This window comes from Klebsiella sp. JB_Kp031 (genome assembly GCF_040064295.1).
Classification (GTDB): domain Bacteria; phylum Pseudomonadota; class Gammaproteobacteria; order Enterobacterales; family Enterobacteriaceae; genus Klebsiella; species Klebsiella quasipneumoniae.
Genome location: NZ_JBEAJW010000001.1, coordinates 340896 through 428218 on the forward strand (window position 1 = coordinate 340896; position 87323 = coordinate 428218).

Consider the following 87323-nt stretch of genomic DNA (forward strand, 5'->3'; position numbering starts at 1 on the left):
GCTGGCGCTCTATTTTGCCGCCGGCAGCGCCGCGGAATTTAATCTGCTGACTATCTGGCACTCGCTGCCCCATTTCTTTGACTATATGGCAGAGACCATTCCGCCCCTGAGCGCCGGCAACCTGTTCGCCGACGTGCAGACCAAAGGCTCGCTGGCCTGGTGGGGCTATCGCCTGCCGATCCAGCTGCCGCTGATCTGGGAAACTCTGCAGCTGGCGCTGGCCTCAACCCTGGTGGCCGTCGCCATTGCCACGGTTTTCGCGTTTCTTGCCGCCAATAACGCCTGGTCCCCGGCGCCGGTGCGCTTTGCCATTCGCGTGCTGGTGGCGTTTTTGCGCACCATGCCCGAGCTGGCGTGGGCGGTGATCTTTGTGATGGCGTTCGGCATCGGCGCGATTCCGGGCTTTCTGGCGCTCATGCTGCATACCGTCGGCAGCCTGACCAAACTGTTCTACGAGGCGGTGGAAAGCGCGCAAAACAAACCGGTACGCGGCCTGGCGGCCTGCGGCGCATCCCCGCTGCAGAAAATTCGCTTCGCCCTGTGGCCTCAGGTGAAACCTCTGTTTCTCTCCTATGGCTTTATGCGGCTTGAAATCAACTTCCGCTCGTCGACCATTCTCGGGCTGGTGGGCGCGGGCGGCATCGGCCAGGAGCTGATGACCAACATCAAGCTCGACCGCTACGATCAGGTGAGCATCACCCTGCTGCTGATCATTCTGGTGGTGTCGGCGCTGGACATGCTGTCCGGTCGTCTGCGCCTGTGGGTACTGGAGGGTAAGAAATGAGCGTCTGGCACATGCAACCGGATCTCGCCGCCAGCCGGCGGCAGCATAAGCAGCTCTATCAGGTCCAGGGGCGCTACCTGCGCTACGTCGGGCTGGTGGCGCTGGCCTGCCTGCTCTATTACGTCTGGTTTTTTCTGCAGTTCGGCATCAGCGGCGAACAGCTGACCACCGGCCTGCAGCAGATTGGCCGCTATCTGGCGCGGATGTTCGTCTGGCACGACTTCTGGAACTGGCCGTTCGGCTATTACTTCACGCAAATCGGCATCACCCTGGCTATCGTCTTCGCCGGGACGCTGACCGCCACGGTGCTGGCGCTACTGCTCTCCTTCTTCGCCGCCCGCAACATCATGCGCGGCGTGGTGCTGGGAACCCTCGCCCTGCTGATGCGCCGCCTGTTTGATGTGCTGCGCGGGATCGACATGGCTATCTGGGGGCTGATTTTCGTGCGCGCGGTAGGCCTCGGGCCGCTGGCCGGGGTGCTGGCGATCATCATGCAGGACACCGGCCTGCTGGGACGGCTGTACGCGGAAGGACACGAAGCGGTGGACCGCTCCCCCGGGCGCGGACTGACCGCCGTGGGCGCGAACGGCCTGCAAAAGCATCGCTTTGGCATTTTTACCCAGTCGTTCCCGACCTTCCTCGCGTTGAGCCTGTATCAGATTGAATCCAACACCCGCTCCGCGGCGGTGCTGGGCTTCGTCGGCGCCGGCGGTATTGGGCTTATCTATGCCGAGAATATGCGCCTGTGGAACTGGGATGTGGTGATGTTTATCACCCTGCTGCTGGTGGCGGTGGTGATGATCATGGACACCCTCTCCGCCTGGCTGCGCCGTCGCTATATCGGCGGCGCCGTGGTGCCGCTGTATCAGGACGAACGCTAGCGCACCTTTGTGCCGGGTGGCGGCTACGCCTTACCCGGCCTGCGGGGTCCTCTCACTGGCTGACACATCGTAGGCCCGGTAAGCGCAGCGCCACCGGGCGATGACAGCGGGTACGGAGCTGCTTTTATGCCGGGTGGCGGCTGCGCCTTACCCGGCCTACGGCCCGAGCAACCAGTCATTAATTTACCCACTTGCGCGACTGAAACTGCCGGTGCTGGCCGGAGCCCGGGGGTACAGGGGGCGGCGGCGGCGACTGGCCGCCCCCTGTGCGCTCCAGGCACCATGAGTGACATAGCGCAGAAAAAATATGGGGAGCGCAATCTGCCCGGAAAAAGCCCAGGAGTGGTAGCCCTGCTAAACGCAGCGCGAGCAGGGACATTTCCGGTTGCGCCGATATTTCGCCGGGTGGCGGCTGCGCCTTACCCGGCCTACAGGGCCCTCTCACAGGCTCACACCCCGTAGGCCCGCGCAAGCGCAGCGCCGCCGGGCAATGACCGCCGGCACGGAGCCGCCTGTATGCCGAATGGCGGCACACGCCTTATCCGGCCTGGAACGACTGAACCCGCAGAAATATTTATCCGCTCCGCTATTCCAGCCGCCAGCTCAGCACCGGCCAGCCGTATCCGGCACCGGCCGCCTGCAGCTGCGGACAGGGATTGACCAGCCGCACGCGATCCGCATGCAGACACAGCGGCAGATCGTTAATGGAATCGGTATAGAACGTCACCTCGCCGTTATACTGCGGATACGCCTCGCGCCACTGCGCCAGACGCGCCACCTTTCCCTGCTGATAGCTGGGGATCCCGGCAATGACCCCGCTGTAGCCGCCGTCGACCATCGCCACGTCAATGCCCAGCGCCTGATCGATCTCCAGCGCGGCGGCCACCGCCTGCACCAGCAGGCTAACCGAGGCGGAGATAATCAGCATCTGCTCCCCCTCGGCCCGCAGACGACGAATGAGCTCCCACGCCTGCGGATAGATCCGGGGCAGGATCGCCTCGCGCACGCAGCGGGCCACCAGCGCATCAACGTCCGATTTCGGTATTCCGGCCAGCGGTGCCTGGATCAGGGCCACATAATCGGCGATATTCATCTCTCCCCGGTCATAATCCGCCATTAGCCGCGCCTCGCGGGCAAGATACCCCTTCTGCGTCGCCAGCCCTTCGCGAACCATAAACTGGCTCCAGACCGTACTGCTATCGCCCTGTATCAGGGTGTTATCGAGATCAAAAATCGTCAGCGTGTTGCCCATGGTACTTTCCCTTACTGGTCAAAATAAGCTGCCGGGAGCATGCGTAAAAAAGATGACAGGAAAATGAACCGGACGCCGCAGCGCCCGGCTCGTCGTCAGCCGGCGCGGACCTTGCCGGTGCGGAACACCAATACGATCCCGCCGACGATCGCCACCATACCGACCATCGCCGCCGCCGGCAGCCGGTTGCCCAGCAGCAGATAATCCAGCAGCGCCGTGATCGCCGGCACCAGATAAAAGAGGCTGGTGACATTGACGATATTTCCCGCGCTCAGCAGACGATACAGCAGCAGCTGGGCGACCACCGAAATCAGCAGCCCGAGAAACAACACCGGAATAATCAACCCGACGTTAACGGTAAACCGGAAGCCGCTGACCGGGGCGAGCAACAGGCACAGCCCCAGACTCACGGCGTACTGCAGCGGCAGGACATCCGCCGGCGACTGACGGCTGCGCTTTTGCCACAGCGCGCCAAAAGTCATCAGCAGCAAAGCCGCCAGCGCAAACAGGATCCCCGCCATCGCCATGGGCGACGCCGCCAGGCTGCGCCATACCAGCAGCACCAGCCCCGCCAGGGCAAGCAGCAGCCCCAGCAGCCGCCGCCCCTGCAGGCGGCGCTCCACCACGCAAAGCGTGAGGATGGGCTGGATCCCCATCATGGTGGCGATAAGTCCCGGCGTCACGCCGTTGGCCATCGCCTCGAAGTAACAGACCGAATAGCCGCCAATCAGCATCAGGCCGGTGGCCGCGGTCTGCAGGCGGGTGCCCGGTGCGGGCAGCCAGCGCCGACGGACGATGGCCAGCGGCGCCAGCGCGACCAGGGCAATCAGAAAACGAAAGACCAGCAGCGCCATCGGCGAGGCATTGTCCAGTCCCCAGCGGGTGAAAATGGCCGCACTGCCCCACAGCAGCACAAAAATGGCCGTTGTCGCCTGCGAGGCGAGCAGAGAATAGCGAACGTGCATAGCATGCTCCAGAACGTCAAACACAAGGTATCAAGCGTCATACCGGCAGGTAAGCGCCTGCTAAAGACGGCGCTAAGCGCCGAAAACAACCCGGTCTGGAGGGGGAGGCGGTGGGCAGAGCGTGGCGAAGCGATGATGAGGCGCAGACGTCATCCACCCCGCGTCGAAAGCGGCGCCGGGCAAAGTCTCACCAGAGATGGCGTAATGCGTCATGGAATGCCTCGTGAAATGTTTAATCAGAATCCTGGCACAGGCCGTTCGGAAGTGACAACTGCCTTTTATGGGTGATCTCTCGGCTGGTTGTTTATTTTTAATCGTAAATAAACGTAAAGGCGGCCTCGGCTTATTCAGCCGTTCTTTTTAATCGGCTATAAAACAAAGCAGTCTGCTTGCTACTTCGAAAATAACGATATGAAGCCAAAACTGACGCATGCTCTCTTTTTAATTCCTTTTTTGTTGTTGGCAGGATGCTCCTCCTCACCGAAACAGGCAAAGAACACAAAATCTCATGCGGATATGACCATTGACGGCGGATCGGACGATCTGATCCCGGTGGTGGCGGCCCTGCATGATCAGATGCACACCTGGCAGGGAACCCCCTATGAATGGGGCGGTACTGAACAAAGCGGCGTCGACTGCTCGGGTTTCGTCTGGCGCACGTTGAAGGATCGCTTTAACCTGCCGATGGAGCGGATCACCACCCGCGAGCTACTGCACATGGGCGTGCGGGTCAATAAGCGGGATTTACGTCCCGGCGATCTGGTGTTCTTCCGCACCCGGGCCGGGATGCACGTTGGCTTTTACGATACCGATCATAATTTCCTTCACGCCTCGAGCAGCCAGGGCGTGATGCGCTCTTCGCTGGACAACCCTTACTGGGAGTCGGCGTTCTATCAGGCGCGTCGTCTGCCGAAGGAGTATAACGCGCAGATCACCATGAACAGCGACACCCTGCATCTGGCGAAGAATCGCCGCTAAAAAAAAAGCCGCAGCCTGGGCTGCGGCGGGTGGTTCTGAAGTTGATCAGAACTGGTAGGTCATGCCCAGCGCGACGATGTCGTCATCGTTGATGCCGAGTTTGTTATCGCTTTTCAGCTGGTTGATTTTGTAATCCACGAAGGCGTTCATGTTTTTGTTGAAGTAGTAGGTCAGGCCCACGTCAATGTAGTTAACCAGATCTTCGCTCCCCACCCCTTCGATATCCTTCCCTTTCGACAGCACATAGCCGAGGGACGGACGCAGACCGAAGTCGAACTGATACTGGGCCACCGCTTCAAAGTTCTGCGCTTTGTTGGCAAAACCGCCGCTGATCGGGGTCATCTTACGGGTTTCAGAGTACATGGTCGCCAGGTAGATGTTGTTGGCGTCATATTTCAGGCCGGTCGCCCAGGCTTCCGCTTTCGAACCCTGGCCGCGGGCCAGAAGGTTTTGATCGTTGGTACGGTCGGAGCTGGTGTAGGCTGCGCTGACGGCGAAGTCGCTGCCGCCGAAGTCATAGCTTAACGAGGTGCCGACGCCGTCGCCGTTCTGTTTCTTCGCTTCACGGCCTTCGTTTTTACCCTGGTACTGCAGGGTCAGATCCAGACCATCCACCAGACCGAAGAAATCGGTGTTGCGGTAGGTCGCCAGGCCGCTGGCGCGCTTGGTCATAAAGTTATCGGTCTGAGCGGATGAGTCGCCGCCGAATTCCGGGAACATATCGGTCCAGGCTTCCACGTCGTACAGGGCGCCAAGGTTACGGCCATAGTCGAAAGAACCGTAGTTCTTCAACTTCACCCCAGCGAACGCCAGACGAGTCTTCTGGCTGGAGTCGCTCTCGGTTTTGTTACCCGAGAATTCAGATTCCCAACGGCCATAGCCGGTCAGGTCTTCGTTAATCTGCGTTTCGCCTTTAATACCGAAACGCACGTAAGTCTGATCGCCATCTTTGCTGTCATAATCGCTGAAGTAGTGCATGGCTTTGATCTTACCGTACACATCCAGCTTGTTAGCGTTCTTGTTATAAACTTCCGCTGCCTGCGTCGCCGTTGAAGCCACAAAGCCCATCATCATTAATGCCAGAGTACTCTTTTTCATTATTCAGTCCTGGTGATTTATTTATACGCGCTATTCAATTGCGGGCTCTCGCCCATCAAAAACAGGAGTTTTTTAACGCCGGCATATTAAATATTTATGACAATGTGGAACTTTTTATAAAAAAGAGTATTTAAATGTATCTGACATATTTTTGTCACATATCCTCTCCAGAATGCCCGATCCCGCGCAATAAAATGGCGCGCCCGCCGCCCCGGGTGTTGGCAAGCGGGCCGACTCCTGCTACAACATCAGCTCGATATCGATATTCCTTTTGAACGGCAGAGAATCATGAGTGAAAGCCAGACGCTGGTGGTAAAACTGGGCACCAGTGTTTTAACAGGCGGGTCCCGTCGCCTGAACCGCGCCCATATCGTCGAGCTCGTGCGCCAGTGCGCACAGCTGCACGCCATGGGACACCGTATTGTCATCGTGACCTCCGGGGCCATTGCCGCCGGGCGCGAGCACCTTGGTTACCCGGAACTGCCCGCCACCATCGCCTCCAAGCAGCTGCTGGCGGCGGTAGGACAAAGCCGTCTTATCCAGCTGTGGGAACAGCTGTTTTCTATCTATGGCATTCACGTTGGCCAGATGCTGCTGACCCGCGCCGACATGGAAGACAGAGAACGGTTCCTCAACGCCCGCGACACCCTGCGCGCCCTGCTGGATAACAGCATCGTCCCGGTCATTAACGAAAACGACGCCGTCGCCACCGCGGAAATCAAAGTGGGCGATAACGACAATCTCTCCGCGCTGGCCGCGATCCTCGCCGGGGCGGATAAGCTGCTGCTGTTAACCGACCAGCCTGGCCTGTTCACCGCCGACCCGCGCAGCAACCCGCAGGCGGAGCTGATTAAAGACGTCTACGGCATCGACGACGCGCTGCGCGCCATCGCCGGCGACAGCGTCTCCGGACTCGGCACCGGCGGCATGGGCACCAAGCTGCAGGCCGCGGACGTCGCCTGCCGCGCGGGGATTGATACCATCATCGCCGCCGGCAACCGCCCGGACGTCATCGGCCACGCGATGGAAGGCCTGCCGGTAGGCACCTGCTTCCACGCCCAGGAGTCTCCGCTGGAGAACCGTAAGCGCTGGATCTTCGGCGCGCCGCCGGCCGGTGAACTGACCGTCGATGCGGGCGCGACCCAGGCGATCCTCGAAAGAGGCAGCTCGCTGTTGCCAAAAGGCATCAAAATCGTCAGCGGCAACTTCTCCCGCGGCGAAGTGATCCGCATCCGCAATAGCGAAGGACGCGACATCGCTCACGGCGTCAGCCGCTACAACAGCGATGCGCTGCGCCTTATCGCCGGCCAGCACTCGCAGCAAATCGATGCCATTCTGGGCTACGAATACGGCCCGGTGGCCGTCCACCGCGATGATATGATCATCCGTTAAGGAGCTGAAAATGCTGGAACAAATGGGCATTGCCGCCAAAGCGGCCTCCTGGCAGCTGGCGTTACTCTCCAGCCGGGAAAAGAACCAGGTGCTGGAAAAGATCGCCGATTATCTGGAAGCGCAGACCGACGATATTCTGCGCGCTAACGCGGAAGATTTAGCCGAAGCTCGCGCCAATGGTCTGAGCGAAGCGATGCTTGATCGCCTCGCGCTGACCCCGGCGCGCCTGAGCGGTATCGCCAGCGATGTGCGCCAGGTGTGCAATCTGGCCGACCCGGTCGGCCAGGTGATCGACGGCGGGCTGCTGGACAGCGGTCTGCGTATTGAGCGTCGCCGCGTCCCGCTGGGGGTGATCGGCGTGATTTATGAAGCGCGTCCCAACGTGACGGTCGACGTCGCCTCCCTGTGCCTGAAAACCGGCAACGCGGCGATCCTGCGCGGCGGGAAAGAGACCTGGCGCACCAACGCCGCCACGGTGAAGGTGATCCAGCAGGCGCTGCAGGAGTGCGGCCTGCCGGCCGCCGCGGTACAGGCCATTGAGAGCCCGGATCGCGCGCTGGTGGGCGAAATGCTGAAGATGGATAAATACATCGATATGCTGATCCCCCGCGGCGGCGCTGGCCTGCACAAGCTGTGCCGTGAGCAGTCAACGATCCCGGTGATCACCGGCGGGATTGGCGTGTGCCATATCTTCGTTGATGAAACCGCCGAGATCGCCCCCGCGCTGAAGATCATCGTCAACGCCAAGACCCAGCGGCCAAGCACCTGCAATACCGTGGAAACGCTGCTGGTGCACCGCAACATCGCCGACACCTTCCTGCCGGCGTTGAGCAAGCAGATGGCCGAGAGCGGCGTCACCCTGCACGCCGCCCCTTCCGCCCTCCCCGCGCTGCAAAACGGCCCTGCGAAGGTCGAGCCGGTGAAAGCGGAGCAGTATGACGACGAATATCTGTCGCTGGATCTGAACGTCAAAGTGGTGGCTGATATGGATGAGGCTATCGCCCATATCCGCGAACATGGTACCCAGCACTCCGACGCCATCCTGACCCGCACCCTGCGTAACGCCAACCGCTTTATCAATGAAGTGGACTCTTCCGCGGTCTATGTGAACGCCTCCACGCGCTTCACCGACGGCGGCCAGTTCGGCCTCGGCGCGGAAGTGGCGGTCAGCACTCAGAAACTGCACGCCCGCGGCCCGATGGGGCTGGAAGCGTTAACCACCTATAAGTGGATTGGTTTCGGCGACGATACCATTCGTGCGTAAATGAGAACGGGCGATGTAAAAATAGGCAGTTGATTCCACTGACTATTGACGCATCGCCCGCTAAGTTCTAACCTTTTGCCTCGTGATTCACGCTCGTGAACACCTCTTGCAGGGCCGATATAGCTCAGTTGGTAGAGCAGCGCATTCGTAATGCGAAGGTCGTAGGTTCGACTCCTATTATCGGCACCATCTTTTATAATAAAATCATCAAGTTATTATTGCATTGTTTTGCTTTGTTCAACACTAATGTGCAATTTTGCGCGTTGTAGATGTGGCAAAATTGTGGCAAGTACAGTGAGATTGTTTGTGGCTCAATGCAAGGGTATGCTAACGGCACGTGTTACCTTGTAGCTCCCGTCGATCTTGTCTTTTGAGCAATATTACTACTTTGATGGTTTCTGGTTACGGATGTTGTCAGTCCAGTTCGCAGCCAGCACGGTTTGACCTAAAGGATGTTATTACAATAACCTACGCAGGCATTCAAACACGTTTAGTCTGCCATTTAGTTATTGCATTCACTTGACGACCCATTTGCATTTCACTTAGTCATATCTAACAAAAAAATGCATCCGATACCCTACTATTGACAGGCAGCTTTGAGCGATCTGCTGACATTACCAGCATAGTGGCGTATTAATCATCTAGGAGCAGGTCACAATCTCAGCCATCAAGCTCTGGACTAACCCAACTGCGAAACGCTGCAGACTAACAAGACCATCTTCGTCGTCCTCGCCGTAGAAACGTGTGAAGGCAACCGATCGCACCTTCTCATAGTCTTCACCATGTTCATCGCCTCCAAAACGCTTGGCGAGCGCCGCCAGCACGTACTTCAAAGACTCTTGGTCCTCCTCTGAACGAATAGAGCTATGACTTCGCTAGAGACAAAGTCGCTTACTTAGCTTCCCTGTTTCGATGTTGCAACTCACATATTTTTAACTTTCAGAATGTGTTACCCAATAGTTCGTGCTAATGCTACTATTTGTATTCAATCGGATTAATGATGTTGTTACGCGAGTCCATTGAATTAAACATAAGGGAGTATATGGGGTTAGCTGAAACATTAGTTAGTATTCCGCAGTCTGAAAGAGGCGGTGAGATTGCTCAACGTGGGTTTGACTATCAAACTTGCTGGGCTTTATCTCAAATGCTGGAATATGAACTAGATGAAAAGAACTATGTGTTTATCTTCGAATATCATGATGATGTTCTTATTCTTGATGACGAAGTTTCTCCAACACAACTCACATTTGCTCAAGTAAAAACAAGAGAGAAACACTGGACTGCATCCACTCTTAGTAATAGCACCAAGAAGAACCCAATATCTATCATCGGTAAGTTATTTATTCATCAAAAGAATTTCGCCGAATATTCACCCAAGCTCCTTTTTGTTACTAATGCTTCTTTCAATCTATGTGAGGAAAACGGTGGTAAGTCTTGTTTTGGTGCAAATGAAGTCAAAGTGGAGTATCAGACGAGCTTTAAGAAAGCAATCAAAGATCAAGTAAAGCTTGATGACGCCAGTATCGATCTTTCTGTTATGCGTTTTGTTCAATCCTCATTAAGCCTAGATGACCACATTACACATCTAAAAGGTAAACTATGCGATTTCCTTAGCAAGAAGTTTGGCGATAGCATTAGCCTGAGTGTTAATGCATTAGCTTCTTTGCTTGAACAGGCGTGTCGAGAAAAATCCAAGGTAAAATCCGCAGATATTATTAATTTTCCTGAACTTATCTCACGAAAGGGTTTCTCATCAGAAGCATTGAATGGTGTGCTTGATTCCTTGAATGCAAGTAATAGTTTAAAGCCTGATTGGGACAAAGCTAGTCCCCTATTCAATGATCTTGGCAAAACATCGCTTCAACTCATTATCCTGCAAGCCATGTTCTCACAAGTTTGCATCGACCTTAACCAAAACAAAAAAAATCCTTCGACTGTATATCTAGAATATGCAATTAGCCTTTACGATGAGGCGAGTGCTCACTCGGATTTGAAATTATATCTAACTGAAACCATGTACAAAATTGATGCACTTTGTCCAGATTATGCATTGACTTTAAAGTCAGGGAAGAAAGAATGCATAGTTATTTACTCAATAATCCAGAAGCTCTTAGAGGGAGGTGAATAATGAAAAGCATATACTTTAAAAGTGCTCATATATTATCCCTTCGCGATAAGAAAGGATTCTCCTTCAAGTTCTCACCTGATATTAATATCATTACAGGTGAGAACGACACAGGTAAGTCTAGCTTTATTAAGAGCTTATATCATACATTAGGTGCTGATGTTCGACTGGATAAAAAATGGAAAGAAGATAACTTTGTTTCAAAAGTTGTTATTTGTGTTAATAATCGTGACTATGCGTTTCTTCGCCACGAAAAACGTATTTCCATTTTCGATATAACAGCAGGACAAGAGCATCACTTAGTGACCTCTAGCTCTCGTGCAGAGATTGCATTAGCTGTGCGTGATGTCTTTGATTTCAATTTGGAGCTTGTGACTAAAACTAATTTGGTTCAGGGACAAGCACAACCAGCAAGTCTTTATCTCCCTTACTATATTGATCAAGATAACGGTTGGGGGAAAGTTTTAGATTCATTTAGCAGTTTGGCTATGTATGAGGACTGGCAAAAAAATATCTTGAATTTTCATACTGGTCTAAAACCAAAGGAGTACTATACTTTACAAGGAAAGATTAATTTAATTGATATCGATCTTATTGAAATCCGAACGACGTTAAAAGCTCTAAAGAGAGCTAAAAAGCGATTCGAAGAGTCATTTGGAAGAGTACTTTTCGATGTGGATGTAAAATATTATGAAGAGCTGCTGGAACGTTTCCTTCGTAAGTGCCAAGACTTACATCAAGAAGAAACAGAATACAGAATTAAGCTCATAAAAATATTATCTCTACGAGATGAATTAGTAACAGAAATAGAGGAAACAAAAAGACAGCTCGATGAAAATGATATAGATTCTTTGCTACCATCGGCAGGCTTAGAAGCAAGATATGTAGTACTTGAGAATAAAGAAAAGCTATTGCAAATCATACCAAAGTTGTATGAGGAAAAATCTGTATATGATGATCAACTCTCTAAAACTAAAGAAGATTTGAAACAGGCTATAAGCTTAAGCTCAGAACTCAAAAACATGCTTCTGGAAGTCAAAGAGCAACTGACTCTTCAAGACGTTATTAAGTCTCAAGCAAGTAAGCAGGTTGAGGTAACTTTCGATGAGCAAATTAACGAATTACTGCTAAAAATAGGCGAATTGGATGTTGCTAGAACTCAGCTTTCAAAAGAAATAGCAAAGTTCGAAGATAAAAAGCGAGCAAAAGAAATCAATGATAAGTTTAAAGAGTCACTGAAGTTTGCGCAAACTGAGTTAGGTATCAAAGATCCTAAAGTTGGAACTATTCTTCAATATGGTCCGATTTCTAAGAGCGAAACAGGCAGCCGTGCTCCAAGATCAATATTGGCTTATCACTATGCTCTTCTAAAAACAATAGAATATAAATCGACAAGTCCTATGCTTCCAGTAGTAATTGACTCGCCTAAACAACAAGATCCAGATCCGCGTACAACAAAAAAGTTATTCGATTTATGTATTAATGGTTTATCAACTAATAGCCAGCTAATTATCGGCTCAGTTTCATTTGAAAGAGAAACGAATCAGTTTAAAACACTTATTATGACTGAAAAATACAGTCTGCTAAAATCAGAGCTTTACAATCAGGTTTATCAAGAGATTATGCCTCTTTATGAACGAGCTGCATTATCATAATCTGATCATTTATATGGGAACACGCTCATCACTATGAGTGTGTCTCCTCATAGTTACGCTAGCTATCAATTAAATTAGCCTATTCAATTGACCAGCTCTTCATTGATCAACAATAAGTGCTATTAGCTACTTCAGCTTTCGGCACAGAGCGGACGAGATGGCTGGTTTGAAGGTCCGCTGTGAGCGAAGAGCGGAACTTCGCGATTAATCTCGCAGTCAAATAGTTGCATTACTCACATTACGGCGTATTAATCAATGGAGAGCAGATCAATAAGAACAGAAATAAACATTCCAAGCATTACTACAAGTCTGACATTAGAGCCAAACACATAATCCGTTCCCAGTGATTCACAAAAGGCGAATTATTGATTATTGTTTGAAATATAAGGTCTTTAGCAGCATTTTTATCTACGGAGATTGGTAGTACTGAGTTATATAGAGCTAAAAGCACAACTAACCTCGCACCAGCTTCTTTAGAGTATCTTAAAGATAAATCAAAATCGTTAAAATGTTTTTCCACTCTTTGTTTATGTGCATTATCCCAATCAGCAGGTGGCGAAACAAAATACTCAATAACTCCAGGCTCATCATTTTTGCCAACCAAGTATCTAGCCGATATCCACTGTTCATCATAATAACGGCTATCGTCTAAATAGGGATGTATTATCTGTTCTGCTTCATTTCTTGCAAAAGCTTCCCCTTTACCATCCATATTACAATCTCGACAAGCTGGCACAAGATTAACAGGCAATATAGAAAACTGAGGATAGTGAGCTTTAGGCAAATAATGATCTAAATTTCGAGGGCGCCCAATCCCACCACAAAATGGGCATTTTTCATTAGCAGCAGTCATCAGGGCATCATAAATAGTTCGAGCAGGCTTTTTCTTCCCAACAACATAATTTCCATAAAGCTTAACAAAGTCAGATTTCTTTAACCGACCTACAACAATAGGGTCTTCCTCATTTTTTATTTGCAGTGGTTGTATTGTATAAAGTTCACCAGTTAATGCCGATGCATTGTATGAAGCTGCCAATGTTTGCAAATCAGTTATTGCTTCATTCACTTTCAGCAACAAGCCCGGATTACCAGTTATGCCTTCGCGGCAGCTAGTCAGCATATCGGCATATGTATAAGCAGGTTGTTTAAGTTTTAACATCACTTAACACTCCGATCTCTGTGTGTGACAAGCGCTTTTAATAGAGCTCGGGCTTCAACACCAAGCTGGTTACGATACTCATCGACTATATCCTCATATGTTCCACCTGACTTAACAGATTGGACTAATAAATCGTGAAAACCGGATTTAACTACTTCAAGACCAAATACCTCTCTTGTTAAGATTCCTACATTCTCACCAAATGTTTCAATGTCTGGCCTGCGAGATTCGGTAGACAATCTTGAACGATTGATTTTCCAAACACATCGTTTAGGGACCTCTTGAAGTACCACAGGTGAGTGAGTTGCAATAATAGAAACACCATTTCTATCAAGTAGCAAATCAGACAGTGCACGAATAAAAGCAGACAGCAACGGTGGATGAAGATGGCTCTCTGGTTCATCAATTAGCACTAACGTTTTTTCTTCCACCGTTGCAACTAAACGTGTAAGTGTTAATAACACTACCGCATGACCGGAGCTCATTCTTTTTATACGTTTCCGTGCATTACTAACGAGCATCTCACCATTATATCCTGCTAGATTTTTCAGCTCCATGCTTGCAAAATTTTCATCAGACTCCAAAGTATCAATAGCCTGCAGCCATCTTTCACGCTTAGGAATCTGGCTAAAGCATAGCGTCAAAGCTTGTAGAAAGTCTTCATGAATATCATTTAGTCCTTTCAGCGACTCTCCTTTTTTTTTCAAACCTATATAGAAGTAGCAAGTTCCCTTTGATGGATCAGGCTGTTCACTTGGTGGCTCGAATGGATCGAATGCGCTAAATGACACAGAGACTAAACTACTAAAGTAATCATTATCAATCGGATCATCACTCCCCCCCTCCAGATCATAAAATTTTGCATTCGACGTACCTTTACTGGTAACAGCTTCAATCATTCCGTTTAGAATTGTCGTTTTCCCCACACCATTACGACCTATGATCGCGTGAATATTGGTGCTTGGTTTTTCTCCTACTTTCACCTTAAATGATAATTCGATATCGGAAATCTTGTCTTGTGCAGGGCGAATGAACTTGAACTCAAAATTAGTCAGTGGATTCTTTCCCTCAAGTACTCGCGCAAACTGCCCTTTAATAACAGACAAACTAACATACCGAAGCAAAGACGTTTTAAAGACCTCCTCATCCTTAACAAGATCTATAAGTTCTGGCGCATAAGCAATATCTTTGAGCGCCTCAAGTAATGAAACTTTGACGGATTCTGGTAAATTCGAAATTTTCTGATAATAGTCGACATCCTGACCAACGGAAAAATATCCTTCTGGGAGAATTCTAAACCTGCTTCCTAACGTGGAGTAAGTTGATTTTTCAGTAGTTTGTCCTTGAAAGCCAATCTTGACATTCCCAATATCATGCCGTTCACCTTTCTGATCAAACAGATACAGGTAAAACATTGTAATGAATGAAAAGTCATTCCAACGATCCACATGCAGGTAAGCCGTACTAATACCTGCGGCAGGAATACGTTGCTCTCGGGGTACAATAATGATTTTCATATAATTTCCGAAAACCTTTTTTTGTTTAGATTCACCTAATTATATCAAAAACAACAACAGATGTGTAAATATCTTCTGCGAGAAATTTAAATATACAAGAAAACTCAAAAATTGTTTTTGCGGTTACGCTACTAATTAAAAGAAGTATCTTCAGGAGTTCTAATTATTAGTTGAAATAATTTACATATGAGCCGCAGTTGGACTTTTGACATAATAAGATTCTAGCAAAGGCAGCTTCTGGCCAAAAGCAGTCTTTCGGGTTTAAGACCTACAGCCTGACACTTCCGAATCTAAGTGGTCGAATTTTATTAGTGATGGTGGAGTAATCTGCAAATGGGTAGTCAAGTCAAATGGAACTATGTATCCATTAGTATTTGCGGCTAATTAGATGTGAGATATTAACATCTAATGTAGGAATGTTCCATTCAGGCCAGAGCGTCAAACAAAGCCCGAATTTACCAGTCGGGCTTCTTTATGTCGGTTTTCAGTGTCGCCTGTACCACGGCTAAAATGATTTGTCCGGTCAGGACTGTGTCCCATCATCCAGGGTCAAATTTCTCAATCCTCAGTCCTCCTGGTGTTATCATGTTTTAATGAGTCACTAGTAATACATGAGTATTATTCAAAGCATATTATGTATTAGGACTAAGCAATCTAATTGAATACCATTACTTTTTTATTAAACCATGCCTCATGTAGCTCTTGCAGTTTCACCCAAAAATATGCATCTGTATTGAAAATTATCGCGAGTTGAAAAGCTTCCTCAAGAGTTATATTTCGCTCATTTTTTATTATTTCCAAAATTTTTTCATATGATGTATCCATCAGTTCAGCAAGTCTTGCGGGAGGCATATCCAATGGTTTCAAGAATTCTTCGTATAAAATTTCTCCGACAGTTGAAGGTGCAGCATTTATCGTCCTCATCCCCCCTCCTTTTTTTAAACGTCATCTGATTCATTATAGTAATTTGTTTAGCTAAACAAATCATAGAGTAAGGTTGGTTTAAGTGTTTTTCTTACTCAAATTCGATATATCCGCTGTCAGGAATGAATCATTTGCAAACAGTAGTTCTTATAAAGGTTAGCTAACCAAATTTATAAGTCATCTACAACCCTCTGTTATTTACATTTTGTTTCATTTTATTTATTGCTATTTAGTTTAGCTAAACAATCTATTTCATCATGTATAATCTGTGTATTTACCCACAGATTCTGTTGATAATATTGTGCATAACTTGTTTGTTAATTTTTTATTATATGACATATGAGGTACGCTTTTATGACATATGAGGGGCGATTTCATGACACTTGAGGGGCTACTTTATGACATATGAGGGGCGCATGTGGATATTTTCCCCCTTAATAATCACTGTTTTAATTGAGTTTTGCACACCCCTCCAACCAGATCTTTAACCTTAAATATAACCAAAAAGATTAGAGGAATTATTAAAACCTTAGTGTGATTCAGAAATTGGCTCGTTTGAATAATATTTTGTGCCCAGCCCTCCCTGTTCAAACCATTAATCCAGTAATTTCATCTCCAGCGCCCGGCTCATCGCTTGAGTGCGGCTATTCACTTTAAGCTTCGCGTAGATGTTTTTGATGTGCCATTTGACCGTCTCGGCAGAAATAGCGAGGGAGCGAGCGATTTCTTTGTTCATCTGACCTTCAGCGATCAGCTGTAATATCTGCAACTCTCGCTCGCTGAGCTCCTCATGAATATCAGGACTTCCACTATTAAACGGTGTTCTGTCTGCAGGCGCGCGCTTGTCTGCCCAGGGACCTTGCACTCCCCTTTCCTCTGTCCAAGCCGAAGAGGAATCGTTCATACCGATAAGCAAAGGTTGCAAGGTATCGCCAGCGTCAAGAAAGAGGCCCGTAAGATGCTGTTGTTCAGCCAGCTGCAGCACTGGCTGAAATGTCGTGCGCGCTGCCGCAGTTTTGCCGCTGTGCCACAAGGCCAATGACCAGAGCGTACGCAGACGCGCTGCGGTTAACCTGTCCCCCCGGTTTTCCTGATCGGAGACCATCTCAGCCAGGAGAATACAGGCTTGCGGCGCCTGGCCTCTGGCGAGAAGAAGGCGACAGTGGCTAAGGGATGCAGACAGAGCGATAGCGCGTTGACAGGGATGTTCGGCATCCATTCTGAAGCTGGCGGCCATTTGTTCAAGCTGTCGCTGCAGTTGCTCTGCGCCTGTGAAATTGCCGCGCTGCAGTCGCACCCTCACCTGCTCGGCTAACATCATGGCCTGGAGCCGTTGCCAGCCGCGAGACACCGCAAGACGCTGCGCATGCTCCAGCAATCGCTCGGCCTCATACGGCATATCGCCATCCAGAGCCTGACGCGCGAGATAGGTATAGCAACGACTCAGCGCGTCGGGTGGACTGAATCGGTCGATGAATTCGAGCCGATCGGCTAACAGATGCTCGGGCGAGTCCCCCCTCTGACATTCATAGGCTATCTCCGCCAGCAGCGGCGCCAGCGTCGCGCCACTGGTCGACTGGGTACCGGTATAACATTCAGCCTGGCGCAACGTTTTCTCTGCATACCACCCGGCTTTTCCCAGATCGCCCTGACAAAGATGGCACTGGGCAATGATAAACGCGCGATAAACCGAGACAAACAGATTATCTAAAGGACTTTCCGGAGAGGGCATATGCTGTTGAACCTCCAGCGCGTCGTGATAGCGCTGGTTAACAACATGGCAATAGCTGAGAATATTGCATATCAGACCATCAACCCAGGTGTCACCGCAGGGCACTTCGGCCAGCAACGGCTGAACAATAGCCAGACTCTCCGGGATGTTTTCCGCAAAGGCTTCGCAAATTGCCCGCACAACGCGCAATTTACACCAGGTGCTGCGGGTTAAATCCTCACGATGATGAAGTACCATCTGATCGAGGTTATCAAGCAGCTGCCTCGACTCATCAAAGTGGAAATAATGCGCCAGTGCCCAGGCCAGGTTAATTTGCAGGTCAATGCGCGAAGGATCGGTGCTGGGCGGTAAATGATGCATCCATGAGATCAGGGTATCGATATCCCCTTCTTCCGCCAGTGACTGAGCGCTTGCGCCATCCTGCACGGGGCTATGCACCGGCTTGCCTGCGCTGAGCGCATGGCGTACCGCCTCAGACCACAGCTTCTGTTCGACGAACCAATGACTGGCTAATTCATGTAGCTGTTTGCGATCAATAGCGTTGTTCTGCTGCAGCATGGTCCGAAGATTTTCCTGCAACAGAGGATGGTAGCGAAACCAGTAGCCCTGTTCGTCAAGGGCTGACAAAAAAAGGTTGTGTCGCTCAATCCATGCCAGCATCGCTTGACTGTCATCACGTCCAGTCACTGCATTGCATAGTTCGGCATTTAACCGGCTGAGGAAGGACGTTTTTACCAGGAAATCGAGAACCTCTTCCGGTAGCGGGTCCAGTACCACCTCTTTCAGATAGCGGGCAATGGACCGTGTTCCTCCATGCATATTGCGCAACAGATGCTCGGGATCATGCTGTAATTCTGCCGACAATGAAGCGATCTTCATCCCTGCAATCCAGCCCTCTGTCACGGACTGTAGCCGCTGTGCATGGTGGTTGCTGAGGGGTAGCGCAACCGTACGGCTAAAATAGTGTTTTGTTTCTTCGAGCGTGAATTGCAGGTCTCGATCATAGATCTCCACCAGTTGGTCCTGGGCCTGCAGCTGGCTCAGCGCAAGATTCGGGTGGAAACGGCTGCCAATGATCAAATGCAAGGCGGCAGGCGCATGCTTGATTAAATACCCCAGCGCTTCATAGACCCCACGATCGTTAATCACGTGGAAGTCGTCGATAATCAGGTACACGTCATGCGGGCAGTAGTGTAGCTGGTTAATGAGCCCGGCCAGCAGTTGCTCGGAGCTGGAGAGCTTCTGTTCTTCCATGTCACGCCAGAAATCGGCGTCCCAGTCAGCATAGAGTGGACGCAATGCTTGCAGCAGATAAGGAATAAACTGCCATACGTCATCATCATCCTCATCGAGGCTCAGCCAGGCGATACGTTCGCCCTGGGCGACCATCTGCTGATGCCATTGCGCCAACAGCGTGGTTTTGCCAAATCCAGCGCCGGCGCAGACGACGCCCAGCCGGCACTGCTGAACGGGACTGAGAAGCTGAAGCAGCCGGGGGCGCTCCAGCAATTGTATCGAGGAGCGAGGCGGGACGAATTTGGTCAGGATTAGCGGCAAGCCTCGCGTCAGCCGCAATGGCCCGGAGACCAGTGAGGGTGATTGGCGACTTTCTAAATCCGATGGCTTCATCCGTGGTTATCTACTCGCTTTGTTTTTTTTCAATTGTACGCCAGCCCCCGGGATGACATGGGACAGCCAAACTTTATTACTACACAAAATTTAGAAAGTTTGACCTCAAGCATGAAAACCCCCACCTACCCCCCCATGAAGGTGGCTTCGCACTCCCTTTAACCGCTCGTAGATTCATTGCATGGGTGTGGCCAGGGTTATCCGCCCTGTCTGTTGGCCCCGCCTGAGTGACCTTTATTGAGGAGAATTAAACGATGCTCAGCAAACAGGCGTTATTGCAGGCTTACCGCAAGATGCGGGAGATCAGGACCTTTGAAGAGCGGTTGCATCAGGAAAATACCAGCGGTGATATTCCGGGCTTCATTCACCTTTACACCGGCGAGGAAGCCATCGCGGTGGGGGTCTGCGAAAATTTAACGAGCGCAGATTTCATTGGTTCAACACACCGTGGACATGGCCACTGTATTGCTAAAGGTTGCGACATTCACGGCATGATGGCCGAAATATTCGGTAAGGACAGCGGGTTATGTCGCGGTAAGGGCGGGTCGATGCACATTGCCGATCTGTCGAAAGGAATGCTGGGGGCGAACGCTATCGTTGGGGGAGCCCCTCCCCTGGCCATCGGCGCCGCGCTAACGGCAAAGACGCTAAAAACCGGCAACGTCGGTGTCTCTTTTACGGGCGATGGGGGTTCTAATCAGGGCCTGGTCTTTGAAGCCATCAACATGGCCGTCGTGCTCCAGCTTCCAGCCGTCTTTATTTTCGAGAATAACGGTTACGGCGAAGGGACCGGTCACGACTACGCCGTGGGCGGGCGTGATATCGCCCGACGCGCCGCTGGCTTCGGCCTGCCGGCAGTGACCGTCGATGGCACCGATTTCTTTGCCGTTTATGAGGCAACCTCAGAGGCGGTCAAGCGTGCGCGAGAAGGCGGTGGCCCAAGCGTCATTGAGGCCAAAGCCTTCCGCTGGCATGGTCATTTTGAGGGCGATCCCGCGCTATACCGCGCGGAAGGTGAAGTGCAACGCCTGCGTGAACAACATGATCCGCTGAAGATTTTTACCGCTAAGGTCAAGCGACAAATCACCCAGGAAGAACTAACGGCGATTGACGAGGAAGTAGAAGCCCTGGTCAACGATGCCGTATTGAAGGCCCGCGCCGCTGCCTACCCGGCTCCGGAAGACCTGCTGACAGACGTGTACGTCTCATACTGAGGGTGATAACTATGACAATAAAAACCTATCGTGAAGCGGTCAAGGAAGCCCTGGCCCAGGAAATGGAACGCGATGAACGCGTGGTGCTCATCGGTGAAGACTTACGTGGCGGTCATGGCGGAAATGCGCCCGAAGAGGCGAAGATAGAAGCCTTTGGCGGTGTGCTTGGGGTCACTAAAGGGCTGTGGACGCAGTTCGGCTCCAATCGGGTGATCGACACGCCCATTACCGAGTCGGCTATTATCGGTATGGCGGCCGGCGCCGCAGCGACGGGTCTGCGGCCGGTCGCGGAATTGATGTTCATGGATTTTTTTGGCGTGAGTCACGATGCGCTGTACAACCAGGCGGCTAAGTTCCGCTACATGTTTGGTGGCAAAGCCAGGGCCCCGCTGGTGATGCGAGGTATGATCGGCGCGGGGTTTTCCGCCGCGGCCCAGCATTCACAGTCACCCTATAATATCTTTGCCACCACCCCAGGGCTGAAGGTGGTGGTGCCCTCGACGCCTTATGACGTCAAGGGTCTGTTAATCCAGTCCATTCGCGACGACGACCCGGTGGTATTCTGCGAGCATAAAATGCTGTACGACCTCAAGGGCGAGGTACCGGACGAGAGCTATACCATCCCGCTAGGTGTAGCCAACTATACCCGCGAAGGAGAGGACGTCACCATCATTGCGCTGTCGGCAATGGTGCATAAAGCCAACCAGGTGGCGGACAAGCTGGCCAAAGAGGGGATCTCGGTCGAGGTGGTCGACCCGCGAACCATTTCGCCGCTGGATGAGGAAGGGATTCTGGAATCGGTGGCTTCCACGGGGCGGGTCGTGATTGTCGACGAATCCGCGGCACGCTTCGGTTTTGCTCATGATGTCGCGGCGCTGATTGCGTCCCAGGCATTCCATTTCCTCAAAGCGCCCGTTCTGCTGGTGACGCCGCCACACACGCCGGTCCCGTTCTCCCCTGCTCTCGAAAAACTCTGGATCCCTGGCGTAGAACGTATCGAAGCCGCCGTTCGTCAAGTGCTGGAGGATTAACCGATGAGCGAAATCAAGACGCTTGAAATGCCAAAGTGGGGGCTTTCCATGGAGGAAGGCTTGCTCGCTCGGTGGGCAATCCAGGAGGGTGACAGCTTCACCCCAGGGCAGGAAATCTGTGAGATTGAAACCAGTAAAATCGTTAATGTGCTGGAGGCACCCTTTGCTGGTACGTTACGTCGGATAATCGCCCGCGAGGGTGAGACGCTTCAGGTAGGCGCCGTGCTGGCCCTGGCGGCTGACGCGTCGGTCAGCGATGCTGAACTGGACGAATTTGCTGCCAGCCTGGCTTCGGCGAAACCCGCAGCCCCTGGCCCGGAGTCTGCCGCGCCGGGCGTAGCGGCACAGGCAGGCGCTAAGCCAGCTTCCGTTGTTTCCCCGCCATCCAACAGCCCCGAGCCCCCTGTTGGGCAGACCGATATCCCCGTCAGTCTGCAAGGCGTGACCGATGTGACTCAGGTTAATGCCACGCCCCATGCGTTAAGACTGTCTGCCCGCTGGGGTGTCGACCTGAAAAAAGTCCGCGGCAGCGGGCGCGGGGATCGTATCTCTGTTTCTGATCTGGAAAGCGCGATCGTGGCCGCCGGCGGTCGTCTGGCCTCTCCGACGCCTCCCGTTCGTCGCAGCAAAGCGCCCCGCTCGCATGCCGATGATAGCCAGGTATCGGCCACCCCGCTGGCGCGCCGTCTGGCCGGCAAACTGGGTATCAACTTACATGACTGCCGAAGCAGCGGTTCACGCGGTCGAGTGAGTCGCGATGATGTGCTGGCCGCGGCGTTGTTACTCGACGAGCACCCGCAGACCAGCCCTGTGCAGGAGAGTGCCCCGGCACCCTTTGAGAGCATCTCGATGTCCGGTATGCGGCGGGCTATCGCTTCTCGCCTGCAAACGTCCAAGCAACAGTCTCCCCACTTCCGTTTGAACGTCGATCTCGATCTGGAACGACTGTTAGCGTTACGTCAGGACATTAACCGCGAAGTACCCGGCGTCAAGATTTCGGTTAATGACCTGTTGGTGAAGGCCTGCGCCCTGGCTTTGGTGGCCGTGCCTGACGTCAACATCCAGTTTGATGAAGCGACACAAAGTATCCACCGCTTTGCGGATGCCGACATTTCGGTGGCAGTTGCGCTGCCTGCCGGGCTAATTACCCCTATTGTTCGCTCGGCGAACCGGAAATCGATTAGCGACATATCGAACGAAATTCACTCGCTGGTGACCAGAGCCAAAGCGGGCACGCTGAAGCCGGAAGAGTTCCAGGGCGGGACCTTTAGCGTGTCAAATCTGGGAATGCTCGGCGTCCGGCAGTTTGACGCCATCATCAATCCACCGCAAAGCGCAATCCTCGCCATTGGCGCCGGCGAGCTCCGGGCGGTAGTACGCGACGGGCAAATCGTCGCGCGCCAGCAAATGACGGTATCGCTATCCTGCGATCACCGGGTCATCGATGGCGCGGCAGGTGCGGCTTTTCTCCGGGAACTCAAGCGACTGATTGAAATCCCGACCTTGATGTTTATCCAGGAGACGAGCTATGCACGATAAATACGATGTGCTGATCATCGGCGGTGGTCCTGGGGGATACGTTGCCGCCATCCGTGCCGGTCAGCTAGGGCTTCGTACCGCATTAGTGGAAAAACAGCATCTGGGCGGCATCTGCCTGAACTGGGGATGCATTCCAACCAAGGCGCTGCTGCATGGCGCTGAGGTTGCGCACACTATCACCCATGCCAGTCAGCTGGGCATCAGCGTGGGCGAGGTGAACGTCGATCTGCAAAAACTGGTGCAATTTAGCCGTACCGTATCGCAACAGCTCACCGCAGGGGTTGCGTACCTGTTGAAGAAAAATGGCGTGCAGGTCATTGATGGCACCGCGCGGCTGCGCGGCAAGGGGCAAATCACGGTCGAGGATGCACGCGGTGAAGCGCGCGATTACCGGGCCGATCACGTGATCCTGGCAACCGGCGCCCGGCCACGCGCATTACCAGGCATCACGCCAGATGGCGAATATATCTGGACCTATTTCGAGGCGCTGCGGCCTAAGCTATTACCCAAATCGCTCTTAATCATCGGTTCAGGGGCGATTGGCGTCGAGTTCGCCAGCCTTTATAACGATCTGGGCTGTAAAGTAACGCTGGTCGAGCTAGCTTCGCAGATTTTGCCAGTGGAAGATGCCGAGGTGTCTGCAGCAGTGCGTAAGTCATTCGAAAAACGCGGTATTCAGGTCCATACCCAGACCCTGGTGACGCAAGTACAGCTCACCGATACCGGGGTGCGCTGCACACTGAAAAACACCGGCGGCGAATATTCCCAGGATGTCGAACGTGTGCTGCTGGCGGTCGGCGTACAGCCGAATATTGAAGATCTTGGGCTGGAAACGCTGGGCGTTGAGTTAGACCACGGTTTTATCAAGACGGACGCGGCTTGTCGCACTAACGTATTCGGGCTTTATGCCATCGGCGATGTAGCCGGCCCGCCGTGTCTGGCGCACAAGGCCAGCCACGAAGGCGTGATCTGCGTTGAAACCCTGGCCGGTGTCGAAGGCGCCCATCCGCTTGATCGCGACTATGTGCCCGGTTGCACTTATGCCCGGCCTCAGGTTGCCAGTCTGGGCCTGACGGAATCGACGGCTCTGGCCAGGGGACGGCCCGTCAGGATCGGTAAGTTCTCTTATCAGAGCAATGGTAAGGCGCTGGCCAGCGGCGAGACAGAGGGTTTTGTGAAGACGATTTTCGATGCTGAAACCGGCGAGTTGCTGGGCGCGCATATGGTTGGCGCACAGGTCACGGAACAGATCCAGGGCTTTGGCATCGCCCGTCACCTGGAGGCCACAGATGAAAGTCTCCTGTCGATGATCTTTGCGCATCCGACACTTTCCGAAGCGATGCATGAATCCATACTCGCGGCCTGCGACCAACCGTTGCATCAATAAAAAATAAGGGAGGCGATAGCTGAGCGATACGGAGTAAGTTCCCGTTATCCCTCCCGCACTCCCCGGCAGAAGATCCCCAACAACGGTTACGGCAGGATCTATTGATCTGAAACGCTAAGCGCCATGCGTAAATTCTGTATGTTTAGTAGACAACCAAACGACAGGAGGGGCGATCTATGACACAGCACGAAAGTTTTTGCCAGGCCTGCGGAATGCCGATGTCCGCACCTGATGCGCAAGGGGCCAGCGATAAATATTGCGCGTATTGCAGCGACAGCGACGGTAATCTGAAATCCTGGGAAGAGGCCGTATCCGGTCTGGCGGCTTTTCTCGACTCCTGGCAAAAGGTGGGCGTAGCGGAATCACGGAAACGGGCAAAACGTTATCTGACGGCGATGCCTGCCTGGGCGCACAAAGCGGATGAGTAATTTGCCCGGGCGGCAGGATGAAATCAGTAGGGACAGATCGCCATGCCGACAACATTGCTATAGCGTTTTTGTACGCCATCCGGACAGGAATAAATGCGCGTTGTAGATGACGACCTGCAGGCATAGGCATGCATGGATGCGATCTTCATGCGGATGAAATAAACGCCTGGCGTTCTCACCCTTGACCGGATGCATTATTGCCTGGTTTTTAAAGGTTCTGTTTCTGTATTTAACCCGGCACTTCTCATGGAATACAACATATTGATGTGATGAATCTCTCATTTCAACGATACCAACTGGACAATAAGTTATCGCGTGTGTTAGTTATTTAATCACGCAAGAGAACAGATTTAATTTAAAAAAGTTAAACCTTTCTCACTTTGCTAAAAAATTGCATTGATAATGCTTTGGAATCCCGAACCATTATCAAAAGGGTATGTGAACAGAAAGCCCTCAGAGACGCGAGTCTCTGAGGGCTTTTTTTTGTTTTTTTATCTCAGGAGTAAATAAATGTCTAAAGAACGTCGTCTCGCAAGAATATTCGCAAAAGATGGTAAATCCGTGACCTTAGCGCTGGATGGCTACTATTTTTCCACGAAAACAAATGGTATTGATAATACGATAAATCAGCTCCCTGCTCTGGTGGAACACGGCCTGGATTGTGCGCTCGTCACGTACGGCATGTTGAAGAATTATCGGGAAGCATTAAACAGCGTTCCCGTTGTCTTACGCGTCGACAGCACGGTCAGTATCTTTGACAATACCGTTCCCGATACTACCCCCGTTTTTTCCGTCGAAGATGCGCTTAAAGTCGCTGCCGAGGGCGTGGTCTGCATGACCTTCCCCGGCGCCTTCAATGAAGAAAAAACCCACATTATGGCGATGCAACTCGCGCAGGCAGCGGATCGCTGGAACGTACCGCTGATTGTCGAATCGCTCCCGTATGGTTATCCCGTCACCAGCGATGATTCTAACAATCCGGCCATCATCGCTGCATCGGCCCGCGCAGCGGTGGAGCTGGGCGCGGACGTCATCAAAACGCGTTTTACCGGTTCACCAGAGGACCGACTGATCGTTGAAGCTGCTGGCGTGCCGGTGCTTGCCTTAGGAGGGCCAAAAACCGGCATCGACGGTTACTTCAAATTTGTTCAGCACTGTATGCAGATGGGTGCGAAAGGCGTGGCTGTAGGACGAAACATTACCCAGGATCCGCAGCCGGCGAAAGTGGTAGCAGGCCTGAATGCCATCATCCATGAAAACGCAACAGCGGAAGATGCATACAGCCTCTACATGGCTAAATAACATCGGAAATTAATATGATTTCAAATAACACCATCATCCCTTCCATCAGGAAGTATAAATACTTTGAGAAAGCATTATCCTGCCAGTCAGAATATGTACTGCTATCCGAAGCGAATATCGGCAATCTGCAGTCGCTGATTGGCAAATGCCATCAAAGCGGTAAGAAGGTCCTCGTTCACCTTGAATTACTGGGCGGCTTTAAACCGGATCAGGCGGGGATCAATCTGCTGAAAAATTATTACAAGGTTGATGGTGTTATTTCTTCCAATCTCTCCGCGCTACGCTACGCCAAAAAGGAGGGATTGCTGACCGTATATCGGGTTTTACTTATCGATTCGCGATCGCTTGATCAGTCGCTCGATATTGTTAAACACAGTCCACCGGACGCAATTGAAATCTTACCTGCTGAATATGCCTGCCAGTGTCTGGAGTTGATTAGCCGAAATTTGAAAGGCTTTGATGTGGTATTCATCGCCGGAGGCTTTGTTAAGCGCAAATACCTTGTAGATAAAATATTCCATGCCGGATTTAAAGGGATAACCACCAGCGAGCCCGGCTTATGGTAACCAATAAGGAGTCCACGCGAATGAAAGATGAATACGTCATGGGCATCGACAATGGTGGAACCGTCACCAAGGCAGCCATCTATGACCGTAAAGGACAGGTGCTCGCCATCGCCTCAAAATCCACGCAGATGCTGACACCCCGGGAATTCCACACAGAGCGCAGTATCGATGAGCTGTGGGCCGCTAATGTCGAAGTGATTAAAAAAGCGATTGCGCAATCAGGTATCGACGCCAGCCAGATAAAAGGAGTGGCCGTCACCGGTCATGGTAACGGTCTGTATCTGGTCGACGAAGAAGGTCACCCGGTGCGTAACGGCATTATATCCACCGATAGCCGGGCAAAAGAGTACGTTGAGAGATGGCAACGCTCGCCAGAATTCCTTACCGACATTTTGCCAAAAACAATGCAGTCCATCTGGGCCGGACAACCTGTCGCCCTGCTGGCATGGCTGAAGGAGTTCGAGCCCGAGACGCTGCAAAAAGCGCGTTATATTTTTATGGTCAAGGACCTGATCCGTTTTTACCTGACCGGAGAGGCTTTTCTTGAGCTGACCGATATCTCAGGGACCAACCTGATCAACGTACGTGACTGCCAGTATGACGATGAACTACTGGCATGGTGGGGACTTGATGAACTGCGGGACAAATTGCCCCCCATCAAACGCTCAACAGAATGCTGCGGAAAAATCACTGACGACGTGGCCCGTCTGACCGGTTTATGCGCAGGTACGCCGGTTTCTGGCGGGGTGTTTGATATCTCGGCCTCTTCCATTGCCTCGGGGATTAACAGTCTCGATAAGATGGCGATCGTCACCGGCACCTGGAGCATAAACGAATACGTTACCGACCACCCGGTTATTGATAAAGATCTGTTTATGACCTCCATTTATCCCATTGAAGGTAAATGGCTCATCACCGAGGCCAGCCCCACCTCCGCGAGCAACCTGGAGTGGTTTATTAACAACTTTATGGAGAGCGATCGGAAAACCTCCGCCGAACAAGGATCGTCGGTCTATGACCTGTGCAATAAGCTGGTTTCATCAACGACGCCGGATGAAAGTCACCTGCTGTTCTTTCCGTTCGTGTTTGGCTCTAACACCATTCCCGACGCCTCGGCCGGCTTTATCGGTGTCAACAGCTTCCATAAAAAAGCCCATTTTCTGCGGGCGATATATGAGGGCGTGGCCTTCAGCCATCTCTACCACACCGAGCGCTTACGCAATATTAACCCGAAGTTAAGCCGCACTATTCGTATTGCTGGCGGTGTCACGAACTCCCCGGTCTGGCTGCAGATATTCGCCGATATATTCCAGGCCACGCTGGAAATCGTTGACGTCAAAGAGCACGGGACCCTGGGTACCGCGATGACCGCCGCCGTCATGGTGGGCTGGTTTGCGGAGGTATTTGCGGCCTCAAACGACATGGTCCATGTCTCACGCACCGTCTCCCCTAATCCGGAAAACCACCGGGTCTACCAGACCAAATACCAGCTTTATAAAAACCTGTTATCAGAAATGCAGTCGCCGTGGAAAAGCTGCAGCAACTACATCGCGCACTAAGTGAGGAAAAAATGGATCTGAATTTAACGAATCGTACGGCCATCGTGACAGGCGGCGCAACCGGCCTGGGGAAAGAGTTTGTTCTTTCTCTCGCCAAAGAAGGCGTCAATATCTGCTTTACCTATATGCGTGAGGAAGAGCATCCCGAACGGCTGATCGAAACGGTGAAGGCCAGCGCGAACGTAGAGATCATCGCGGTCAAAACCGATCTCTCTGACGAGCAGAGCCGGGAAAATCTGTTTGCCACCTGTATCGACAGACTGGGCAAAGCCGACATTCTGGTGAATAACGCCGGGATCTGGCTGAGCGGCTACGTCACCGAGATCAGCCCGCAGGACTGGGATTTGGTGATGAATGTCAATCTGAAAGCCATCTTCCATCTCAGTCAGCTGTTTGTAAATCACTGCCTGCAGCATGACCAGATGGGCAGCATTCTGAATATTACCTCGCAGGCCGCGTTCCACGGCTCCACGACGGGACATGCGCACTACGCGGCAAGTAAGGCCGGCCTGGTCGCCTTTGCTATCTCTCTGGCGCGGGAAATCGCCAAACAAAAAATCAATGTGAACAATATCGCCGTCGGGATCATGGATACTGCAATGATCCGTAAGAACATTGAGCAAAACCCTGACTATTACGTCAGTCGTATTCCGGTGGGCCGCGTGGCCCAGCCGCAAGAAATTGCCGACATCGGAGTCTTCATGGTTTCTCCTAAGACCAGCTATATGACGGGAGCAACTCTGGACGTTACCGGCGGTATGTTGATGCGTTAATCTAGGGAGAATCATTATGAAATGTCTGGCAATTGCCGATCTGTTTATCAATGCAGCGATGATGGAATCAGGACTGAAAGCGCTCAGGGATAAGGGAATTGAAGTAGAAATACGCGAGTGGTCACATGACTCCGTTGAGAAACTTCAGGAAGATAATCTGCGGGTTGAACAGGAAGGAGCAGAAGCGGTGGCCTTACCGGAAGCGCTGCTTCAGGGAATGGATGATATTGACATCCTGATCACTCAGTTTGCCCCCGTCAATACTGCGGTGTTCGATAAACTACCAAAGCTGAAATATGTAGGCGTGCTCCGCGGTGGCGTGGAAAACGTGAATCTTCAGGTGGCGAACGCCCGGGGCGTTGAGGTGATAAACACACCGGGGCGTAACGCTCGCAGCGTCGCCGAATTCACGGTCGGCATGATCCTGGCGGAAATGCGCAATATCGCCCGTTCACACGATGCCCTGCGTGACAAATACTGGCGTAAAGACAGTCCGAACCATCAGGCGATCCCGGAGCTTGGCGGAAAAGTCGTGGGGCTGGTTGGCCTCGGTCATATTGCCCAACTGGTCGCGGGATTTCTCAGCGGCTTTGGCACGGAGATTATCTTTTACGATAAGTACGTTGCAGGCCATGAACGTTATGAGAAAGTCGATTCTCTGGACGAACTGGTACAACGCGCCGACGTTATCTCGTTACATGCTCGCCTGACGCCGGAAACCGAAAATCTGATTAACGCACACCATTTCGCGCTGATGAAGCGCAGTGCCATCATTGTTAACACGGCACGCTCCGGGTTAATCAATGAAAAAGAGATGATTGATGCGCTCAGATCCGGGCAAATCATGGGCGCCGCGCTTGATACCTTTGATGACGAGCCACTCCCTGACGACAGTGCATTCTATACACTGAATAACGTGACCATTACGCCGCATATTGCCGGGAGTACCATTGACGCATTCAGTAATTCGCCCAAACTCTTCGCTGAGATCCTTTTAAAGAAACTCAGTTAAATACTAAAAGAACCATTAAAGATATTAACAGGGCCCAATGGGCACGGGTTAACTCGTGCCCAATTCGCCCGCCTTTTAAGGAATCATTATGGATATTATCAACAGCATTATTAGTCTGGGGGCATCAGTAATGATGCCAGTAATATTCTTTATTATCGCGCTTTGCTTTGGCGTTAAAATCGGTACGGCATTTAAAGCAGGAATGCTGGTAGGCATTGGTTTTGAAGGGGTGGGGCTGGTGATTGGCCTGCTGCTGACAAATCTGGGCCCCGCATCGCAGGCGATGGTTGAGCGTATCGGCCTGCAGTTAACGGTCGTTGATACCGGTTGGCCTACCGCATCAACCATTGGCTGGGGTTCGCCGCTGATGCTGCCCGTCGTGGTGGGCTTTATCGTCATCAACCTGGCTATGCTTCTGTTGAAATTAACCAAAACGGTGAATATCGATATTTTTAACTACTGGATTTTCCTGATCATGGGGTCTGTGGTCTATGCCGGAACGGGAAATTACTGGCTTTCGGTCGGTATTACATTCGCTATTTTTGTGTTGACGCTATTGGCGGCAGATTTAACGGCTCCATATTTACAAAAAAACTATAATCTTAAAGGGATATCATTCCCACATCTTACCTGTATAGCTTACGTGCCGTTTGGCATTGCCTGTAATTACATCATTGATAAGATCCCGCTTATCAATAAAATCAATTTCGATCCGGAAAGTATTAATAAAAAATTCGGCGTTTTTGGCGAGCCTCTTACCCTGGGATTTGTGCTGGGACTGCTGTTGGCCTTCCTGGCGGGATATGACGTATCTGCTGCCGTTTCACTGGCCATTAAGGTTTCAGCCGCCATGCTGCTACTGCCTAAAATGATTGAAATTCTGGTGCAGGGATTGTTGATTGTCCGTGATGCCGCTGAAGCAAAACTGAAGGCTAAATTCCCGGGGCGCGATTTTTACATCGGGATGGATACGGCGTTACTGATCGGTGAACCTTCGGTACTGGCGACCGGTCTGCTGTTAATCCCTATGGCTGTGGTGCTGTCTATCATTCTGCCCGGCAACCGCGTACTGCCCTTTGTCGATCTGGCTTCATTAATGTTCCTGCTGGCAATGGTCACGCCGTTCTGTAAACGAAATATGTTCCGCATGTTCATAACCGGAACCCTGATCGTGACCTGCATCCTGTATGTCGGGACGGACATTTCGCAAGAATACACTCAGGCGGCGGTGAACTCGCATATTCCAGTGCCGGAAGGGATGGCCGAGATCACCAATATCGTCGGCGGCGCCACGACGCCTGTCGGCTGGCTGGCCGTCAAGTTTGGCGAGTTTTTTAGCGCCACACCTTAGTACAAGACCACACAAGTAAACAGAGGGCAAACTGCTGCCCTCTGTTTCTTCCTCTTATACTGTGCACTGAATAGCTGGCTCAGCTACGCCCCTGGTTTGAACATCTGACCAGCGCGTCCGCCCCCTGCGCGGCGAGGTGGTTCATTTCTTTTGTGCCCCCTCCTCTTTTCAACCCAACCTGCTATGCTCCTTCTTTCATTATTCTCTGGAGATCCCGATGCTGACCATCTGGGGCCGAAAAACCTCCTCTAACGTGCAGGCGCTGATGTGGTGTGTTGGCGAGCTTGGGCTGGACTATCTCCGGTTCGACGTGGGGCATCGCTATGGCGGTACCGACAGCGAGGCGTTTTATCAGCTCAATCCCAATCGTACGGTGCCAGTGCTGCAGGATGACGAAAATCCGCCGCTGTGGGAAACCGGCGCGATCCTTCGCTATTTAGCCAGTCGCTACGCCGACGACGCCTTCTGGCCGGGCGAACTGCTGGCTCGTACTGAGGTTGATCGCTGGGCCGAGTGGTCAAAGCAGAATATCGCCCTCGGCTTTACGGCGCCGGTGTTCTGGCGCGTGGTGCGCACGCCCGCCGCCGAGCGGGATCCGCAGGCCATCGCCGCGGCGGTGACGGCCCTGGAGCAAAAGCTGGCGGTTGCCGAGGCACGTCTCGCTGGCAGTCGCTATCTGGTGGGCGATACGTTCACCCTGGCCGATATCCAGTTTGGTCATGTGCTGTACCGCTACTTTGCCATCGATATCACCCGTCGTCCCCTCCCCCACCTTGCGGCGTATTATGCACGGCTAACCGCACGGCCCGCCTTTCGCCAGCACGTCATGGTCAGCTACGACGAGCTGAAGGTCTGAAAATGGTCGGTAGCGCCTCCTGACGCTACCGACATACCGGTTAACGCGCCATCAGGACAAACACGCCCCAGCCGAGATATTCCCGGGTCCAGGTGACGTGGTGTAGCGGCGCAGTGGTCAACTGCTGGCGAACCTCCGGCGCGAAGTCATCGTGCGGATTGGCCTCCAGCCAGCGGCGCATCGTCAGCCATTTCGCCGCTTCATAACGATCCCAGCCCTCCTGGTCGGCCAGTACCATCTCCACCACGTCATAGCCCAGTTCGCCAAAGTGAGCGACCAGCGCCGGCAGCGTCAGGAAGTCATCGGGTGACTGCGCGCCGCAGGCAACCGCCTCTTCCGCCGTGGCGGGGCGTTTGCGCCACCATGGCTCGCCGATAAGCAGCATGCCGCCTGGGTTAAGACTCTGCTTCAGCAGCGCAATCGTGCCTGCCACTCCGCCGCCGATCCACGTTGCCCCCACGCAGGCGGCAATATCGCACGGCTGACTGGCGACATACCCGCTGGCATCCTGGTGTATGAAAGTCACCCGGTCGCTCACCCCGAGCGCTTCTGCCCGGGCGGCCGCCTGCTGACTGAATAGCAGACTCATGTCCACCCCGGTGCCGACGATCTGATGATCGCGCGCCCAGCTACAGAGCATCTCGCCGGAGCCGCTGCCGAGGTCAAGAATGGTGGTGCCCGGCGCCATTCGCAGCGCCCGTCCCAGCGTGGCGTACTTTTCCGGGGTAAAAGGGTTATGAATACGGTGTTCGCTTTCACTGATAGTAAAAATGCGAGGGATATCGATCATGGGTGTTTCTCCTTGAGAGCCATACGCCCGGGCAGCGACCCTGCCCGGGTCGCTGTATCAGCGGTTGTCCGCCTGTGCGCGAACGTTATTCAAACCGGTGGTGTTGATCCGGTACGGCTGGCCATTCACCGACTTAATCAGCTTTTTGGTTTTGAGCTTTTTGAAGACCGCGAGGGTACAGTCGCTCAGCAACAGCCCTTCCCGGGTGTAGCATTCGACGGCGGTAATGCGGCCGGAGGTATCGCGGACGTGCGCAATACGGCCACCTTTGGCGAGTACGTGTAAGGTCCGTTGTTCCTGACGGGATAAATTCATACTGAAACCTGTTCATTATCATGTGCGAAAACATGCCTACACCCGCAGGTGTGTGCGTAAGGTTTAAGCGCAGCGATAATCAGTCCGGCCTGGGCAGGTCGGGAAGCTGATTATCTGATAATGACATTCTCCAGCATCGAAGCCTCGGTGAGCATTGAAAGGTATTTACCGGCTGAATATTAACACCTTCATCTGGTAAGGGTATTGTGCAGATTAAAAACTGTGACCGGTATTACGATTTCCCGTCAGCCTACCCCCAATTTTTTGCGCTATCCGCCGCTCGCTCTGCTCCTCAACTTTCACCACCACCTTAGCCCCCTCCCGCATTGTTAAATAATTGTTGTCAGATCACAAAATGGAAACAAAAAGGCCATTTCGTACGCATTTTATAAAAATGTAGATATTTTTAATTTATGGCTACGAAATGAACATCACCCTGACCTTACAGCGAGGAACGATCCTGATGAACGCCCTGACCGCAGTAAAACCGACACCCGCGCCGTTAGCCCAGCAATACCCTGGCTTTACCGTCTCCCCTTCCGCCCAGTCGCCGCGCCTGCTGGAGCTCACCTTTTCCGCGGACACCACCACCCAGTTTCTGCAGCAGGTCGAGCAGTGGCCGGTGCAGGCGCTGGAGTACAAATCTTTCTTACGCTTCCAGGTGGGCAAGATCCTCGACGATCTGTGCGGCAACCAGCTGCAGCCGCTGCTGATCAAAACATTGCTCGATCGCGCGGAAGGCGCGCTGCTGATCAACGGCGAAGGGATCGATAACGTCAGCCAGGCCGAAGAGATGGTCAAGCTGGCCACCGCCGTCGCCCACCTGATTGGCCGTTCCAACTTCGACGCCATGAGCGGCCAGTATTACGCCCGCTTCGTGGTGAAAAACGTCGATAATTCCGACAGCTACCTGCGCCAGCCGCACCGGGTGATGGAGCTGCACAACGACGGTACCTACGTCGAAGAGCAAACCGACTACGTGCTGATGATGAAGATCGACGAGCAGAACATGCAGGGCGGCAATTCCCTGCTGCTGCATCTCGACGACTGGGAGCACCTCGACGAATTCTTCCGCGACCCGCTCGCCCGCCGCCCGATGCGCTGGGCCGCGCCGCCGAGCAAAAACGTCAGCAAAGATGTTTTCCACCCGGTGTTCGACGTCGACCAGCTGGGTCGCCCGGTGATGCGCTATATCGACCAGTTCGTCCAGCCGAAAGATTTCGAAGAAGGCACCTGGCTGAGCCGCCTCTCCGACGCGCTGGAGACCAGCAAAAACATTCTTTCTATACCGGTGCCGGTAGGCAAATTTCTGTTGATTAACAACCTGTTCTGGCTGCACGGCCGCGACCGCTTTACGCCGCACCCGGACCTGCGCCGCGAGCTGATGCGCCAGCGCGGCTACTTTGCGTATTCCACGAATCATTACCAGACTCATCAATAAGGGTTTTCAGGCGAAGGAATTGAGCGGATGTATGATTTCGTGATTATCGGCGGCGGCATCATCGGCATGTCGACCGCCATGCAGTTAATTGAGATTTACCCGGACGCCCGCATTGCGCTGCTGGAAAAAGAGTCCGGCCCGGCCTGCCATCAGACCGGCCACAACAGCGGCGTGATCCACGCCGGGGTGTATTACACCCCCGGCAGCCTCAAGGCGCAGTTTTGCCTCGCCGGCAACCGCGCTACCAAGGCCTTTTGCGAGCAGAACGGCATCCGCTATGACGTCTGCGGCAAGATGCTGGTCGCCACCTCGCCGCTGGAGATGGAGCGGATGCGCGCCCTGTGGGATCGCACCGCCGCCAACGGCCTGCAGCGGGAATGGCTGAGCGCCGGGGAGCTGCGCGAGCGCGAACCGAACATTACCGGGCTCGGCGGGATATTCGTCCCTTCCAGCGGCATCGTCAGCTACCGCGACGTGGCGGCGGCGATGGCGAAGAACTTCGAATCGAAAGGCGGCGCCATTGTCTACAACGCCGAAGTCAGCGCCCTGAAAGAACACGCCAGCGGCGTGGTGATCCGTACCCGTCAGGGCGGTGAGTATGAGGCCTCGACGCTGATTACCTGCTCCGGGCTGATGGCCGATCGGCTGGTGAAAATGCTCGGCGTCGATCCCGGGTTTATCATCTGCCCGTTCCGCGGGGAGTATTTCCAGCTTGCCCCGCAGCACAATCAGATCGTCAACCATCTGATCTATCCGATCCCCGATCCGGCGATGCCGTTCCTCGGCGTCCACCTGACCCGCATGATCGACGGCAGCGTCACCGTCGGCCCCAACGCCGTGCTGGCCCTGAAGCGCGAAGGCTATCGCAAGCGTGATATCTCGCTGGCCGATACCCTGGAGATCCTCACCTCGCCCGGCATCCGCCGGGTGCTGCAAAACAACCTGCGCTCCGGACTGGGTGAAATGAAGAATTCGCTGTGCAGAAGCGGCTATCTGCGGCTGGTGCAGAAATACTGCCCGAGCCTGACGCTCAGCGATTTACGCCCGTGGCCGGCCGGCGTGCGGGCGCAGGCGGTGTCGCCGCAGGGCAAACTGATCGACGATTTTCTCTTTGTCACCACCGCGCGTTCCATTCACACCTGTAACGCGCCGTCGCCGGCGGCGACGTCGGCTATCCCGATCGGCGCGCATATCGTCAGCAAGGTGCAGACCCTGCTGGCCAGCCAGAGCAATCCCGGACGCACGCTGCGTGCGGCACGTAGCGTGGAGACACTACACGCCGCTTTTACCCGTTAACCCCCTGAAGACAGGAAGCGATTATGCAACTCAACGATATGACTCTGTTTCGCCAGCAGGCGCTGATTGATGGTCAGTGGCGCGATGCGCCCAACGGCGACGTGATTGCGGTGACCAACCCGGCCAACGGCGAGCAGCTCGGCAGCGTGCCGAAAATGGGCGCCGACGAAACCCGACAAGCGATCGAGGCCGCTAACCGCGCCCTTCCCGCCTGGCGTGCCCTCACCGCCAAAGAGCGGGCGAACATTCTGCGCCGCTGGTTCGATCTTATGATGGAGAATCAGGACGATCTCGCTCGTCTGATGACCCTCGAGCAGGGGAAACCGCTGGCGGAAGCCAAAGGTGAAATCAGCTACGCCGCCTCCTTTATTGAATGGTTCGCTGAAGAAGGTAAACGCATTTACGGCGACACCATTCCTGGCCACCAGGCCGACAAGCGCCTGCTGGTGATTAAGCAGCCTATCGGCGTTACCGCCGCCATCACCCCGTGGAACTTCCCGGCGGCGATGATCACCCGCAAAGCGGGCCCGGCGCTGGCTGCGGGCTGCACCATGGTCCTGAAACCGGCCAGCCAGACGCCGTTTTCCGCGCTGGCGCTGGCCGAACTGGCCAATCGCGCCGGGATCCCCGCCGGGGTGTTCAACGTCGTCACCGGCTCAGCCGGCGCGGTCGGCGGCGAACTGACCAGTAACCCGCTGGTGCGCAAGCTCTCCTTTACCGGCTCGACCGAGATTGGCCGCCAGCTGATGGAGCAGTGCGCGAAAGACATCAAAAAAGTCTCCCTGGAGCTGGGCGGCAACGCGCCGTTTATCGTCTTCGACGATGCCGACCTCGACAAAGCCGTCGAGGGGGCGCTGGCGTCGAAGTTCCGCAACGCCGGGCAGACCTGCGTTTGCGCCAACCGCCTGTACGTCCAGGACGGGGTATATGAACGTTTCGCCGAGAAGCTGCAGCAGGCGGTGGAAAAACTGCGCATTGGCGACGGCCTGCAGGACGGGGTCACCACCGGCCCGCTGATCGACGAGAAAGCCGTCGCCAAAGTTGAAGAACACATTGCCGACGCCATCGCCAAAGGCGCGAAGGTGGTCACCGGCGGCAAACCGCACGCCCTAGGCGGCAACTTCTTCCAGCCGACCATCCTGGTCAACGTTCCCGACAGCGCCAAAGTGGCGAAAGAGGAGACCTTCGGCCCGCTGGCCCCGCTGTTCCGCTTTAAAGATGAAGCCGACGTCATTGCCCAGGCCAACGATACCGAGTTCGGCCTCGCCGCCTATTTCTACGCCCGCGATCTGAGCCGCGTTTTCCGCGTCGGCGAAGCGCTGGAGTACGGCATCATCGGCATCAATACCGGCATTATCTCCACCGAAGTCGCCCCGTTCGGCGGCGTTAAGGCCTCCGGCCTCGGCCGCGAAGGGTCGAAGTACGGTATCGAAGACTACTTAGAAATCAAATACATGTGTATTGGCCTTTAACAGGAGTGTCGGATGAACAGCAATAAAGCATTAATGGCGCGTCGCAGCGACGCGGTCCCGCGCGGCGTCGGCCAGATCCATCCTATCTTCGCCGAGCGCGCGGAGAACTGCCGGGTGTGGGACGTCGAAGGGCGGGAATATCTCGATTTTGCCGGCGGTATCGCGGTGCTCAATACCGGCCACCTGCATCCGCAGATTGTCGCCGCCGTGGAGGACCAGCTGAAAAAGCTGTCCCATACCTGCTTCCAGGTGCTGGCCTACGAGCCCTACCTGGCGCTGTGCGAAAAGATGAACCAGAAGGTGCCAGGTGATTTCGCCAAGAAAACCCTGCTGGTCACCACCGGGTCGGAAGCGGTGGAGAACGCGGTGAAGATCGCCCGCGCGGCAACCGGGCGCAGCGGCGCTATCGCCTTCACCGGCGCCTATCACGGCCGTACCCACTACACCCTGTCGCTGACCGGTAAAGTGAATCCTTACTCCGCCGGTATGGGCTTAATGCCGGGCCACGTCTATCGCGCCCTATACCCGTGCGCGCTGCACGGCGTCAGCGATGACGAGGCGATCGCCAGCATCCATCGCATCTTCAAAAACGATGCCGCGCCGGAAGATATCGCCGCCATCATTATCGAGCCGGTGCAGGGTGAAGGCGGATTCTATGCCGCCTCCCCGGCCTTTATGCAGCGCCTGCGCGCCCTGTGCGACGAGCACGGCATTATGCTCATCGCCGATGAGGTTCAGAGCGGCGCGGGCCGCACCGGTACCCTGTTCGCCATGGAGCAGATGGGCGTCGCGGCGGATATCACCACCTTCGCCAAATCCATCGCCGGCGGTTTCCCGCTGGCGGGCGTCACCGGCCGCGCGGAAGTGATGGACGCCATCGCCCCCGGCGGACTGGGCGGCACCTACGCTGGCAACCCCATCGCCTGCGCCGCCGCCCTGGCGGTATTGCAGATTTTCGAGCAGGAAAACCTGCTGGAAAAAGCCAACCAGCTCGGCGATACCCTGCGCCAGGGCCTGCTGGCGATCGCTGAAAATCATCCGGAGATCGGCGATGTCCGCGGTCTGGGAGCGATGATCGCCATCGAGCTGTTTGAAGAAGGCGACCACAGCAGACCGAATGCAAGACTCACGGCGGATATCGTCGCCCGCGCGCGCGACAAAGGCCTGATCCTGCTCTCCTGCGGGCCATACTACAACGTACTGCGCATCCTGGTGCCACTGACCATCGAAGAGGCGCAGATCGAGCAGGGGCTGAAGATCATCGCCGACTGCTTTACCGAGGCGAAACAGGCATAAAACAACAGATATGCGGACACGAAGTACGTTAGTAAGGGAATGAAGACGAGACCTGCAAAACAATAATTATACGCGTGCCCCGGCGCGGGAATGTCGGGGCGCTCTCCCAGGTGACACACTTCGAGAGGGTAAATGATGGGGCAACTGTCGCAATCACAGGATTTAGGGGCGGGACTGAAGTCGCGCCACGTCACAATGTTATCTATCGCCGGGGTGATCGGCGCGAGTTTATTTGTCGGATCCAGCGTCGCCATTGCCGAGGCGGGCCCGGCGGTGCTGCTGGCCTATCTGTTTGCCGGGCTGCTGGTGGTGATGATTATGCGTATGCTGGCCGAAATGGCGGTCGCCACGCCGGATACCGGCTCCTTTTCCACCTACGCAGATAAAGCCATCGGCCGCTGGGCGGGGTATACCATCGGCTGGCTGTACTGGTGGTTTTGGGTCCTGGTTATTCCGCTGGAAGCCAATATCGCGGCGATTATTTTGCATTCATGGGTGCCGGGCGTCCCGGTGTGGTTGTTCTCCCTGGTCATCACCCTCGCCCTCACCGGCAGTAACCTGCTGAGCGTCAAAAACTACGGCGAATTCGAGTTCTGGCTGGCGCTGTGCAAAGTGGTCGCTATTCTGGCGTTTATCGTACTGGGCGCGGTCGCCATTACCGGTTTTTATCCCTATGCCGAGGTGAGCGGCATTTCGCGTCTATGGGATCACGGCGGCTTTATGCCCAACGGCTTCGGCGCGGTGCTCAGCGCGATGCTGATCACCATGTTCTCGTTTATGGGCGCAGAGATTGTCACTATTGCCGCCGCCGAATCGGATACCCCGGATAAACATATCGTGCGCGCCACCAACTCGGTGATCTGGCGTATCTCTATTTTTTATCTGTGCTCGATCTTTATCGTCGTCGCTCTCATCCCATGGAATATGCCGGGGCTGAAGAGCATCGGCTCCTACCGCTCGGTGCTCGAGCTGCTGCATATTCCCTATGCCAAGCTGATTATGGACGGCGTGATCCTCCTGTCGGTCACCAGCTGTCTGAACTCGGCGCTGTATACCGCTTCGCGGATGCTCTACTCCCTGAGCCGTCGCGGCGATGCGCCGGCCATCATGGGGCGGACCAACCGCAGCAAAACGCCGTACGTGGCGGTGCTGCTCTCCACCGGCGCGGCATTCCTCACCGTGGTGGTAAACTACTACGCGCCTGCCAAGGTGTTTAAATTCCTCATCGACAGCTCCGGCGCCATCGCCCTGCTGGTCTATCTGGTGATCGCCGTTTCGCAACTGCGGATGCGCAAAATCCTTCAGGCGCAAGGCGGCGAGATCCGTCTCAGAATGTGGCTCTATCCGTATCTGACCTGGCTGGTGATCGCCTTTATCACCTTCGTGTTGGTGGTGATGCTGTTCCGTCCGGCGCAGCAGCTGGAGGTGATCTCTACCGGCCTGTTAGCATTGGGAATTATTTGTACGGTACCGATTATGTCGCGCTGGAAAAAGCTGGTATTGTGGCAAAAACTGCCGCTGCAAAATACGCGTTAACCCTCTTCCCGGCGCCCGCCGGGAAGAGTATTCAGGAGTAAGAACATGACCGCCATTTCCCAGGCGACGGCCATTGACGGGTACCGTTGGTTAAAAAACGACATCATCCGCGGGGTCTACCAACCCGATGAGAAGCTGCGGATGAGCCTGTTGACCTCGCGCTATGCCCTGGGGGTCGGTCCGCTGCGCGAGGCGCTTTCGCAGCTGGTGGCCGAGCGGCTGGTGACGGTGGTCAATCAGAAAGGCTATCGGGTAGCGCCCATGTCGGAACAGGAGCTTCTCGATATCTTCGACGCGCGCGCCAACATGGAAGCCATGCTGGTGCGCCTCGCCATTGAGCGCGGCGGCGATGAGTGGGAAGCCGAGCTGCTGGCTCGCGCCCATCTGCTCAACAAGCTGGAGTCGTGCGAAGCGAGTGAGCACTTACTCGATGAATGGGACCAGCGCCATCAGGCATTTCACACCGCCATCGTCGCCGGCTGCGGTTCGCAGTATCTGCTGCAGATGCGCGAACGGCTGTTCGACCTGGCGGCCCGCTACCGCTTCATCTGGCTGCGCACCACTGTGCTGTCGGTGGAGATGCTGGAAGATAAGCATGTCCAGCATCAGACTCTGGTGGACGCTATTCTGGCGCGCGACGCTGAACAGGCCAGCGCGCTGATGCGCGAGCACTTACTGACTCCGATCCCGATTATTCAGCAGGCGATGGCCGACAAGCTGCAGCTGCAGGTAGTGTGAGTCAGGCGGTGGAGATTGCTACTCTGGCCGCAGCCAGGAAGGTTTCACTTTCTCAACCGACGTTCCTGGATTGCATAAACATTGGAATATGCCCCATAAATAGTGCAAAACAGTGCAATATCCATGGTTATTTTATTCATTGATAAATCTATATATTTTTAACTATCACGTCGACAACCTATAACATTTCATCTATAGTTACAGGAGGTTTATTCAAAATCATGTCAATAAATAATTTTTCTATATCTCAACTAAATATTAAGAAAACGTTATTTAATTGGCGATAAAATGAGCGAAAAATGACAGATAGCAAAATTAAAATTTATAGCACACGCTATAGCAACATAATGAAATTGCTGGATTTTTTCTCCGTTAACATCTTTATCTACGTCTATCTTATCGTTCTTAACCTTGTTCCTACCCCTTCTTCTATATTACTTGGGATTATTTATTCATTAATATTTATACGTACCAACGAGTATTTTCAGCTCTATTCTGGACAAATGAAAGGTAGATACTTGTCCATTCTCGTGAAGCTGTTTATAAGCGCGTGTCTGGGAGGCTTGCTATCTTTCCTATTGATCGTTATCGCTGAACAACTTGCCAGTCGCCCCCTGTCGATTCACCACCTGGTATTAGCCAAAACCATTGCACTGTGCTCGGTTGCTGTTTTCATCAGCATGTTTTTCATCCGTGTTGTGACCAGTCGCTATTTCTTTAAGAGCAAACGCAGGGTCGCCATTCTGGGCATAACGCCAGCAGGGCTGGCTATCCTGCAGGAATTGCATAAAGAATTCTCAGCTGAAGGTATCGACATTCGTTTCTATGAGGACCGGGCGGTGCAACGCGACAGCCGCCTTATCAATATTGATAAGGCGGGTAACTCACGAGATCTGCTGGCGCTGGCAAAAAAAGGTGAGGTAGATGAAGTTTACATTGCGCTGCCAATGGTGGCCCAACAGCGTATTCGCCAGTTTTTGAACGAATTTTCCGATACCACAGTGGATGTTTTTCTGGTGCCGGATCTTTTCTCGTACAGTGCACACATTTCCCAGTTACGCATGTTTGGCAACATTCAAACTATCAGTATTTTCACCTCACCGTTTGAAGGTGAAGGCGCGGTACTCAAGCGTATTGAAGATATTATTCTTGGTCTCTTTTTTACCTTGCTTAGCCTTCCGGTGATGCTGTTTGTGGCGATAGGTATTAAGCTCACTTCGCCAGGACCAGTGTTGTTTAAACAAAACCGCTACGGTCTCAACGGTAAACAGATCCAGGTGTGGAAATTTCGAACCATGCGGGTGATGGAGAACAGCGCGGTGGTCACGCAAGCCACGCGTAACGATCCACGAATCACCAAATTCGGCGCTTTTTTGCGGAAAACCTCACTTGATGAACTGCCCCAGTTTATTAATGTCCTGCAAGGACGAATGTCTATTGTCGGCCCGCGTCCACATGCCGTCGCACATAACGAGCAGTATCGCGTACTCGTCGAGAACTACATGATTCGCCATAAAGTTAAGCCTGGCATTACCGGGCTGGCGCAAATTAATGGTTTTCGCGGCGAAACAGATACACTCGATAAAATGGAAAAACGTATCCAGTTTGATCTGCAATATATTCAGTCGTGGTCACTGTTACTGGATTTAAAAATCATCTTTCTGACTTTCTTCCGTGGCTTTGTGGGCAAAAATGCGTTCTAAAGGGGTGGCTCTAACGGTGTTGCTTTATATACCCTGGGTCCATGCCGACCTGCAGGGGAAAGCGCATACCGGTATTGCTGGTATCGATTTCGAGAGCCAGCTAGGCTATGACATCGGTTACAACGACAACGTGACCTGGCAGCGCTATGGCCAGAATAGAATAGGATCCAGCTACCAGAACATAAAGCCGATCGTTAAAGCCATTGGTGAACGCTATGAAGACCGCTATCTGCTGATGTACTCCGGCGATTACCGCAACTATGCCAACGATAGCGCGGATAATCGTAATAACCATTTTTTTATGTTCAATGGCAAATGGCGCTTCGGCAAAATGCATGGCCTCTCGCTGGATCTTGATGAGACGTTAGGCCACGAAGAACGCGGTCAGGATACGACCGAAGGCTTTTTGCCCGAGCAGTTTAAAGAGTTTGGTATCAAAAAACCTATCGGCACCCGTTTTTTCAACAGCGAGCTACGCTACAGCTATGGCGCCCCGGAGGGACGCGGTAAAGTGGAGGTCGCGTTACTGCGTAAGCAGTTGCGCTTTCGCGACCTTGATAGTATTAAAGCGGCCAGCGATGACTTTGATTACTACATGCACGACCAGGAATGGAATGAAAACAGCCTGGTGGCAGAGCTGTTCGATCAGAAAGCGAAAACGCTGCGCTACCGCTACAGCTTTATCACAAACCAGCGCCGTTACGAGCTCAACCCGCTAAAAGACAGCAATGAATATTATCTACTGTTTGGCATGAAAAACCGCCTGTCGGGAAAAACCGAGATCAATGGTAACGTTGCCTGGCTGTACAAAGACTTTATCCATAACCCAGACTCCCAGGGTTTCAACGGCCTGAACTGGGATATCACCGCCGACTGGAAACCGCTGGAGCAGATGAAGTTTAACTTACACAGCTCGCAGCGCATTAAGGATCCGACCGACTCCGGGGGCTACATTCTGGTATCTAATTTTGGCGTTGGCTATGAACATCACTGGCTGGTGGATCGATTCTCAACCCTGGTCGATTATTCATATATCACTGAAGACTATAAGCATCAGAGCAATAAACGCAAAGACCAGAGCAATCTTCTGTCGCTGACTTTTAACTACGATTTCCGTCCCTCGATTAACTTTAAGCTGAAGCTGCAGTGGAACACCATGCATTCAAATAAAGATACGGACACTTTTTATATTGGCCCTGACTACTCGCATGCGGTTGACCGCACCCTGGGCTACGACGATTCGGCCATTATTTTTATGACGCAGGTACAGATATGATCCTTTTCAATAAAAAACTGGCGATGCTTCCGCTGCTTGCACTACTGCTGGCTGGCTGCTCCACGCCGCCGCAGACGATCAAAACGCCACCGGACGCTGTCTATCTTCTCGACCAGGGCGATGAAATCAATATTGCCGTTTCCGGGGAGCAGGATCTGACCATGCGGGTAAAAATAGACAACAGCGGCAGCATTGATTACCCCTATATCGGATCGCTGCTGTTAAAAGGCAAAACGCCTGAACAGGTGAGCAATGAAATCGCCGATAAGCTGCGCGGCAATTATCTGCAGGCGCCGATGGTCACCGTGAGCATCGCTGAATACCGCAAGATTTATTTACTGGGGGAAGTGAAAAAACCCGACGGCTACGCCTGGGAGCCGGGATTAACGGCGGAAAAGGCCATCGCCCTGGCGGGTGGTTTCACCGATCGCGCCGACCGTCATGATATTCGTATTCGACAGGCCCGCGGCGGTAAGCTGTTGGAAAACGTCGCCGCCGACTCCTCCGTTCAGGCTGGAGACACTATCATTATTGGCATGAGTTTCTTCTGATATGGCAATTTCATTGGTCGAAAATGCAAAAAAGAAAGAGGGCTTTATCGACTTTGCGCCCTATTTCAACAAAATTAAGCACAAGCTGATCTGGTGCCTGGTAGTGGTTATTGTTGCCGCGGTGGCATCATTTATCCTGACGCGCTTTATGTCCTCAAGCTATACAGCGACTGCTACCGTGCTGTTTAAAGCGCAATCACAAGACATTTCTCCCCTTCCGCGGCTTGAAAACTACGACTCCACGCGCAGCGATTACTATGAAACCAAGTACGCGCTCATGGGTTCACGAGTAGTACTTGATGCCGCCGTGCGCAAATTAAAGCTGTATCAGGACGCGGAATTTAACGGCGGTGATAAGCTCGACGAAGCCACACGCATCCATAATGCCATTCAGGCGCTGGAAAGAGGCCTGACAATATCGGGGGTACGTACTACCCAACTGGTATCCGTGTCGATGGAAGCAAAATCGCCGCAAAAGGCTGCCGATATCGCTAACGGCGTTGCCCAGGCCTTTATCGATTACAGCCTACAACAGAAGCAAAACACCTTGCTTCAGGCCCAGGGCTGGAACGAAAAAATGATGGACGACCTTAAGCACAAAATGGATCAGCAAAAGGCGGACATCGACAACTTCCTTAAGCAGAATGGATTGCTGACGTTCCGCAGCATGGATGGCTATGAGACCGAGCGCATGGGAATCGTCATTAACCATCTTGCCGACGCCACCCAGCGTCGCCTGAAGGCTCAGACGGTGTGGGATAAAGTTCGTCGCGAGCAGGGTAAACCAGTAGAGCAGATTATCTCACTGCCGGAAATATCCGGGCACCCACAAATACAGGACTTACGGATTGCGCTTATTCAGACCCGGCGTAATCTTTCTGAAGCGGCTAAGCATTATGGGCCGCAACATCCAAAATATTTGCAGGCTCAAGCCCAGTTGCAGGCGGTCAACGTACAGCTAGGCCAGGTACTGGGGGAGCTTTTTAACGGCCTGCGCCAGCAGTATCAAATCGCTCTCGACGATGAGCAGCATTACCAGAAAATGCTTAACGACCAGAAGGCGAACTTTCAGGCACTTGGTGCTAAGCGCGACCAGTATAACACTATGACCACCGCGCTGAATAAAACTGAAGAGTTGTATAAATCCCTGTATCAGCGCGCCAACGAACAGAAATTATCAGAGAGTTTTTCAGTGCCGGATGAGGTCATTTATGACGCCGCGGTGCCGCCGGACCGCCCCTCAAAACCACAGCGTGGTTTGCTGATCGTGATGATCACCATGATGGCCCTCGCGCTGTATATCATGTACCTGATCGTCAGTACCGCCCTGGATAAATCAGTCAACAGCCTCAGCGAGCTGAAAGCGAAAACTGGGCTCAAAGCCAGTGGAGAATTCCCGCGTCTGACGCAACTGGAGAGTGTGAAGCAGGTTTCCCATAACGTCCTTTATGCCGACATGATCCACAGCCTGCGGCTGGCATTGCTTAATCAGCGCGACAAACCCGCTACCATTCTGGTGACCTCGGTGCAATCTCAGTCCGGCAGTTCGCTAATCTCAGAACTTCTCGCCTGGTCTGCCAGTAAATCGCGTAAAACGCTGCTGATTGATCTCGACTATCAAACTGCTCAGGGCCTGTCCGCGAAGTATCCGCAGCACAAAAAAGGCTTCAGCCAGCTGCTCAATAATTGTTGTACGCCAGAACAGGCAATCGTCAAGCTCGATGAGCAACTGGATTTTATGCCGCGCGGCGATCTTCAGGAATCATCGCTGCTGCTGCTGACCGCCCAGCGCTTGCCTGATCTACTGGCCAATCTGCATCAGAGTTACGATACGCTGATCATCGACACCCCGGCACTCAGCCAGGCACAGGATAGCTTGCTGCTGGCGGCGCAGAGCGATATCTGTCTGCTGGTAGTGAAAGCCGGCGAGCAGGCGGCACGCATCCGCGAAGCGGAGCATCGTCTGCAAGGTACAGGCGAGCTCCTGGTGGCGAGCGTACTCAACCAGGTTCAGGAAGAGCAGCTGGAAACGCAGGAAGGAAAGCGTCTGCTCGATCGCCAGATGCGCGAACTCATTTCCCCGAAATAGCGCCTATGAATCTGATTAAGAGTATTTCATCCATCGCCAGCTCATCAGTGCTTTCGCAGCTGATTGGCGCCTTTTCGGTCTGGCTTATCTCGCATCGTTATGGAATGGCGGAAGTCGGTCATTACGCGATGATCTATAGCAATGTGCTGATCGGCGCACAGGTCTGTACCTTTGCTTCGCAGCTATTGATTCCTCGCCAGGAGGATCATGAACTGGAGCAAAACGTGGTATTTTGCCTGCTGCAAAGCTTGCTGATGGCGATCCCGTGGGCGGTGATTACCGGGCTCATTTTTGACCTCAATATCGCCTTTCTCTATTTGCTCACCTTTGGCTATGCGCTGGTTCTGGTGGCGGAAAACCTTTCCCTGCGCGGCGGCAACTATCCTTTCCTCACCTTCCAGCGCATTGCGGTGTCGCTGGTGGTCGCCATCGCGCTGCTGGTGATGCCGAACCCTACGCTGTTTTATCTGGCGTGGATGGTCGGGATCCTGCTGCTGCTGGTCGCCTGCCTGGTTCGCCTGTTCAACTTTCGCAGCTTAACGTTGCACCACTTTTCACCTGCAGTGAATCTGCGTTTTTTACGCGAGCACTGGCAGCATATCAGCCGCGTCGGCAGCGCCGAGGTGCTGGCGATGGCCAGTAATAATCTGCCGACAATGCTGATTAACGTCTGGTTCTCGCCGCTGGTCGCCGGATACTTTTCGGTGGTCAGCCGTTTCTGCCTGTCGCCGGTGATGATTATCGGCAACGCCGTGCGTAACTCCATCTTCTCTAAATGGTCGATGGATTTCCGCAACCACACCTTTAACTATCCGGAATATAAAAAGGTTCGCCTGCTGCTGCTGGGCGCCGCCGCGGTATGCATCCTTGGCATCTGGATTTTCTATCCGCTGGTAATGCGCCTTGGCTTTAGTGAGGAGTGGCTGAATTCGATTCCCACCTCGCGCTACATGCTACCTTATCTGTTCGCGGCGCTGGCGGTCAGCCCGCTCACGGTGATCGAACTGATCTTTGGTTCCCGCCGCTATTTCCTGCGCATTCAGATTGAGCAGTTACTCATTATCGTCATCGCCTTTATCGCCTTGCCGTACTTTGGCGTCACTTATGAAATCGCCCTGTTGACGTTCTCGTTCCTGACCTTCGCGCGGTACTTATTCATTTTGCTAAAAATGAATCAGCGGGCGAAAACGCTTTCTTTACAGGAGCAGAAAATATGCAGCTAAACACCGGCCGCTATCTTGAAGCCTATGCCCTGATGACGCTGGTGTTCTGCGGTACGGTCCAGTATTTCACCGGTATCTCGGCTGTGCTGTGGCTGCCATTTTTTCTGGTACTGGTGATGGCGGTACTGCTCCTGATGCAGAGCCGACAGCACCCCTTGGTCCTCACAGGACGTGAAAAGCTGATTCTGGCGCTATATCTCACCTTTATCCTTCTCGGACTGGTTTCAACGGTGCTGCAGTCAGGGATCGTGACTGCCATCGTCGGCTTTAAAAACGAGCTGGCGCTATCGCTGTTAATGTTCTGCATGCTGCTGGGCATGTTTAGCGAATCACAGCTGTACCGTTTGACCCGTCTTTTCTACTGGATTTACTACGTGCAGATCCCGGTCGCTATTTATCAGGTGATTTTCGTCGTGCCTAAACGAGTGGCGTTTCGCGGCGAAGATGAGAAGTGGGACTCGGTGGTCGGCACTTTTGGCGGTGACCCTATGGGCGGTGGCAACACCGCAGCGATGGGCATGTTCTGCCTGTTAATCATGCTGCTGAAAGTGTCGGAATTTAAGCACGGCATCTGTTCATTAAAATCGCTGGTGATTCACATCGCACTCGGGTTCTTCCTTTGCGTGGTCGGCGAAGTGAAATTCGTTATCCTGTTATCACCGTTCCTGCTGGCCCTGCTGTGGATCCTGCCCGGCTACGTCAGCGGCGTGAGTAAAGTCAGCCTGCGATCGCTATTGATCATCGCCGCCGGCATGGCGCTGTTGATTTTTGTCGCTATCACCGTGCTGGCCTCAAACTACTCAGCGGCCTTCGGCGGCGACCCGACGAAAAGCGCGCTGTCGGTGTTTATCGATTCGCTAGGATACATTTTCGATACCAACTACATTATGCCAAGCGGCGAGCTGGGACGGTTCACCACCCTTTTCTTCTGGCTGCAGCATAACGAACTATTCGGCCCGGGCGGCATGCTGTTTGGTTACGGCCTTAACGCCACCAACAGCGGCAGCACCGTCTCGCCGGGCTATATCGGCGTCTGGTATCACCTGATCCTCGACTCCACCGCCCTAAGCATGCTGCTGTGGGAAGTGGGGATTATCGGCATCATTCTGTTCATTGGCACCATCGTCTCAATACTGGTCGCGATGCGGCCTAAAGAGACCTTTTCGCGCCACGATCTTAAGCTTGAGGATCTCCAGCTGCTTAGCTCAGCCCCGGCATTCTATGTCTTCGTCATTGGCTGCCTTCTCAGCCTGCCGTACAGCCAGATCCTGATGATCATTCCCATGCTACAGTTTTTATTATGGTTATCCCTTGGGGCGCTGATTGTCATCCACCGCGCTGTCCGTCTTAACTCCGGTACCCACTATGAATAAAACGCCATCCATTACCGTCAGCATCAAGACTCTGAACGAAGCGCAGGGCATCGAGAAAACGATCGATAGCGTGCGCAAACAGCTGCAACCGTATCCGCATCAAATTATCGTCGCCGACAGTTTATCAACGGATAACACCCGCGAACTGGCTATCGCGAAAGGCGCGATGGTGGTATGCCTGGATAACGCCGCCGACCGCTGCTGCGGTATCGGCCACCAACTGGGCTGGCTGTATAGTGAAGGCGATTATCTGCTGCTGCTGGATGGCGATATGGAGCTGGAACCGGGCTTTCTGGATACCGCGGTCGGATTTCTGGAGACACATCCCGAGTACGCAGGCGTCGCCGGCAGCGTCGAGATGGATGATGCCTCTAACTACGAGTTCAAATCGCGCAAGCAGCGCCTGCATCTGATCTATCCGCAAGGCGATACCGACCATCTGGGTGGCGGCGGCCTGTATCGCCGAGAAGCGATCGAGAAAATCGGCTACCTGACCAATCTCAACCTGCACGGCTACGAAGAAGCGGAGCTGGGAATTCGTTTGCAGGCGGCGGGTTACAAGCTGCATCGCCTGGCGGCGCCCTACTTCAGCCACGCCTCTTACACCATGCCGACCTTCAAAATGCTGGCCTACCGCTGGAAGAACGGTTTCCTGTGGGCTCCGGGCGAATTGCTGCGTAACTGCTGGGGGAAAGCCCATTTCCCGGCAGCGCTGCGGATTGTGCGTAATGAACTGATCTTCACTCTCTATCTTCTGGTTTTACTGGTCTGCCTGCTCACCTTTAACGGCAAAGTCATCGCCATTGCTTTGCTGCCGCTGCTGGCGTTTATCGGCCTGAAGGCCATTAAAAATAAATCGCTGCGCGATGGCGTGCAGAGCGCCATTAACTTATCGCTATTTTCTGCGGGGCTGCTGCGCGGGGTGATGAATTCAGTGCGCGATCCGATGAAACGCCCGGCGGTGACCGTCTCGAATCCACAGCATATTGATACTGAAAATGAAAATTCTCTTCGTTAACAAATTCTTCTTTATCAAAGGCGGCGCGGAAACCGTTTATTTTCAGGAGCGCGACGCGATGCTGCAAGCCGGCTACCAGGTGGTCGACTTCAGTATGCAGCACGCAGAAAATAAACCGTCGCCGTGGGAGGAATTTTTCGTCCATAACGTCGATTATCACGACAGTCACGGCCTGATGAGCAAAATCAAAGCCGGAGTAGACTTTATTTATAATGCCGAGGCCTGCGCAAAGCTCAACACCCTATTGCTGCGAGAGCGACCGGACATTGTGCATTTTCATAATATCTATCACCAGCTTACGCCTGCCGTTATCGGCGTGGCGAAACGTTTTGGCTGCAAAACGGTACTCACCGCCCACGATTACAAAATCGTCTGTCCTTCGTACACCATGCTGCGCGATGGTCATGTCTGTGAAGAGTGCCTTACCGGGTCGGTGATCAACGCTTTTCGTCACCGCTGTCAGCAGGGCAACACCTTCAAAAGCCTGCTGTTGTCGCTGGAGGCCTACTGGCAGAAGTTCGCCAAAAATTACGCCATGCTCGACTGCATCATTGCCCCGAGCGAGTTTATGCGCCAGACACTGTTGCGTAAGCTGCCCAATGCCCGCATTGAGGTAATCGTCAACGGTATTGATGCCGACAGCACCGTACCCGGCGAAACCGCGGGCGACTATTTTCTCTATATTGGTCGCCTGAGTCGGGAAAAAGGCGTGCCGACGCTGGCGCAGGCACAGCAGAAAATGCAGGAGATGATGCCGCTGAAGATTGTCGGCGACGGCCCATTGGGCAAAGATCTGCGCACGCGTTTCAGTGGGCCACAATTCCTCGGCTACATGAAACACGGTGAGGAGCTGAATAACCTCATCCGTGGGGCCCGCGCGGTGGTCGTCCCCTCCGAATATTATGAAAACTGCTCTATGTCGGTGCTCGAAGCCATGGCTTTTGGTCGCCCGGTGATCGGCGGCAATATTGGCGGCATTCCGGAACAGATTCGTGATGGCGTCGACGGCTATCTGGTTGAACCCGGCAATAGCGACGCGCTGGCACAACTAATGGACAAACTGGCTGCAGACCCTAAGCTGGCTCGCAGAATGGGAATTAACGCCCGCCAGCGGCTGGAAGAAAAATATGATCTCGCCCGCCACATGCAGGTGCTGCAGGCGCTTTATCAGCAACTTGTCGGGGAGACAAAATGACTATCAAAGTAACGGTGTTAGGCACTCGCGGAATCCCTGATGTACAGGGGGGCGTCGAAACCCATTGCCAGAACTTATACCCGGAAATCTATCGCCAGGGCAGCACGGACATCTGCGTGATTGCCCGCTCGCCGTATGTGAATTACCGCCGCAGCGAATATCAGGGCGTCAAACTCAAAAGCCTGTGGGCGCCGAAAAGCCGTAAATTCGAGGCCATTATCCATTCTATGCTGGCGGCGTTCAGTACTTTATTTGATGGTTCGAACGTGGTGCACGTTCACGCCGTCGGCCCCGGTCTGGTGGTGCCGTTGCTTCGCTTGCTGGGAAAACGCGTCGTTTTTACCCATCATGGTCCAGATTACGATCGACAGAAATGGGGCCGGATGGCCAAAGAGATGCTGCGCCTTGGCGAAAAATGGGCGGTGAAATACGCCAATGAAGTGATCGTTATTTCCGAAGTTATCAATAATCTGATTAAGCACAAGCACGGCCGACATAACGCCCATGTTATCTACAACGGCGTGCGCCAGGTCGAACTGCCGCCTGCTAAGCGGCAGGCGGCGATCCTCGATAAGTACGGACTAAAACCGGGCCAGTATATTGTTGCCGTCGCCCGTTTTGTCGAAGAGAAAGGGCTGCACGATCTCGTTGCCGCCTATGCCGCCGCCGGGTGTTCGGTACCGCTGGTACTGATTGGCGATGCCGACCACGCCGATGAATATAGCGAACGCCTGAAAAAGCAGGCTGCTGCGACGCCAAACGTCATCCTCACCGGCTTTATCAGCGGCGCGCCGCTGCATACGCTGTTCTCGCAGGCCGGGCTATTCGTGCTGCCCTCTTATCATGAAGGATTGCCAATCGCATTGCTGGAGGCCATGTCGTGGTCGCTGCCAGTGGTGGTGAGCGACATTCCGGCCAACCTTGAAATAGGCCTGCCGCCAGCGGACTACTTCCCCGTCGGCAGCGTTCCGGCATTGACGCAAAAACTGCAACACTGGGTGGCGGGACAAAAAGCGGACTACAGCCAGTTTATGCCGAAGTACCGCTGGCCGGAAATTGCGGCACAAACCGCGCAAGTCTATCAGCGCTTAACGTAAGCAGGGTACTCGTGCCGAAATCTACATCTGAACTGGTGGTTGAGCGCTTCTATGCTGCGCTTGACGAGGAGGTGGAAACCTCATTAACCGCGGAGCAAAAACGCGGAATCGAACAGGCGCTGGTTCGCGCCAATCTGGCGTCGCGCCATCGAATCGATTTTCGCCATAGCTTTCCGTTCCTGCATCGCCGCTATTTCGTGGTGTTTCTTTTTGGTCGGGATCTGCGCAAAGTCTCGCGCGAGAGCACCCTGTTCGGGCGCATCTTCGCGACCCTGCTGATTACGCTTGGCGTGGTGTTTGGCCTGCTGTCGATCCTGCTGGCGCTCTATATGCTGAAATCAGCATTAGGCATTGATGTGTTTAAGAATTTCCACGTCGGTATCTGGACGTGGTTTGTTAGTCTTCATGACCACATGACAAAGTGAAATGAGTATGGCGATATCATCTCTGCGTAGAGCTCCCTGGGTTCGCGCTCTGCTACTGATCAGCGCTTTTTCGACAGTGTCCGTGAGTGCGCAACCCATGGTCATCACGCCGCCCCCCTTCGATGGCCTGTTGATCAATCCGGGCATCGGCGTCGCCAGCTTTCATAATGGCTATGGTGAAAAACCGACCCGAGCCGAGTACCCCGATACCGGTTTTGAGTACGATCGCTTCTACTGGAGCGAGCTTGAGCCACAGGAAGGGGTCTACAATTTCGATCTGATCGATAACGCCTTTAGCGTCGCCGCCAACCATCAGCCAGCAATGAACGTTGGTTTGAGGGTGATGGTGCTCGACGATCCGCAAACGGGATCGAAAATTCCCGACTGGCTGATCGCCAAAGGGATCAAAGGCCAGTGGGTAGCCGACGGCAAAACCTTCGTTCCGGATCTCAGCGCTCCAACTTTTATCACCTATGCGCAGAGGCTGCTGAAAGCCCTTGGTCAGCGTTACGACGGCAATCCTGAGCTGGCCTTCATCGATATCGGTATCGTCGGATCCTGGGGCGAATGGCACAATTCCAACTTTAGCGATATTCCGCCGTTAATGGAGAAATACACGCCGGATCAGCTCAATCGCTATGTTGATATGCATTTCGATAGCTTCCCGAAAACGCCGAAAATCATGCTGATTAGCGGTGGTGATTCGCTGGCATGGGCCAGCCGCCGTGGCGCCGGCTGGCGGGCGGACTGCTGGGGCGACTGGCATAACTTCTCCAGCGACTGGAGCCATATGCGCGATGATTATCCACAGCGCCTTGCCGCCGCCCAGGCTGAGTCACCGGGGTTTGTCGATAGCTGGAAACGCGCGCCGGTCAGCCTTGAGATCTGCGGTTACATGAGCGAATGGCAGAGCGTGCAGCACTACACTCGCGAAGAGGTCCAGGCCACCTTCGACTGGGCGCTGCAGCAGCACGCCAGCACTTTGAACCTGAAATCACGACCCATTCCGGCGGAATATCGCGACATTGTCGATAAAGCCTTGCTGCGAATCGGCTACCGTTTCCGGGTCAACAAGCTCGCCTTTGCGACGCCGGTTAAGGCAGGTAATCCATTAACGATCAATGTCACCTGGCGTAATGATGGCGTCGCCCCTGCCTATCTGCTCTACCTGGTACAGTGGCGCGTGGTCAACGCTGGCGGCGCTACGGTTACCCAGTTAAAAACGCAGGATGATGTGCGCCGCTGGCTGCCGGGGGATATGCAAAGCACTGTCACTCTGACGCTACCCACCTCGCTGCCCGCCGGCGATTACGCGCTGCAGACCGCCATTACCGATGCTCAGGGCAAGCCGCGGCTCCTGCTGGCCAACCAAGGCAAAACCGCCGACGGCTGGTATCAACTGACCACCTTTTCCATTAAGTAAACGGAGAATTCATGTCTAATGCCATCAGTCAGGTACGCCGCGAGATCAAACATACCGGCAGTATGAAGGCGAAAATCGCGATTCTACTCTATCGCCTCGCGACGCTGTATCGCAGCCGAAATCCGTTTTACAAGCTTCTCGGCATTCCATTCGTTATTCTCAATAAACTGATTAACGAATGCCTGTTTTGCGTCGAGCTACCCTGGCAAACGCGGATTGGCTATGGGCTGAAGCTGTATCACCCGCACTGCATCGTCCTCAACCGAGGTACCGTAATCGGTGAAAACTGTATCCTGCGTCAGGGAGCCACCATTGGCAGCCTGACGGATAGCGAAGGCCGCGAGGGACCAAGCCCAGTGATTGGCAATAACGTCGAATTCGGCGCCCACGTGGTGGTCATCGGTCCGGTAACATTGGGTGATAATGTCAAAATTGGCGCGGGGACCGTGGTGACGAAAGATCTGGCCGCCGGTCAGGTAGTGGTCGGCCAGCCATTCAGGGTGTTGTCATCTCATCGCGAAATGCAAGAATGACGGTACGTAAACCGTAACAGCAACGTAACGTTCGGAGGAGTCATCCGCTTCCCGGGACAAGAAGCGGATACCAGAGTATAGCCTACGCCCGCAGACGAACCGGCTCGCTGAAATCGTCGGCCGGTTCCAGCTTCAGATTAAAGGTGGTCAGCAGCGCTGCCGCGCGCTCGTGAAACTCGCGCAGCGTTTTTTCCAGTCTGTCGCTCACTTCCGGGTCGTCAATGTCGACCGCCTGCCAAGACCCTTCTTTATTGAACAGACCAAACTGGTAGCTATAGGTGAAACGTGACTCTTGTGCTTCCATTTCCATCCACCAGCCCCAGAATTCACGCTTCTCCGGCGCGGGCTTAACATTGACGCAAACTGCCAGGCAATCGAAAAAGAAACGGTTGTCATGGCACTGCTCTTCGCGAATGTAAGGCCCTAGCGCCGTGAATTTCTTGATCAACTTACTTTTCAGGTGTCCACTCGGTAACGTCATTGCGATCTCCTTTAGTGATGCAACTGTTTTACCAAACCAATAGAATTTAGCAATAAATTAACCAAATCTATGATTGATCCAGCGGGCGATCTGTCGCAATGCGTGATCAAAATTGCGATACACCGGGTTAAACGGGATCTCCAGCAGTTTGCCATCGGCAGATGACGAGGTGATTAACCGCGACTCCTCTTCAGGGCTGAACGGATCATCCTTCCAGAAGCCGGAGAGCATCGGCGTCGGGCAACGGCGCCCCAGCAGTCCCTGGGTTTTGAGCGAATAGCGATTGAGCTCCACGCGCAGCGCTTCATCGGATGCGTCATGCATGCCCAGCCGCGAGGCCAGCACGTCGAGGTACATCTCCGGCACGCGCCCCTGATGCAGGGGATCCACCAGCAGACCGTGGACCACCGGCCCCAGACAGGCTACGGCCTTCAGCCGCTGCGGCTCCAGGTAACCGAGACGCACCGCGATATTGGCGCCAAAGCGGAAGCCGAAGGCGGCGACACGGGTATGGTCAATCCACGGCACATTTTCCAGATGGCGCAGCGCGTGCTGATGCAGCAGGCTGGTGTCCTGATTCAGCGTCCATTTTGATGAGAAGCCGATGGAGGGCATATCAATGGTCAGCATGGCAATGCCGAGCGGTGAGAAGTAGTTTTCATACAGGTTGTAATAATCGGTCTGCAGCGAGTCCAGCCCCCCGCACATCAGCACCGTCGGAAACGGCCCCTCGCCTTTCGGCATATGCAAAAAGCCGGTTATCGGCGAGCCGCCAGGGATAGTAAACTCCAGCTCGCGCAGGGCGCCAGGCAGTCGCTGGGCGGCCTCTTCATACGCCCGGTTGGCTAAAGCCTGCGCCTGTTCCGCCAGCTCATCGCCTTTGATATGCGGATAAGCGGCAATGCTGTACAGGTTCGAAGCATGCAGCCAGTGGCGGCCGCTCAGCAAAGGATCGGCTTCCTGCCCGGCCTTTTGCTGCCACTGCATGGCTTCTTTCGCCCACTCAAAAATCCAGTTGCCGCCGCGATAGCCGATAACGGTATCGAACAGCTCGGGATCGGTTCGTTCGGCCTCGCTCATCACAATGCGCGCTTGCACATCGAGGATCTCCTGCGGGGTTACGCCGCGCCAGATCCACATTAAGCGATTGATCAGACGGTACCAGTGATCGACGTGATTGCCGCTCAGCGCTGACTGCATCGCCTGGGGTTTTCCGGCAGAAAACCGGCGCACCAGCGTAGAGGTTTCGGGATGTTTGAAGCGAGGTTTAAACAGCGTTTCGCTAAGGTTAGCCTGTGACATGTGCAGTCTCCGTCGTAGTGCCACTCCGGATATTGTAACCTGCTAAAGGATAAAAAAAACCACGCCCGGCAAGCCGGGCGTGGTAAATAGCACTGTCCTGAAGAATTAACGACCTGCGATAGGCGGTACAAACACCACGCCCATATCCCACGGCTGTTCAATCCAGGTATCCTGCGGAATATCAACCACGTAATCATCAACCAGCGGACGGCCTGCCGGTTTGGCGAAAATGGTGACAAAGTGCGCTTTGGGATACATTTCGCGGATCGCCACAGCGGTCCCGCCGGTATCCACCAGATCGTCGATAACAATAAAGCCTTCGCCATCGCCTTCCGCACGTTTCAGCACTTTCAGCTCGCGCTGGTTATCATGGTCGTAGCTGGAGATGCATACGGTATCAACATGACGAATGCCCAGTTCACGCGCCAGTAACGCTCCCGGTACCAGTCCGCCGCGGCTAACGGCAATAATGCCTTTCCATTGCTCAACCGGCAGCAGACGGCTGGCCAGTTTGCGGGCGTGAATCTGCAACATGTCCCAGGTGACGACGTATTTTTCGCTCATGTGAAGTGTCCCAGCCTGTGTAATACGGCTTAAATAATGTTCGAGGGGGAAAATGGTTGCGCGAGATTATAGAGATCTGACGCACTAAAAACCAGTGTTAAGCGGTTTGCGCAACGCTTTTTGCGTTGTTTACACTACCTGCGGCGGTGGAAAGTGGTATTCTCAACCCCATCGCGCAAGCCCGGGCTTGTTGTGTATTTTAACGCTAACCCTCGTCCTGCAACCGCTGTATGCAGGAGTCTGTAAGGAGACTTACCGTGTCTGAACTGTCTCAACTATCCCCGCAGCCGCTTTGGGATATTTTTGCCAAGATTTGCTCCATCCCGCACCCGTCCTATCACGAAGAACAGCTCGCCGAGCACATTATGGGTTGGGCAAAAGAAAAAGGCTTACACGCGGAACGCGACCAGGTTGGCAACATTCTGATTCGTAAAGGCGCGACTGCCGGTATGGAAAACCGTAAGCCGGTAGCGCTGCAGGCGCACCTCGATATGGTGCCGCAGAAAAATAACGACACCGTCCACGACTTCGCCAAAGATCCGATTCAGCCGTACATTGACGGCGAATGGGTGAAAGCGCGCGGCACCACGCTGGGCGCGGACAACGGTATCGGGATGGCGTCCGCACTGGCGGTACTGGCCGACGACAGCGTCGCTCACGGCCCGCTGGAAGTGCTGCTGACCATGACCGAAGAAGCCGGCATGGACGGTGCCTTCGGTCTGCAGGCCAACTGGCTGCAGGCCGATATCCTGATCAACACCGACTCCGAAGAAGAAGGCGAAATCTACATGGGTTGCGCCGGCGGGATCGATTTCACCTCTAACCTGGCGCTGACCCGCGAAGCGATTCCGGCCGGGTTCCAGAGCTTTAAAGTCACCTTAAAAGGGCTGAAAGGCGGCCACTCCGGCGGTGATATTCACCTTGGTCTGGGTAACGCCAACAAGCTGCTGTCGCGCTTCCTCGCCGGCCACGCCGATGAGCTGGATCTGCGTCTGGTCGATTTCAACGGCGGCACGTTGCGCAACGCCATCCCGCGTGAAGCTTACGCTACTGTCGCCGTCGCCGCGGATAAAGCCGATGCGCTGAAAGCGCTGGTGAATACTTACCAGGCGCTGCTGAAAAACGAGCTGGAGGCCAAAGAGAAGAACCTGGTGGTGCTCGTGGAAGCGGTCGATAACGACAAAGCGGCGCTGACTCAGGCTTCCCGCGACGGTTTCATCCGCCTGCTGAACGCCACGCCAAACGGGGTTATCCGCAACTCTGACGTGGCGAAAGGCGTAGTGGAAACTTCGCTGAACGTCGGCGTCGTCACCATGACCGATGACAACGTACAGATCCACTGCCTGATCCGCTCGCTGATCGACAGCGGCAAAGACTACGTGGTCAGCATGCTGGATTCTCTGGGTAAGCTGGCGGGGGCGAAAACCGAAGCCAAAGGCGCTTACCCTGGCTGGCAACCGGACGCCAATTCGCCGGTGATGCACCTGGTGCGCGAGACCTATCAGCGTCTGTTCAACAAGACGCCGAACATCCAGATCATCCACGCCGGTCTGGAATGCGGCCTGTTCAAAAAACCGTATCCGGAAATGGACATGGTCTCCATCGGGCCGACCATTACCGGTCCGCACTCTCCGGATGAGCAGGTACATATCGAAAGCGTCGGCCAGTACTGGACGCTGCTGACCGAGCTGCTGAAAGCCATTCCGGCTAAATAAGCACCACCACCGGCGGCAGTCCGCCGCCGGTTTTTCACCCGCCTCACCTTAGCGACCCGCGCTTTCCATCCGGTAGTTAATAAACCACTCTCCGCGCGCCGCTACCCGCTGCTCAGCCACCACCTTAAAGCCATGGGCTGTAAAACAGGGTTTTGCCGTAATGCTGGCGTCCACCGTCAGGATTTGCGCAGGATACTGAGCGCAGAGCGCCTCGATAAGCGCGCCGCCGATACCCTGCCGGCCATGATCCGGCGAGACGAAGAGTAAATCGATATGCGTCCCGATGGCGGTGATAAAGCCAACCGGTTGATGCTCTACTTCCGCCACCAGCCCGATTGAATCAGCCAGCTTTTGCCGCCAGCGCGTCTCATCCACCTGCGCCCAGGCCGCAATCTGCGCCGGGGTATAGTCCCGGCTGGCCGTTTCCCGCACCGCGCGCAGAAAGATCTGGCAGAGCAGTGGCAAATCGCTGTCGTGGTAAGGGCGAATGTGCATGGTTAAATCCCTAATAAAAGCTGCCTTTCCAGCTGCGGATCGAGCAGCGTTACGTGGAGCCCAACCAGACGCACGCCACGTCCGCCACGGCGCTCATCCCAGGCCTTGTGCGCGGTGGCAATCAGATCCGCTTTGTTCAGCCGCGGCCAGACGTGCTCCTGGGTGGTCAGCTGGAAGTCATTGAATTTCAGTTTAATCCCCTGACGGGCGATCAGCAGGTCCGGTTTAACCTTCGCCAGCCGGCGCTCCAGCTCCGGGTAGAGGTTTTCGATTATCGCTTCGCACTCCGGCCATTCGTGAATATCTTCCGCCAGGGTGCGCTCCACGCCCACCGACTTGCGCTGCCGGTCGTTATGGATTTCCCGCTCATCAATCCCGTGGCTACGCTCCCACAAAATACGGCCAAATTTACCGAAGCGCTTAAGCAGCATGGCCAGATCGCTGTTCTGCACATCGCCACAGGTACGCAGGCCCATATTTTCCAGCTTCGCTGCCGATACCTTCCCGACGCCGGGTATTTTCGCCAGCGGCAGCGCCCGCACAAACTCAGCCACCTGATGGGGAGCGATAACGAACTGGCCGTTGGGTTTATTCATGTCAGAGGCGATTTTGGCAAGAAACTTTACCGGCGCGACCCCCGCCGAGGCGGTGAGGCGCAGCTCCCGTTCAATGGTTTCGCGGATCTCCTGGGCTATCAGGGTGGCCGACCCGTGACAATGCACGCTGTCGCTGACGTCAAGATAGGCTTCATCCAGCGACAGCGGCTCAATGCGCGAGGTGTAGCGGGAGAAAATTTCGCGGATATGGTTCGAGGCTTCTTTGTAGGCATCGAAGCGGCCGGGAAGCAGTGTGAGATGCGGGCACAGCTTGAGCGCTGTCGCCGTCGGCATAGCGCTGCGCACGCCAAACTTGCGCGCAGGATAGTTCGCGGTACTAATCACGCCACGCTGTACCCGACTGCCGCCTATTGCGAGGGGGATATCGCGCAACGCCGGGTTGTCGCGCATCTCCACCGCCGCAAAGAAACAGTCCATATCGACATGGATAATTTTACGCATCGTCAGACTCAACACTGTATACCCATACAGCATAGCAAAACTCGCTGCGAATTTGATGCTTTTTTTATTTCATCGGCTAAAAAAGCGGTCAAAACATAAAAATGCAATGAATTATGTTTATTTTCATAAAGTTAACCAATGAATCTGGAAGGTGTAATCATGAAGAAAATACTTACCGCACTTTGCCTGCTGGCCACCGCCGGCGCCTGGGCAGCCCCACAGCTGATTGCCCACCGCGGCGGCACCGGCGATGCGCCGGAAAATACCCTGCCAGCGATCAAGCTGGCGCTGGAGAATAACGCTGAGGCCATCTGGGTCACCGTGCAGTTAAGCCGCGACGGCGTGCCGGTGCTCTACCGGTCAAGCGATCTTTCCGCATTGACCAATAGCGAGGGCAAAGTTTCCAGTTTGACCGCCGCCGAGCTGGCGAAAGTCGATGCCGGCTGGAAATGGGGTGATGACAGCCACCCCTGGCGTGGCAAGCTGGCCACCATTCCCACGCTGCAAGCCGTTTTGCAGCAATTGCCGCACACGTTCTTCTACATCGACATTAAATCTCCTGATGCCGACCCGACCGTGATGGGCGAGCGCCTGCTTGCGGTGTTAAAAGCCACGCACAGCCTCAATCGCGTACGGGTCTATTCCACCGAAGACCGCTATATCGCCGCGCTGCCACCGGCTATTCCCCGCTTCGTCACCCGTAGCGAAACCCGCACCAGGCTCGCCAGTATTTCGCTCAGCCATCAGTGCCAACCTGCCAGCCAGCGCGAAGGCGAACAGTGGTATGGGCTGGAGCTGAAGCGCAAGGTAGAGGTGGTGGAGAAATTCACCCTTGGAGAAGGGATCTCCCCGGCGACGCTCACCTGGGATAAAGAGGCGATGGATTGCTTCCGCTCGCAGGGCAAAGCGCACATTATCTTCTTCGGCATCAACAGTGCGGAAGATTACCGCACGGCGAAGGCGCTGGGCGCTGACGGCGTGATGGTTGATTCCCCGGCGCAGGCGAAAAGCTGGCAGTAAGGGCGCAAAGGGAGAAAAAAGGCCGCGAAAGCGGCCTCACATTGCTGGCATGTTGTTGCCGGGTGGCGGCTGGCGCCTTACCCGGCCTACAAAACCGAAGCAGCAGACCCGGCAAGCGCAGCGCCACCGGGCACGGAGCCGCTTTATGCCGGGTGGCGGCTGCGCCTGACCCGGCCTACAAAACCGAAGCAGCAGGCCCGGCAAGCGCAGCGCCTCCGGGCCAAAATGGCCAAAGATTACAAAATACGCCGCTGCTGGCGCTGCGCCTCGCGGGCGAGACGTTTCTTACGCGCGTCGCAGGGCTCAGGACAGTCGCAGACTTTCTCCAGCCCCAGCGAGGAGATCCCCCCGCAGCTGCCCTGAATGCTCTTGCGCTTCACCAGGTAGCCCAGCGACATCCCGAGGATCACCAACGCAAAAATCACAAAGGTTGCGACAAACACCGTCAGCATCGTCAGCCTCCAAAGTCGTCGAGCAGAATATTCTCGTCCTCGACGCCCAGGTCCTTCAGCATCTTAATCACCGCGGCATTCATTACCGGCGGCCCGCACATGTAGAACTCGCAGTCTTCCGGCGCCGGGTGATCGCGCAGATAGTTCTCGTACAGAACGTTATGGATAAAGCCGGTATGCCCCGTCCAGTTATCTTCCGGCAGCGGATCGGAGAGCGCGACGTGGAAGGTAAAATTCGGGTTATCCCGCGCCAGCTGTTCAAACTCATCATCGTAGAACATCTCGCGCAGCGAGCGCGCTCCGTACCAGAAGCTGATTTTGCGTGTGCTGTGCAGGCGCTTGAGCTGGTCGAAAATATGCGAACGCATCGGCGCCATCCCGGCGCCGCCGCCGATAAACACCATCTCAGCGTCGGTTTCTTTGGCAAAGAACTCGCCGAACGGCCCGGAAATCGTCACCTTATCGCCCGGCTTCAGCGACCAGATATAGGACGACATGATCCCCGGCGGGGCATCCGGCACCTTCGGCGGCGGCGTCGCAATGCGCACGTTGAGCATAATGATGCCCTTCTCTTCCGGATAGTTAGCCATCGAGTAGGCGCGCAGGGTCGGCTCTTTCACCTCAGAGACGTAGCGGAACAGGTTGAACTTGTCCCAGTCCGAGCGGTATTCATCCGGAACATCGAAGTCAGCATAGGCCACTTTATGCGGCGGGCATTCGATCTGAATATAGCCCCCCGCGCGGAACGGCACCACCTCCCCCTCCGGGATCCGCAGCTTGAGCTCTTTAATGAAAGTGGCTTTGTTATCATTGGAGATAACTTCACACTCCCATTTTTTCACACCGAAGATTTCCTCCGGTAGCTCAATCCTCATGTTCTGCTTCACCGCGACCTGGCAAGCCAGACGGCAGCCGGCTTTGGCTTCACGTTTGGTAATATGCGAAAGCTCGGTCGGCAGGATATCGCCGCCGCCCTCTTTGATAGTCACCCGACACTGGCCGCAGGAGCCGCCGCCGCCGCAGGCGGAGGAGACAAAAATCCCGTTGCTCGACAGCGTGTTCAGCAGCTTATCCCCCGCCGGGGTGCGGATCTGCTTATCCGCTTCGTTATTGATCTCAATAACCACGTCGCCCGCGTTCACCAGCTTTGAGCGCGCTGCCAGGATAAGCCCCGACAGCACCAGCACAATCAGCGTGAACATCACGACGCCAAGAATAATTTCCATACTTATTCGCCCTTATAGCTGCACGCCGGAGAAGGACATAAAGCCCAGCGCCATCAACCCGGTGGTGATAAAGGTGATCCCTAACCCGCGCAAGCCGGCAGGCACGTTGGCGTACTTCATCTTTTCGCGGATCCCCGCCATCGCCACAATCGCCAGCATCCAGCCGATGCCGGAGCCGAAGCCGTAGACGATGGATTCCGGGAAGTTGTAATCACGCTGCACCATGAACGACACACCGCCAAAAATCGCGCAGTTAACTGCAATCAGCGGCAGGAAGATCCCCAGCGCGTTGTATAGCGCGGGGAAGTACTTATCGAGGATCATCTCGAGGATCTGCACCAGCGCGGCGATCACCCCGATAAAGGTGATGAAGTTCAGGAAGCTGAGGTCCACCCCTTCCACCAGCGCGCCGTCGCGCAGCACCAGGTTATACACCAGGTTGTTGATCGGTACGGCAAGACCCAGCACCACCGTCACCGCAACGCCGAGGCCGAAGGCGGTGGAGACCTTTTTCGACACCGCGAGGAAGGTACACATCCCGAGGAAGAAGGCCAGCGCCATGTTCTCAACGAACACCGCGCGGACAAACAGGCTAATGTAATGAGCCATCATCGATTACTCCTTTTCCTGCTGTTCAGGCTTCCAGCTACGCAGGGCCCAGATCAGCAAACCGATAATGAAGAACGCGCTCGGCGCCAGCAGGAACAGGCCGTTCGGCTGATACCAGCCGCCGTTCTGCACCGTCTCCAGCACCGTGATCCCGAACAGCTTGCCGCTGCCGATAAGCTCGCGCAGGAAGCCGACGATAATCAGGATCGCGCCGTAGCCGAGACCGTTGCCGATACCGTCCATAAAGCTGGCCAGCGGCGGCGACTTCATGGCGTAAGCTTCGGCGCGGCCCATCACGATGCAGTTGGTGATGATAAGCCCGACGAATACCGACAGCTGCTTGGAAGTCTCATAGGCGAAAGCCCGCAGTAGCTGATCCACCACGATAACCAGCGAGGCGATGATCGCCATCTGCACGATGATGCGCACGCTGTTGGGAATGTGGTGGCGGATCATCGAGATAAACATGCTGGAGAACGCCGTCACCAGGGTTACCGCAATGGTCATCACGAAGGCGGTTTCCAGTTTAGTGGTGACCGCCAGCGCGGAACAGACGCCCAGCACCTGCAGGGCGATGGGGTTATTGGCAATGAGCGGGCCCACCAGCACGCGCTTCACCTCTTTCATATCGCTCTGTTCAGCCATTGTTCAGCCCTCCTTCACGCACCTTTTTCAGGAACGGACCAAAGCCCAGTTCACCCATCCAGAAATCGAAGCTGTGCTGTACGCCATTTGACGTCAGCGTGGCGCCCGATAAGCCATCAACCGCATGCAGGTCACCAGCGCGCGCGCCGCCTTTGACCACTCTCAGCGCCGGCATGCCGTTGTCATCCAGCACCTGCTTGCCGACAAACTGCTGGCGCCAGTTCGGGTTCTCCACTTCGCCGCCCAGCCCCGGCGTTTCGCCCTGGTCATAGTAGGTAATGCCTTTTACCGTGCGGCCATCGACGTCCAGCGCCACGAAGGCATACATCATCGACCACAGGCCGTTGCCATAAATGGGCAGCACCACCTGCTCAATCTTCTGCTGCGCGTCACGCACCAGGTAAATTTCCGCCAGATTACTGCGGCGTTTTATCCCGGCCGGATCCTGGCTGGCGTCCAGCGCCATACTCTGTTGCGGATCCTTCAGCGCCTGGGCCTGATTGAATTTTGACGGGTCTTTCTCCAGCAGCTCACCGGTCGCCAGATTCACCAGTCGCGGCGAAATGCGCGCCGCGAAGGTGTCGGCGACCGCATCAGCATCCATGCCGGGGTGCATCAGGCCGGACACCGCCAGGATATTACGCTGCTTATCCAGCGCCCGCTGCGCCTGCTGGCGGGATTTCAGCCCGACGGCCGAGCCCGCTACTACGATGGAGCAGACCAGACAAAGCACCAGCACCACCAGCAGCGTTTTGCCGATGCTATCGTTACTTTTCTTCTCAGCCACGCGACTTCCTCCGCTTAATATTGGCCTGCACCACCAGGTAGTCGAACAGCGGTGCGAAGAGGTTGGCAAAGAGGATCGCCAGCATCATCCCTTCCGGATAAGCCGGGTTCACCACGCGGATCAGCACGCACATCACGCCGATCAGCACGCCGTAACTCCATTTCCCTTTATCAGTAAACGAGGCGGATACCGGGTCCGTCGCCATAAACATCATGCCGAAGGCAAAGCCGCCGAGCACCAGATGCCAGTACCATGGCATAGCGAACATCGGGTTGGTGTCGGAGCCGATAACGTTAAACAGGGTGGCGGTGGCGATCATGCCGATCATTACCCCGGCGACGATGCGCCAGGACGCGACGCGGCCAAAGAGAATGATCGCGCCGCCGATCAGGATCATCAGCGTTGAAACTTCGCCAATCGAGCCCGGAATATTGCCGAGGAAGGCGTCCATCCAGCTCACCGGGATGCCGGTAGCGACGTTAACCAGCGCTTCACCGCCGCCGCTGGCCCACTGGGAGAGCGGCGTCGCGCCGGAGAAACCGTCCGCTGCCGTCCACACCAGGTCGCCGGAGATCTGCGCCGGATAGGCGAAGAACAGGAACGCGCGCCCCGCCAGCGCCGGGTTGAGGAAGTTGCGCCCGGTGCCGCCGAAAATCTCCTTAGCGATCACCACCCCGAAGGAGATCCCCAGCGCCGCCTGCCATAGCGGCAGCGTGGGCGGGACGATCAGCGCAAACAGAATCGAGGTGACAAAGAAGCCTTCGTTGATCTCATGCTTGCGCACGATAGCGAACAGCACTTCCCAGAAGCCGCCGACGATAAAGACAGTGATATAGATAGGCAGGAAGAAGACCGCGCCTAAGGTCATCATGCTCAGCCAGCCGGCGTCGGCGCTGAAGCTCACCCCTAACCACTGGGCGACGCTATAGTGCCAGTTGTTGGCGATCGCCTGCTGCAGTTGTTCGGCGCCGTAAAGCTTATGTAGCGCCGGAATGGTCTGCAGCCCGACGTTGTACATCCCCCAGAACATCGCCGGGAATACGGCAAACCACACGAGGATCATCATCCGCTTGAGGTCGATGGCGTCGCGCACGTGCGCCGCGCCGCGGGTGACCTGGCCTGGAGTGTAGAAGATGGTCGCCGCCGCCTCATACAGCGGGTAATATTTTTCCAGCTTGCCGCCGTGCGTGAAATGCGGCTCAAGTTTTTCAATCAGATGCTTTAAGCCCATCTCTTATCCTTCCTGCTCAATCCGGGTTAATACGCTGCGCAGCGCCGGGCCATATTCATACTTCCCGGGGCAGACGTAGGTGCAGAGCGCCAGATCTTCTTCATCCAGCTCCAGACAGCCCAGCGCCTGAGCGCTGTCGGTGTCCCCGGCCAGCAGATCGCGCAGCAGTATGGTCGGCAGGATATCCAGCGGCATCACCCGTTCGTAGTTGCCGATCGGCACCATCGCCCGCTCGCCGCCGTGGGTATCGGTGGAGAAATGAAAGCGCTTGCGCTTGAAGAAATGGCCTAGCGTAGTGCGGGTAATCGAGAACTTCTCTTTGCCCGGCATCACCCAGCCGAAGAGCTCTTTTTCCCGCCCTTCTTTGACCACGCTCACCTGCAGATGGAAGCGCCCGAGGAAGGCGTGGGGGCCGTGGGCGCGGGTACCGCTGAGCACCGAGCCGGAAATGACCCGGTTTTCCCCCTCCTCCAGCTCGCCCGCCAGCAGATCGTCCAGGCTGGCGCCGAGCGTCGTTTTAACCAGCCGCGGCGATGTCACCTGCGGGCCGCCGAGCGCAATCACCCGCTCGCAGTTCAGCTCACCTTCAAGGAAAAGCTTACCAATGGCGATCGCGTCCTGATAATTGAGGTGCCAGACCTGCTTATTCAGGCTCACCGGCTCCAGAAAGTGAATATGCGTTCCCGGCAGCCCCGCCGGGTGCGGCCCGGTGAACTGGTTAAAACAGACCTGGCCGGCTGGATGACCGCCGAGCTTACCGCCGCTGGGCTGGCAGACGTGGACTTTCCCGTCGGTCAGACGCGTCAGCACGGTAAGGCCGGCGTCGAAAGCGGCCCGTTCGGCCAGAATAATCGGCTGCGGCTCCGCCGCCAGCGGATTGGTATCCATGGCGTTAACAAAGATAGCGGCCGGCACGCTGCCCGGGCGCGGCGTTTTACTGAATGGCCGGGTGCGCAGCGCCGTCCACAGGCCCGACGCCAACAGCTGCTGCTGCACGGTGTCGCGCGGCAGTTCAGCCAGCGCGTCCGCGGCGTAACGGGTAAACGCCACCGCGTCATTGCCCTCGATATCAATCACCACCGACTGCAACACGCGCCGTTCACCGCGGTGGATCGCGCTGACGACCCCGCTCGCCGGGGCGGTAAAGCAGACGCCGGGGATCTTTTTATCTTCGAACAGGATCTGACCTTTTTTGACCCGATCGCCTTCTTTGACCGCCATGGCGGGACGCATGCCGACGTACTCTTCTCCGAGTAGCGCGACGCGCTTCACCGCTGGCGCGGAAGAAATCTGCTGTAATGGCATGCCAGCTATGGGCAAATCCAGCCCTTTCGTGATTTTAATCATATCGTTAGCAGGTATCCGTAACCTCAACCCCGACGCAGGCCAGGGCCAGCTTATTGACAGAATGGTAGAGAAGAAAGGGCAAAACGGCGCCAGTAGCGCTCAGGACGGAAGAGAAGCATCCTTTCTTACTCTGGTGATGAACCGGCGCAAGTGTAACATTTCGTGAGCGGCGGCTGTAGCGCAAGGGGCGATAAGTGCTTCTAAAATGCGAGCTATTGCGCAAAGTTCTCACTGTGTTTTCGTCGCCGTCAGGGTATAAAGTGAGGCGGAATTGTAAACGCCGCCACGTCGCCCTTGCGAAAAAATGCCGTGATGCTAATGTGAGCGCTCTAAATCCAGAAAACTCTGATTTCGGGTCTCTCTTGCCGTCCTGGCAATGTGGCTATTTTGTTTTATCAAGGAACAAGCAGTATGCGCAAAATCGCATTATTTATTGCGATGCTTCTGCTGCCGTGCGTGTCATTTGCCGGGCTGCTCAGCAGCAACAGCCCGACGACGCCGGTTAGCAAAGAATATAAGCAGCAATTAATGGGTTCACCGGTTTACATTGAGATCTTTAAAGAAGAGCGCATGCTCGACCTTTACGTCAAAATGGGTGAGACCTACCAGCTCCTCGACAGCTATCGGATCTGCAACTACTCCGGTGGCCTGGGCCCGAAACAGCGCCAGGGCGATTTCAAGAGCCCGGAAGGGTTCTATAACGTCACCCGCAGCCAGCTCAAACCCGACAGTCGCTTCTATAAAGCGATTAATATCGGCTTCCCGAACGCCTACGATCGCGCCCATGGTTATGAAGGGAAATACCTGATGATCCACGGCGACTGCGTATCAGTCGGCTGCTACGCCATGACCGACAGCGGGATCGATGAGATCTTCCAGTTCGTGACCGGCGCCTTAGTCTTCGGTCAGCCAAGCGTGCAGGTGAGTATCTATCCGTTCCGCATGACCAACGCCAATATGGAACGCCACAAATACTCCTACTATGCGGATTTCTGGAAACAGCTGAAGCCTGGCTATGATTATTTCCAGCAGACCCACAAACCGCCGGTCGTATCAGTGACCGACGGCCGCTATGTGGTGAGCAAGCCGCTCAGCCACGAGGTTGTCCAGCCGCAGCTGGCCTCAAACTATACGCTCCCCGAGACAAAATAACGCCCACTCGCCTGGCATGATCTTATGCCAGGTCTCATTGGCCGTCAGCGGCTGCGTGGCGATAACCGTGACCACATCGTTGGGTGTGGTCTCGCGTTGAAAGTCGATCTCCACATCCTGGTCCAGCAGTTTTGCCACGCCGAACGGCGCCCGCCGGGTGATCCAGTGCAGGTTGGTCGAGCAGAACGCCATCACATAGCGTCCGTCCGATAGCAGCATGTTGAACACCCCTTTCTCACGCAGCTCCCCCGCCAGGGTGGCGATATACTTAAATACGCCCAGCATATTGCCCGGCGTACGCGGGTAGCGCTCGGTTAAGCGGTGCAGCAGCCAGCAGAAGGCCTTTTCACTGTCGGTTTCACCTACCGGGTGGAAATTGCCGGTTTTCAGCGATTTATAGCCTTTGAGCTGCCCGTTGTGCGCGTAGGTCCAGTTGCGCCCCCACAGCTCGCGGGTGAACGGATGCGTATTCTCCAGGGCCACCATCCCGCGGTTGGCCTGACGGATATGCGCGACGACGGAACAGGACTTAATCGGGTAATCCTGGACCAGTTTCGCGATCGGCGACTGAAAGCTCGGCTGCGGATCTTTGAATGTGCGACAGCCTTTGCCTTCATAGAAGGTGATGCCCCAGCCGTCTTTATGCGGCCCCGTCCCGCCTCCGCGCTGTACCAGCCCGGTAAAGCTAAAACAGATATCTGTTGGCACATTGGCGCTCATCCCGAGCAGTTCGCACATAGATCACCTCACCATCACAAATCACGACGGCGCCAAAGCGAGGCCGCCGTCAACAGTACACACTCACCTGCCTGTTAGCCTTTCGCCATCTCTTTTTCGATCAGCATAATCAGGATATGGATCACTTTGATGTGGATCTCCTGAATGCGGTCGGCGTAGCCAAAGTGCGGCACGCGAATTTCAACATCGGCGCTACCGGCCATTTTACCGCCGTCTTTACCGGTCAGGGTGATCACTTTCATCCCCTGCGCCCGGGCGGCTTCAATGGCCTTGATAACGTTGCCGGAGTTGCCGGAGGTGGAGATGCCAAGCAGCACATCGCCCGCGCGGCCGACGGATTCAACGTAGCGGGAGAATACATACTCATAGCCAAAATCATTGCTCACACAGGAGAGATGGCTGACGTCGGAGATCGCAATGGCCGGATAACCCGGGCGGTTTTCGCGATAACGTCCGGTCAGCTCTTCCGCAAAATGCATCGCATCGCAATGGGAACCGCCGTTACCGCAGGACAGCACTTTACCACCCGCCTTAAAGCTATCCGCCAGCAGGACAGCGGCACGCTGGATAGCATGGATATTGGCTTCGTCCTGCAGAAAGTTAGCCAGCGTTTCCGCGGCTTCGTTCAGTTCGTTACGAATAAGATCCTGGTACATGAGGATAATCCTTCAGTATGAGTGGAATAACCCTGGCAGTGTACCGGATAGCCGCCGAAGCGAGAAGCAGCAGGCAGCGTTATCCCCCGCCCTTTTGATTTTATGTGCCGCTTTTGCATACAACAATGTGAGCAAGGTTGTAATTATTTTGTAAACACATTGCTAAATAAAAAAGCATGCACTACAACCAATACATCACAAGTGGTCAGACCTCCTACAAGCACAGGGAGCATTTCTCTATGATGATTTTGAGTATTGTTGCAACCGTTGTTTTACTCGGTGCGCTCTTCTATCACCGGGTCAGCCTGCTGCTCAGCAGCGTGATCTTGCTCGCCTGGACCGCAGCGCTCGGCGCGGCCGGTCTGTGGAATATCTGGCTGCTGCTGCCGCTGGCGATCATTCTGTTGCCGTTTAACTTTGCGCCTATGCGTAAATCCATGATTTCCGCACCGGCGTTTCGCGCTTTCCGCAAGGTGATGCCGCCGATGTCGCGTACTGAAAAAGAAGCCATCGACGCCGGGACCACCTGGTGGGAAGGGGATCTGTTTCGCGGCAACCCTGACTGGCACAAGCTGCATAACTATCCGCAGCCGCGTCTGACCGCCGAAGAGCAAGCCTTCCTCGACGGCCCGGTGGAAGAAGCCTGCCGGATGGCCAACGACTTCGCCATCACCCACGAAATGGCCGATCTGCCGCCGGAGCTGTGGGCGTATCTGAAAGAGCATCGCTTCTTCGCGATGATCATTAAGAAAGAGTATGGCGGGCTTGAGTTCTCCGCTTATGCCCAGTCGCGGGTGCTGCAGAAGCTCTCTGGCGTCTCCGGCATTCTGGCGATCACCGTCGGCGTCCCGAACTCACTGGGGCCGGGCGAGCTGCTGCAGCATTACGGTACTGAAGAGCAGAAAAACCACTATCTGCCGCGTCTGGCGCGCGGGCAGGAAATCCCCTGCTTCGCTCTCACTAGCCCGGAAGCGGGCTCTGACGCCGGCGCCATTCCGGATACCGGCGTGGTCTGCATGGGTGACTGGCAGGGCCAGCAGGTGCTGGGTATGCGCCTGACATGGAACAAACGCTACATTACGCTGGCGCCTATCGCCACCGTGCTGGGACTGGCGTTTAAACTTTCTGACCCGGATCGTCTGCTGGGGGGAGAAGAAGAGCTGGGCATCACCTGCGCGCTGATCCCGACCTCCACCCCGGGCGTGGAAATTGGCCGTCGTCACTTCCCGCTTAACGTCCCGTTCCAGAACGGCCCAACCCGCGGCAAAGATATCTTCGTGCCGATCGATTACATCATTGGTGGGCCGGGGATGGCCGGTCAGGGCTGGCGCATGCTGGTTGAATGTCTGTCGGTGGGACGCGGTATTACTCTGCCGTCCAACTCCACCGGCGGCCTGAAATCGGTGGCTATGGCGACCGGGGCTTACGCCCATATTCGCCGCCAGTTCAAAATCTCGATCGGTAAAATGGAAGGGATTGAAGAGGCGCTGGCGCGCATTGCCGGTAATGCTTATGTAATGGACGCTGCGGCGTCGCTTATCACCTACGGCATTATGCTCGGCGAGAAACCGGCGGTGCTCTCCGCGATCGTGAAATATCACTGCACCCACCGCGGCCAGCGCTCCATTATCGACGCAATGGATATTACCGGCGGGAAAGGCATTATGCTGGGCGAAGGCAACTTCCTCGCCCGGGCCTATCAGGGCGCGCCTATCGCCATTACCGTGGAAGGGGCGAACATTCTGACCCGCAGCATGATGATCTTCGGTCAGGGTGCGATTCGCTGCCATCCGTACGTGCTGGAGGAGATGGCCGCCGCGCAGAACAACGACCTGAACGCCTATGACAAGCTGCTGTTCAAACATATCGGCCATGTCGGCAGCAACAAAGTACGGAGTTTCTGGTTGGGCCTGACCGGCGGACGCACCAGCAGCGCGCCGACCCGCGACGTCACCCGCCGCTACTATCAGCAAATGAACCGCCTGAGCGCGAACCTGGCGCTGCTGTCAGACGTCTCGATGGCGGTGCTGGGGGGCAGTCTCAAGCGTCGCGAACGTATCTCCGCGCGTCTGGGGGATGTGTTAAGCCAGCTGTACCTGGCCTCGGCGGTGCTGAAACGCTATGACGATGAAGGACGCAACGAAGCCGATCTGCCGCTGGTTCACTGGGGGGTGCAGGATGCGCTGCATCAGGCCGAGCAGGCCATCGACGATCTGCTGAAAAACTTCCCCAACCGTCTGGTGGCTGGCGTAATGCGGCTGGTCATCTTCCCGACCGGTCGTCATCATCATGCGCCGTCGGATAAGCTGGACCATAAAGTCGCTAAAATTCTGCAGGTGCCCAGCGCCACCCGCTCCCGCATCGGTCGCGGTCAGTACCTGACGCCGAGCGAGCATAACCCGGTTGGTCTGCTGGAAGAGGCCCTGCTGGAAGTGATGGCGGCCGATCCTATCCACCAGCGGATCTGCAAAGAGTTGGGTAAAAACCTGCCGTTCACCCGTCTGGATGAGCTGGCACACAACGCGCTGGCCAAAGGATTAATAAATCAGGAAGAAGCCGCTATTCTGACCCGCGCAGAGCACAGTCGCTTGCGCAGCATTAACGTCGACGACTTTGCGCCAGAGGAGCTGGCGACAAAGCCGGTAAAGCTGCCGGAAAAAGTTCGCAACGTTGAAGCCGCATAATAAAATAATCACCACATCACAGGCCGGGCGGGGAATTTTCCCCGCCTTTTTTTCGTCCCCCCCTCCTCCGTGGCTTCTGTCAGTAGCATTTTTTTAACAAAATATTCCGCTGACCGCCGCGAGGCTGATATGGTGTTACAGTTAACCTAACCCCCTCATGAGAATGGAGTTGACCATTGTGCCTGGCCTGAAAATTACGCTGTTGCAACAACCGCTGGTCTGGATGGACGGCCCTGCCAACCTGCGCCATTTTGATCGCCAACTGGAAGGGATTGTCGGGCGTGATATCATTGTTTTACCTGAGATGTTTACCACCGGCTTTGCGATGGAAGCGGCAAAACAGTCTTTACCCGAGGCCGAGGTGGTGGAGTGGATGCATGCCCGGGCGGCGCAAACCCAGGCGCTGATTGCCGGCAGCGCAGCGCTGCAAACCGAACACGGCGCTGTTAACCGCTTCCTGCTGGTCGAGCCCGACGGTACGGTGCACCATTATGATAAACGGCACCTGTTCCGTATGGCCGATGAACACCATCATTATGAGGCTGGTGACCGACGCGTGGTCTTTGAATGGCGCGGATGGCGGATCCTGCCGCTGGTCTGTTACGACCTGCGCTTTCCGGTATGGTCGCGTAATCTGAACGACTATGATTTGGCGCTGTATGTTGCCAACTGGCCGGCGCCGCGCTCCCTGCACTGGCAGTCGCTGCTGGTCGCCCGCGCTATCGAGAACCAGGCCTATGTCGCCGGCTGTAACCGGGTCGGTACCGACGGCAACGGTCATCATTACCGCGGTGATAGCCGGGTTATCAGTCCCCAGGGGGAGATTGTCGCCACTGCCGATCCGCATCAGGCCACCCGTCTTGATGCCGAACTGTCGCTGAGCGCCCTCCAGGAATATCGTGAAAAATTCCCCGCCTGGCGCGATGCCGATCCTTTTACTCTGGATTAATCCCCCTCCGCTTTCTTCCCCCCCCCCTTCTGCGGGAAAAGAAAGCGGAATTTCCTCTTGCAGCGCCCAACAGAATATTTACAGGGCGCCTTTCATTTCTATTCTACACTCATTAAAAGACCCCACAACCAAACGGGCGGAGATCATTTTCAATTCACTTCTGCTTTGTAAATCATGAGTTTTCTATTGCCAGCTTGTTTTGTTGAACCCGGCTGAGCGTTGGCGTATGAATATTTAATGAGCGTAATGGAAAATGGATAATAATAATCTTCAGTTAATAGAAAAACGGCTGGTCACCCGCTTTCTCGATATGTTTATTCGGTTCGGTCTTATTCTGGCGCTGGCCTCATTCTGTTTTACCGTCTTTTCTCCCTTCGTCAATATGATGCTCTGGGCGTTGATTCTGGCCGTGGCGCTCTATCCTTTACATCAGTATTTTGCCAGACTGTTAGCGGGAAAACAGGGACTGGCGTCGGTGGCGCTGGTGCTGGTGCTGTTAGGTATTTTACTGATTGTTATCCCCACGGTGCTAATGATCACCTCGCTGGCGGAAAGCGCCAGCGCCATGATTGACAAGATGGGTAGCCAGAGCTTTACCATTCCCCCGCCCTCTTCACGAATTGCCTCTTTACCGATCGTTGGCGAGCGGCTTAGCGCCCTGTGGATGCGGGCTTCCGTGGATCTCCCGGGACTGCTCAACAATTACCGTTCGCAAATCGGCGATATTGCCAAACAGTTCCTCAGCATATTAGCCAGCATGGGCGGCGGACTGATTGGCTTTATTATTTCGTTTATCGTCTCGGGCATTATGATGGCCTGGGGCGCCGCGGGCGCCATCAGCGCCCAGCGTATTGCCATCCGTATTACCGATGAAAATAAAGGCGTGACCCTCACCCGCCTGTGTACCAGCACCATCCGCGCGGTCGCCCAGGGCGTCATCGGGGTGGCATTGATCCAGGCGCTGCTGGTGGGTGTGATCATGCTGATGGCCAGCATTCCCGCCGTCGGGATCTTCTTTATTCTGGCCCTGATCCTCGGCATTGCCCAGGTGCCGGTGATCCTGGTGACGGCCCCGGCCATTGCGCTAATGTGGAGTCTCGGCACCCACAGTACCGGCATGGATATCTTCTACACCATCCTGCTGATCGTCGCCGGCATGGCCGATAACGTCCTCAAACCTCTGCTGCTGGGGCGCGGAGTCGACGCGCCAATGCCGGTAGTGCTGCTGGGCGCCCTCGGCGGAATGGCCTCTAACGGCATTCTCGGTATGTTTCTCGGCGCCACCCTGCTGGCCATCGGTTATCGGATCTTCATGACCTGGGTAAATGAAGGGCAACCCGCTCTGCCGCAGGATAAATAACCTCAAGGGAGCGTTACGCTCCCTTAATTCATTCCATAAACATTCGTACCGCGCACCAGACCAGCAGCAGCGCCAGCAGCAGATTTAATCCTCTTCCATGGCGTTCGAACACCGGCTGAAACAGATGACCGGCCAGCGCCCAGCAAAGATTGCCGGCAACGCCTATTACTGATAGCAACAGGCTTATCATCACCAGCCAGAATGGCTCGCGAGTCACCGGCAGAATAAAGGTCGACAGGGCCGTGATGCCGTACAGGATAATTTTTACATTCACAAACTGCAGCCCCAGGCTGGCCCAGAAGCTGACAGGCCGCTCCTCCTGCCCACCGCTGGCCGGGTCGCTACGCGCAATGTGCCAGGCCAGCCACAGGATATACCCTGCGCCGACCCAGCGTAGCAGGGAGGTTATCCCCTCATCCAGGGTAACGAGAGTGAACGTCAGCCCGGCACAAATCAGCATGATGATCACAAACCCCAGGCTCATGCCGGCCAGAACCCGCATGCTCCGTCGAAAGCCGTGCGCGGTGACGCTGCTCAGCGCCAGAATATTATTCGGCCCGGGCGTCAGGGCGGTGATCAGGGTGTAAGTTAAAAATGCGCTAATCAGGGTAGGTGTCACGTGTTTTCTCCTCTTGACTGGCAGACAGTACCCGAAGCTGATAATTTAAAAAAATGAATGTTTTTTCATTCTGAATTCGAGAATGTCGATATAAAGAGGAAATATGGATCTGCGACGCTTTATCACTTTCAAAACGGTTGTCGAAGAAGGATCCTTTCTGCGCGCCTCGCAGAAACTGTGCTGCACCCAGTCCACCGTAACCTTTCATATCCAGCAGCTTGAGCAGGAGCTTGCTATCCCGCTGTTTGAGAAAATTGGCCGGCGGATGTGTCTCACCGCCGCGGGTAAGAATGTCCTGCCGCACGTCTACGATCTGACCAAAGTGATGGCGTCGATTCGCCAGGCGGCGCGCCAGGACGATGAACCCGGCGGCGAACTTCGCGTCGCCACTGGTGAAACCCTGCTGGCGTACAAAATGCCGCCGGTGCTGCAGCGTTTTAAGCAACGCGCCCCGAAGGTCCGCCTGTCACTACAGTCGCTCAATTGCTACAGCATCCGTGATGCGCTGCTCGCTGACGAAGTCGACCTGGGGGTGTTTTACCGGGTTGGCAACGATGATGCACTCACCATGATGGAACTTGGCCCGCAGCCGCTGGCGCTGGTCGCGTCAGTCGATCAGGCGCCGGTCGACTTCCTGCGCCCGCGGCAGCATATCCCATTGAGCTTTATCATCAACGAGCCCCAGTGCGTGTTCCGGCAGATTTTTGAAAGTACCCTGCGCCAGCGCGGCATTACCATGGAGAACACCATCGAACTGTGGAGTATTGAAAGCATCAAACAGTGCGTGGCGGGCAATCTTGGGGTGAGCTTCCTGCCGCGCTTTGCGGTAGAGGAGGAACTCAAACGCGGGACGCTGGTCGAGCTGCCGTTCAGCGAGACGCCGCTGACGATCCATGCGCTCTGCGCCCATCACGCCGGGAAAGCAATCAGTCCTGCGATGCGGGTATTCATGCAGTGTATGCAGGAGGAACAAGAGGCGCGCTGAAATTCGGCGACGAAAACGACGAAAGCCTGAATCATTGCTGATTCAGGCTTTCTGAATAGTGGCGGAACGGACGGGACTCGAACCCGCGACCCCCTGCGTGACAGGCAGGTATTCTAACCGACTGAACTACCGCTCCGCGTTGTTGTTCCGTTGGGAACGAGGCGAATATTACGGATTCCCCTCTACCCCGTCAACGCTTTTTCTACCGTTTTGAATCGTTTGCTGCAAAAATCGCCCAACCGCCTACTTTTAATCCATTTTAGTGGTTATCAGGCACGCCACAGGCAGCTTCCGCCTTTCTTTTGTACCAGATCGAGGCGGGATTCATGGTTCACCAGTTCTTCATCAGAGGCATAAACTACCCGTAACTGGCTGGCGGCGCGGACGACGCGCTGAATGCCCATCTCTCCCGCCTGCTGCTGGCTTTCGCCTTCCATAGAGAACGCCATCGACGTCTGGCCGCCGGTCATCATCAAATAGACATCGGCAAGGATCTGGGCATCGAGTAATGCCCCGTGCAGCGTACGCTTGCTGTTATCTATTTCGTAGCGCGAACATAACGCATCCAGACTGTTGCGCTTGCCGGGGAACATTTTCCGCGCCAGTGCCAGACTGTCGGTGATTTTACAAAAGGTCTCGGTTTTTCCAATGCCGCGGTTCAGCTTACCGAACTCATAATCCATAAAGCCGATATCGAACGAGGCGTTATGAATCACCAGCTCCGCGCCGCGGATGTAATCCATAAATTCATCGGCAACATCGGCAAAGGTGGGTTTATCCAGCAGGAATTCATCGGCGATCCCGTGCACGCCGAACGCCTCCGGATCCACCAGCCGATCGGGCTTCAGATAGACGTGGAAATTGTTACCGGTCAGGCGGCGGTTGATCACCTCCACGGCGCCGATCTCAATGATCTTGTGTCCTTCGTAATGCGCCCCGATCTGGTTCATACCGGTGGTTTCGGTATCGAGAACAATCTGGCGCGTAATTGCAGTGCTCATAGCGGTCATTTATGTCAGACTTATCGTTTACAAATCGATTTCAATTACAGGAAGTCTACCAGAGATGCTCAAACAGGTAGAAATTTTCACCGACGGCTCTTGCCTGGGAAATCCAGGACCCGGCGGTTACGGCGCCATCATGCGCTACCGCCAGCACGAAAAGACCTTCAGCGCCGGCTACCGTCTGACCACCAATAACCGCATGGAACTGATGGCGGCGATCGTCGCTCTCGAAGCGTTAAAAGAGCATTGCGAAGTGGTGCTCAGCACCGACAGCCAGTATGTCCGCCAGGGGATCACCCAGTGGATCCACAACTGGAAAAAGCGCGGCTGGAAAACGGCTGAGAAAAAACCGGTAAAGAATGTCGACCTCTGGCAGCGGCTGGACGCCGCGCTTGGCCAGCATAAGATCAAATGGGAGTGGGTGAAGGGCCACGCCGGCCATCCAGAAAACGAACGCTGCGACGAGCTGGCCCGCGCGGCGGCCTCCCATCCCACTCAGGACGACATCGGCTACCAGCCGGAGAGCTAATTCTGCCCCTTGCGCCACTGCCGGGTGGCGCCTACTGCTGGCCGCAGCTGGGTTTTCGCTTTCCCTGACTTCATCGGATTAAGGGTGAGCGGAATGGTCCGTTTGCGGGCGACAATCAATTGCAAACAGCCCAGCGCCGGCAGATGGGTGCTCAGCAGTTTGCCGCCATGCCGCGACCAGGGTAAAACCTGATAACGCCCATAATGCAGCACTTCAAAGTTGAGCAGCGACAGCCAGTCCAGCTGGCGCATCAGCGTAAACATACGGCTGTTGTACGGCGTGCCTTTGCGCAGGACCGGCACCAGTTTACGCAACCCCATCAGGCTCACCGGATTAAACCCGGTCAGGATCATCCAGCCATCATCGATCAGGACGCGATCGGCCTCCCGCAGCAGGCGATGCGGATCGCTGCACCACGGCAGGGTATGCGCCAGCAGGCAGGCGTCGACGGACTTTTCGGCAAAGGGCAAATGCAGCGGGTCGGCCCGGACCTGCATTGGGTTTCCCGCCAGCGAGACATTCACCTGGTGCGAGATGGCGCAAGCTTCGGTATTGATTTCCGCGCTCAGATTGCCAATCTTAAGCAGATGAAAGCCATATAATTTAGCCAGCCATGGCTTCATCTGCTGTTCAAGCGTTTCGCGATAGTATTCGCCCCACGGCATACTGGACCAATGCTCAGGCGCTGTCACTGTATGAGGTATCCTTGCCGGCTTCATTGCCACCTTCCGCTACGCTTTAGAGGTAATTTATGAATCTTATCAGTATTCCCGCGTTTCAGGACAACTACATCTGGGTTCTCATTGAGAATCACGGCCGCTGCATCATCGTTGATCCGGGCGAGGCCGCGCCGGTTCTGGCGGCAATCGAGGAAAACCAGTGGCAGCCCGAGGCCATTTTACTGACCCATCACCATCAGGATCACGTCGGCGGCGTAAAACAATTACGTGAAAAATTCCCCTCTCTGGTGGTTTACGGGCCGGCAGAAACCCAGGATAAGGGGGTTACTCAGGTAGTAGACGATGGCGATCGGTTGTCAATTCTGGGTCACGATTTTTCCATTTTCTCCACGCCAGGTCACACATTAGGACATATCTGTTACTACAGCGAACCTTATCTGTTTTGCGGCGACACAATGTTCTCCGGCGGCTGCGGAAGGTTGTTCGAAGGCACCGCAGAGCAAATGTATCAATCATTTATGAAAATTAACGCCCTTCCTGCAGAAACCATTATATGTTGCGCACATGAATATACGTTAGCGAATATGAAGTTTGCGTTAAGTATCCTGCCTGATGATAGGGACATAAACGATTACTATCATAAAGTTAATGAGTTACGTGCAAAAAAACAAAAGACACTACCCGTAATTCTGAAAAACGAGCGGCGTATAAATTTATTTTTACGCGTAAATGATGTTGATTTAATTGATAAAATTAACAAAGAAACAAAATTGCAACACTCTGTGGCGCGATTTGCGTGGTTAAGGTCAAAGAAAGACGAATTCTGACATTTAATTCTTGTCATCGGCTAACTTCGCCGTTATCCTTGGTCGTCTTTTAAGCAACTATTGACACACACATGAAGGCACGAGCGATATTATTCGCCTCTGTCCTGCTGGTGGGGTGCCAGGCGTCTAAGCACGATGGCACCGTCGAACAGCGAGCACAGAGCCTTTCTGCGGCTGGTCAAGGGGAAGCAGGCAAGTTCACAAGTCAAGCGCGCTGGTTAGATGATGGAACCTTCTACGCGCAAGACCAGGATCTGTGGACTTCCATAGGCGACGAGCTAAAGATGGGAATACCGGATAACCCCCGGATTCGCGAGCAAAAACAGAAGTACTTAAGAAATAAGAGCTATCTCCACGATGTAACTTTACGGGCAGAGCCGTATATGTACTGGATAGCCGGGCAGGTTAAGAAACGTAACATGCCAATGGAACTGGTATTACTACCCATAGTGGAGAGCGCTTTTGACCCACACGCGACGTCTGGCGCCAATGCCGCAGGCATCTGGCAGATCATTCCGAGCACAGGGCGCAATTATGGTTTAAAACAGACCCGCAGTTACGATGCGCGTCGTGACGTTGTCGCATCGACAACCGCGGCGCTGGACATGATGCAACGTCTGAACAAAATGTTCGACGGCGACTGGTTGTTAACGGTCGCGGCATATAACAGCGGCGAAGGTCGGGTCATGAAGGCAGTGAAAGCGAACCGTTCGCGTGGCAAACCCACCGATTTCTGGTCGCTGTCTCTGCCGCATGAAACGAAAGTCTACGTACCGAAAATGCTGGCATTGAGCGACATCCTCAAAAACAGCAAACGTTACGGCGTAAAGTTGCCTACGGCTGATGAAAGCCGTGCGCTGGCGCGCGTTCGCCTCGACAGTCCGGTTGAGATTTCTCAGCTCGCGGATATGGCCGGTATGCCGGTCAGCAAGCTGAAGACCTTCAACGCCGGCGTAAAGGGGTCAACGCTGGGCGCTAGCGGGCCAAAGTACGTCATGGTGCCGCAGAAGCACGTAGCCCAACTGCGTGAATCGCTGGCCTCTGGCGACATTGCCGCCGTACAGCCGACGCAGCTCGCGGATAATACGCCGCTGACCAGCCGAAGCTATAAGGTGCGTTCCGGTGACACCATTTCCGGGATTGCTTCCCGTCTCGGTGTGACAACCCGCGATCTGCAGCAGTGGAATAACCTGCGCGGCTCTGGGTTGAAGGTTGGACAGAACCTGGTTATCGGCGCCGGCAGCAGCGCGCAGCGTCTGGCGAATAACAGCGATAGCATCACCTATCGCGTTCGCAAAGGTGACTCGCTGTCGAGCATCGCCAAACGTCATGGCGTTAATATTCGCGACGTCATGCGCTGGAACAGCGATACCGACAATCTGCGGCCTGGCGATCAGCTAACCCTGTTTGTGAAAAACAGCGATCGACCAGAGTCCTGATACGTCAGGGTTCGATAAAAAGGCACCGACTTCCCCCGGTGCTTTTTTGTTGTCCGTATTAAACCGCTTTATGCGCTTCAAACATGATGGTATCGCTGGTAAAGGAACCATCCTGCTGTAACTCAAAGTAGGCTTTCACCTCCGCCGAGGCGCTCTGCTGGTATAAACGAATCGCCTCCACCAGCGGCTCAGGGGTACGCATCCGCGCCACCCACGAACTGAACTCCAGCGGCAGGCGATCGGTCAACAGCCGATTAATCACCAGCCCCGCCTCCGTCGCCAGCGCCAGCCACTCGCCGCTGGAATAATTACGCACGTGCGAGGTATCGCGCAGCGCTTCCACGGTCTGCAACCAGACATCACGCACCGCATGACCCGGCGACATCACGTCCATCACGATCATCACCCCGCCCGGCTTGAGAACACGTTTCACCTCACGCAGCGCCTGGCCGACATCATGCCAGTGGTGCGCGGAGTAGCGGCTAATCACCACATCAAAGCTGGCATCAGCGAACGGCAGCGTTTCAGCATATCCCTGCTGGGTCACGATATTGCTAAAGCCTTTCTCTTTTGCCGCCGCGGTAACCACTTCCAGCATCTGGCTTGATAAATCATAGGCGGTCACCTCGGCAACCTGTCCCGCCGCGGTAAAGCTGGCGTGCCCTGCCCCGCAGCCCATATCCAGCACTTTCGCCTGCGGAAAATCAGCCAGACGTTCCGCCAGCCGCTGCAGATCGCGACCAGAGGCGTGTACGGCGCTGGTCAGATAGGCGCAGGCCTGGGAGCCGAACTGCTTTTCAACGTTGTCATGGTGAGAGCGTGTTGTCATGTTGTCTTGTCCTTACGGTTTTTTGAGTAATAAAAGGCAGCACCATGCATGCGCAGGCCTGCCCCATGGCAGGCCTGACCAACCTTAAATTAATCAGGCTTGCCGGGACTGAATTCGACTAGTAGCGGGTTGTGGTCGGAGGCGCGGGTTACCAGCACGGAAGCATCGTGCACGCTTAACCCACGGTAGAACACAAAATCGAGCGGGCGACCAAACGCGCGACGGCGCTGGTCGTCAGAGAAACGAACTTCACGCAGCGACATCTCGCGTGCAAAGCGGTACAGGGCGTTCATCCGCGGGCGGCTCCAGGCATTGAAGTCGCCGGCCATGATCACCGGCCCGCTGTGATGGGCAATCTGATCGCCAATCGGCAGCAGCTGTTTGCTGTAGACGTCGACGCCAAGGCTGAAGTTGACGGCATGGATATTGACCACCATTAACAATCGCGCATCGGGCAGCGGATAGACAGTCACTAATGCTGATTTCGGCAATCGCAAAATAGGTTCACGCTCGCGCAATGGGCAGCAATAGATAGGATGAGCGGAAGCCAGCGTCATCACGCCGGAAGGATGCTGGGGCAGCACCAGCGCAGGCACCTGATCGGCGGCCAGATAGTTGGTGGTCGCGAACCTGACCAGCTCCGGCGTCGTCTGCGCCTCCTGTAACAGGACCAAATGCGCGTCTTTGCCAAAATTCTTAAGGACCGACTGCCACTCTGCTCGCTGCTGTTTGAAGATATTCCACACCAGCACGCGGATCTTCTCATCGCTGCTTAACGGCGTGCCGGCGGGATAAACCGGACTCACGCCCGCAAACGCCCCCGGAGGCAATATTCTCTCCGCAGGTTGTCCGGCGACATAGCGCATGGCGTAGGTGTTCTTTCGCAATTTGGGCATTAATCCTCGATAACAGAAACCAGCCCGACGACGACTGGTTCTTCTGTTATAGGGATTTTCCCATACACTTTCAATGCAATTTGCGAGAAACCCTTAGCCTTCGGGAGAAAGCGCTGCCGAACGGCGCGGCAATTTATCTAAACGCCCGCTCAGGACCACCAACAGCAAAGCGACCAGCACAATCACCGCGCCAATCCACGGCGTCTGCGCCAGACCATATCGTTCAACTGTCTGCCCACCGACGATGGACCCCAGCGCAATACCAATATTGAAGGCGGCAATATTGAGACCGGAAGCGACGTCGACGGCGCCAGGCGTATACTGTTCGGCTTTTTGCACCACATAGACCTGCAGACCCGGCACGTTGCCGAAGGCGAAAACGCCCATCACCAGCACCGTTGCCAGCGCGGCATAGTGAACGCTGGCGGTCAGCTGGAACACCAGCAGCAGCACAACCAGCGCGGCGAAGATAAACTTCAGCGCGGAGACGGCGCCATGCTTATCGGCCAGTTTGCCGCCCCATACGTTGCCGATAGCCACCGAGACGCCATAGCCCAGCAGGATCCAGCTCACCGCTGAGGGGCTGAAGCCGGCCAGCTCCTGCATCATCGGCGCAAGGAAGGTAAAAGCGGTAAACACGCCGCCATAGCCCAGCGCGGTAATGGCATAGATCATCAGCAGGCGCGGATGGGTTAAGACTTTAAGCTGATCGCGCAGGCTGGCGCTGGCGCGGCCCGGAATATTATTCGGCACCAGAATCAGACTGCTGATTAGCGCAATCACCCCGAGAATCGATACCGCGAGGAAGGTTTCCCGCCAGCCGAAATGCTGGCCAATAAAGGTGCCAAAGGGAACGCCGGTCACCAGCGCGACCGTCAGGCCGCCGAACATAATGGCGATGGCCGAGGCTGCTTTCTCTTTTGCCACCAGGCTGGTGGCGATTGTCGAGCCAATAGAGAAGAACACGCCGTGCGCCAGGCCGGTCAGCAGGCGCGCCAGGATCAGCGTTTCATAGCCTGGAGCCTGCCAGGCCAGCACATTACCCGCCGTAAACAGGACCATCAACGCCAGCAGCAGCTGTTTACGCGGCATACGCCCGGTTAATGCCGTCAGCACCGGGGCGCCGATCGCCACGCCCAGCGCGTAGATAGAGACCAGCAGTCCCGCAGAAGGTAGAGAGATAGAGAGTTGTTGGGCAATCGTCGGGACCAGGCCGACAATCACGAATTCAGTGGTGCCAATTGCAAAGGCACCGATGGTTAAGGCAAATAGCGCTAGTGGCATAATTTACTCCGTAGCATCAGGATTAAGATGACACGTAGTATGAAGGGTTGTATAAATAACAAAAACTATCAAAGTATCAATAGAATTTTGCTACAGGTGCAATAATGAGAGCCACATCCGAGGAGATCGCCATCTTTGTGGCGGTAGTGGAAAGCGGGAGTTTCAGCCGGGCAGCCGAACAGCTGGGTCAGGCCAACTCTGCCGTCAGCCGGGCAGTCAAAAAGCTCGAATCAAAGCTTGGTGTCAGCCTGCTTAATCGGACCACCCGCCAGCTCAGTCTGACAGAGGAAGGCGAGCGCTATTTTCGGCGGATGCAGGTGGTATTGCAGGAGATGGCGGCGGCAGAAAATGACTTGCTGGAAACGCGCACGACGCCGCGGGGCTTGCTGCGGGTGGATGCCGCGACGCCGGTGATGCTGCATTTTCTCATGCCGCTGGTGAAGCCGTTTCGCGAGCGTTACCCGGAAATGACGCTGTCGCTCGTCTCTTCAGAGACGTTTATTAACCTGATTGAACGGAAAGTGGATGTAGCGATACGGGCCGGAACCTTAACGGATTCCAGCCTGCGCGCCCGACCGCTGTTCACCAGCTATCGTAAGATCGTCGCCTCGCCAGCGTATGTCTCGCGCTACGGTGTGCCGCAGCATCCGTCAGATCTGAAACAACATCAGTGTCTGGGCTTCACTGAACCCGTCTCTCTGAACACCTGGCCAGTCTCCTGTTGCGATGGTCAGTTGTTAGAGATTGAGGCGGCGGTGTCATCAAACAGTGGGGAAACCCTCAAACAACTGTGTCTGACCGGCAACGGTATTGCCTGTCTGTCGGATTATATGGTGGATAAAGAGATAGCCAGCGGGGAGTTTGTTGAACTACTGGCCGACAAACGCTTGCCGGTGGAGATGCCCTTCAGTGCGGTGTACTACAGCGACAGAGCCGTCAGTACACGTATCAGGGCGTTTATTGATTTTCTAAGCGAACACGTAAAACAGCTCCCGAAGGAGCTGTCGTAGTACCCTCTGATAGGCATGCCGGAAGCGGGAGATTAATCCCACTGCGGCGCCAGACCTTCCGGGCTCACCAGCCGATCGTTGCAATCCAGCGCAGCGATCGCCTGGCGATATTCATCATCCAGCTGCAGATCCAACGCCTTCAGGTTGCTGGCCAGGTTCTCACGCTTCGTCGAGGACGGGATTACCGCGTACCCCTCGCCCATCGCCCATGCCAGGATAACCTGCGCCGGTGTCGCATTATGTTTCGCCGCGATACGGGCAATCACCTCATCTTTCAGTGCCTTACCGTAGGCCAGGGTCATATAAGAGGTGATATGGATACCGTGCTCACGCGCCCAATCGACGACTTTACGGTTTTGCAGATACGGCGAGAGTTCAATCTGATTGGTAGCAATGTTTTCAGCGCCAACGGCGGCAATCGCGCGCTCCATCAGTGGAATAGTGAAGTTGGAGATACCGATCTGACGGGTCAGGCCGAGCGTCTTCGCTTCCATCAGAGCGGCCATAAACTCTTCAACAGCCACCGCATCGTTCGGTGACGGCCAGTGGATCAGCGTGAGATCAACATAGTCAGTACGCAGCTTCTGCAGGCTCTCTTTCAGGCTGGCGATGAGTTTGTCTTTGCTCAGGTTCTCGATCCAGATTTTGGTCGTGATGAACAGCTCATCACGCGGCACGCCGCTTTCGGCGATGGCCTGACCCACCGCGGCTTCGTTGTCATAGATTTGCGCGGTGTCGATAGTACGATAGCCCAGCTCCAGCGCGGTTTTTACGGATGCGATAACAACATCATCTTTCAGACGGAAGGTGCCAAGACCAAATGCAGGGATTGCCATGTTTTTCCTCGTTATTTGTTCATTTCGGTTAACGGATGAAATTATGGCTGATGGTGTGGAGGGGAAAAAGAGCGATTAATGCAGAGGATTTTTGCTGATTTAGCAATAATCGGGAACAGATGAAACAAAAAAGCCCTGAGCAAATGCTCAGGGCTCTTAATAAGTGGCGGAACGGACGGGACTCGAACCCGCGACCCCCTGCGTGACAGGCAGGTATTCTAACCGACTGAACTACCGCTCCACCGAATTTTTTCGCTTTATGACCACCGGTTGTCACCCCGGCTTACTGCAATTTGATGCCTGGCAGTTCCCTACTCTCACATGGGGAGACCCCACACTACCATCGGCGCTACGGCGTTTCACTTCTGAGTTCGGCATGGGGTCAGGTGGGACCACCGCGCTAGTGCCGCCAGGCAAATTCTTTGTGCTCAGTACGCAATTCTTTATCGCATCAGCCGCGTTGCCTGCGCTGGTAAAGTCAGTCACATACTTCAGTATGCTCCTTCCTTTCCTTCGCTGGTCGCCTTGCTGCTGCGCAAATTATTGCGCACTCAACTCTGAATCTAAGCTGAAAATCTTCTCAAATCCGCCAAAACATCTTCGGCGTTGTAAGGTTAAGCCTCACGGTTCATTAGTACCGGTTAGCTCAACGCATCGCTGCGCTTACACACCCGGCCTATCAACGTCATCGTCTTTAACGTTCCTTCAGGAGACTTAAAGTCTCAGGGAGAACTCATCTCGGGGCAAGTTT

At 54.7% G+C, this 87323-nt stretch carries 79 protein-coding genes, 3 tRNA genes and 2 rRNA genes (1 of these 84 only partly in view); 49 read left to right on the forward strand and 35 right to left on the reverse strand.

Annotation, left to right across the window (positions count from 1 at the left end; translation table 11 throughout):
* Nucleotides 1-784: the 3' portion of a phosphonate ABC transporter, permease protein PhnE gene (gene phnE, locus ABLV64_RS01610; RefSeq protein ID WP_017900974.1), read on the forward strand. 89 nt of this gene lie to the left of the window's left edge; only the last 784 of its 873 coding nucleotides appear in the window; the start codon falls outside the window, past its left edge; its stop codon occupies nt 782-784.
* Nucleotides 781-1665, forward strand: a complete 885-nt coding sequence (gene phnE / locus ABLV64_RS01615) for a phosphonate ABC transporter, permease protein PhnE (RefSeq protein ID WP_017900973.1) — start codon at nt 781-783, stop codon at nt 1663-1665. The genes phnE (ABLV64_RS01610) and phnE (ABLV64_RS01615) overlap by 4 nt, the downstream gene beginning before the upstream one ends.
* Nucleotides 1666-2251: 586 nt before the next feature.
* Here the strand turns inward: phnE (ABLV64_RS01615) and ABLV64_RS01620 are convergent.
* Both ABLV64_RS01620 and ABLV64_RS01625 read right to left on the reverse strand, forming a co-directional pair.
* Complete coding sequence (locus ABLV64_RS01620) at nt 2252-2917, reverse strand: HAD family hydrolase (protein ID WP_348843134.1); 666 nt, start codon at nt 2915-2917, stop codon at nt 2252-2254.
* 95 nt (nt 2918-3012) lie between these two features.
* On the reverse strand, nt 3013-3882 hold the full coding sequence (locus tag ABLV64_RS01625) for a DMT family transporter (protein WP_004204702.1): 870 nt from the start codon (nt 3880-3882) through the stop codon (nt 3013-3015).
* Nucleotides 3883-4293: 411 nt separating this feature from the next.
* Between ABLV64_RS01625 and ABLV64_RS01630 the strand changes: the two genes are divergently transcribed.
* The gene (locus ABLV64_RS01630) at nt 4294-4860 is read left to right on the forward strand and encodes an NlpC/P60 family protein (RefSeq protein WP_004222859.1); all 567 of its coding nucleotides are present in this window, start codon (nt 4294-4296) and stop codon (nt 4858-4860) included.
* Nucleotides 4861-4905: 45 nt separating this feature from the next.
* Here the strand turns inward: ABLV64_RS01630 and phoE are convergent, their stop codons facing one another.
* A complete protein-coding gene (gene phoE / locus ABLV64_RS01635) occupies nt 4906-5958 on the reverse strand; it encodes a phosphoporin PhoE (RefSeq protein ID WP_004204700.1) in 1053 nt (350 codons plus the stop codon).
* Between the two features lie 288 nt (nt 5959-6246).
* Between phoE and proB the strand changes: the two genes are divergently transcribed.
* From proB to ABLV64_RS01650, 3 genes are all read left to right on the forward strand, one after another.
* Complete coding sequence (gene proB, locus ABLV64_RS01640) at nt 6247-7350, forward strand: glutamate 5-kinase (protein ID WP_008805306.1); 1104 nt, start codon at nt 6247-6249, stop codon at nt 7348-7350.
* Between the two features lie 10 nt (nt 7351-7360).
* A complete protein-coding gene (gene proA / locus ABLV64_RS01645) occupies nt 7361-8614 on the forward strand; it encodes a glutamate-5-semialdehyde dehydrogenase (protein ID WP_004147253.1) in 1254 nt (417 codons plus the stop codon).
* Between the two features lie 113 nt (nt 8615-8727).
* Nucleotides 8728-8803: transfer RNA gene (locus ABLV64_RS01650), tRNA-Thr, on the forward strand.
* A 452-nt stretch (nt 8804-9255) separates the two neighbouring features.
* Here ABLV64_RS01650 and ABLV64_RS01655 read toward each other — a convergent pair.
* Nucleotides 9256-9438, reverse strand: coding sequence for a hypothetical protein (locus ABLV64_RS01655; RefSeq protein WP_000878752.1), 183 nt, complete (start codon nt 9436-9438; stop codon nt 9256-9258).
* A gap of 218 nt (nt 9439-9656) precedes the next feature.
* Here ABLV64_RS01655 and ABLV64_RS01660 point away from each other — a divergent pair, with 218 nt between their 5' ends.
* Both ABLV64_RS01660 and ABLV64_RS01665 read left to right on the forward strand, forming a co-directional pair.
* Entirely contained in the window at nt 9657-10742 is a 1086-nt protein-coding gene (locus ABLV64_RS01660) for a DUF4297 domain-containing protein (RefSeq protein ID WP_064794555.1), read from the forward strand.
* A complete protein-coding gene (locus ABLV64_RS01665) occupies nt 10742-12394 on the forward strand; it encodes a hypothetical protein (protein ID WP_064794556.1) in 1653 nt (550 codons plus the stop codon). The genes ABLV64_RS01660 and ABLV64_RS01665 overlap by 1 nt, the downstream gene beginning before the upstream one ends.
* Before the next feature lie 301 nt (nt 12395-12695).
* On the opposite strand, the gene ABLV64_RS01670 is transcribed toward ABLV64_RS01665, so the two are convergent.
* The 4 genes from ABLV64_RS01670 to ABLV64_RS01685 all read right to left on the reverse strand — a co-directional run bounded on the left by ABLV64_RS01670 (nt 12696) and on the right by ABLV64_RS01685 (nt 19355).
* The gene (locus ABLV64_RS01670; RefSeq protein WP_001575468.1) at nt 12696-13553 is read right to left on the reverse strand and encodes an HNH endonuclease signature motif containing protein; all 858 of its coding nucleotides are present in this window, start codon (nt 13551-13553) and stop codon (nt 12696-12698) included.
* Complete coding sequence (locus ABLV64_RS01675; RefSeq protein ID WP_348843135.1) at nt 13553-15070, reverse strand: AAA family ATPase; 1518 nt, start codon at nt 15068-15070, stop codon at nt 13553-13555. The genes ABLV64_RS01670 and ABLV64_RS01675 overlap by 1 nt, the downstream gene beginning before the upstream one ends.
* A gap of 654 nt (nt 15071-15724) precedes the next feature.
* Nucleotides 15725-15994, reverse strand: coding sequence for a HigA family addiction module antitoxin (locus tag ABLV64_RS01680; protein ID WP_064794558.1), 270 nt, complete (start codon nt 15992-15994; stop codon nt 15725-15727).
* A gap of 595 nt (nt 15995-16589) precedes the next feature.
* Nucleotides 16590-19355 (reverse strand): LuxR C-terminal-related transcriptional regulator, encoded by a 2766-nt coding sequence (locus ABLV64_RS01685; protein ID WP_348843136.1) that lies wholly within the window; start codon nt 19353-19355, stop codon nt 16590-16592.
* Between the two features lie 254 nt (nt 19356-19609).
* Between ABLV64_RS01685 and ABLV64_RS01690 the strand changes: the two genes are divergently transcribed.
* The 12 genes from ABLV64_RS01690 (at nt 19610) to ABLV64_RS01745 (ending at nt 32373) form a co-directional block, all read left to right on the forward strand.
* Nucleotides 19610-20569, forward strand: a complete 960-nt coding sequence (locus ABLV64_RS01690) for a thiamine pyrophosphate-dependent dehydrogenase E1 component subunit alpha (RefSeq protein WP_004178694.1) — start codon at nt 19610-19612, stop codon at nt 20567-20569.
* Nucleotides 20570-20580: 11 nt separating this feature from the next.
* The gene (locus ABLV64_RS01695) at nt 20581-21600 is read left to right on the forward strand and encodes an alpha-ketoacid dehydrogenase subunit beta (protein ID WP_042937976.1); all 1020 of its coding nucleotides are present in this window, start codon (nt 20581-20583) and stop codon (nt 21598-21600) included.
* 3 nt (nt 21601-21603) lie between these two features.
* Nucleotides 21604-23139: a 2-oxo acid dehydrogenase subunit E2 gene (locus ABLV64_RS01700; protein WP_348843137.1), complete on the forward strand. Its 1536-nt coding sequence runs from the start codon at nt 21604-21606 to the stop codon at nt 23137-23139.
* Nucleotides 23129-24526: a dihydrolipoyl dehydrogenase gene (gene lpdA / locus ABLV64_RS01705; RefSeq protein WP_004204680.1), complete on the forward strand. Its 1398-nt coding sequence runs from the start codon at nt 23129-23131 to the stop codon at nt 24524-24526. Before ABLV64_RS01700 ends, lpdA begins: the two co-directional genes overlap by 11 nt.
* A 176-nt stretch (nt 24527-24702) precedes the next feature.
* Nucleotides 24703-24954 (forward strand): zinc ribbon domain-containing protein, encoded by a 252-nt coding sequence (locus ABLV64_RS01710; RefSeq protein WP_004204679.1) that lies wholly within the window; start codon nt 24703-24705, stop codon nt 24952-24954.
* 510 nt (nt 24955-25464) lie between these two features.
* Nucleotides 25465-26256 (forward strand): phospho-2-dehydro-3-deoxyheptonate aldolase, encoded by a 792-nt coding sequence (locus ABLV64_RS01715; protein WP_032455606.1) that lies wholly within the window; start codon nt 25465-25467, stop codon nt 26254-26256.
* Nucleotides 26257-26270: 14 nt separating this feature from the next.
* Nucleotides 26271-26822, forward strand: a complete 552-nt coding sequence (locus ABLV64_RS01720; protein ID WP_002889866.1) for a glycerol-3-phosphate responsive antiterminator — start codon at nt 26271-26273, stop codon at nt 26820-26822.
* A gap of 20 nt (nt 26823-26842) precedes the next feature.
* Entirely contained in the window at nt 26843-28381 is a 1539-nt protein-coding gene (locus ABLV64_RS01725) for an FGGY-family carbohydrate kinase (RefSeq protein ID WP_040215249.1), read from the forward strand.
* 11 nt (nt 28382-28392) lie between these two features.
* Nucleotides 28393-29154, forward strand: a complete 762-nt coding sequence (locus ABLV64_RS01730) for an SDR family oxidoreductase (protein WP_316937735.1) — start codon at nt 28393-28395, stop codon at nt 29152-29154.
* 16 nt (nt 29155-29170) lie between these two features.
* Complete coding sequence (locus ABLV64_RS01735) at nt 29171-30166, forward strand: 2-hydroxyacid dehydrogenase (protein ID WP_004204672.1); 996 nt, start codon at nt 29171-29173, stop codon at nt 30164-30166.
* 88 nt (nt 30167-30254) lie between these two features.
* Complete coding sequence (locus ABLV64_RS01740; RefSeq protein WP_004204671.1) at nt 30255-31517, forward strand: PTS transporter subunit IIC; 1263 nt, start codon at nt 30255-30257, stop codon at nt 31515-31517.
* 217 nt (nt 31518-31734) lie between these two features.
* Nucleotides 31735-32373 carry a glutathione S-transferase family protein gene (locus ABLV64_RS01745; RefSeq protein ID WP_042937970.1) on the forward strand — a complete coding sequence of 213 codons (639 nt, stop codon included), beginning with the start codon at nt 31735-31737 and terminating at the stop codon, nt 32371-32373.
* 40 nt (nt 32374-32413) lie between these two features.
* Here the strand turns inward: ABLV64_RS01745 and ABLV64_RS01750 are convergent, their stop codons facing one another.
* On the reverse strand, nt 32414-33163 hold the full coding sequence (locus ABLV64_RS01750) for a class I SAM-dependent methyltransferase (protein ID WP_017901319.1): 750 nt from the start codon (nt 33161-33163) through the stop codon (nt 32414-32416).
* A gap of 57 nt (nt 33164-33220) precedes the next feature.
* Complete coding sequence (locus ABLV64_RS01755) at nt 33221-33478, reverse strand: YjhX family toxin (RefSeq protein WP_002889848.1); 258 nt, start codon at nt 33476-33478, stop codon at nt 33221-33223.
* A gap of 463 nt (nt 33479-33941) precedes the next feature.
* Here ABLV64_RS01755 and glaH point away from each other — a divergent pair, with 463 nt between their 5' ends.
* The 18 genes from glaH to ABLV64_RS01845 all read left to right on the forward strand — a co-directional run bounded on the left by glaH (nt 33942) and on the right by ABLV64_RS01845 (nt 55163).
* The gene (gene glaH, locus ABLV64_RS01760; RefSeq protein ID WP_004204667.1) at nt 33942-34919 is read left to right on the forward strand and encodes a glutarate dioxygenase GlaH; all 978 of its coding nucleotides are present in this window, start codon (nt 33942-33944) and stop codon (nt 34917-34919) included.
* Between the two features lie 27 nt (nt 34920-34946).
* Nucleotides 34947-36215 carry an L-2-hydroxyglutarate oxidase gene (gene lhgO, locus ABLV64_RS01765; protein WP_032455601.1) on the forward strand — a complete coding sequence of 423 codons (1269 nt, stop codon included), beginning with the start codon at nt 34947-34949 and terminating at the stop codon, nt 36213-36215.
* Between the two features lie 23 nt (nt 36216-36238).
* Nucleotides 36239-37687, forward strand: a complete 1449-nt coding sequence (gene gabD, locus ABLV64_RS01770) for an NADP-dependent succinate-semialdehyde dehydrogenase (RefSeq protein ID WP_043521477.1) — start codon at nt 36239-36241, stop codon at nt 37685-37687.
* A gap of 12 nt (nt 37688-37699) precedes the next feature.
* Nucleotides 37700-38983: a 4-aminobutyrate--2-oxoglutarate transaminase gene (gene gabT / locus ABLV64_RS01775; protein ID WP_043521478.1), complete on the forward strand. Its 1284-nt coding sequence runs from the start codon at nt 37700-37702 to the stop codon at nt 38981-38983.
* A gap of 135 nt (nt 38984-39118) precedes the next feature.
* Entirely contained in the window at nt 39119-40519 is a 1401-nt protein-coding gene (gabP, locus tag ABLV64_RS01780) for a GABA permease (RefSeq protein ID WP_004204661.1), read from the forward strand.
* 45 nt (nt 40520-40564) lie between these two features.
* A complete protein-coding gene (gene csiR, locus ABLV64_RS01785; protein WP_126065979.1) occupies nt 40565-41257 on the forward strand; it encodes a DNA-binding transcriptional regulator CsiR in 693 nt (230 codons plus the stop codon).
* Nucleotides 41258-41556: 299 nt separating this feature from the next.
* A complete protein-coding gene (locus tag ABLV64_RS01790) occupies nt 41557-42960 on the forward strand; it encodes an undecaprenyl-phosphate glucose phosphotransferase (RefSeq protein WP_023319801.1) in 1404 nt (467 codons plus the stop codon).
* Nucleotides 42950-44236: an outer membrane beta-barrel protein gene (locus ABLV64_RS01795; RefSeq protein ID WP_032426060.1), complete on the forward strand. Its 1287-nt coding sequence runs from the start codon at nt 42950-42952 to the stop codon at nt 44234-44236. The genes ABLV64_RS01790 and ABLV64_RS01795 overlap by 11 nt, the downstream gene beginning before the upstream one ends.
* Entirely contained in the window at nt 44233-44787 is a 555-nt protein-coding gene (locus tag ABLV64_RS01800) for a polysaccharide biosynthesis/export family protein (protein ID WP_032455595.1), read from the forward strand. The genes ABLV64_RS01795 and ABLV64_RS01800 overlap by 4 nt, the downstream gene beginning before the upstream one ends.
* 1 nt (nt 44788) lies before the next feature.
* On the forward strand, nt 44789-46876 hold the full coding sequence (locus tag ABLV64_RS01805; protein ID WP_004204653.1) for a polysaccharide biosynthesis tyrosine autokinase: 2088 nt from the start codon (nt 44789-44791) through the stop codon (nt 46874-46876).
* A 5-nt stretch (nt 46877-46881) separates the two neighbouring features.
* Nucleotides 46882-48099 carry a hypothetical protein gene (locus ABLV64_RS01810; protein WP_004204652.1) on the forward strand — a complete coding sequence of 406 codons (1218 nt, stop codon included), beginning with the start codon at nt 46882-46884 and terminating at the stop codon, nt 48097-48099.
* Nucleotides 48090-49472: a hypothetical protein gene (locus ABLV64_RS01815; protein WP_023319798.1), complete on the forward strand. Its 1383-nt coding sequence runs from the start codon at nt 48090-48092 to the stop codon at nt 49470-49472. Before ABLV64_RS01810 ends, ABLV64_RS01815 begins: the two co-directional genes overlap by 10 nt.
* A complete protein-coding gene (locus ABLV64_RS01820; RefSeq protein ID WP_004204650.1) occupies nt 49465-50490 on the forward strand; it encodes a glycosyltransferase in 1026 nt (341 codons plus the stop codon). Before ABLV64_RS01815 ends, ABLV64_RS01820 begins: the two co-directional genes overlap by 8 nt.
* Nucleotides 50471-51685 (forward strand): glycosyltransferase family 4 protein, encoded by a 1215-nt coding sequence (locus ABLV64_RS01825; protein WP_348843138.1) that lies wholly within the window; start codon nt 50471-50473, stop codon nt 51683-51685. Before ABLV64_RS01820 ends, ABLV64_RS01825 begins: the two co-directional genes overlap by 20 nt.
* Nucleotides 51682-52782 carry a glycosyltransferase family 4 protein gene (locus ABLV64_RS01830; RefSeq protein WP_192080595.1) on the forward strand — a complete coding sequence of 367 codons (1101 nt, stop codon included), beginning with the start codon at nt 51682-51684 and terminating at the stop codon, nt 52780-52782. The genes ABLV64_RS01825 and ABLV64_RS01830 overlap by 4 nt, the downstream gene beginning before the upstream one ends.
* Nucleotides 52783-52793: 11 nt before the next feature.
* On the forward strand, nt 52794-53207 hold the full coding sequence (locus ABLV64_RS01835; RefSeq protein ID WP_023319795.1) for a hypothetical protein: 414 nt from the start codon (nt 52794-52796) through the stop codon (nt 53205-53207).
* Between the two features lie 7 nt (nt 53208-53214).
* Nucleotides 53215-54630 carry a DUF4832 domain-containing protein gene (locus ABLV64_RS01840; RefSeq protein WP_348843139.1) on the forward strand — a complete coding sequence of 472 codons (1416 nt, stop codon included), beginning with the start codon at nt 53215-53217 and terminating at the stop codon, nt 54628-54630.
* 11 nt (nt 54631-54641) lie between these two features.
* Nucleotides 54642-55163, forward strand: coding sequence for a serine acetyltransferase (locus tag ABLV64_RS01845; RefSeq protein WP_004204645.1), 522 nt, complete (start codon nt 54642-54644; stop codon nt 55161-55163).
* Between the two features lie 82 nt (nt 55164-55245).
* Here the strand turns inward: ABLV64_RS01845 and crl are convergent, their stop codons facing one another.
* The 3 genes from crl to gpt all read right to left on the reverse strand — a co-directional run bounded on the left by crl (nt 55246) and on the right by gpt (nt 57510).
* A complete protein-coding gene (gene crl / locus ABLV64_RS01850) occupies nt 55246-55644 on the reverse strand; it encodes a sigma factor-binding protein Crl (protein WP_002889793.1) in 399 nt (132 codons plus the stop codon).
* Between the two features lie 57 nt (nt 55645-55701).
* A complete protein-coding gene (gene frsA / locus ABLV64_RS01855) occupies nt 55702-56946 on the reverse strand; it encodes an esterase FrsA (protein ID WP_004204644.1) in 1245 nt (414 codons plus the stop codon).
* A gap of 105 nt (nt 56947-57051) precedes the next feature.
* Complete coding sequence (gene gpt / locus ABLV64_RS01860) at nt 57052-57510, reverse strand: xanthine phosphoribosyltransferase (protein ID WP_002889733.1); 459 nt, start codon at nt 57508-57510, stop codon at nt 57052-57054.
* Nucleotides 57511-57767: 257 nt separating this feature from the next.
* Between gpt and pepD the strand changes: the two genes are divergently transcribed.
* Nucleotides 57768-59225: a cytosol nonspecific dipeptidase gene (gene pepD / locus ABLV64_RS01865; protein ID WP_042937963.1), complete on the forward strand. Its 1458-nt coding sequence runs from the start codon at nt 57768-57770 to the stop codon at nt 59223-59225.
* Between the two features lie 48 nt (nt 59226-59273).
* Here pepD and ABLV64_RS01870 read toward each other — a convergent pair whose 3' ends face one another.
* Both ABLV64_RS01870 and dinB read right to left on the reverse strand, forming a co-directional pair.
* A complete protein-coding gene (locus tag ABLV64_RS01870) occupies nt 59274-59720 on the reverse strand; it encodes a GNAT family N-acetyltransferase (protein ID WP_023319792.1) in 447 nt (148 codons plus the stop codon).
* Nucleotides 59721-59722: 2 nt separating this feature from the next.
* The gene (gene dinB / locus ABLV64_RS01875; RefSeq protein ID WP_004204641.1) at nt 59723-60778 is read right to left on the reverse strand and encodes a DNA polymerase IV; all 1056 of its coding nucleotides are present in this window, start codon (nt 60776-60778) and stop codon (nt 59723-59725) included.
* 159 nt (nt 60779-60937) lie between these two features.
* Here dinB and ABLV64_RS01880 point away from each other — a divergent pair, with 159 nt between their 5' ends.
* Complete coding sequence (locus ABLV64_RS01880) at nt 60938-61798, forward strand: glycerophosphodiester phosphodiesterase family protein (protein WP_130944954.1); 861 nt, start codon at nt 60938-60940, stop codon at nt 61796-61798.
* 236 nt (nt 61799-62034) lie between these two features.
* Here ABLV64_RS01880 and nqrM read toward each other — a convergent pair whose 3' ends face one another.
* Genes nqrM through ABLV64_RS01915 form a run of 7 tightly spaced genes read right to left on the reverse strand, consistent with a single transcriptional unit; the run spans nt 62035 to nt 68095 of the window.
* Nucleotides 62035-62250, reverse strand: a complete 216-nt coding sequence (nqrM, locus tag ABLV64_RS01885) for a (Na+)-NQR maturation NqrM (RefSeq protein WP_004204638.1) — start codon at nt 62248-62250, stop codon at nt 62035-62037.
* Nucleotides 62251-62252: 2 nt separating this feature from the next.
* Nucleotides 62253-63476, reverse strand: a complete 1224-nt coding sequence (gene nqrF, locus ABLV64_RS01890) for an NADH:ubiquinone reductase (Na(+)-transporting) subunit F (RefSeq protein WP_348843140.1) — start codon at nt 63474-63476, stop codon at nt 62253-62255.
* 12 nt (nt 63477-63488) lie between these two features.
* On the reverse strand, nt 63489-64085 hold the full coding sequence (gene nqrE / locus ABLV64_RS01895) for an NADH:ubiquinone reductase (Na(+)-transporting) subunit E (RefSeq protein WP_004177335.1): 597 nt from the start codon (nt 64083-64085) through the stop codon (nt 63489-63491).
* A gap of 6 nt (nt 64086-64091) precedes the next feature.
* Nucleotides 64092-64730: an NADH:ubiquinone reductase (Na(+)-transporting) subunit D gene (locus tag ABLV64_RS01900; protein ID WP_002889716.1), complete on the reverse strand. Its 639-nt coding sequence runs from the start codon at nt 64728-64730 to the stop codon at nt 64092-64094.
* The gene (locus tag ABLV64_RS01905) at nt 64723-65517 is read right to left on the reverse strand and encodes a Na(+)-translocating NADH-quinone reductase subunit C (protein ID WP_049003844.1); all 795 of its coding nucleotides are present in this window, start codon (nt 65515-65517) and stop codon (nt 64723-64725) included. The genes ABLV64_RS01900 and ABLV64_RS01905 overlap by 8 nt, the downstream gene beginning before the upstream one ends.
* A complete protein-coding gene (locus tag ABLV64_RS01910; protein ID WP_004204634.1) occupies nt 65510-66748 on the reverse strand; it encodes an NADH:ubiquinone reductase (Na(+)-transporting) subunit B in 1239 nt (412 codons plus the stop codon). Before ABLV64_RS01910 ends, ABLV64_RS01905 begins: the two co-directional genes overlap by 8 nt.
* Nucleotides 66749-66751: 3 nt before the next feature.
* Nucleotides 66752-68095, reverse strand: a complete 1344-nt coding sequence (locus tag ABLV64_RS01915) for a Na(+)-translocating NADH-quinone reductase subunit A (RefSeq protein WP_117131387.1) — start codon at nt 68093-68095, stop codon at nt 66752-66754.
* Between the two features lie 411 nt (nt 68096-68506).
* Here ABLV64_RS01915 and dpaA point away from each other — a divergent pair, with 411 nt between their 5' ends.
* Entirely contained in the window at nt 68507-69247 is a 741-nt protein-coding gene (gene dpaA, locus ABLV64_RS01920) for a peptidoglycan meso-diaminopimelic acid protein amidase (protein ID WP_002889699.1), read from the forward strand.
* On the opposite strand, the gene ABLV64_RS01925 is transcribed toward dpaA, so the two are convergent.
* On the reverse strand, nt 69218-69985 hold the full coding sequence (locus ABLV64_RS01925; protein WP_004204630.1) for a class II glutamine amidotransferase: 768 nt from the start codon (nt 69983-69985) through the stop codon (nt 69218-69220). The two genes, dpaA and ABLV64_RS01925, sit on opposite strands and share 30 nt — an antisense overlap.
* 74 nt (nt 69986-70059) lie before the next feature.
* Nucleotides 70060-70641, reverse strand: coding sequence for a D-sedoheptulose 7-phosphate isomerase (gene lpcA, locus ABLV64_RS01930; protein ID WP_004145825.1), 582 nt, complete (start codon nt 70639-70641; stop codon nt 70060-70062).
* Nucleotides 70642-70880: 239 nt separating this feature from the next.
* Between lpcA and fadE the strand changes: the two genes are divergently transcribed.
* The 3 genes from fadE (at nt 70881) to ABLV64_RS01945 (ending at nt 75634) form a co-directional block, all read left to right on the forward strand.
* Entirely contained in the window at nt 70881-73325 is a 2445-nt protein-coding gene (fadE, locus tag ABLV64_RS01935; protein WP_348843141.1) for an acyl-CoA dehydrogenase FadE, read from the forward strand.
* Between the two features lie 178 nt (nt 73326-73503).
* The gene (locus ABLV64_RS01940; protein ID WP_087832618.1) at nt 73504-74274 is read left to right on the forward strand and encodes an amidohydrolase; all 771 of its coding nucleotides are present in this window, start codon (nt 73504-73506) and stop codon (nt 74272-74274) included.
* A gap of 253 nt (nt 74275-74527) precedes the next feature.
* Entirely contained in the window at nt 74528-75634 is a 1107-nt protein-coding gene (locus tag ABLV64_RS01945; RefSeq protein WP_165708276.1) for an AI-2E family transporter, read from the forward strand.
* 28 nt (nt 75635-75662) lie between these two features.
* On the opposite strand, the gene eamB is transcribed toward ABLV64_RS01945, so the two are convergent.
* Nucleotides 75663-76253 (reverse strand): cysteine/O-acetylserine transporter, encoded by a 591-nt coding sequence (gene eamB, locus ABLV64_RS01950; protein ID WP_348843142.1) that lies wholly within the window; start codon nt 76251-76253, stop codon nt 75663-75665.
* 103 nt (nt 76254-76356) lie between these two features.
* Between eamB and ABLV64_RS01955 the strand changes: the two genes are divergently transcribed.
* Nucleotides 76357-77238: a LysR family transcriptional regulator gene (locus tag ABLV64_RS01955; RefSeq protein ID WP_012968890.1), complete on the forward strand. Its 882-nt coding sequence runs from the start codon at nt 76357-76359 to the stop codon at nt 77236-77238.
* A 59-nt stretch (nt 77239-77297) separates the two neighbouring features.
* Here the strand turns inward: ABLV64_RS01955 and ABLV64_RS01960 are convergent.
* Both ABLV64_RS01960 and dnaQ read right to left on the reverse strand, forming a co-directional pair.
* Nucleotides 77298-77374 (reverse strand) — tRNA-Asp (locus ABLV64_RS01960).
* A 133-nt stretch (nt 77375-77507) separates the two neighbouring features.
* The gene (gene dnaQ, locus ABLV64_RS01965; RefSeq protein WP_004204621.1) at nt 77508-78239 is read right to left on the reverse strand and encodes a DNA polymerase III subunit epsilon; all 732 of its coding nucleotides are present in this window, start codon (nt 78237-78239) and stop codon (nt 77508-77510) included.
* Between the two features lie 64 nt (nt 78240-78303).
* On the opposite strand from dnaQ, the gene rnhA reads away from it, so the two are divergent.
* Nucleotides 78304-78771 carry a ribonuclease HI gene (gene rnhA, locus ABLV64_RS01970; protein WP_004204620.1) on the forward strand — a complete coding sequence of 156 codons (468 nt, stop codon included), beginning with the start codon at nt 78304-78306 and terminating at the stop codon, nt 78769-78771.
* Here rnhA and ABLV64_RS01975 read toward each other — a convergent pair.
* The gene (locus ABLV64_RS01975; RefSeq protein ID WP_004204619.1) at nt 78768-79490 is read right to left on the reverse strand and encodes a class I SAM-dependent methyltransferase; all 723 of its coding nucleotides are present in this window, start codon (nt 79488-79490) and stop codon (nt 78768-78770) included. The two genes, rnhA and ABLV64_RS01975, sit on opposite strands and share 4 nt — an antisense overlap.
* Before the next feature lie 32 nt (nt 79491-79522).
* Here ABLV64_RS01975 and gloB point away from each other — a divergent pair, with 32 nt between their 5' ends.
* Together gloB and mltD are read left to right on the forward strand one after the other, a co-directional pair.
* A complete protein-coding gene (gene gloB, locus ABLV64_RS01980; protein ID WP_004204618.1) occupies nt 79523-80278 on the forward strand; it encodes a hydroxyacylglutathione hydrolase in 756 nt (251 codons plus the stop codon).
* A gap of 71 nt (nt 80279-80349) precedes the next feature.
* Nucleotides 80350-81717, forward strand: coding sequence for a murein transglycosylase D (gene mltD, locus ABLV64_RS01985; protein WP_285913701.1), 1368 nt, complete (start codon nt 80350-80352; stop codon nt 81715-81717).
* 58 nt (nt 81718-81775) lie between these two features.
* Here mltD and ABLV64_RS01990 read toward each other — a convergent pair whose 3' ends face one another.
* The 3 genes from ABLV64_RS01990 to ABLV64_RS02000 all read right to left on the reverse strand — a co-directional run bounded on the left by ABLV64_RS01990 (nt 81776) and on the right by ABLV64_RS02000 (nt 84726).
* The gene (locus tag ABLV64_RS01990) at nt 81776-82546 is read right to left on the reverse strand and encodes a class I SAM-dependent methyltransferase (RefSeq protein WP_043521488.1); all 771 of its coding nucleotides are present in this window, start codon (nt 82544-82546) and stop codon (nt 81776-81778) included.
* Between the two features lie 89 nt (nt 82547-82635).
* Nucleotides 82636-83433 carry an endonuclease/exonuclease/phosphatase family protein gene (locus ABLV64_RS01995; protein ID WP_004204614.1) on the reverse strand — a complete coding sequence of 266 codons (798 nt, stop codon included), beginning with the start codon at nt 83431-83433 and terminating at the stop codon, nt 82636-82638.
* A gap of 102 nt (nt 83434-83535) precedes the next feature.
* A complete protein-coding gene (locus tag ABLV64_RS02000; RefSeq protein WP_348843143.1) occupies nt 83536-84726 on the reverse strand; it encodes an MFS transporter in 1191 nt (396 codons plus the stop codon).
* Between the two features lie 104 nt (nt 84727-84830).
* Here ABLV64_RS02000 and yafC point away from each other — a divergent pair, with 104 nt between their 5' ends.
* Nucleotides 84831-85736: a DNA-binding transcriptional regulator YafC gene (gene yafC, locus ABLV64_RS02005; RefSeq protein WP_004204612.1), complete on the forward strand. Its 906-nt coding sequence runs from the start codon at nt 84831-84833 to the stop codon at nt 85734-85736.
* 32 nt (nt 85737-85768) lie between these two features.
* On the opposite strand, the gene dkgB is transcribed toward yafC, so the two are convergent.
* From dkgB to ABLV64_RS02025, 4 genes are all read right to left on the reverse strand, one after another.
* A complete protein-coding gene (dkgB, locus tag ABLV64_RS02010) occupies nt 85769-86572 on the reverse strand; it encodes a 2,5-didehydrogluconate reductase DkgB (protein WP_124989069.1) in 804 nt (267 codons plus the stop codon).
* Between the two features lie 164 nt (nt 86573-86736).
* Nucleotides 86737-86813 (reverse strand) — tRNA-Asp (locus ABLV64_RS02015).
* Nucleotides 86814-86870: 57 nt separating this feature from the next.
* Nucleotides 86871-86986: ribosomal RNA gene (gene rrf / locus ABLV64_RS02020) — 5S ribosomal RNA — on the reverse strand.
* A gap of 196 nt (nt 86987-87182) precedes the next feature.
* Nucleotides 87183-87323: ribosomal RNA gene (locus tag ABLV64_RS02025) — 23S ribosomal RNA — on the reverse strand; the annotation flags it as partial.

Excerpts from the sequence above, each read along its gene's own strand:
- ABLV64_RS01820 (WP_004204650.1), top strand. The coding sequence starts at position 49,465 with ATGAATAAAACGCCATCCATTACCGTCAGCATCAAGACTCTGAACGAA.
- ABLV64_RS01725 (WP_040215249.1), top strand. The coding sequence starts at position 26,843 with ATGAAAGATGAATACGTCATGGGCATCGACAATGGTGGAACCGTCACC.
- ABLV64_RS01800 (WP_032455595.1), top strand. The coding sequence starts at position 44,233 with ATGATCCTTTTCAATAAAAAACTGGCGATGCTTCCGCTGCTTGCACTA.
- fadE (WP_348843141.1), top strand. The coding sequence starts at position 70,881 with ATGATGATTTTGAGTATTGTTGCAACCGTTGTTTTACTCGGTGCGCTC.
- phoE (WP_004204700.1), bottom strand. The coding sequence starts at position 5,958 with ATGAAAAAGAGTACTCTGGCATTAATGATGATGGGCTTTGTGGCTTCA.
- lhgO (WP_032455601.1), top strand. The coding sequence starts at position 34,947 with ATGTATGATTTCGTGATTATCGGCGGCGGCATCATCGGCATGTCGACC.
- lpdA (WP_004204680.1), top strand. The coding sequence starts at position 23,129 with ATGCACGATAAATACGATGTGCTGATCATCGGCGGTGGTCCTGGGGGA.
- ABLV64_RS02000 (WP_348843143.1), bottom strand. The coding sequence starts at position 84,726 with ATGCCACTAGCGCTATTTGCCTTAACCATCGGTGCCTTTGCAATTGGC.
- ABLV64_RS01870 (WP_023319792.1), bottom strand. The coding sequence starts at position 59,720 with ATGCACATTCGCCCTTACCACGACAGCGATTTGCCACTGCTCTGCCAG.
- ABLV64_RS01715 (WP_032455606.1), top strand. The coding sequence starts at position 25,465 with ATGTCTAAAGAACGTCGTCTCGCAAGAATATTCGCAAAAGATGGTAAA.
- ABLV64_RS01750 (WP_017901319.1), bottom strand. The coding sequence starts at position 33,163 with ATGATCGATATCCCTCGCATTTTTACTATCAGTGAAAGCGAACACCGT.
- ABLV64_RS01795 (WP_032426060.1), top strand. The coding sequence starts at position 42,950 with ATGCGTTCTAAAGGGGTGGCTCTAACGGTGTTGCTTTATATACCCTGG.
- proA (WP_004147253.1), top strand. The coding sequence starts at position 7,361 with ATGCTGGAACAAATGGGCATTGCCGCCAAAGCGGCCTCCTGGCAGCTG.
- yafC (WP_004204612.1), top strand. The coding sequence starts at position 84,831 with ATGAGAGCCACATCCGAGGAGATCGCCATCTTTGTGGCGGTAGTGGAA.
- ABLV64_RS01805 (WP_004204653.1), top strand. The coding sequence starts at position 44,789 with ATGGCAATTTCATTGGTCGAAAATGCAAAAAAGAAAGAGGGCTTTATC.
- ABLV64_RS01815 (WP_023319798.1), top strand. The coding sequence starts at position 48,090 with ATGCAGCTAAACACCGGCCGCTATCTTGAAGCCTATGCCCTGATGACG.
- ABLV64_RS01880 (WP_130944954.1), top strand. The coding sequence starts at position 60,938 with ATGAAGAAAATACTTACCGCACTTTGCCTGCTGGCCACCGCCGGCGCC.
- ABLV64_RS01730 (WP_316937735.1), top strand. The coding sequence starts at position 28,393 with ATGGATCTGAATTTAACGAATCGTACGGCCATCGTGACAGGCGGCGCA.
- gabP (WP_004204661.1), top strand. The coding sequence starts at position 39,119 with ATGGGGCAACTGTCGCAATCACAGGATTTAGGGGCGGGACTGAAGTCG.
- gabT (WP_043521478.1), top strand. The coding sequence starts at position 37,700 with ATGAACAGCAATAAAGCATTAATGGCGCGTCGCAGCGACGCGGTCCCG.
- ABLV64_RS01710 (WP_004204679.1), top strand. The coding sequence starts at position 24,703 with ATGACACAGCACGAAAGTTTTTGCCAGGCCTGCGGAATGCCGATGTCC.
- ABLV64_RS01915 (WP_117131387.1), bottom strand. The coding sequence starts at position 68,095 with ATGATTAAAATCACGAAAGGGCTGGATTTGCCCATAGCTGGCATGCCA.
- frsA (WP_004204644.1), bottom strand. The coding sequence starts at position 56,946 with ATGTCACAGGCTAACCTTAGCGAAACGCTGTTTAAACCTCGCTTCAAA.
- crl (WP_002889793.1), bottom strand. The coding sequence starts at position 55,644 with ATGACGTTACCGAGTGGACACCTGAAAAGTAAGTTGATCAAGAAATTC.
- nqrE (WP_004177335.1), bottom strand. The coding sequence starts at position 64,085 with ATGGCTCATTACATTAGCCTGTTTGTCCGCGCGGTGTTCGTTGAGAAC.
- ABLV64_RS01975 (WP_004204619.1), bottom strand. The coding sequence starts at position 79,490 with ATGAAGCCGGCAAGGATACCTCATACAGTGACAGCGCCTGAGCATTGG.
- phnE (WP_017900973.1), top strand. The coding sequence starts at position 781 with ATGAGCGTCTGGCACATGCAACCGGATCTCGCCGCCAGCCGGCGGCAG.
- ABLV64_RS01675 (WP_348843135.1), bottom strand. The coding sequence starts at position 15,070 with ATGAAAATCATTATTGTACCCCGAGAGCAACGTATTCCTGCCGCAGGT.
- lpcA (WP_004145825.1), bottom strand. The coding sequence starts at position 70,641 with ATGTACCAGGATCTTATTCGTAACGAACTGAACGAAGCCGCGGAAACG.
- ABLV64_RS01910 (WP_004204634.1), bottom strand. The coding sequence starts at position 66,748 with ATGGGCTTAAAGCATCTGATTGAAAAACTTGAGCCGCATTTCACGCAC.
- ABLV64_RS01740 (WP_004204671.1), top strand. The coding sequence starts at position 30,255 with ATGGATATTATCAACAGCATTATTAGTCTGGGGGCATCAGTAATGATG.
- ABLV64_RS01945 (WP_165708276.1), top strand. The coding sequence starts at position 74,528 with ATGGATAATAATAATCTTCAGTTAATAGAAAAACGGCTGGTCACCCGC.
- ABLV64_RS01690 (WP_004178694.1), top strand. The coding sequence starts at position 19,610 with ATGCTCAGCAAACAGGCGTTATTGCAGGCTTACCGCAAGATGCGGGAG.
- ABLV64_RS01735 (WP_004204672.1), top strand. The coding sequence starts at position 29,171 with ATGAAATGTCTGGCAATTGCCGATCTGTTTATCAATGCAGCGATGATG.
- nqrM (WP_004204638.1), bottom strand. The coding sequence starts at position 62,250 with ATGCTGACGGTGTTTGTCGCAACCTTTGTGATTTTTGCGTTGGTGATC.
- ABLV64_RS01695 (WP_042937976.1), top strand. The coding sequence starts at position 20,581 with ATGACAATAAAAACCTATCGTGAAGCGGTCAAGGAAGCCCTGGCCCAG.
- gpt (WP_002889733.1), bottom strand. The coding sequence starts at position 57,510 with ATGAGCGAAAAATACGTCGTCACCTGGGACATGTTGCAGATTCACGCC.
- ABLV64_RS01990 (WP_043521488.1), bottom strand. The coding sequence starts at position 82,546 with ATGACAACACGCTCTCACCATGACAACGTTGAAAAGCAGTTCGGCTCC.
- ABLV64_RS01955 (WP_012968890.1), top strand. The coding sequence starts at position 76,357 with ATGGATCTGCGACGCTTTATCACTTTCAAAACGGTTGTCGAAGAAGGA.
- ABLV64_RS01925 (WP_004204630.1), bottom strand. The coding sequence starts at position 69,985 with ATGTGCGAACTGCTCGGGATGAGCGCCAATGTGCCAACAGATATCTGT.
- dnaQ (WP_004204621.1), bottom strand. The coding sequence starts at position 78,239 with ATGAGCACTGCAATTACGCGCCAGATTGTTCTCGATACCGAAACCACC.
- glaH (WP_004204667.1), top strand. The coding sequence starts at position 33,942 with ATGAACGCCCTGACCGCAGTAAAACCGACACCCGCGCCGTTAGCCCAG.
- nqrF (WP_348843140.1), bottom strand. The coding sequence starts at position 63,476 with ATGGAAATTATTCTTGGCGTCGTGATGTTCACGCTGATTGTGCTGGTG.
- dpaA (WP_002889699.1), top strand. The coding sequence starts at position 68,507 with ATGCGCAAAATCGCATTATTTATTGCGATGCTTCTGCTGCCGTGCGTG.
- ABLV64_RS01670 (WP_001575468.1), bottom strand. The coding sequence starts at position 13,553 with ATGTTAAAACTTAAACAACCTGCTTATACATATGCCGATATGCTGACT.
- ABLV64_RS01840 (WP_348843139.1), top strand. The coding sequence starts at position 53,215 with ATGGCGATATCATCTCTGCGTAGAGCTCCCTGGGTTCGCGCTCTGCTA.
- rnhA (WP_004204620.1), top strand. The coding sequence starts at position 78,304 with ATGCTCAAACAGGTAGAAATTTTCACCGACGGCTCTTGCCTGGGAAAT.
- proB (WP_008805306.1), top strand. The coding sequence starts at position 6,247 with ATGAGTGAAAGCCAGACGCTGGTGGTAAAACTGGGCACCAGTGTTTTA.
- ABLV64_RS01700 (WP_348843137.1), top strand. The coding sequence starts at position 21,604 with ATGAGCGAAATCAAGACGCTTGAAATGCCAAAGTGGGGGCTTTCCATG.
- ABLV64_RS01685 (WP_348843136.1), bottom strand. The coding sequence starts at position 19,355 with ATGAAGCCATCGGATTTAGAAAGTCGCCAATCACCCTCACTGGTCTCC.
- ABLV64_RS01745 (WP_042937970.1), top strand. The coding sequence starts at position 31,735 with ATGCTGACCATCTGGGGCCGAAAAACCTCCTCTAACGTGCAGGCGCTG.
- ABLV64_RS01825 (WP_348843138.1), top strand. The coding sequence starts at position 50,471 with ATGAAAATTCTCTTCGTTAACAAATTCTTCTTTATCAAAGGCGGCGCG.
- ABLV64_RS01830 (WP_192080595.1), top strand. The coding sequence starts at position 51,682 with ATGACTATCAAAGTAACGGTGTTAGGCACTCGCGGAATCCCTGATGTA.
- ABLV64_RS01630 (WP_004222859.1), top strand. The coding sequence starts at position 4,294 with ATGAAGCCAAAACTGACGCATGCTCTCTTTTTAATTCCTTTTTTGTTG.
- ABLV64_RS01660 (WP_064794555.1), top strand. The coding sequence starts at position 9,657 with ATGGGGTTAGCTGAAACATTAGTTAGTATTCCGCAGTCTGAAAGAGGC.
- ABLV64_RS01625 (WP_004204702.1), bottom strand. The coding sequence starts at position 3,882 with ATGCACGTTCGCTATTCTCTGCTCGCCTCGCAGGCGACAACGGCCATT.
- ABLV64_RS01845 (WP_004204645.1), top strand. The coding sequence starts at position 54,642 with ATGTCTAATGCCATCAGTCAGGTACGCCGCGAGATCAAACATACCGGC.
- dkgB (WP_124989069.1), bottom strand. The coding sequence starts at position 86,572 with ATGGCAATCCCTGCATTTGGTCTTGGCACCTTCCGTCTGAAAGATGAT.
- ABLV64_RS01755 (WP_002889848.1), bottom strand. The coding sequence starts at position 33,478 with ATGAATTTATCCCGTCAGGAACAACGGACCTTACACGTACTCGCCAAA.
- gabD (WP_043521477.1), top strand. The coding sequence starts at position 36,239 with ATGCAACTCAACGATATGACTCTGTTTCGCCAGCAGGCGCTGATTGAT.
- gloB (WP_004204618.1), top strand. The coding sequence starts at position 79,523 with ATGAATCTTATCAGTATTCCCGCGTTTCAGGACAACTACATCTGGGTT.
- ABLV64_RS01900 (WP_002889716.1), bottom strand. The coding sequence starts at position 64,730 with ATGGCTGAACAGAGCGATATGAAAGAGGTGAAGCGCGTGCTGGTGGGC.
- ABLV64_RS01720 (WP_002889866.1), top strand. The coding sequence starts at position 26,271 with ATGATTTCAAATAACACCATCATCCCTTCCATCAGGAAGTATAAATAC.
- csiR (WP_126065979.1), top strand. The coding sequence starts at position 40,565 with ATGACCGCCATTTCCCAGGCGACGGCCATTGACGGGTACCGTTGGTTA.
- ABLV64_RS01790 (WP_023319801.1), top strand. The coding sequence starts at position 41,557 with ATGACAGATAGCAAAATTAAAATTTATAGCACACGCTATAGCAACATA.
- ABLV64_RS01665 (WP_064794556.1), top strand. The coding sequence starts at position 10,742 with ATGAAAAGCATATACTTTAAAAGTGCTCATATATTATCCCTTCGCGAT.
- ABLV64_RS01620 (WP_348843134.1), bottom strand. The coding sequence starts at position 2,917 with ATGGGCAACACGCTGACGATTTTTGATCTCGATAACACCCTGATACAG.
- mltD (WP_285913701.1), top strand. The coding sequence starts at position 80,350 with ATGAAGGCACGAGCGATATTATTCGCCTCTGTCCTGCTGGTGGGGTGC.
- ABLV64_RS01680 (WP_064794558.1), bottom strand. The coding sequence starts at position 15,994 with ATGAGGACGATAAATGCTGCACCTTCAACTGTCGGAGAAATTTTATAC.
- dinB (WP_004204641.1), bottom strand. The coding sequence starts at position 60,778 with ATGCGTAAAATTATCCATGTCGATATGGACTGTTTCTTTGCGGCGGTG.
- ABLV64_RS01810 (WP_004204652.1), top strand. The coding sequence starts at position 46,882 with ATGAATCTGATTAAGAGTATTTCATCCATCGCCAGCTCATCAGTGCTT.